This window comes from Natrinema altunense (genome assembly GCF_000731985.1).
GTDB lineage: Archaea > Halobacteriota > Halobacteria > Halobacteriales > Natrialbaceae > Natrinema > Natrinema altunense.
On sequence record NZ_JNCS01000012.1, the window covers coordinates 1 to 100,765 of the forward strand.

A 100,765-nucleotide genomic window follows, 5' to 3' on the forward strand; every position below is an offset into this window, starting at 1 on the left:
TTGGAGAACGTTACGAGATGTCTTCGCATTTGACATCCTCCACGTAACGCGGAGGAATCCCGAGCGGTGGGTGTTTCAGGTTTGCAACCATGGGTCCCGCCACTTCTCGGGAGTTTATATGTCATCCAGTCGTCGTGGTCAGTGGCTGTCTGACCATGCCAAGTGGTCGTTACTCCTATCCTCGACACCATTGATCCTCATCTCTCCCATCCACTTGTGAAAGCGCCAACATACTACGCCGCCATCGCGAAGGGGCTGCTGCGGCCACGCTCCTCACGAAGGCTGACAGGGATTCAGCGGTCGACGACTGCCAGCTGATCTACGACCTTGATGCAGAGCCCGCCACACAGCTGATGGTGCAGTGTCCCTCGCTTCCCGAAGCAGTTCGAGTCATCTCCGAAAGCAGTGAACAGCTTCTCGCAGCCGCTCGTGAACGGACGGGACGAACAGAATCGAACAGTCGCGGAGTGATGGGGCGTACACGACGTTCCACAGGCGGAACACGAACCAGCAAGTCAGGCTGATGGCGTGGCCCGTGCGGTTCCAGTGGGACAATCACGAGTGGCGTTCGATCACAGCCCCTGAAATCGGGACAAACCCCGACGAACAGCGCACAACCCCGGAAGTCACTCCCATGGACCTTCGTCCAGCGTGGAGGAACCTCAATTCGAGGTGGACGTCAATATTGTACGTTCGATGAAGCTGTGGTGAATGAGGCACTGTCTAGTTGAGCCAGTTTGAGAAGTGAGCAGGTCGTTGAGTTAATCGACCAAGATGCTCGCAGACCTGCTCAACGAGATCTACGACGGGGATTTAGAAGAATCTTGGGAGAACGAGCGGACGGCGACGCCCGTCAGGGCGTTCGCCGTCCGCCTCCACGAGACAGGTTGTTCGCTTCGAGAGACAACAACTATTCTCGCCGAATTAGGCGTTGAACGCTCTCATGGTGCGGTTTGGAACTGGGTGCATCGGCTGGCTGACAGCGGACGCGACCCGCCGACGTCCACGAGAGCGGAGCACTCGTGCGGCCCATCAGAACGCTTTGCGTTCTGAAGACGGCGTCGCCGTCGCGGGTCGCTCTTGACGAAACCGCTATCAAGATCAACGGCGAGTGGTCTTGGTTGTACGCTGCAATAGATACCGAGCCAAAATTGATTCTTGACGTTGCGCTGTTTAGTCGACATGGCACTGATCCGGCGGCTGCGTTTCTGCAGAAACTCCGCGAGAAACACGATCTCTCAGAGGCTGAGTTTCTCGTCGATCAGTTTGGCTATCGGACTGCCCTCTCTCGAGTCGGACTGAGCAGTCGGGTCAACTATACCGACCGAAACCTCATCAAAAAGTGGTTTCACACCCTCAAAATGCGTATCGATTGCTTCCATAATTCATGGGTGGGCAGTCGGGCGAGCGTTCGAGAGTGGCTTGAACAATTCGCGCATTACTACAACCACCAGAGACCGCATCAGGCTCTCGATGGAAACGTACCAGTCAAGGAGGTGCAGAACTAGACAGTTCCCACAAGTCGACAGTGCCCTGTGTCCCCAAGGTCTGTGCGTATCTCACTCGGAATAGCCGCGAGTTGCTTGTGTTCGAGGGGCCCGGCCACGATGGACTCCAGCTCCCGAAAGGAACGATCGAGCCTGGTGAATCGCCGTGGGATGCACTCGAGCGCGAAGTCCGAGAAGAAAGTGGCCTCACAACACTTCAGAACGTCGAACACCTGACGAGCGATGTCTGGACGCGCCGGCGCACCCCTCCCAAACGGTATCACCGGCATTTCTTCCATGCAGAGGTCGACGTCGACCGCGACACGTGGACGCACGTGGTGACTGGTGATGGGGCCGAACAGGGCACCGAATTCACTTACTCCTGGCTCGAGTTGCCCACAACTCGAGAGTTCGCCCTCAATCTCGACGACTATGTGCATCTCGTCTCCTAGTGCCGCTTCGAGAATGACAAGCGCGTTTGTCGAGGGGATCCCAACAGGCTGACAGACGAAGTCTGACAACGTAATAGAAGCAGGAAGCCCGTCCTCAAGGAGCAAGCAAGTGGGGACAGGTAGTTCAAGCCTCAGATCATGTAACGCAGTCCACTCCGGTTGAGGCACCGAAACATTTGTATACATTGTATACTATGTAAACAGTATGGGATCAATCTCGGCACGTGTGCCCGATGAGTTGGAGACTGAACTCGACGCGTATCTTGAGGACGAGAACCTCGACCGGAGTACGGCCGTTCGGAAGCTGCTCTCCGAGGGTCTCGAAGAGTGGCGACGCGAACGAGCACTCGACCAACTTGCAGCTGGAACTATCACATTCAGTAAAGCGGCTGAGATGGCAGGGATGTCCGTCTGGGATTTTGCTCAGCTCGCTAAAGAGCGTGACATCACCTGGGTGGCGGACGATCATCTTGATGCAGATCTCGAGGCGCTGTGAATGTGGGTCTTCGACGCGACGCCGCTCATATATCTCGCGAAGGTTGATCGACTCACGCTCGCCCAACACCTCGAAGCCTCGTGTGTGATTCCTGAGCGAGTTTACGAGGAAGTTGTCACAACCGGCATTGAAGAAGGATATCCGGACGCCCGTCGTATCGAGCGGAGCGTCGGCGCCAACCAGTTCGAGATTGTGCCGGTTGAACCCTCCCCATTGCTGTCACGGCTCCAAAATAATAGTAATCTCAGCGACGCTGACATCGCCGTCCTTGCCTGTGCCGATTCGTATGACGGTGTGGCTGTGATGGATGAGACGTATGGTCGTGACGTCGCCGCGGCTGAAGGAATCACAACTCGGGGCACGGCGTATCTCATCCTAAAACTCGCGAAGCAGGACGCGATCGATGTCGACGACGCACGAACCGTAATCGATACGATGATCGACGAGGGGTGGTATTGCGCTCCTGATGTCTACACGAAAATTATTCAGAAACTAGATGCGCTTTCGAAATGAACTGGTACTGTTTCAAAGCGGTAGCTTATTGTAAATGTCCCTACTAGTATGCACAAGTCGCCAGTGCCCTGTGTCCCCCAAAGTCTGTGCGTATCTCACCCGGGATCGACCACCCCCACTCGGCAGAACTGATCGACTGCAGGTCGTCATCGACGGGCGAGAGAAACCGGGAGACGGCCGTGCCTACTCCTCACTCGACTCGAGTTCGCTCATATCGAGGGTGCCCTCGAGATATGCGGCCCCGGTCTCCGTCAGTTGATAGAGACCAGTATCGACGATATCGAGTAAACCAGCCTCCGAAAGTGTCCGACAGCGCTTACTGACATACTGCCGGTCGTACTCGATATTTGCTGCGAGTACCCTTGGAGAAACCAGAATCGCATGCTCGTCAAAGAAGAGCATGATCTCGTAATCGACAGGAGCCATCCAGGGAACTCGCTCTACCATCTATTCGTGATATCCCACTACCGGAACGGAAAAATCAGCACTATTCCCGGGAAAGTAGACCACTTACGTGGTTTGTGTCGAACCACGTTCGTAGCTAAAGTTTATATCAGATGGATGCATTGTTTGACGTATGGAAGCTATATGTGACTCGCCCAGTCGGAGCGTCACAGAACGGCGGGCCGGTGGGGACCCATCGGACCCGCGGTAGCTCCCACGTCACCCGACGGAAGCCATGTCAAACGATGATCCACGGGGTGAACGCCCCGAGCGACGACACGCATCGAGCCGATCCACGCAGGACGGTGCCGCGGGCGGGTCGCGATCCGCGCCGGACCGACGGACAGACGGCGACACCACTGTCTCCGTTCGCGCCCGCCTCGAGAAAATCGTCGACCTCACCGGTAGCGTCCTGACGGACGTACGCAACCCCGACGCGACGATCGGGTGCGAAGACATCGACGAGGAAACGCGCCGCGATGCGAAACGGCGACTGCGGGAGATCGACGCCGAGACGAGGCGCGTCGGACTCGTCCTGTTCGGCCCGGACGGCACGCTGTCCGACGGGCCGACCGGCGACTCCGAGAGCGACATGCCGGCGGTCATCCACGGCGATTCGCTCACCACCTCCTATCTGGGCCCGGACCCGGGTGCCTTCGAACGGACACGCGGGACAGCCGACGCCGAACGCACGGAGCAGTCAGCCGGACCGACTCACCGAACCGCAGCCGACTCGACCCACGAGAGCGACCGCGATGGTACGTGACGGCTCGAGCATCGCTCTCGATGTACGGACAGTCGCGTCGGTCCGCTATGCTTTTCCCTCCCTTCTGCGTCCGCACTATCGATGCGCTACTTCGAGGACATCGAGGTCGGATCGACCGAGGAGTTCGGCGAGTACCACGTCACCAAAGCTGAGATCACCGAGTTCGCCGAACAGTACGATCCGCAGCCGTTCCACACTGACGAGGACGCCGCGAGCGAATCGGCATTCGGCGAGCTGGTCGCGTCGGGTTGGCATACCGCCGCGATGTCCATGCGACTGCTCGTGGACAACTACTTGGGGGACCAAGCGGGTATGGGTGGTCGCAGCGCGGACGAACTACGCTGGGAGCGGCCGGTCACACCGGGCGAAACGCTCTCTCTCCGACTCGAGGTCGTGGACAAACACTGCTCCGAGAGTGATCCACAGCGGGGATACGTGGACAACTACATCGAAGTGGTGAACCAGGACGACGAAGTCGTGCTCTCGTATATCGTGACGGGGATGATCGAACGACGAAAAAGCGACGAGTAGTCCCGCGGTCGCGCTCTCGGCGCGAAAAGGGCGACGGCGCACTCAGTTAGGCGTCCGATTCGAAGCCCCACTCCCGGAGTCGGTCGACGACGTCGTCGACGTTGTGCATCGCCGCTTCGTAGGCCGCTTCTCGAACGTCGGTCTTCGACACGTCAGTGCCGAGTTCGTCGCTGACCGCATCGACGAACTCGTCTTCCGCCTCGACGACGTACTCGCGGAGATAGAACTGCACCATTCCCCGGTCCTGCTTGACGGTATCCCGGACGTAGACCCAGGGGACACCGTCGTCGTCAGCGCCGGTTTGGGGCGGCTCGCGGATCACTGCCCCGCTCGAATCGGCGTCGCTGACGACATCCTGCTCACCGTCGTCCGTGTCCGCGCCGCGAGTCGTCTCCGACTCGGTACCAGCGCGGTCCGGTTCGGAGTCGGCGTCGTCATCGACGGTTGACGCCGCGGCCGTGCCCTCGTCCTGTGTGTCCGCAAACGGATCGCTCCCGGACCCTTTCTTCATCGGTCGCTCACCTCCTCGATCTCCGTCGCCAGCCGATCGATCTTCTCGAGCGTCGCCATCTCGTGCTCCCGCTGGCGGTCGCGGTACGCCTCGACGTAGCGTCGCGGCGGGCACTGCTGATCCCAACAGCCTTCGAAAAGCGACGAGCGCTCGCGGATCGCGACCGGCGCGGGATAACCGCGGTCGCGAATCTCCGAGAGGTACCGCTCCTGGTCGGACGTCCGACCGACGCCGTTCGGGACGGCCGAGAGGACGCCGATTTCGGCCTCGAGACGATCCTCGAGACCATCGACGAGTTCCTCCAGACCCAGAACGCTTTGCATTCCTTTCCCGGTCGGCTCGACGGGGATCACCAGGCTTCGCGTGGCCGAGACAGCATTGTAGAGGTGGGGCCCCGCAGTCGCCGGCGGATCGACGACGATCACGTCGTACTCCTCGGGGATACCGGACTCCAAGAGAACCCGTCGGAGTCGATCGTACGGATCGAACTCGTCGCCCTCGCCCAGGTCGTCTGCCATCCGTTGGGCCCTGTTCAGGAGATCCTCGAGATTTTCGAGCATGTTGTGACTCGGGATGAGATCGAAGCCGTACTCCGTTTCGTGGATCAGATCCTGGAAGGGGCCTTTCGGTCGATCGATCAGGTGGCGAACGATGTTATCCGCCTGACTGTCACCCCGAGGCGCATCGACATCGAGGAGATACGTGAGCGAACCGTTTTGCTGGTCCATGTCGATCGCGAGAACGTCGAGTCCGTGGGAGGCATGCGCCTCGAGTAGCGCCGCCCCGATGGTCGATTTCCCGACGCCGCCGGCCTCCGAGTAGGTCGTATACGTGAGCATGTGAGATAGTTAGCTTTCTCGAATATAATGTTTCGGAATACGTACCGAATAGTGTAACCAATTAGCCTAACCGAATAGTGTTTCCGGGAGGAGTTCGGGGATGGGGTGAACAGGTATTCCACAGAGTGACCGCAATCAAAAACCGGCGCTGAATCTGGACCGCATGCTCTCTCCGAGACAGCATCACGCTCGAGTTAGTCGAGTTCGACCCGATACCGGGTGAGACGGCCGGGACCGTCGGTCCCGCTGGAAGTCGGCGTGAAACGCCAGCGACACCGCGAGCGTGTCCTCGAGAAGTCGACATCCGTTGAGAACGTGCCGTGGACGAGTACTTCTTCGGCGTATCTTCTACTAGAGCGTACAGAAAGAGAGCCTAACCGAGTTGTCTAACTGAGCAGCCTTACTAATTAGCCTAACAGGCATCGCCCATAGAATATTCAGCCAGGGGTTCCCACTGGGACGTCCGCTACCGCAGACTCGAAGGTGGGGCCTAACCGGTTAGACAAACCACATAGACTAACTAATTAGGAACTAGAGTAGAGATTTCTTACTAGCCTAACTAACTAGCCCACCCATGGTAGAACATCGCCTCGGGGGGACCACATCCCGCGAGGTAACGTTCCTAACGGAAGGAGAGAGATATCGACGACAAACTCGAGTCCCATAGTGATCACAGAATCCTCCGACGGAACAGCTGATGGGCACTGTCTAGTTAGCGCAGTTTGAGAAGCGAGCAGGTCGTAGAACTAGTTTGGCTATGCCGCTCGCAGACCTACTCAGCGAGTGCTACGCGGCGGAATTTGATGAATCATGGGAGTGTGAGCGGACGGCGAACACCCTAACTGGTGTCGCCGTCCGTCTCTACGCGACCGGTTGTTCGCTTCGAGAGACACAAGCGATTCTTCGCTTGCTCGGCGTTAAACGATCTCATCAAGCGATCTGGCACTGGGTACATCGGCTGGCTGACAGCGTTCCAGACCCGCCGACGGCGAAGCCGTCGCGGGTCGCCATTGATGAGACCGCTGTCAAGATCAATGGCGACTGGTCTTGGGTATATGCTGCAATCGACCTAGATTCGCGGTTGATTCTTGATGTCGCAGTGTTCGGACGACGAGGAACCGATCCAGCCGCTGCATTTCTGCATCGATTGACCGAGAAACACGATCTCTCCGAAGTTGTGTTTCTCGTCGATGGCTACGGCTATCTGACTGTCCTCTCTCGATTGGGGTTAAGCGATCAACTCGACTACGTCGAGCGAAACCTGATCGAAAAGTGGTTTCAGACCTTCAAGAGACGGGTTGACCGCTTCCATAATTCGTGGGTGGGCAGTCGGGCGAGCGTCAGAGAATGGCTTGAACAGTACGTATACTACTATAACACACAACGACCGCATCAATTACTCAACGGACAGACGCCGGCCGAGGTGCTAAACTAGACAGTGCCGCTGATGGTTTCTCTCGAGAACAGGATGTGTCATATGGGTGCCGATTAGAATGGGCTAATGAACTAGACTAGCTCATTAGACTAACCAAACAGGGGGTGGAGGTGAGAAAAGGTCGCTATCCGTCAGAACAACATTCCTAAATGGAGAAACCAGACAGCCCAATGAGTTAGATTATAAAGTTAGGCTAACTGAGATGGGATAATTGAGTCGATCCAAGAAGCAGCAAATCTTTGCAAGAATCGGCTAGAATGCTCACAGACCTGGCAGTGAGAGCTATGCGGCGGATTTGAAAGAACAGTGGGCGTTCTGAAGATGGCGACGCCGTCACGGGTTGCGGTTGCCGAGACCGCTACCAAAATCAGCGACGAGTGAGCCGGATTGGATGCTGCAATAGAGGTCGAGACGAAGTCCGTTCTTGACGTTGCACCGTTTGATCGGCGGGGCATCGATCCAGCGGCTGCGTTTCTCGTCGAGTAATTCGGCTATCGGGCTGTCCACTCTCGAGTAGGAACGTACGGTCAGGTCAACTAGACTGAGCGATGCCTAATCGGAAAGCAGTTTTACGCCCACAGATGTGGATCGGCCGTTCGATAACGCGTGGGTCGGCAGTCGATAGAGCGTCCGCGAATGGCTTGAGAAGTTAAGCACTACGACAACCGTCAGTGACCGCCTGGGCTCTCGGTGGAAAGATGCCGATTGAGGGGCCTAAAAATAGATATGCCAAATAGGCCAAAGGGTTAGGCTAGCCAGTTAGTCCATATAAAAGGACAACTGAAACTAGAACACTTCGATAGAGGTGTGTCCGGATTCTCAATAATTGAAAACCTATAGCTAGCCGGAACGTTCGCTGATAGCCAATATATTGGACGACAGTTCTCGATTCGTACTGAACTTCGGGGGAACTTATTTGCCAGCGATCATGGTCTCAAAAGCCAGATCACACATCGATAGAGGTGTGTGCCATGGAGGGAAACACATCGATAACGGTGTGCCAGCCCGGAAGCTCACGTCTCGTTTCGGACCTGTGCTTTGACGACGCTCGATACTTCGTCCGGGGACACCATATCGATCCGCGAGTCTTCGCGAAGGGTTTCGAGGATCGTCTCGGGACGTTCGCCGAACTGGAACTCGAGGAACATTCCGGAACTCGGGCCGTGGCTCCGACGCTCGAAGTCGACGAGCGAGTAGGTCGTCATCTCCTTCATCTTGTTGACGTAGGTTTCCTGATGATACTGGTCCGCTTCGATCGCATCCGTCAGGAACTGGTAGACCCTGTATCCGGTCGTACTCCGAGCGGATTCGTCGTCCGTCTCCGAAGCGACGGCCGCGGTCGCGTAGAGACAGAGTTTCTTCTGCGTACTGATGCCACGGACGACCTCGAGGACCCGATTCTTCTCGACCTTGTCCTGGGCCTCGCGAACGTGTTCTTCGCGAACGCTCTCATCGCCTTCGCGTTCCGCGAGCTCGCCGGCGACGCGCATGAGATCGATCGCCTTCCGGGCATCGCCGTGGGTCTGTGCCGCAAAGGCCGCTGCCAATGGGATGACGTCCTCGTCGAGAACGCCCTCGTAGAAGGCATCCTGCCGTCGGCGGAGGATCGACTGCAGTTGGTTCGCGTCGTAGTCGTCGAAGTGGACATCTTCGGGTGTAAACGAACTCAGGGCTCGACTCCCAACCGACTCCATCATCTTCGTATCGTTAGAGATTGCAACGACGGAGATGTGTGCGGTGAGATCGTTATTCGCGCCGGCTCGGGAGAGTTGGTAGAGTAGCCGGGAGAACGCGGGGTCTTGTTTGTCCCGTCGACCGACGAGCATATCAAGTTCGTCGAGGACGAACACCGCCGAATCGAAGTTCTCGTTGACGATGCGATAGAGTTCGTCCCACTTCTCTTTCGTCGCGACGCCGTGTTTCGGAACTTCGACCGCGACATCGGCTTCGTCCGCGGCACGACTCGCTAGCTCGTACACTGCAACGCCGAGCGTGTCCAAATCCTGGCAATTAACCTCGATCGTTCCAAATCGGATATCCCGTGTCTCACAGATTTTGCTGATGTTCTTACAGACGGCTTTCGTAATGAGCGACTTGCCAGTCCCCGACGGACCGTAAAGGAAGAGGTTCGGGGGACGGTTGTCGCCGAGAGCGACACGAAGCATCTTGGTGACTTCCTGAAGTTGCCTGTCGCGACCGACGATTCGATCCTCTTCGACGATATGGTTCGGATCGAGGAGCGACCGATCGCGAATGAGTCCTTCCTGTTGATCGAACTCCAGCAGCATGTCCTCAATGGACTGTGATTCGTCCACCGTCGACGACTCATTCGAGGAGGAAGCCTGCTCGGACGCGCCGAACTCGGACGGTTGCTCCGTCGTGTCCTCCCCCGATGTCCCCGCTCCGTCTCGAGGGTCCTCGAAATCATCCATACGATGACCCAGACGAGGTAGTACCAAAAGTGTTCCCACCTCTATCGATGTGTATATCCTCGAGTATACGGTTGCAATACCACTATTGTACGGGAAGACAAGGATAGGGTGGCGGTAGAGGGAAGCGAACGACGAAGTGTTTCGAAGACGGGTCGGATCGAATCGAGTTGATTCGACGATAGTAAGTCGCGGACACAGACACCCCTCTATCGATGTGTTCGTGACTTCGAAAGGAGGGGGTACTCAATGAGCGTGACTGAGACTTAACCATTAATAGAACGGCATTCCTCGGGTTTTATGGAAGGAGGAACCTGAACGATACGTTTCTCTGGTTCCTATCTAGTTACCTAGATCTAGACTAGAGACCCCCACACCCCTCTATCGATGTGTTCGATGTGTTTCGGCTTATTCGTATTCCGGTATCTCTTCCTCGATCTTTCTTACTGCTTTCCTCGAGAACAATCTTTTCGATAAATACCGTCTTCGGCCGGTTCGTAGCTAAATTAGCGGCAAAGAAGATATCCTTTCGCTCTGTCGTTCCCGTTTTCTCCTGATACCCTCATTGGAAAACACATCGATAGAGGGGTGTCTGTCTCATCCAATCCATATCACAGACGATCGAAGACTACGTAGTGTTTTCTGAGTATTTATATTGGAAGGCGCTAGTCTCAACGGTTCCATCGACCGGATCGAGGATTCTGTGGAACGAGAAGAAACGTTAAGACAGTTTATTAAGGAGATATTCAGTACTGCCCTACAGGACTATCTACTTCGAGTATAGTTTCCCTTTTTGATGTGTCCAACGTTAAACGGGCACGGTTGATGGTTCATAACTGGGTTCATAAAGCTGACCGACGGCCCACCGATGGACGAAACCGGGATCACGTTGCGGTCGGCGAGATCATGATCCAACTCGAGGATGTGCGATAGTGGCCGTACGCCGAAGTCGATCTCGAGACAAACGATCTGTTCCATACAAAGCTTACACCAGTGAGAACGAACGCTTTTGCTCGTGCGTTTTTACCGAACTGCGAGAGCAGAGAACACGATGTCGATGATGTCGTGTTTCCCGTTGACGGTGCAACACCGTTCCAGGCTGCTTGCTTTCGACACGACCTCGATTTCAGAGATGAACGCCACCGAGATCGAAACAGTATAGGACATGTTTTTCGAGAAGTAAACCGACGACCTGTATCATTCTCGAACCTTCTAACAACGTCAAAGCGGAAACTCTCGGTGAGTGGTTAAACTCTTTCGCCTTCGTATAGCTCGATCCAGCCATGAATGCGTGAAAGATTCGGTCGCTGCCGTGACCAGGGAACGCAGTCTCGAGGTAGCTCGCAGATTCGATGACTTCTACAGCGGACATCCACGGCCGATCGCTGTTGGGTTCGTAGCGATTTCCTCGCCGGCGGCCCTTGACGACGGCCGTCGTTCCGAGAGTGCCGTCGACGCGGTTGCGCTCACGCCTCGGTGGGTTTACAAGCATATGGCTGTAATCAGGGTGGGAGTTCCGACTTGAGCGAGTCGACCTCGTCCAGAAGTAGCTGTGCGATTTCCCGGGTCGATGATCCGTCGACGGCCAAACGATACGCCGGTCCACCGACGGAGAACGCACCGATGACGGCATCGTCGGGTCCCGTTATCGCTGCGCCGATGGACCGATAGCCGTCGATCAGTTCCTCGTCGTTCGTCGCGTATCCCCGTCGCCGGATCGTCTCGAGTTCGTCGAACAGCGTCGACTCGTCGGTTATCGTGTGGGCGGTCGTCGCCGGGAGCCCCCAGCGATCGAGTATCTCTCGAACGCGTTCGTCGGACAGCAGCGCGAGCATGGCCTTCCCCGAGGCGCAGTTGTGCATGTGAAAGCGGTTGCCCGCACGGAACGGACTCGATTCCGAGAGCCCGCGGGCGGTCGATTCGCCGATCGCGTACTCGAGTGTGTACGCGCGACCGTTTTCCTCGACGATGAAATCGGCTTCGTTGCCCGTTTTCTCGGCGAGGCTGTAGACCCGCTGGCGGGCCGTCGAGTACAGCGGATCCCGGTTGCGTGCGTGTTCGCTGAACGGGAGAAACTGAAGTCCGACGTGATAGGTGTCGCTATCTCGAACGAGAAAGCCTTCGTCGACCAGTGTGTGCAGGTGGTTGTGTACGGTACTCTTGGCCAGATCGAGGCGGTCGGCCAACTCGCTCAATGTCGCCCCGTCGCTGTCACGAACCGCCCGGACGAGCGCGAGTGACGTTTTGGTCGTCTTGACCGGGCGAGGGCCGTCGTCCGTCATAGTTCGAACCGTGGCACCACCGGCGTATAAGCATTCGGAATGTGTGAACTCTCTCGGGAACGAAATCCGGTGCCTCTCACATACATTATAAATTTCACGGCGTTTGTGCTGAACGATCCACATATAATTCAGTATATGGAATAAACTTATGAGGCATATTACATTTAGCGGAGACACATCGGTATCGGCTGCTCAACCGGCCAGTCGATCGTATGGCGTTCGGAATACGTGAACAGATCGGAACTCACCAGTTGTATCGATCGAATATGGGGTGGCGCGTGTGAACCAGTCACTTATCAGTCCGGGCCGTTCACGCATTCGGAACGCGGTCGTAATCGCGGTCGGTGTTGCTCTCGCGGCCGTCCGGCGCCTTCCCGATGTTCGGTTCGCCGCGGTCGACGAGCCCGTTCGGAGGCGGTGGCGATCTTCAGTATGCTTATGCTCCTCACGGGAGAACGATTGTGCAGAGCCCACGTATGAGTAGCACGAGTTCGACGACGACCACGACAGGTGCGGCAGAGGGTACACGACTCACCCTCGAGATCTGGCATCCCGACTGCTGGGGTCTGCAGGCAACCGAGGCGGTCGACGCTGGACTTCTCGTTCACACCGTCCACCGAACGCTCGATGAGACGATCAAAGGGCACTTTACCGCCTACGCCGACACGACGGCCCGACTCGACGAGTTCGTCGCGTTCGTGGACGACTCGCCGCTGACGTACTCGACGGTCGAACTCGGACAGCGGCCGACCGGTACGGCACCGGATCCCGGGAACGTGACCCGTGAACTCTTCGTCGAATACGATCCCGAACACAGTATCAGCGACACGCTCGTTTCGCACGGATTCATTCACGACGCGTCGGTACGCGTCGAAGCCGGGGCCGAACACTGGCCGGTGTTCGTCGCCGGCGGCCGCGCCGAAGTCCGGGACCGACTCGACACCATTCGCGCCGAGACCGACGCCGAGATTTCGATCAGCAGCGTCGCTCCGGCTGCCGCCGACTCCGCCGAGCGGTTCGATCGGACCGACCGTCTCACGCCGCGCCAGCGCGACGCGTTCGAACTCGCCTGCGAACGGAACTACTACGCGTGGCCTCGCGAGACCAGCGCGCGCGAACTCGCGGCGGAACTCGGCGTCTCGAAGACGACGCTGCTCGAGCATCTCCGGACCGCCGAAGCGAAATTGCTCAACCCCGACGGGGATATGGATTAATTCACGAAATACCGGCCGAATCTTGTGGTCGGGTATCAACTTAGGTGGGTTCCGTCCGAGCGGTTCGGTATGATCCCCCCGATCGCTAGCCAATTCGTTGCCGGGACATCCGCGTCCGGTGCGCTAACTCACGTTTCGGAGTGTAACGATGCGGGCATGGGCGGTATCTTGAACCTTCTCGGCGAACACTATCACGAACCGGGACCCGCAGCCGAGGATACCGAGGAATACTGCCATCTCGCCTCCCAACTGGCCGTTCGTGACCTGAACGGGTGTCTCTCGGTCAAGCCGTCTCAGATCGGAATCGACGTCGGTCCCGACGTTTTCACGAGCAACTTCGAACAAATCGTCGAGGCCGCGGCGGCCAACGACGTGTTCGTCTGGTGTGATATGGAAGATCACACGACGACCGACACGACCCTGGATGCCGTCGAAGCGACGGCACGCGACCATCCCAACGGCGTCGGCGTCGCCATCCAGGCGAACCTCACGCGGACGCGCGATGATCTCGCCCGGCTCGCCGACGTTCCCGCCGCTGTTCGATTGGTGAAGGGTGCGTACGACGAACCGTCGTCGGTCGCTCTCGATTCGAAGTCGGCCGTCGACGACGCGTACGAAGAGTACCTCGAGTTCCTGTTCCGCGAGTTCGACCGGGGCGTCGCGGTCGGGAGCCACGACCCGGCGATGCTCGAGGTCGCGGTCGACCTCCACGAGGAGTACGGGACGCCGTTCGAGATTCAGATGTTGATGGGCGTTCGCGAGGACGCTCAGCGCGAACTCGCGGCGAAGGGCTACGAGGTCAATCAGTACGTTCCCTACGGCGGCAAATGGATGCAGTACTTCTACCGACGGGTTCGCGAACGAAAGGAGAACGCGTTGTTCGCGGCTCGCGCCGTCCTCGGCGTGTGAGCGATCGACCGACAAGCGACGCTGCCTCCTGACCGGAGTCCCGTACTCGTTTTCTCCCCGCAACGATCACGTCCGACGATACCTGCCGTTCCCTCGCCGACGCGATAATCGCTGTCCGTTCTCGGCTCCGTCGTCGCGCCGCCTATTAGATGATGGACTCCGGTATATTTATGCATGGGTAGTGAGCACACGGCACCATGGTTGAGAGTAACATTAACCTGGTCTGGTTATTCGGGCCGTTCGCCGTGTATCTCGTGATGCTCGGCGTCTACTACGTGTGGGAGGGGAAACGCGAGGAAAAGATACGCGACCGTTACCAGGAGGCGGAGCATGGCCAGTGAGGGACTCGCCGGGTCGGCCGGGGTCTGGGTTCTCGGGACCTTCGCGATCTATCTCCTCGTGCTTCTGGGCATCGGGTTGTACTCCTCCCGTCTCATGGATTCCGTCGACGACTACGTCATCGGCGGGCGCACCATCGGTCCGGTCGTCACGGGCTTTTCCGAACGCGCTTCCGAGATGAGCGGGTGGCTCACGCTCGGTGTTCCGAGCGACGCGTTCGGAACCGGTGTGATGGCCTTCTACAACGGGCTCGGGATGATCCCCGCCGACCTGTTTGCGTGGGCCGGGATCGCAAAGCGCCTCCGGAAATACACGGAGATCGTGAAAGCGGTCACGCTGCCGACCTTCTTCGAGACGCGTCTGCAGGACGAGACCGGGTACGTCAAAGGCGTCTCCGCGATCGTCCTGATGATCTTCGAGGGCGGATACGTGGGTGCACAGATCGTCGCCGCCGGGACGCTACTGGAGGTGCTCACCGGCGTTTCGTCGCTGGTCGGCATCCTCGTCGGCGGCGTCATCGTCGTCGGATACACCATGCTCGGGGGCTACTTCGCCGTCGCGTGGTCCGACTACGTCCAGGGGGCGATCATCCTGATCGCGTTCATCATCCTGCCGATCATCGCGTTTACGAACTACGGGCTCCCGTTCGGCGAACTCGCGTCCGTCGGGAGTTCGTACACGAGCGTCACGGCCGGGATGACCGGCTGGGCCGCCGTCTTCGGGATCATCAGCTACGCCGCGATCGGACTCGGTATCCCCGGGAACCCACACGTGATGGTCCGATTTATGGGGATCGACGAGGTCGAGAACATTCGTCTCGCGGCGCTCGTCGCGCAGCTGTTCATGTTCGTCGCCTACATCGGTGCCGGCTTCGTCGGGCTGTACGCGCTGGTCGTCTTCGGTCAGGGCGGCATCGAGGACCCGAACAACGTCATGCCGTTGCTCACGCTCGAGTTCTTCCCCGGTGCGATCGCGGGCATCATCCTGGCGGCCGCGCTCGCCGCGATGATGTCCAGTGCCGACTCACAGCTGCTCGTCGCGACGAGCGCCATCGTCGAGGACGTCTACCACGGCTACGTCAACCCGAACGCGAGCCAGGAGACGCTCGTGCGCTACTCCCAGTATGTCACGCTCGGGCTCGGCGCGGCGAGCGTCGCGTTCGCCTTCCTCGCCCAGAACACGCCGATCTACACGCTCGTCCTCGACTACGCGTGGGGCGGCCTCGGCGCGGCTATCGGGCCGACGCTCATCGCGTCGCTGTGGTGGAAACGGGTCACTGCGCCGGGCTCCGTGGCGAGTATGATCGTCGGCACCCTGACGATGGTCCTGTGGATTCAGCTGTCGACCCTTCTCGAGGTCCTCGGACTCATGGGGGCAGTCGAGGGATCGGCGTTCCTCACCGGGCTGGTCGGCGTCTACGGGCTCTTCCCCGCGTTCATCCTCTCGACGGCGACGCTCATCGTCGTCTCGCTGCTGACGCCGCCGCCGGAGGGCGTCGACGATCACTTCGAGTCGTTCAATAAGCCGCTCGCGGCCGTCTCGAGCGGCGACGATCCGACCGGAACGCCCGACTACGTGACCGACGGCGGTCGTGATGTCGAACCGAAAGCCGTCACGGAAACGGACAACATTCGCGCACACGTGACGGCCAGCGACTACTGGGACACGGGTGACGAATAAATGAGCGAGACGCGTCGACGGCCGCCCGAATCCGCCGCGGACACCGAGGGGTCCCGTCAGCGGACGACACTGACCGTCATCGAACCGGCGGTGGCGCGCGAGGACGTCGACTCGACCGGTCGCGTCGGCGCGATCGCGTACCCGTACCGTCTCTACGACGCCGTTGCGACGATCGAGCGACCGATAATCGCGGACCGCGATCTGGAATACGTGGTCAGCGTCGACCGCTCCCGCCGACTCGCCGTCCGTGCCGACGTGATGCCGGCAACCGTCACGAGGACGATCGACGACGTACTCGTCGTTCCGTCCGAACTCTCCGACGAACAGGCTCGCGAGAAGGCCGAGGACGCGGTGTTTTCCTGGACGCTCCGAACCGTCGCCGTCAGCTCCGCGCCGGACTTGCGCTTCGAACGGTCGATCGACGCCTACAAACTGTTCTGGATCGCATGCCGGCCCGACGGCGACGTCATCGTCGACAGCGTCCGCGGTAGCGAGTCGCCGCTGGTCGAGTGAGGCGACTCGAGCCCAGGCCGATAGGCCGTCGTTTCTCTCCGCCACCCTGATCGAGCCGTCCGAGACAAACACACAGGCCTCCGGCCACGGCATATCCCCGGCCGCGACCGCGACGCCCCTCGTGTGGCAGCCGTCGTTCCGCCGTCCCCTCGCGACGTGTCGCGGTGAGCCCCGTCGGCACCTTCGCCGACTCGGTGATCGTTGGCTCGCTCAGATCCAGTGGTCCGCGTAGCCGTGCAGTCACGTCGAATCCGTTTTGGCTCGACCCACAGATTACTATATCTGCTGTCTGGTGTGTCGATCTATCTCTCATATTATCAGATCAGTTTCGGTCCGATGTCCGCGCATCCCGTGTCGAACCCGGCCGGCGTGTCGATGGAGTGCTGTCGTCGGCCGAGGTAGTGGATCGACCAGGCACACTGTAGCCACGACGGTGGCGTGTCTCGAGGGGTCGCCGGAGAACCCGCGAGTGAACCGTCTCCACCGGAAAATGTCCAAAGAGCCGGTGATTCGACCGCCTCGAGACTGCCGCGGTCTGTGGGCCACTCCGCTGCTCGTCGGTCCGACTCACGGGTTCATCGGACACGCCGCGGTTGGGCTGTCGCCGTTCGGTGGCTGTCGCGCCTCCCTTTGCAGCCGATCGTGTTCCGTCATCCGAGCCCGTTCACTCTCCGAACTCTCTCTTATAGAGACAGTATTCGAAATAGATATGTTCGGTAACTGAACCCGGACCTCCGATTGCTCCTTCGAATGCCAGTCCGACTACTGCCGGTTCGACGTGTCGACTCGTATCAGTTCCGACGAGATCGAGGGGCGACCTGCTAGCGGGACCGACCCCTCCCGACTTGCCGTCCTAACCGTTCCGGACGGGACGGGCTGGTCTGGCGTGGTGCGGTGTTGAAACCGAACCGGAGCGGTAAGTTGGGACCAACGACGAGCCCTCCGGTTCCCTGTCGGGGTCGTTACTCCGTACTCATCCAGTCGCTCGCTTGTGGCTCCGATGGATCGGTGGGGATCTCGACGAGAACGGGCTCGTCCGCGGCGGTTGCGGACTCGACCGTCGACCGTATCTCGGCTGGGTCGTCGGCGCGCTCGCTGCGCATTCCCATACTCTCCGCGAGCGACGTGAACGAGATCGGCGCGTCGCTCCAGTTGTACTCGCCCTCGGAGAGATCGTAGTCTCGCCCCGCCTGATCGCTGATAATCGCGTAGTCCTCGTTCGTGAACACGACGACCGTAATCGGAACGTTCTCCGCGACGGCCGTGTGGAGTTCGTGGATGCACATCATGAGCCCGCCGTCGCCGGTGAGCACGACGACGTCGTCGCCGGGATTGGCGAGCTGTGCGCCGATCCCCGCCGGCAGTCCGGTTCCCATCGTCGCCCACGACCCCGGGTTGACGTACGACCGTGGGCCGGCGGCCTCGAAGACGTTGAGCGCCCAGACGCGAAACCCACCGGCGTCGACGGAGACGACCGCGTCCCGTGGAACGGCGTCCCGGACGCTCTCGAGTGCGCTCACCGATGTCAGCGGTGGCGACGAGTCCCGGAGCGGGTCGAGACGGTCGCTCGTCGCTTCTCGGACTGCCGTCGCCCGCCTCGTCCCGTCACTGGCGCGGACCGCTCGATCCGCGAGCGCGGCCTCGAGTTCCGACAGTGCCACCCCGGCATCGGCGATGATGCCGACCGTGGGATCGTAGCCGTTCCCGAGATCGTCGGCGTCGAGCGTCACGTGGACGAGGTCCGCGGGCAGTTCGACGCTCCAGGTCCGAGTCGCGACCGCGTCGAAGTCCGTCCCGACCGCCAGCGCGGCGTCGGCAGTGGCGAGGCAGTCGAGGAGCTCGGGGGACGCACTGCCGGAGAGCGTTCCGGCGACGTACTCGTCGGGATCGTCGGGGAGAACGCCTTTACCTTTGTACGTCGTCACGATGGGTGCCTCGAGTCGGTCGGCTAGCCGTCGCAGCGAGTCGCTCGCGTTCGCGGCACGGACGCCACCGCCGACGATGAGTACTGGCTCCGTCGCCTCGGCCAACAGTGTCGCAGCCGCATCGATGTCCGGTTCGGCGACGCCCTCGACGTATTCTCGGTTGTACTCGCCGGGTGTCGACAGGGGGACGTCCATCGTCAGGAAGTTTTTCGGGATGCCGATCCGGACCGGCCCCTTCGGCGGCGTTTCGGCGATCGCGATGGCTTCTTCGACGACCGCGGCCGTGCTTTCCGGCCGCTCGACGAGCAGGTTCTCCTTCACCACGGTATCGTAGGTGTCCGGTGGCGTCTCGTGGATTCCGCCGCCCCCGCGAACCTCGGGCTCGGTCTCGACGGCGATGTGGACCAGCGGCGTACAATCGTTGAGTGCGTTTTTCAGCCCGTTCATTGCGTTCATGTCGCCCGGCCCGGGGACGACAGCCGTCGCCGCCGGCGTGCCACTCGTTTCCGCGTATCCCCACGCTTGATGGGACACTGCGGTTTCGTGGCGTGCGACTACAAACCGGATGTCGTCACGTGCACCGATCGCTTCGTTCAACGGGAGCGTCTGTTTGCCCGGGATACCGAACATCGTGTCGATCCCATTGCTCGTCAATCGTTCTATCACTGCCCGGTTGACATCCATACTCCGTCATCGTAAACCAGATACTTATGATCTCCCATTCCGGCTATCCGCTTTGCCGGCTGAGATGGCTCTCTCCCCTCGTTTCTACGCATAGCCCTCCGGAAATAGGGCGTGAGGAAGCGGCCGAGTCGGCTCCAAATCGAGCGGAGCGATACCGAGTCCCGTGGGATACCGAAAGATGGCGGGGGACCGAGACGATCGTCGCGAACGTTAGTCGGACCCCTCCGGCGATTTGCCGTGATCGGAGTCGGCGTCCTGTTCGACCAGGTCAACGTCGCGTCGTACTGCCCCTGCGTCGATCCCTCTTCGATTCGCGTCGAATTCCGACAGCCCGTATACGAGTCCGACGAGTAGGACGACCCCGACTGGCAGGAAAACCAGCGGCGACACGCCGAAGAACCCGTACAGCAGATAGCAGACGACGACCACGGTCGCAACGGTCGTCGCATAGTACGCCTGCGTCCGGACGTGGTCGATGAGGTCGGCACCGGTAAAAGTCGATGAGAGAACGGTCGTGTCGGAGATCGGTGACGTGTGATCCCCGAAGATCGCGCCGGAAAACACCGCCCCCACGATGGCGGGAGCGAGTCCGAACCCGCCAGTGAGATCGAACGCGACGGAGAGCGCGACGGGGGTCAGCAGACTCATCGTCGCCCACGACGATCCCATCGTGAACGAGATGAACGTCGCGGTGATGAAGACGGCAACGGGGAACACCGTGACCGGAATCGTGCCTTCGACCAGCGTCGCGACGTACGCACCTGTCCCCAGCGCATCGGCGACCGTACTGATCGACCATGCGAGGATCAGAATCGTCACCGCAGTCAGCATGAGCTCGAACCCTTCGAGGACCGCATCGACGCCTTCGTCGGCGGTACACAGGTCGTATACGATGCCGATCGTGAACGCCGTTGCGACCATTGCGAACGAGCCCCAGACCAGTGCGGTCGTCCAGGACCCGTTGCCGGCAATGGTCGTCGTCGTTTGGACGAACGTCGCGAACTCGCCCGCGAGCAGTGACTCGAGCACCGGCTGGCCGCCGTAGCCGGTCCGGAGCGCGCTGCCGATCGTAACGGCGATCAGGACCACGATGGGGAGCAGGAACGTCCGGAGCATGGGCCGGTCAGTGATCGGGTCACTGAGATGGCCGTCGACTTCCTGTAGCGGGTCCGCGTCGTCGTCGTTGACCTTGCCCGTTTCCCAGGCACGGCGCTCTGCTGTGAGCATTTCACCGTAGTCCCGCTGTGTCACGACGATGATGCCGACCATGACGATCGCGAGAATCGCATAGGCGTTGTACGGGATCGACTCGAGGTAGACGGTGAAGACGTCCGGTGTCTGGACACTCGCTTCGGCTTCGATGTTGCTGAAGGCCTCGTCGATCATCGACAACTGGAACGCGACCCATCCCGAAATCCCGATCGTCGCGACGGGAGCGGCCGTCGAGTCGACGATATAGGACAACTTCTCGCGCGAGATGTTGACTCGGTCGGACGTTTCACGCATCGTGTTCCCGATGATCGCGGTGTTTGCATAGTCGTCGAAGAACAGTGCGATGCCCAACAGCCAGGCGACGACCCCGACTTTCCGCCTGGTTTCGAGGCGCTTGCTCGCCACCTCCTGAATGGCGATAGCACCACCCAGCCGCCAGATCAGTGCGACGCCCGAGCCGAGGAGGAGCGTGAATACGAGGATCTCCGCGTGAAACCCGTCATCGGCGATGATGGCTTCGACGATCCAGTTAAACGTCTGTCCAACACCGAGTCCGCCGGTGTAGATGACGCCACCGAACCAGATGCTAACGAACAGTGAGAGGATTATGCGCCTCGTGGTAACTGCTAACGTGATTGCCAACAGTGGCGGTACGAGGGATAGTATCCCGAATTCACCCATGGGGCCATTTCTACCATGGCACTTGATAAGTCTTTCCATGGGTGAAATACTATAGCACGGACTCGATAGGTGAATAGTACGGGGTCGATGCCCCCGCGTGTGCAACGAGTAGGCAACTCGTCGTTGTCGGCCGTCGCTGAGAGACGTTCCGGCCCGACTCGAGGCGTTCGGTTCCGTCGTGCGTGGTCGTGCCGTGTTCCGCGGATTCCCATCACGATACCAGTCTATTTCAGAATATCAAACCGCATGTCTCGTTCTGTGTTACAAGCATATATTTGTCATTCACTCAGTGTCATGTTATCGTTTATCGATGAAGAGTGACCGCTTACCACGCTCTATCGTTTGTATACGTCGTTCTTGCAGTCACCGTGCTCTCTCGAACGTGTATTTGATATATTCAAACCCTTCTTTCTCGTCGAACCGCGTCACGGATCGCTCGCTCAAAGATGAACAATTATATGGGCCACAGGAGAAGGGTCTAACGTGAGTCGATCAACAGCAAGTGGAGCCAATCTCCACTACATCAACGGCGAATGGACGAACGGAACCGGCTCCGAAACCTTCGAGAGCGAAAGCCCCGCGACGGGCGAGACGCTGGCGACGTTCCAGCGCGGCACGGAGGCAGATGTCGACGCGGCCCTCGAGGCGGCGGACGAGGCCTTCGAGGAGTGGCGGGAACTGTCGGCGATCGATCGCGCGGAGTACCTGTGGGACATCTACCACGAACTGCGAGAGCGCCACGAGGAACTCGGGGAGATCGTCTCGAAGGAGTGTGGCAAGGAGATCTCGGAAGGAAAGGCGGACGTGACCGAAGCCTGGCACATGGTCGAGTGGGCGGCGGGCAACGCGCGCCATCCACACGGCGACGTCGTGCCGTCGGAGATTCCGAGCAAAGATGCGTACATGCGGCGGAAGCCGCGTGGGGTCATCGGCTGTATCACGCCGTGGAACTTCCCGGTCGCGATCCCGTTCTGGCACATGGCCATCGCGCTGGTCGAGGGGAACACGGTCGTCTGGAAGCCCGCCGAACAGACGCCGTGGTGTGCCCAGATCATCGCCGAGATGTTCGAGGACGCGGGGATTCCCGACGGCGTCTTCAACATGGTCCAAGGGTTCGGCGACGCCGGGGCGGCGATCACCGACGACGAGCGCGTCGATACGGTCCTGTTTACGGGCTCGGCCGAAGTCGGCCACGAGATCGCCGGCAAGGTCGGCGGCGAACCCGGCAAGCTCGCGGCCTGTGAGATGGGCGGCAAAAACGGCATCGTCGTCACCGAGGAGGCCGACCTCGACATCGCCGTCCACGCGGCCGTCATGAGTTCGTTCAAGACGACCGGCCAGCGCTGTGTCTCTTCCGAACGCCTGATCGTCCACGAGGACGTCTACGACGAGTTCAAAGAGCGGTTCGTCGACATCGCTAAGGACGTCGCCGTCGGCGACCCCCTCGAGGAGGAGACGTTCATGGGGCCGGCGATCGAGGCCGACCACGTCGAGAAGATCAGCCGCCACAACGAACTCGCCCGCGAGGAAGGCGCGAACGTGCTGGTCGACCGGTTCGAACTCGAAGCGGACGAGATTCCGGACGGGCACGCGGAGGGCCACTGGGTCGGGCCGTTCGTCTACGAGATCGACTACGAGTCCGATCTGCGCTGTCTCAACGAGGAGTGTTTCGGTCCTCACGTCGCCCTCCTCGAGTACTCCGGTGACATCGAGGATGCGGTCGAGATGCACAACGACACGCCCTACGGGCTGGCGGGAGCGATCATCTCGGAGGATTACCGACAGATCAACTACTTCCGCGATCACGCCGATATCGGGCTCGCGTACGCGAACCTGCCGTGTATCGGTGCGGAGGTTCATCTCCCGTTCGGTGGCGTCAAGAAATCGGGCAACGGCTATCCGAGCGCCCGCGAGGCCATCGAGGCCGTCACCGAGCGCACCGCCTGGACGATGAACAACTCCAAGGAGATCGAGATGGCTCAGGGACTGTCGGCCGACATCACGACCGACGAATAACTGGGCTCGCGAGTCGAATCGGCGGCGGTTTTCCCTTTCGCGGTTCCGTCTCGAGATCGGTTTCGTGCCCGAATAAACTCGTTTGATATATGCAAATGTTTATGAGACGGCGCTATAGACGAAGGACTATGTTCGGTACCGCAAAGGAAACGAACGGTCGGCGGGAGATCAAATCGGTCCACAAGATCGATGAAATACTCGCCGTCATTAAACGACTCAACGAGGGGACGCTCACGGAGATCGCCGAGGAAGTCGATCTGACGAAGGGGACGGTCCACACGTATCTCCGGACGCTTCACAACTGCGGCTACCTTACGGAGGAAGACGGTGTCTACCGGCTCAGCTTGCAGTTCATCACGGTTGCGGAACACGTGCGAAACGAGACCAGCCTGTACATGGCGGGCCACGACGAAGTCGACGCACTCGCCGAACGCACCGGGGAATACGCACACCTCGTCGCCGAAGAACGCGCCCGGGAGGTCACCCTCTACGAGAGTCGTGGCGAATACGCGATCGCGACCGACTACCATCTCCGTCTGCGCGAGACACCGCAGTACCTCCACCACAACGCCGCCGGGAAAGCGATGCTCGCGAACTTCGCTGCGGACCGTCGAGACAGAATACTCGAAGCCCAGGAACTCGAAGCACAGACGGAAAACACGATCACGGACGAGGCCGAACTGCGGGACACGCTCGAGACGGTGCGGGAGAACGGCTACGCGCTCAACGACGAAGAAGAGATCCGGGGCATGCGTGCCGTCGGCGCACCGATTCGCGTTCCCGACGGCTCCATCTTCGGTGCCGTGAGCATGAGCGCACCGGCCAGCCGGCTGCAAGGCGAGCGGTTTCGGTCTGCTGTCCCCGAAATCGTCATGGAGACTGCGAACCTCATCGAGGTCAACCTCGAGACCGCACAGCGTGAGGGCTGACCCGTCTCGACGTCGGTCCGCGAGTTGCGAAGAGTATATATGCTGCCGTAGAGTTACCGTGACGATACACGGAACCATGCCTGCTACTTCCCAGCGACGGTGTCCAGCATGTGGTACTGCCATTGATACTTGTGAACCGGAACCGAGGTGCGGAAACTGCTACTGGACCACCGGTACGAAACAGCCGAGTGATTGATACGTGTCTCCGGCAGTCTCACCGCTCGTCGCCGCCGGGAGATCCGCTACCCGTAACCGTCAGCCGTCTCCGATACGTTCGCGACCGCGGACGGCGTGACAGCGAGCGACGTCGAGTGGCTCCAGCAGCTCACCCGTCGGAGCCGATCGCTCGAGCGTGCCCGCGACGATTGCGGAGGAGTCCTGTTCGATTCCCGGCAACGGTCGAGAACGAGATGTCTCGTGGCGAACCGCTGTATGCCTCTCCGAGTTGCTGCGACGTCGCGGCGCGCAGGACACGAGGGCTGTAACCCTGCCGACGAAACGGCACCATCGACGACCTTTCCCACCATCATGACGACACCGACCGACTCTAGGACCGACCACCCGAACCGATCGACGACTCGAACCGTTCGCCTGCTCGGCGCGCCGCTCGATCTCGGAGCGGATCGGCGCGGCGTCGACATCGGACCGCGAGCCATCCGGTATGCGGATATCGCCGCCGAGCTCGAAACGGCTGGCGTTCGTTGTACCGATTTCGGGGACCTGCGTGTTCCCCGACTCGAGCAGTGCGAGACCCCGGATACGGCGGACGATGCGAAGTATCTCGACGAGATCGCCGGTGTGACCGCCGAACTCGCGGACGAGGTTGCCGAGACGATCGCGGACGGCGACGTGCCGATCGCTCTCGGCGGCGATCACGCGACTGCAATGGGACCCATCCGCGGCGCAGCACGAGCGGCGGATATCGGGGTTCTCTGGTTCGACGCCCACGGGGACTACAACACACCCGACACCTCTCCCAGCGGTAACGTCCACGGCATGCCCCTCGCAGCCCTCACTGGCTACGGCGAGTTCGACGGTCTCGACTGGACGGCGACCCCGACCGTCGATCCGTCGAATACTGTTATCGTCGGCGCACGACGCCTCGACGACGCCGAACGGCTCGCCCTCGAGGAAAGCGACGTTACCGTGTTCACGATGCACGATATCGACGAACGGGGCATCACGGCCGTCGTCGAGGACGCCCTCGATATCGCAACCGACGGCGTGGACGGGATTCACGTCAGCCTCGATCTCGACTGGCTCGACCCGACGGTTGCACCGGGCGTTGGGACCCCCGTACGCGGCGGCGTCGACTACAGGGAGGCCCACGCTGCACTCGAGTGCGTTGCCAATCGAGACCGCGACGCGGGGCTGCTTCGCTCGGCCGATATCGTCGAAGTGAACCCGATTCTCGACCGGGATAACCGCACCGCGGAAGTCGCGGCTGAACTCGCCGCCAGTCTCCTCGGGAAACAAATCGCGTAATGCTTCGGTAGCCGTTCTACTGGTGCACCTGTTACTGCTAGAGATGACCGGCACAGCGTAGCGAATACCCCTCGGAGCGGCCCACCTGCCGGTTACACGGCATCACTCACGAACCACTATTTTGTTGAAACCCCGAGTTTTAAGACACTCGTCTCCGTGCGTGTGAGTATGCAACGTGAAACAGCGGAGCCAGCCGTACAGCAACTGCCAGGTCCAACCGCGACGGAATGGGTCGATCTCCATCATCAGTCGGCGGCCACGAGCACGTACGTCTACGATTTCGTCTGGGACATCACCGAAGACGCCGTGGGGCCGTTCTGTACGGACGCGGACGGGAACGTGCTCCTGGATTTCACGAGCCACGTCGCCGCCGCCCCGCTCGGCTACAACAACCCGAAGATCATGGACGACCTCCGCGAGTTCGACCTCGTGGACCCGCTGAAGATCGCCGGGCAGGATTTCTACGTTAGCACCGGTGGCACGCCCGACGAAGCCGAACTTCCGGCACAGAGCCACCTGATGAACAAGCTGACCGAGATCACCGCCAAATACGACATGGACACGGTCTTCCTGTCGAACTCCGGGGCTGAGGCGGTCGAGAACGCGATGAAGATCTGTTACGATAACTGCGAGCAGCCCAAATACGGACTCACGTTCGAGGGCGCGTTCCACGGACGCACGCTCGGTGCACTCTCGCTGAACCGGTCGAAGTCCGTCCATCGCCGCGACTTCCCCGAACTCAGCGGCATCCACGACGTACCACACAGTATGGCCGGCGTCGAACGCCTCCGCGAAAAACTGGACCCCAAACACGGTCACATCCCGCCGGAACAGGTCGCCTTCCTCATCCTCGAGCCGGTCCAGGGCGAAGGCGGCTACCGGGTTCCCGACGCCGAGTTCATGCGCGCCGTCAACGACCTCTGTACCGAACACGACATCCCGCTCATCGCCGACGAGATCCAGTCGGGCGTCGGTCGCACCGGGAAAATGTGGGCGTCGGACCACTTCGACTTCGAGCCGGACGTCATCACGAGCGCCAAAGCGCTTCGCGTCGGCGCGACGATCTCGCGGTCGGAACTGTTCCCCGACGAGAAAGCGCGCATCTCCTCGACGTGGGGTGCCGGCGATATCCTGGCGTCGATTCAGGGCTCGCTTACCCTCGCCGCAATCGAGGACCACGACTTGCTCGATCACGCCGACCGACAGGGCAAGGGACTCCTCGATCGCCTCGCACCCCTTCAGGACGAGTACCAGGCTCTCGAGGACGTACGCGGCCTCGGACTCATGGCCGCCGTCGAGTTCGAGACCGCCGACCAACGCGAAGCGGTCATGGAGGCTGCGCTCGAGCGCGGCCTGTTAACGCTTGGCTGCGGGCGGAAGACGCTCCGACTGCTGCCACCGCTGGACGTTCGAGACCGCGAACTCGACATCGCCGTCGACCTCCTCGATGACGCGATCGCGAGCGTCAGCCGAGCCGCGACCGTCTGACTGCCACCTGCGAGTCCGACGACGGACCACACACGAGCGACCGCATCGGTCTCCGTTTTCGAACACCGGGATCGCGCGTCGGGCCGTCCTGTCGAGCCGTCTAGACCCCACGCTGATCGTCCTACGCGCGTTCCGAGTGCATTCTGGACTGAGCTGCTGCACTCGATTGTCGGGCTTGCTCCGATGCGAGGTAATTCGATACTCGACGCGGTGTCGCTGTCCGGGTGTTACGCGTTGTGAGAGACGTAGCCGAGCGACGATCGTTGAGCCGGTGCCTTCGACCCACTACGGGTTGCCATGTCCGACTCCGATACCTGTCGTTGGTTCGGGATTCGACTGTCCCATGGAAGTGTTCGCACGGTCGATGCCATGCGGCCGCGGTTCGTCCCGACCGCCTGTGATCTGCTCTCTCACTCGAGTCGGCGGCGACGACGATCGGACGAACCGGGTTCGACGACGTGCGATACGTCGGGATAGAATATCGAGCCGCGTCGAACGGCCGGGTGAGCCTTACTCGCGCTCGGCCGGGACGGTCTCGGCGTGCTCGACCGCGGCACTCTCCGCGTCTGCTGTTTCCTTGTAGGTAATGTTCCACCCAGTGATCCCCATCAGGATGAGTAGCAGGGGCGAGAGAAAGCCGAGGAAATAGTACGGCGCGTATTCGAACGTGCTGACGCCGAGCGTTCCCGCCATGAAGACGGCACCACTGTTCCACGGGACGAGCGCGCTCGTCACCGTCCCGGACGATTCGATGGCTCGGGAGAGGTTTTCGCTCTTGAGGTCTTTTTCCTCGTACAGGTTCCGTAGCGTGATCCCCGGCACGACGATGCTGACGTACTGCTCCGCGGCGAGGATGTTCATCGACACGGCCGAGAACGCAGTCACGCCGGTCAGGCTTGCGACGCTACGGCTCAGGCGGCCGAGATGGTGGGCGAGGACGGCGATAATACCGGTGCTTTCGAACATTCCGCCGAGCGCGAGCGCGGAAATGGCGATCGTCACGGCCCACGATCCGCCGACCATTCCGCCGCTGGCCAGGAGATCGTTGACGACCTCGAGTCCGGTTTCGGGACTCGTACCGCTCTGGGCCGCCGTCCAGATCTGCTCAAAGCCCGTGTCTTGCAGCACGAGCGCGGTCGCCGCGCCGGCAAAGATCCCCGTTCCGAGGGCCGGTATCGCGGAAATGCCGTATATCGCGAGCGCGAACGTGACCACGATCGGGAGGAACGCGAGCGGTGAGATCGTGTACGTGCCGGCGAGTGCCGTCTGTATCTCGGCGACTCGATCGGCCGGAATGGACCCGGAGGCACGGAGGCCGAGGATCGCGAACAATACGACGCTGATCCCGAACGCGAGCGTCGTTCCGTTCCGCATCGCGTTGATGTGATCGTAGAGATCGGTGTTGGTGACGGCTGCTGCGAGGTTCGTCGTGTCCGACAGCGGTGACTGCTTGTCACCCGTGTACGCCCCAGTGAGAATCGCGCCGGCCGTCATCGGTGCGGGGAGGCCGAGCCCGGAGCCGATTCCGATGAAGGCGACGCCGAGCGTCCCCGCTGCCGTCCACGAGGATCCGATGGCGAACGTGATAACGGCGGTTATCACCGCGGTCATCGGGAGGAACACTGCGGGAGTCAGTAGACTCAGCCCGTAGTACATCATCGCGGGTATCGTTCCCGCATGGATCCACGTTGAGATGAGCGCATACACGATAAAGAGAATGAACACCACCTGCAGCCCCATGAGGAGGCTTTGGGTAATTCCATCGTATAGCGTGTCCCACGAGACGCCGAGCCAGTAGTAACTAAACAACCCGGTAAACGTGATACCCCAAAACAGGGGGAACTGCGGATCGAGCCCGTATATCCCGATTCCGATACCAAGGAACGTCAGCATTCCCGCGACCGGTATCAGCGCCTCCCCCAACGAGGGACGGGCGTCCGGATCGAGATCTTCGAAGAGTTGAATATCGTATTCCATTGTTCTCAGACGCGACAAACCAAGCGAGATGCGGACGCTTCCGCGGTCCAGGTAGCCGTTCCTCGAGACTCACTCGTCAGTATAGCCGCTGCGTAAGGGTAGGGTTGACAATGCATGCCGGTTCAACGGTTGCAATGATAGTTTATGTATCTTGTGCTCTCGCAGACCGTCCCGTGGCTATTACTGTGGTACCATCTCTCACAATGGAGCGCCGATTAGTTTGACTATAACGAATAAATATATTGGTTGAGAGGGGCCGCTTAGAGAGCTCGAGACCCGCTCTCAAGGACTGGCGCGTCCCGTTCGTTCGGTGCGGGAGTTGCGCTTGGCTCTGGACGATACCCGCTCGAGCGGACCACGGAAACTCGCCATCGCTTCCGTTCGAGTTCCGATTGCATCGGTTCTCGAACCGGCCCGAGGGAGATCGTCTTCTACTTCCTACCGGTTGCTTTCTCCGGGGCGGAAGTCAGGGATGCCGCCAGCGCTGAAAGCGTAGTCCGGGTCGCGTAACGGACGGAGACCGGATCTGGAAACGGCTGTCAGTTCGTTTCGGAACGCTTCCGGACTCTCCGATACCCTCACAATCCGTTGCGCCGCCGGGCCTATCGAGAGCGGTGACTCCTACTCGCCGTCTTCCCGGCCCCGCTTCGATACGGGAGAATCCGGCTTGTTTACACGCTCCTGTTACAATCATATATGTGTAATCGGCCGTTTGATTCACGGTCGCATCCGTCGAGGGTTCGTGCAGTATGGCCGGCTCGTCTGTTTGATATACGCGAACCCGGGTCCGGGACCGCCTGCTCGAGTCCGCGTTTCGAGTCGCGTTCTGCTATCGCGGATAGCAGTCGCACCTTCGCTGTAGTTCGTTCGTGGGCAGGGGAGAACACTGCTCGGGACGCCTCGCGGTGTAAGCGCTAGTTCGAACGGGCTGCGATCAGCGACGGCATTCGATCGGCACGGGGGTAAACGGGACGTATATCGGTATCCTGGCGGGTCGTACAACCGTGAACCGATGGAAAAGTGGGTTTGGACTATCCTCCGAAACGTGTGGTACGCCGATCACCCAGTCCTCACGCCAGCAGGTGCGCAGTGAGGTACAGCGGCTGACATCTACTCTGGAACCGTTCCGCACGGTTCGTGGAATTACTCTCGGCACCACCGAGCCGATGACACGGTGTGACACCTGTTACTGGACCCGGATCAGTCGCGGGCCGAACGATTGATCCGGTGACTGGAACCGTGCTACGCCGACCCGAACGAATACGGACGGACGGAGCCACAATCATCGCTCGACGGTATCATTCGTTCCGCGTCGATCCGCGTACGGACCCGTTCGTGACTGTCAAAGGGATTCCCTCCGGTGACCGTCGATTTCCACCCGTAGTCGTGTTGTTGTGGTGGGGTGATAAGCCCACTCGCCCGAACTTATACATGCATATGTTTGTAACGGATGTCCTTCGTTCCGGACCGTAGTGATCGACGACCGACAGATGCTTACGTCCGAGTCGTTTTGATAATCTCAAATATCCATTGCCGTTTCCCCCGCGTCGACACGCGGGTATTGTACGAAATATTTATATCGTGGTAGCGGACAGGACAGTGTATGCAGCGAGAAAAAGCTGAGCCAACAGTCCAAAAATTACCGGGACCAAAGGCCCAGGAGTGGGTCGAGTTTCACAGCGAGGCGGCAGCAACGAGCACGTACGTCTATGATTTCGTCTGGGACATCACCGAAGATGCGGTCGGTCCGTTCTGTACCGATCCCGACGGCAACGTTCTGCTCGACTTTACGAGTCACGTCGCCGCCGCCCCGCTCGGCTACAACAACCCGAAACTGATGGACAAGCTGCGGGAGTTCGACCTCGTCGATCCGCTGAAAATCGCGGGACAGGACTTCTACGTCAGCACTGGCGGAACGCCGGAAGACACGGAACTCCCCGGCCCCGCTCATCTCATGGACACGTTGACGGACATCACCGAGCAGTACGGGATGGATACGGTCTTCCTGTCGAACTCCGGGGCCGAGGCGGTCGAGAACGCGATGAAGATCTGTTACGACAACTGCGAGCAGCCCAAATACGGACTCACGTTCGAAGGCGCGTTCCACGGGCGCACGCTCGGGACGCTCTCGCTGAACCGGTCGAAATCCGTCCATCGCCGCGACTTCCCCGAGCTCAGCGGCATCCACGACGTCCCCCACAGCATGGCCGGCGTCGAACGCCTCCGCGAGAAACTGGACCCCAAACACGGTCACATCCCGCCGGAACAGGTCGCCTTCCTCATCCTCGAGCCGGTCCAGGGCGAAGGCGGGTATCAGGTTCCCGACGCCGAGTTCATGCGTGCGGTCAACGACCTCTGTGCCGAACACGACATCCCGCTCATCGCCGACGAGATCCAGTCCGGGGTCGGCCGGACCGGTGAGATGTGGGCGTCGGACCACTTCGACTTCGAGCCCGACGTCATCACGAGCGCCAAAGCGCTTCGCGTCGGCGCGACGATCTCGTCCGCGGATATCTTCCCCGATAAAAAGAGCCGTATCTCCTCGACGTGGGGTGCCGGTGATATCCTCTCCTCGATTCAGGGAACGCTCACGGTCGCGGCCATACAGGAACACGACCTCCTCAGCCACGCGACGCAGGTCGGCGAGCGGTTCCTGGGACAGCTCGAGGAGCTTCAGGACGATCACCCCGAGACGATCGTCGACGTTCGCGGACTCGGTCTGATGACCGCGGTCGAGTTCGATACGAAAGATCGTCGGGAGGCGGTCGTCGACGCTGCCCTCCAGCGAGGGCTACTGACGCTGGGCTGTGGGCAAAAGACGCTCCGCCTGCTCCCACCCCTCGACGTTCGCGAGCGCGAACTCGACATCGCCGTCGACCTCCTCGACGACGCGATCGACCACGTCGAATCGTAATCGAGTAGCCAGTTGATGATCGCGCGGCTCCATCGGCACGATCCGGGCACGTGCCCACGCGCTCGCGACGCCCGTCGCCGGATGATCACGATGCTCGACACCACCACCCGACTTCAACAATGACACAGAAGCAGACTACCCACTCCGAATCGGACGGCGAATCGACGACAGAATCACCCCTCGAAACGGCTCGCCGGCAGCTCCGTACCGCTGCGGGCCGGACCGATGTCGACGACGGCGTCATCGAACGCCTCAAACACCCGACCAGAGTCGTCGAAGTCTCCATTCCGCTCGAGCGGGACGACGGCTCCGTCGACGTCTTTACGGGCTATCGAGCACAGCACGACGACGTTCGCGGCCCCTACAAGGGCGGGCTCCGCTATCACCCCGAGGTGAACGCCGACGAGTGCGTCGGCCTCGCGATGTGGATGACGTGGAAATGTGCCGTGATGGATATCCCGTTCGGCGGCGGGAAAGGGGGTATCGTCGTCGATCCGAAGGAACTCAGCGACGACGAGAAAGAACGCCTGACCCGACGGTTCGCGGAGGAAATCCGAGACGAGGTTGGTCCCAGCAGGGACATCCCCGCACCCGATATGGGCACCGACGCACAGACGATGGCCTGGTTCATGGACGCGTACAGCATGCAGGAGGGGGAAACGATCCCCGGCGTCGTCACCGGCAAACCGCCCGTCATCGGCGGGAGTTACGGTCGCGAGGAAGCACCCGGGCGGAGCGTCGCCATCGTCGCGCGCGAAGCGATCGAGTACTACGACGAGAGCCTCGACGACGTGTCGATCGCGGTCCAAGGGTACGGGAGCGTCGGTGCGAACGCCGCCCGCCTGCTCGACGAGTGGGGTGCGGACATCGTCGCCGTCAGCGACGTCAACGGCGGTCTGTACGACCCGGACGGCCTGAAGACACAGGACGTTCCGTCCCACAAGGAGGAGCCCGAGGGCGTGATGCGTTACGACAGTTCGAACACGGTTTCCAACGAGGAACTCCTCGAACTGGACGTGGACGTTCTCATCCCGGCCGCCATCGGGAACGTCATCACGGCTGACAACGCGGATCGAATCCAGGCCGACATCATCGTCGAGGGCGCAAACGGCCCGACTACTTCGTCCGCGGACACGATCCTGAACGAGCGCGGTAAACACGTTATTCCTGACATCCTCGCGAATGCCGGCGGCGTCACCGTCTCCTACTTCGAGTGGCTCCAGGATATCAACCGCCGCACGTGGTCCAAAGAGCGGGTCAACGACGAACTCGAGTCGGCGATGCTCGACGCGTGGACCGACGTGAAAGCGGAAGTCGATGCACGGGGCCTGAGCTGGCGGGATGCGGCGTACGTCGTGGCGCTCAACCGCATCGGCGAGGCAAAGGAGGCCCGCGGACTCTGGCCATAGGGCGATCGGTCGACGATCGAATACGCGTTTCACGGCGTGATTGCCGACGCCGATCCACGAGAACCCCGTTTTCGACTCGATACCCGCACTTAGCGTGGCTTCTGGACGCCAGCCGTCTCGAGGTTCACCTCGATGATATTGGCTGCTTCCATTACTAATTCGGGGATCTCGGATTCGAAGTAGTCCCCGGAGAGGCGACTGGTCGGTGCTGTTACGCTGATCGCCCCGCGGACGGTGGCGTCGGGTCCCGTGATCGCGGTTCCGACGGAGCGCATGCCCCGAACTTCCTCTTCGTCGTTGACCGCGTACCCCTGGGCCTGGATCTGATCGAGTTCGTCGAACAGCGTTTCGAGATCGGTGATCGTCTTTTCGGTTCGTTGGACGAACCCCTGTTGGTCGACGATCTCCCGGACCCGGTCTCGGTCGAAACACGCGAGCATCGCCTTTCCGGCCGCCGTGTGGTACAGGTACTGCGGCGACTCCCGCATTCGAAGGTGGTAATCCATCGCGATCGCCCTGTCGCCGCTACTTTCGTAGAGCGTTACTTCCTGTCCCTGGCACTCGACCGTGAGATGGACCCACTCACCCGTCTTCTCCGCGAGTTTTTCCACTTCGTCTTGCCCTGCGCGGTAGATGTCGGTCTGATTTCGGACGCTCTCCCCCATCGTCACCAGCCGCACCCCGAGCTGATACTCCGTCCCCGATTTCGCGATGAACCCTTCGTTCTCCAGCGTCTCGAGATACGTGTGGACCGTCCCCTTCGAAATATCGACCTCGTTACAAATATCGGTAAACGTCGGTTCCTCGAGATATTGTATCGCTTCCAGAATGGCACTCGCTGTCTGAATGGATTTGATGCGGCGGGGGGACCCGGCCGAGTCGTCGGCGTGCATGTCGTTTATGTTCTCATCGCGGCATATAGGTTTGTATATGACAAACTCTACTCGGAGACAGATCCATGCTGTCACACCGATCGAAGAGCCCAGCCGCGATCGTCCCGTGTCCAACCCGTCCTCCGATTCGCTGGATGCTGGGGCCCATTCTTGTCGACTTCTGGAGACTATCCGGTACAGTTCGGGTCCACAGTACAGTCGTGACCGGACGGTCTGATCGATCCCTCCTCGCTGTCGTCACTCTGCCCCGGTCCACGTAGAAGTTGAGGCTGGTCTTCTCGGCGGATACGAGGTGACCGACTCGGTATTATGTTGACAAAGATACGCCATTAACTAATTGTTGACAAGTACTCTCCGATATTCGGTTATTTCTACAGCGATATTATCCCGCTCCAGGCGCGTACAAGATACGCAAAAGACAGTTAGTATACACATAGCATGAAATCCAAACAGGACTTCCGGTATGGGATCAGTCCCGGTCCGCTTCCTTCCACTCACGTCGTTCTCCGGGAGTCATCTACCGATTCGGGAGAGATCGAAGCCAGTAGAGCCGCGTACGAGTCTGTTAATCGTAGTGCATAACACTGTAGCTTACGTACACCGGTACCGGTCGGGAGAAGGTGTCGCCCTCGATTGACAGTGTCACATCGACCGAGCGCGGTGCCGCCCCTTTGAGGTCCGGAAACGTTGCCACAGGCCAACTTACGACCTCACCATCGCGGCTGAGTGTCTTCGAGATCTGGACCGTAATAACAAGTCCTTCGGTCTCTGCCTCGTCCGGCGGACTCGACATACCACTTCCGACTTCCTCCACGCCGAGTCTGCGGGCCGTTACCGTCCGCGCTCGAGTCGCGCCCACCTCGGCGCTTTCAATCCGGCCCCACTCCTCGAACGACCAGGTATCGTACGCGGCGGGCTCGCCGCCGCTCATGTGACTCACATATCGAACAGTTTTGTTTTGTGGGAAGTGTTCCACATTGTCCTGTTCGTAGCCCGGGTCGTCAGTAATGGTCCGGTCGACACTGACCGGCTCGCCGTCGGGACGCACAGGGTCTCTCGAGTCGGCTTCTGTCGCCCACTGGCGAACACGCGAGGAGTTCGTCGTGGGTGACGTGGCTGCCGACGACTGCGGTGCGGTCGTTGTGGGGTCCGATTCAGTGTCCCGTCCTGCCGGTTCAGGCTCAGTACCACTCAAACAGCCGACTGTGCCGAGAACACTACTAGAACCGAGTAGACAGAGGACCCGTCGTCGTTGCATACAATATTTCCAGATTTGGTGGATAAATATTTTGTGCGTGATCTCGCGGCACCGCTTGGAGTGGCTGGTTCCAGCAGTAGACGTAGCTCTGTAACCCTGTTCAGCGGTTGTTGAATTGGCGTTTCTCGCACTGTCCAGTTGAACCAGTTTGAGAAGTGAGTCGGTCGTAACGGTGAGTTGATTGAGGCTCGCAGACCTGCTCAGCGAAAGCTATGCGGCAGGTTTAGAAGAATCGTGGGCGAACGAGCGGACGGTGACGCCGTCGTGGGTCACCGTGGAAACGCAGCTATTGAGGAATCCAGTACGAAACACGATTCTTCGTGTGCTTCTTTTTGGAAGCGTCACCCTTCTCGACAAGCGTCTCGAGCCGCCGCTGAATCGTCCACCGCGACGCGTCCTCAAATCGGTCGACAAGATCAGAGACGGTATACGGCTCACAGGGATTCATCTCTTGGAGTACCTGCTGGGGCGTTGGTGCTTCCGGCTCTCTTGGCACACTATCACATTGTGAGTCGCCTATCCTTAAATATGAATCATGTGGTGCATTGTCTTTATTCTTTGCTCCAAAAGGAAAATTATAACATGTTGCTCCATATGGTGCAGTATAGGCGGAAAGATAAAACCGATTGAACCCTCACGAAATATGAGTAAGAAAAATAGTCAGGGACGAAACTGGGTGGGGATCATAGCCGCTATATTGGCATTTTTTATCGTGTTGAATGTCATTTCGTACATATGGTTCCCGTTCCTCCCGTGGTTCGAGCAACGAGACGCTGGTCAGGAAACAGTCGAACAGACGTACGACGCCGAGAACGCGATCCAGCAGTACGAAGAGTTCCGCCAGATGTACCACGACATCGAAGCACAGCGGAACCAAGTCGAGAACGCCTACGACGAAGACGAGTCGTTCCACGAGACCTACGGTGACGATCCGAACAACTGGAGTCGGACCGCAGAGACGCGCCACGGACGGATACACGAACGAATCACCGGCAACCAGAACCAACTCGAGCAGTTGGTCGCAGACTACAACGCACAGTCGGATATGGCCAATAAAGAGCTGTTCAAATGCCATCTGCCGTATAAAGTCGATGATCGGTTCGCGATACAGGGGCCACCGGGAAGTGGTGACGCCGAGCAGCCTGTCGACACCGGCCCCAACGGAAACTCGATCAATGGGAGCCCACCCGAAGCGAAACAGTGCGACGGACTACCTGATAAAGTCGAAAGTTAATCTATGAATAAGAAACAACTCATCCTGATCTTCGCGGTCGTCGGAATGGTCACCCTTGCGGGCTGTGGTGTCTTTGGAAACGATACATCGTCGGGCGACGAGTCAGCTGACGATCTCGCCAGCGATACGAACACCGAGCGATCCACGGACTACGGAGGGAGCTACCTCTACGAAATCGGAGTGACGGAAGCCAACCAGCAGGGGTTGATCCGCTCACAACCCCCGTTCAAGATGGACAACTCGTTAGAACGGCAGAATTTAATCGACCGCTACAAGTACCTCAACGACCGGAATAATGTCCATCACGTGTACCTAATGTCTCACGACGGGAAGGTCGTCTCATACTATACCGCACAGGGGAAAGTCTCGAGTGTCAACTCGAAGTTGACCAACGACCGCCAACTCGTCAAGGTCCCTGACGCAAAGTACGATGAGGGGAATGGCGCGGCTGGCCCGAGTGGGCCTAACTGGAAGCTCGTCGAGTCGCCTCAGATGGACGGATCGTACGGCTCGAATGGAGATGCAATCTTCTTCTTTACCACTGACGGGCATTACGTCGAGTGGAACGGGCTCTATGTCGTTTCGGAGGAGCCGAAGAACATCCAGACACCGGTCACGCTGACCGACGAGGTTGACGAGAACGAGTCCGAAAACTAACTGCCCCTTCTCACACTCAATTCATGAATCGACGCGCATTCCTTGCCACAGTCAGCGCTGTTCCCTTCGGCGGATGTACGGCGATTGGCGACAGCAAGACTGACGGCCAACAGAACCACACACCGACGAACGAGTCCGACGGCCCTGTCGTTGATGACCCACCCGAAGAGGTGGCGGCTGTCCAACCACTCGCCGAGGCGTTCCACACGCATATCACCGAGTTCTACCCAGATGCCCGCGTGTTCATCACGCCGTCCGGGGAGATCGTGATGGACTACCAGGGGGATGCCTCGAGCGGCGATGCGCTCAAACGTGAGTACAACAATATCGCCACGGAGTACGCCGAAGTGATCGAAACCGAAGGGACCGAGCCGACGACACTCATCATCTCCCCATCCAACGTCAAGGTGTATGTAGTCGAATCGGCACTTCGGGCCTACGTGAACGACGAAATCGACGAAAAAGCCTTCCTCGAGACAATCGAGCTGAAAACCAGTGAGCAAAGAGATCCAACGGCTGGCGAGTGAGGAGGCACTGCCCGGCGAAGACGCGAGTACAGCGACGATTCGGTGCGAGTCGCCATACTGCGATCGCGAAGTCTACGAAGCTGCGACCGTGGACGTCGTTGTTGGTGCGACTGTTGGGGAGTGGTCAGACCCCCGACCCCATGTCGGAGTCACTGGTACAGATTCAGCGTCTCCGGTGGTTGAGCAGTGGTGCCTAACGTGTGCCGAACAAGAGTTCGGTATCGAAACAAGCGCCCACGAAAAACGCGTCGAGCAGGTGTCGCAGTACGTTACAATGCGCACAGTCTCCGCGTTCCTGACGGGGATCGTGATTGCATTGCTGGTAAGTTCCGTGCTATTGGTATAGCGTCTCGTTGTTCTCGATTCATATCCTCTCGGGAACCGGTCATAGTTCTCTCAGTTAGTCCTTCGACCCGTGTTAGGTCGCCAATCATAATACGTCACCTGAGAAAGAACACTCGGATGCAATTGCAAGAGGTTCGGTGGCGATATTATCTCTATTCGCTCACCGAAACACAGGGACTCATCGCTCCAGTCTGGGTTCTCGTTCTACAGGCTCGTGGACTCTCCTACACGGATATCGGCTTTCTCGGTGCGTTATATTGGGCAGTGCTTGTGCTCGCAGAGATACCGACCGGGTATATCGGTGATCGAATCGGCCGACGGCGGAGTCTGTTCATCGCTGCACTCGTAACGGCTGGCGGGGTCGGCGGACTCGCGTTCGCTCGCACTTTGCTCTCGTTCGCGCTGGCACTTACCGCATGGGCAGTCGGGATCACGTTTCGTTCCGGGACGGCCGATGCCTGGCTGTACAGTGCACTCGGCCGGTCTGGCATTGCCGATGCCTACACCCATGTCCGCGGCCGTGGGCGAGCAGTCAAATTGGCCGCAACTGCCATAACTGCAGCCATCGGGGGAGTCCTTTATACGAAATCACTCGTCGCTCCGTTCTTCCTTATTGCCGGTTTATTAGCCGTCAACGCAGCCGTCGTGTTGTCGTTTCCGACGGTCTCCGACGGCCAAGAGCACTCTCGGTCGGAGTCATGGCGCTTCTCGACGACGCGCCAAGAACTGACGGCGGCGTTCGAACGGCCAGGGATACGGGGTTTCGTCGGATACACGGTTCTCCTGTTCGGCCTCGTCGAGGTTACCCGGACGTTCGTTCAGCCGATCGTCGTCGGCGATCAGGTTGGGCTCCCCGTTGCCGCAGTTGGAGCATTGTATGCGTGTTTCAATATCGTTGCTGCTGGCGCGAGCGCTCTCACCAGTCGGATCGAGCAAACCCTCGGGGTCCGCCGTTGGTTTCTCTTAGGACCGCTTCTACTAGCTGGAAGCCTCGTGATCCTCCCTCTGGTCCCAGCCGCGACCGTCCCAGCGTTCGTTGGAATGGAAGCTATCTGGCACGTCAGCCAGACGTTCCAGAGCCGTATCGTCAACGATCGGACGCGCAACCGGCGGCGAGCGACTGTTCTCAGCGTCGTCTCGATGGGCGGCGGCGTCGCTGCGATCGCGTTCCGCGCCGTGGGTGGTGTCCTGGCTGATACGGTCAGTCCACTCCTGATGCTTGCCCTACTCGCCCTCGTCTTCGTGGTCGGTTCGGGCGTGCTATTTACAGTCACATCGGGGACGGTGTTTCGGACGACGGAAACGGATATAAGTCAATAATACTACTCCATAGTCATGGTGATTGCCGACCAGTTCGAGACGTTTTTGTTCGATCTCGACGGCGTGATTTATTCCGGCAACGATGCGCTCCCGGAGGCAGTCACGACCGTCAATCGACTCTTCGAACGCGACAAGCGAATCCGGTTTCTCACGAACGATCCACGACCGACGCGGGAGGCAGTCGTCGCCGACCTCCGCGAACTCGGGATCGAAGCGGACGAGAACGAGATCATCACCGCAGCGTCGGCGACGGCGACGTATCTCCGTCGTGAGGGCATTTCGACGGCGGCGGTCGTCGGGAGTGAGGGGCTGCGCACGGAACTTCGTCAGCAGGGGATTACTGTCACCGATGACTCACCGGACGCGATCGTCGTCGGAGCCGATGAGCAGACGGCGTATTCGGATATCCGACGGGCCGCGAGACACATCGAGCGAGGCGCACTGTTCGTCGGAACGAATCCCGACGGTTCGTTTCCGACACCTGACGGCCCTGCACCGGGGGCTGGGGCAATCGTCCGCGCGGTAGAAACAGCGGCCGGTACATCACCCGTGGTCGTTGGCAAACCCGAACCGCTGCTGTTCGAGATGGCGCTCCAAGGGATACCGACTGAGCGAGAAGCAGTGGTGATCGGTGATACTCCCACGACGGACGTTCTCGGGGCTCACCGTGCGGGACTCACGGGCATCCTCGTTACCGACGCGGACCCAGTCCCAACCTCGGTCCGGGATTTTTCCGACCCCGATGCGACGATCACGACGCTTGCGGATTTGTTTTCGACGCCCGTGACGCCCTGGGAGACACCCCAGTACTCGTGGCCGGATACGATTCGTCCCGGAGTCGGTGCGGTTGTGTTGAACAGTACAAACGAGGTTTTGTTGTTGAAACGAGCCGACAGGCAGCAATGGGCCCTCCCAACGGGCGCAGTCGAACGAGGTGAGGCGGTCGACGAGGCGATCATACGCGAGGTACGGGAGGAAACGGGGCTCCAGGTCGCGGTCGATCACCTCACCGGAGTCTACTCTCACCCGAAGCAGCAGGTGTTCTCGTACCCCGACGGTGAGACGGTTCACTTCGTAACGACTTGTTTCCAGTGTACCATCGAGGCCGGCACGCTCGAAGCCGATCGAGATGAGGCGCTCGAGGTCGAATTTTTCGATACGGACGAGCTTCCGGATGGGATGCTATCCATGCACCCGCAGTGGATCGCCGATGCAGTGAGGCAGAACGGTGTCTCGGTCCGATAGGAGACGCGAAATCCACACGTCGAGCCGCTAAATTGACAAACACTGAATGGTTGAAAACTGACGAGATGGAGGCAGTGCGGTGAGCGTGTTCGATGAGTTGGAACGCGGCGACAGTAACTGGGAGCCGATCCGCTTTCGGATACCGGTCGTCCGACGCTCGTTCTGGGAACACCTCGGTCCCCAAACCGTCTATTCCGGGCGTGCGTTGCCTTTCGCACCCACCTGATAGGATACCCACGACGGTGCGAGCACGGGCAGGTAGAGAGTGCTGTTATGGCCTCGACCTGCACCATTTGTCGCCCAAACATCAAGACTGATACTACCGCCGTCGCAACGGTGAACAAATGCCCTCCATGACGCGTCGTGCGGCCCTCGGCACAGTCGCCAGTCTCGTTGGCGGCGTCACGGGTTGCGCTGGTCTCCTCGATAGGGAACCGTTCCCCATCCAACGGTCGTGTGCTTTTCCTCGAGCGGACTGGCGAAGTCGGATGGACACGGAATCTTGGCGGTCCGCTGTCGGCCGTTGGGGCTACTGCCGGGACCGCATACCTCGGCGCCGCCACCGAGGAACTGCTGGCGCTGGAGACCGCGACCGGCACAGTCGCCTGGCGCGGCTCGCTGGCCAACACCGTATTCGCACGGCCGTTGGCGACCGCCGATCGGGTGTACGTCGGCGGCGCGGACTACACCCTCCGGGCGTTCGACCCGGCCTCGAGCCAGCAGTTGTGGCGCGATGACCTCGGGAACGCCGTGACCCACGGGCCGATGCAGGTCGGCGACCGCCTGGTGACGCTGGTCGGCGGGACGCACCATCTCCGTGGCTCGAGCGGCACCATCCCGTTCGACCCGACTGTCCTCTATATCCACGAGCAGGACGGTACACGCATCCGGGAAGTCAGATTCGATGATAAGTCGTTCGATGGCGGCAGCATCGAGTGGGCACAGGCGGCCGGTGAGACGGTCTATCTGGGACAAATGCACGGTTTGACGCGGATCGCTCCGGAGGCGATCACCGATGCGTGACGCCGACACCGCTGCCGACAAGCACGGTCCGTCGCGGCACGCGGCCGAGCGGCGGGACAGCCGGAACTGGTCGCGCCGACAGGCGCTCGCATCGCTCGCCTCGGCGGGCACGCTCGCCCTAGCAGGGTGCAGTCTGTCGTCGGTGCTGCCTGGCGTCCAACCCCTCTGGGAGCATGACTTCTCGACAGCAACGGCGGCAGGCCCACCGTCGGCGACCGACGATCACGTCGTCGTCGGTGGACAGGACAAACGCCTTCACGGGTTCACGGCCGACGGGGAACGGATCCTCTCCGTCGAAACCGGTGGGCCCATCGAGGCGCAACCGGCTGTCCCGTCATCGGGTGGCCCGGTCCACGTCTACAGCACCGACGGTGACCTCTACACGGTCGGGCTGTCGGGGGAGCGACTGTGGCACGTGGAAGGACAAGTCCGGAACGGGTGGCTCGGTCGACACGGCTCGCTGTTGGTCGCCATCCATCCGGACGGCGGTGTAGTCACCGGCTACGATGCGAGCGACGGCACACGTCGCTTTCAGCGGCCCGGTCGAGCGTATCCGTACCCTACACTCAGTGACTCGGCCTGTCTCTTCCTCGTCACGAACTCGGATGACGACACGAAGCTGGTGACGCTCGCTCCGGCGACCGGCGAGGTGCTGTGGAAGTCGACACCTCGTACTGGCTACCCCTCGGTCGTGGCTGCTGGCGACCGGATCGTGACGGTCCACGATTCTACCGTGCGGATGCGTCGGGTCCGCGATGGGCACGTCCTGTGGCGAACCGTGGTGGACGGCGACGTGACTAGCTACGTTGGGCTGCCAGTCTGGCTCGGCGACCACGTCTACGTGCGTGTCCGCCGTGATGATCGCTCGGACGAGCTGGTTGCCATCGAGCGCGATGGGGGAACCGTACGGTGGCGCCGGACCGTCGGATACGAACTCGAGACGGTGACGGCGACCTCACACGGTGTGTTCGCTGCGAGTTCGGTCGACGACCCCGACGGTGGCATTCTAATCCGGCTAGACGCCTTTGACCTCGATGGGACCCGGCGGTGGCAGACGACAACTGACATCGCGATCGGCGGGAGAGTCGAGGCACTCGGCCGTGCCGGTGTGATCCTCTTTGCGGCCAGCGACAACGAGCTTGCCGCCTACGACCCTGCGACCGGGAAACGTCGGTGGCGGTACGATCCCGAGACTTCCCGGATCGGTGTGACGACGGCTGCTGGCGCGCTGTACGTCTCTTACCGTGACCGCGGTGGCGTGGCGCGGCTTCCGACGAGTTGACCTAGAGCGCTTGGGCCCCGATTCGTTCGACGTCGCACTGGAATCTGTTTTGATTCCGTGGTGTGAGGTGTCCCTGGAGTCCGGACAGCGATGGCTCACCACGGGGTAGGCGAATCCGCGGCAGCACTACAGCCTACTGAGTGCCGAGCGGGCAACTCTGGATAACGTGGCCCGGGCCCGAAACCAGTTCTGTCTCCGGTGGAGGGTGTTGTCTCGAGATGCAACAAGGGTTAGCTTCCTGATTTCCGACGTGGCCACCTGAGGGGATCTTTTTTGCTGTGCACGCAACGATCGTCCCGCTCGTCGCTTTCCGTCCGTCGCTTGCTTGCGGCTCACTCCGTTCGTCGTTCGCATCGAAGAAGTACTCCCACCCGACGATTTTATCCGGCCGAATCCGCTGGAAGAAGCCTCTGAACCCCTCGTCAGTGCGGTCGCACACGTCGGACCAGCCGACCGCATACAGGCTACCGTCGGGGACCAGCGCCGCATCCGTAACGAGTCGTTCACGCTCCGAACCGAGGCGGCTCCACCACTGCACCCTCGAGTCGTCTGTTATCGCCACCCGCCTTTGTCCCCATCCATGCTTTTACGTCCTGCTCCGCATTCGGTTAGTAACACCGTAGGTTTTCACGTCGTAAGCACGAGTGGGCACCTGATGCGAGTGCTTGCCCGGGAGCCATATTCCTACATCCTGTTGGAGAGCGACGGCGAGTGGATTCTCACTTTCCTGTTCGGTAGGGCGGTGATGTGGGATGTCTCCGTGCGGCTGACTGACACCGAGGTCGTGGCTCTCGAAGATGGCGAAATCTCGATTGCCGACCTGATCGAGCGATTCAGCGCCGACAGTTCCACCTACGAAGGCAGGCAAATCACACCAGCAGTCCGTCCGGACAAGGACGACAGCCGAGACTAGGGTGTCACGCGGTCAACGCTCTTCGGTCCGGACCCGGACGTGCTGTTGCAACGTCTCCACGAACGCGGCTTCGTCGATGGCTGCAAGTGCCGCCTGTGCCGACAGTGCCTCGACCAGCCAGTTGGCGTCCCACCCGTCGAACAGGTCCGCTCGCTCGGAGACACTGAACTCGTCGAAGCTGTAGAACGAACCGCCCAGGCCGTGGCCTTTCCCCTGGAGCAGATGTCCCTCCTCGGCCTCGACGGATATCTTGACCACTCTGGGCCAGTTGGGGTCGTGGGGAACGTTGGGGTTTGGGTCTGGGCTGGAGATGACGTCGTAGGTTGCCATGGCTGCAATCAATCGTCCCTCCCCGCATCGTCCAAGGGCGAGTCGCCGCCGGCAGCGGCGAAGACGGCCGTTTCGAGTTCCGCACCGCCGACTGCGCGGAGTGCTTGGCCGAACAGGTAGGTGTGGTCTGCTTGGGCACGAGGGTTTTCCGCGGCAAGCGTGTTGACGACACGTGAGAACGTTCCTACCGGTTGGTCGTCGGCTCGGAGGCTAGCCGTCTCGCTTGTGTTCTCGATGGACTGATACACCGCCGCGACACACGCCTCGACCTCGGCGGCTGGCTGGCCCGTCGTGGTTCCCGCGACGACGATGTCGGCGTACACTTCTTCGAGGAACGCTGCCGGGTCCTCGACGTGAGCCCCCGCGGCGTACGCCCGGAGTTCCGAGTCCAGACGGCGACGCCACGCATCGGCCCCGTCCTCGACCGCGTGAACGTAGGCGCGTGTCAAGACACCCGCGACGAACCCCGAGGGTGAGTCGGACAGTTCCTGCGTTGCGGTCGCGTCGAGTCGGTCCGTCACGACTGCAAGCCACTCGTCAGTGTTCGGCTCGGCAGATCGAGTGCGACCGACGATGGCGAGCGCCTCGCCGTACACCCGCTCGAGGAGCGCGGGACGCTCGAGACCAACCCAGTCGAACGACCGGTCCTCGGCGGCCGCGACGACCGACGTGACGCCGAATCTGACTTCCTCGGGGTCGGCCTCGACGGCGAGTGCCAGCGCGGTTCCGAACACGGTGCCGACGTAGTTGACGGGGTGTGGTGGGTGGTCCGCTGCCGTAGCGGCAGTCTGGATCCGGTCAAAAACCGCTTGTACCAGCCGTTCGTGTGTCCGCGCTCCCACGTCCGTTCGCGTCAGCGCCGCCCGTAGGATTGCACCGTCAACCGCCGCGAATGCGTCGAACCAGTCGGTCTTCGTCGGGCCGTCGACCGCCCAGCGACAGTCCCGGAAGGCGGTGACGAGCGAACCGACCCACTCCCGGGAGTCCGTCGCTGTGCCGTCGGCTGCCCAGCTTGCCGCTGCCTCACCGAAGACACCGCGCAGGAAGGTGATCGGGTCGTCGACCAGGTCGGAACTGGCGGCGATTGCTTCGATTCGGTCGGAGAGCTGCTGGGACCAGATGGCCTCCCGGCGTGGCGAGATCGCGGATGGCGGCTCGCGCTCCCCGCGTCGCGGGGCCACGGATTCCAACTCGTCGTCGAACCCGTAGACCTGCGTCGACAGCGCCCCACGGTAGACCGCCGTCAGGTACCGTTCCCGCTGCTGGTCGGCTGCCTCGGCCGCAGCCCCCCGTGTCACGGACGCGTCGTACAGGTCGATCCAGTCCTCGAATCGTGGCGAGTCCGAGACCGGGAGCAGTCCGGTCCCGTAGGGACCATCGCTGACGCTGTCGGGGTAATCCCGTTCGACGCGAGCGAAGGCCGCGAGTGCCGCCGCGTGGAGCGTGGCACGGCACTCCCATTCGTCGTCGGCCAGGTCCGACGCCGCGACGGTGTCGACGAATCGCTCACACACACCGAACAACAGTTCCGCACGGTCGAAGTCGCGGTAGCCCATGACACGCCGGACGGCCTGTCCGTAGACATCGGCGACGAACGCCACCGGGTCGTCGAGGTCGGCGCTCGTCGCCGTTTCACAGAGGTCCGCGCCGACCGCTACCAGCCAGTGTTCGATCCGGTCCTCGGAGCAGTCGAACTCATACCCCCAGTACCCGATCGCGCCGGTGTAGGCGTGCCGTAACAGCGTCTCTCTATCGGCCTGGTTCTGGAGAAAGGCAATCGACTCCCTGACTCGGGAGCCGAGTGCGTCCACCCAGATTGAGACCTCCTCGGGTGGACACGCCGCGTCAGCCAGGGAACCGAGCGTGGCCGCGAAGCTGTTGCCGATGACGAACGCTGCGAACCCGTCGCCGTTGGTCGCAGCCGCCTGCTGGACGAGCGCGGCGACCGGTGCGAGCGCATCGTCGGCTGTTGTCGGGTCGTCGACAGTGTCGACGATCCGAGCGGATATCTCGCCGTAGATGCGACAGCGCAGATTCAGCCCCGACTCCTCGGCGATCGTCTCCGCGTCGATCATCCCGTACAGGACCTGGTCGACACAGGCGAGCGCGGCGTGATTCGGTCCGGTGCCGTTCGCTGGCCACGCGAGCGTTCGCAGGGCGATCCCAAAGGTACTCACGATCGGTTCGTAGTCGCCACCAGCGGAGTCGCGTCCGTGCGGCGTCGCGGTCTCGTTCGTGAGCGCAATGGCCCGATCCGCGATCGCCTCGATCCACGCGTCGGTCGTCGGGTCCTCGGTCGCTGTCGCTGCCATCGCGGTACCGTAGACCGACCCGCGGTACGTGATGGCCGCATCGACATCGCCACGATTCCGTGCGACATCCGCGACGAGGTCGTCGACGAGCGAGAGCCACTGCGTCGCGGCAGTCGGCTGTGCGGTCCGTGCGACGACTGCGATAGCGTCGGCGACGACGTGCCCGACGAACGCCGCGTCGAGGTCGCTGTCGGGGATGCCGGCGATGGACGCGAGCGGACTCTGGCCCGTGATCGAGTCGACCTCAAGGGTTCGACGGGACGGACGTCTGGTTTCGGGCCAGTCCATTGCGGACAGCAGGTCGTCGGCGACCGTCTGGGGTGTCCGATCGGGTGCGACTTCGACGTTGCCCAGTTCGAACTCGGTGCGGTCGCGCCAGGCAGTGACGTCGGCACAGCCAGCCCGTGTGGCGACGGTGTCGAACTGTCCTCGGTTCTCGTCGTCACAGATGAGTAGTGCGCCCGAACACGTTCCGTCATCGACCCAGTCGGCCAGCGCCCGTACACCCGCATCGCTCATAATCCGTGCTGGCTCACCGTTGTAGGTCGCGACCACGAGCGCGTTCGGCGTGGCGTCGATGCCCGCTCTGATGTGATCGGGCTGGTGGAGATCGGGGAGTCTGACCGTCTTTCCCCACGCCATGAGTTCCCTCGCGACATCCGCTGCGAGCCGTCGCTTCCCGCTGGCTTTCGGTCCCGAGAGTATAACGAGCCCGCCGTCGAGTGCGTCGACGACCTCGTCGACGTCGATCCCCGACACTCCCTCCTCCGTCTCGGGGCCGTCACTCGAGTCCGGGAACTCCCGATCCGTTGCAGCCGTCTGTAACGCCGCTGGTCCTTCCCAGTGCCAGGCACCGACCAGGGGAACGGACCCGTACTCGTTGGGCCCTATCGCGACCTCGTCCAGCGTCGACGCGACTGCTCGCAAGTCAGTCCGGACCCCATCGGTCGCGGAACTCGTATCGGCGATGACCGTCTCTGCCTCGGGCCGGGCGGCCAGCCGCTGGTCGATCCGTGTCCGCATCGGCTCGGACGCGAACACCCGAAACCGTTCGATCGTCCCGGGTGGGAGGTCGACGGCGATCTCGAGCGCTTCAGCGGCACCGGCGAGCGGCCGATGTCGAACCAGCGGCTCGAACCACCCCGTATCGTCGTCTACCAGCGAACTCGCGACCAGACCGAGTGCGGTGGCGACCGCTGGGGACATTGCAACTGGGTCAGGACCGAACCCCTCGGCATCCGGATCCAGGGATGAGATGAGGTCGAGCGCCGCCTCGCCGAGTGGCTCGACCGTGCCGTCACACTCGCCGACCACTGCCCTGACGTCCGGTCCGACGAGAACCGTTTCGGACCCGTACTGCGACAGCGAGAGGAAGGCTGCGGGCGTGACAGTCGCCTCGACGGTCCCGATCCGTTCCTGTAGTGGCTCGTCCTCGAAGTCGTAGCGGGGATAGGTGACACGTTCGACGAGGGTCAGGTTCTCCTCGTATTCCGGATCAAACGTGTTCTGTCGGGAGCTGGCTTCGCGAATTTCGTGGAACGACTTGCCGTAGTCCGACGGCGGTATTCGAACCACGAGCACGGAATCGACTCGCTCGAGGAACGCAGCAGACGCGAGGTGACCGCGCCGGCAGAGCCAGTCGAGGCTCCGTGGCCGCGTCACGAGTACTGCACCCCTGGGACGAGCGAACAGGGCATTCATGTTTTCTCGGTCGTCATCACCGGGATGCAAAACTGCCGACACAAAATCGTCGACGATCACGAGTTCGTCGGCGTCGATGGCTGTCGTTTCTGCGAGCCGCTCGACGGATGGGCCGAGCCGACGCAAGTGATATGACTTTCCGACGCTGGGTGCCCCGAGGACGAGTGTAACCTCACACGGGTCGATCGCGTCGCACAGTTCGCTGGGCGTGACTTCTTGAACCGTTCGTTCCATGTATTCCCCACGACTGACCCCACCAACGACTGCGTCCGGATGGCAGACTCTGCCGAGTATATCTATTCAGTAGGTTTACTAGGGAATATAAATGTTTGCCGTTAGACGGACATCTCCGAGTCCGATCCAGCCGCCAGTTCTTGTCACCGCCTGCCGATTATCCCTCGGCATCTTCGCCGTTGTCGAGGGGCACATTTCGAGTTAGTCCCACACGCTTAACTCTCATCTGGCTTGTGGGATCACGACGGTCACGGAAGCAGATCTCGGACACGAGAACATCGTCACCTTCGGAGAGGGTGGGAACAGCGCCTTTGCGTTCGACGACGGTATCGACGAACCGAACCTGCCTGTGATTTTCATCTTTCTTCAAGCAGGAAACCGCGCCGTTTACGGCGCGGAGGAATGCGACACTTGACTGTCTGTCCACCAACTATGACCCGTCGCGTTCCAGGCACTTCGCGCCCTCGAGCATCAAGCCCTTCCAGGTGTAGCCGCGCTCGTCTTTGAGATCGCTGAGGCGTTCGTGCTGTTCGTCGCTGACTGTGAATCGGACTTCTTTGCTCATACATATGTGTATCAACCGTGTTCTTTTTGTGTGTTCCGGTCGTAACATTCAATGTCGAATGACTGCCGAAACGACCGTCACGAAGACGCTCGAGGCGACGACGGTGCCACCGACGGCACACAAGCAGCGTCGGCTCGAGGATACCGTGGCGGCCTACCGCGACGCGCTCGAAGCCGCCTTCGAGAGCGGTGCGGATACGCAATCGGCAGTCAACGATATCGTCACCGGCTACGACCTCACCTCCTACGCCAAGGACGCGCTCAAACAGTACGTCCCGCAACTGCGCCGAACCTATGACGCCGACGAGTTGGCTGACGACCATCCGGTGCGGTTCACCAACCGCGGTTTCCGAATCGACTACTCGTCCGATCGCGAGTACGGGTTCTGTTGGCGCGTCCCGCAGGCCGGCCGTGGGAACGCGTTCTGGATTCCGTTGCGGATCAACCCTAGCCAGGAAGACCTGTGGTTCGACCTGCTCGAAGGTGAGGCTTCGGTCGGTGAGTTCCGGCTGTTCCAGAACCGCCGGACGTGGACCTTGCACGTCACCATCGAGTACACGATCAAGGAACCCGACGCGAGTGACGATCCGACGTACGTCGGCTTCGATATCGGTGAAAGTGCGCTGATTACGGGCTGTGCCCTCAAACGCGACACACCGACGACGCCGCTGTTGATCGACGGCGGCCGGGCGCGACACCTCCGCAAGGAGATGCACACGACGCTGAAACGCCTGCAAGAGCGCGACGCCGCCGAGTGGCGACTCGACGAGCGGTTCGACCACTACCAGAACGCGCTCACGGATATCATCGAGAAAGCGTCGCGGGAAGCCGTCGAGTACGCCCGGCAGTTCGATGACCCGGTGATCGTGCTCGAGGACCTGTCGTACATCCGCGAGCGACTGGATTACGGCGCGTACATGAATCGGCGGCTTCACGCATGGGCGTTTGCCCGACTGCAAGGCCGAATCGAGGACAAGGCGCTCGAGGCTGGAATCCCGGTCGAGTGCGTTCAGCCGGCGTACACCTCGCAGACGTGCCACGCGTGCGGTCACATCGGTCGCCGTGACGAACAGGCCGAGTTCCGGTGTACGAACGACGAGTGTCACATTTCGACGTTCCAGGCCGATATCAACGCCGCGGCGAACATCGCTCGCCGCGTCGATCCGTGGGGTGAGAGCGTACCCTGGAAACCGGAGCGCGATGACACGCCACGGAATGGGAGTCCCAGTGACAGGGCCACGGAACGCCGGGAGGCGAGTCGGCAACCCCGACAGACGACCCTCTCGGAGTATGGTTCCGAAACCTCCGACGACGCGGCTTCGCTTGTAGGAAGCCCCGTCCTTTAGGACGGGCGAGGATGTCACCGACTGTAACCGGACGGCTGCCGACCCAGAAAGCAAGATCCGGTTTGCGTCGTCCGTGACCGAGTTTTTCGTACAATTCGAGGCGGGTGACGAGTGAGCAGACGGGACTTCTTAGAGGTTGCTTTCGAGCAAGGTGACGATGGATTCCGTCCGCTCGTCGACCTTGTCCATGTTGGTGCACGGTTCTTTATCCACCGTGAGGACGCCGTCTTCGTAGCTGATGTCACCGGTCATCCCTGCTTCGTTCCTGAACACGACCGATTCGAGATCCGCCTGGAGGGCTTCCCGCCCCAGTTCGTCGCTACAGATCGCCTCGAAGGCATCGATCGTCGGCCGGAAGTACACCTTCGTCCACCCTTCGAACCAGAGATCCTCGTTGACTCGCTCGTCGATGAGTGATTCCCACTCGATATCGAGATTGACCTCGAAACCGGCTGCATCGTCCATCGATTCCTTCAGGGACGGCAGTTCTTCCTCCTCGAACTGCTTTACTTTCCTCTTATTCTTTAGGTCCATTAATATTTACCCAGTCAAAAATTGCAGACTTGATTATTTAATACTATCCTTTCGATTCTCTTTTTCGTCGCGAAACGCACCGCCTGCGGGCAGATGTAGGACATCTGTATCGAACGAACTGATGACGAACGGTCGGTCATAGCAAATCACTCCGACCCGTTCGTACCAGATCCTTGCTGCCGGAGGGGATAGGGGGTCAATCGGTCGTCGTCCTGTCCGCCGTGTCGGATTCGGGCTCGTCGGTCGTCACACGTCATCTCGGTGCATTCGCCGAAATTCTCTGACAGATGTACAGTCGTGTTCGTCCAGTCGCGTGATCCAGCCGCCGAATTTGTATCGTCGCCAGCACTTTTTGCCGTCGATGAAGACGGGGTTGTCCCCGACGTCGGCCACCACGGCACTATCGATGGGCTCATCGGACTCTCGTTGCAGATACTCCCTCCCCACCGCTGGCTCGTCACTGGTACTGGTTACTGCCCATATGTCACAGAGTTGACAGACGACGTTTGCGTAGATACTGGTACGCTCGGCGGAATACCCCTCGAGGGGTGCGTCACAGAGCGCACAGTCGGTCTGGGGCTCACCCGGCGGAAACGAAACCATCTGGGGATAGCTACTTCGTTCTCGAAAATAAATACCCCTTGTCGCGGTACACAGGTACAATGACAGTCTCAGTTTTGGTCTGAACTCGGAGTGCGGTCGAGTTCGGCGAGCGTACTCGTCGCCAGCATCCGAGCACGGTCCAGCTCGTCATTCACTCCGGGGTCGTAAGCCACGATATGGGCGAGTGCGGACCGAACTGGCTCGACAGCGGCCGGCTGCAAACTGGCGATCAGGCAGATCGCTTTCAAGATCCGACAGAGTCCCGCAGGTGTCGCGAATGCGTCCGGGTCGAACGGGGAGATTGCGGGATCGACGATCCCCTCGGTGGCCGGGTCGTCGAGTTCTGCCGCCACTTCCTGGCAGGCCTGGCGGAGCGTCGGTGCGAACACGTCCACATCCTCCGGATACGCGGAGAGGCACTCCACAATGGTTTTGGCCGCGACGCCTCGACTGTTCCCACCGAGGTCGAGGACTGTGTCGGAGGCTGGTCGAATCACGTCGGGATGGGCTGTCGCGACGTGAAACAACGTCCACCCAGTCGTGATCGAGACGGTCGTCTCGGATGCTCGATCGGCGAGTTCGAGGACTGCACCGAGGTGGCCGCGGACGCCGCTTGGATAGGTTCCGGCGACCACCGAGAGGAGGGACGCGACGAACCGGCGTTCGGCCGGCGATCCTGTCCTCGCGATATCGAGAAGCGCCGGCAGCCAATCGGGGGCATATTGGGCGACGACCGGTCTGAGGACGGCTGTCAGGGTCGTTCGGGTGCTGTCGTCCGGTTCGTCCACGAGCGCGAGGAAGTCCCCGGCATGAGCGTGAATTGTGGCCGCATCTTTGCTCGTTCGCGGTTCGAACAATGCACGTGCCGCCTGCCGTCGAACGTTCACGTCGGCCGCCCGCAGGAGCGAGAGCACACGTTCGACGTCCGACGAGGACAGGGGGTCGTCATCGAGCGATTCGAGATACTTCCGGTCGGCCTGAGTCCCTTGGACGTCTCTCGATACTCGCTCGCCTTGCTCGACCGGGTCAGCGGGACCGTCGAAGACACCGACGAACCGGGCGAGGTCGAGGACGGCGACTCGGCACTCACCGTCGAGGTCGGCGGCTCGCTCGAGGAGCCATGGCATCGGCTCCAGCGCGTCCGGACGACTCCGAGCGATGGCACGAAGGAAGGTGACGGCGGGCTCGACGAACATGTCGTCTTCCCGCAGCAGTGTCGTCGCAAGTGGCACTCCGGCCCGGACGGCCTTGGGCCGGGGACGAGCGAGTGCGGCGAGCAGTTCCAGTGCTCGCCCGGCTGGCTGGTGTGCTTTGAACGCGAACCCTTCCGTTGAAACTACCGGCTGGTCCAGCATCGCGATCGCATCGGAAACGCCCGGCACCACTGCGTTGGGGTACGGTCTCGCCAGTGAGGCGAGCGTCGCAGCGGCGGCTGCCCTCATACGAGGGTCGTCGTCGGAGAGCAGCGCTAGGAGCGCGGGAATCGCGGGCCGATACAGGCCCCAGCAGTCCGCGACGGTGAACGCGAGGACTTCCGCGGCGGCGAGTCGAACGGCCGGTCGGTCGTCCGCCAGGCCGTCACAGAGCGTGGGCGCGACTGGCTGTGGCCGCACACGAACTGCCCGGAGGAGGAACGTGAGCAGGTGCCGGCGATTCGCGGATTCGTGTTCGACAACGCCGTCGAGGACCGACTGGACGAGCGTGTCCGGTTGCGGGTGCGCGCGAGCCAGTTCTTGGAGGAGGTCCCGCAAATCGTGCAACTCCGCCGCGTCGGCATCGGACCGAGGGAGGAGCGACTCGACCGCCACGGATGCTGGATCTGTCCGAATGTCCCGACGGAGGGCGGCCAGTCGGTCGCCATCGCCCGTCATCGCTCCCTCGACCCGCCCTCGTCCGCACTCTCCTCGAACGCGGGAGAGGCGTCGTGCTCGTAGTAGTACGACAGTGCGCCGCACAGCGTGTCGACTGGCGGGTCTTCGAGTCGGGCCTGGGCGTTCTCCACGACGCCTCGGACGGCGTCCCTCGTCAGGCCATCCTCAACCGGTCGCTCGCCGACGACGGGTGATTCGTCGTCAGGGTCCAGTACGAGACACGGCATGTCGAGACGCCAATCGACCGCCGTGGGGACGAAGAGAGCGTGATTCCTCGGATACGACTGCACTCGTCGGAGTACCTGCTTCAGCAGGACTGTCTCTCCCCGCTCTATGAAATTCACAGGTGACGTTCCTGCTGCTCGGTTTACTATGTATCGACTCTCGGAACCCTTTCCCTTTATCAGCGAGCCAGTCGAACTGACCGAACCCCTGGGAGCCTGCCGTAACCTGGACTGGCCCTCACGGATCGGCTCCAGTGTCGGCCCAGTCGCTGTCCGGACGCTCCCATTACCGAGGCCCGAAACGCATGGATATCGTCCGACGAGACGGCGAGGTAGTTACCTTCGAATCGCAGGACGGAGCAGTGCTTTCGATCGAGGTCGACGGCAGGCCGTACAGGATCGCCTTCCCGAACCTGAAGCCACTCACCGAGATACGAGACCACGCTCCGGACATTAATCCCGACGAGATCGCGGCCGTCCTCGGCTATTCCGTGACCTCGTTCGACGGCGATCCCATCTATCACGGCCGAATGGACGGGTCGGAACTGTCCTACGAGGTCGTCGATGCCGAGGACGAGGTGACGATGCTAGTCGCCTCGTTCGGCGAAGTCCAACCCGGCCGGTACGCCGCCACGACCGAGGCACTGGTGCGGACGAGTTCCTGTCGATTCTGAATACGGGGAGCGGACGAGCAGCCACGAGATCGCCTAGCCGAGCAGGGGGCCGTCAGTCGTCGCCCCGTATCGACGTGCTCGAGACAGGAGTCTCCCGTTCGCCATCACCGACAATAGCTGTCAGCGCCACTTCGCGACGGGGCCACCGATTTCCTTGCGCTCGATATCTATCTCGTGTTGCCAGAGCGCCTCCCCGCGATGCGGTGGGTCGTGGGCCAGCACCATCGCCACACTGAGTTCCGTAACGATACTCGGGACCAGGGTGTAGAGGTCGCTCCCGTCGGGCAGGGTGTACTCGAACGTGTCCCGCTCGGTTCCATCACTCGCCAGCATCCGTATTGTCCCCTCGACACTCGCGGTGACGACCACGCCCTCCTCCGCAGCGTATTCGGCGTGGACCAGCCCCGAGAGCGTCACGGATACTGACTCTCCCGCATACTCCCACGTCAGCGTCGTCGTTTCGTCGTCGTAGCTGTCTTCGATGTGCATCCGATCGACCTCGGTACTATCTTCCTCCACGTTCGAATCCGCTGCTGGTATCGCTACCGGTCGACCAATTATTACACTTAAAGGTACGATCAAGGTCGATCTGGTGGCGGCGAGAAAACGTGTCACGTCGAACGTGATTCACGTCGGTACCAGACGATAGGACAGTCACAGGTGCGCCTCGAAGATTCCGTTTTCGAGGGCTCCGGAGACCATGATGCTGTGTCCGAAGGACGGATCGTCGTCGTGCCAGAACGTGTACCCGCCATCGTGTTCGATGGTGACGGTTTTCGGGTCCATCCTGTCTGTGAACTCCTCGGCAGTCACCGTGTTATCCTCCGATTCGGACCACTCTCTGTTCTTGAGTTCGAGCAACTCGTCGGGGACATACTGCTGAACCCGCTCGGTCCACGTGGGCTGGTCGTCCCACAGTGCCTTCGTGACAGTGAGCCCCGACACGCCGTCGTCGGGTTCGGAGAGCCAGAGTTCCACCTCAACCTCGGTACCAGCCACTCGACTGTCGTTGCATAGATCCCGCTGCTAAATCCCCGCTCGAACGTCCCGAACTGCTCGTCCTCGTATATCTCGAGGGCTTCCGATTGGGCGATATCCCGCGACTCGTCGACCATTTCGTTCCCGTCCATCGATGCTGGATATAAGATGGCTGGTCGTGAGTGGGATTGGGTCGTCGTGTCGAATCCGGGGATATATTACAGTAAGTGCCTCCTCTCAATCAGAGGGTATGCCTGATGATTTTTATGGGGCAACCGGAACGAGGAGGAGAGTGGGGGAATTGGTCGACGCCTTCGAGGACGGGACGGCGGGCGATGTCGAATTCGAGGCGTTGCGGGAGTTGCTTGCGGCCGAAGACGGCCGAGACCGAGATGTCATCCTGTACGGCATTCGCTCAGTCGGCATCGTCGACGAGGAACGAACCGAGGCGGCCGTCGACGTGTTGCTGGAGCACTGTTTCGACCAGCCCAGGTGAGTCCGCGAACCCGCTGCCGAGAGCCTCTCGGCCATCGGTCGAGAGCGGGCCGAGACAGTGATCCGTCCCGCCGTCGACACCCTCCAACAGTGTCTCGGCGACGCCGACGAATCAACTCGGTCGGAGGCAATGTTGGCCCTCAGGGAACTGTGCAAACACCACGCCGAACTGTTTGTACCGATCGCTGACGACCTCCGAGGCGTTCTCGATGACGATAATACGTGGATCCGGGAACGCGCACTGATCGTTCTGGGGGAGATTGCTGCGGGGCGACCCGAGGCGATCGATCCGCCGTTCGACGATTTCGAGGCGTGCCTTGCCGACGACGTCCCAAACGTCCGATCCAAAGCGATCCTTCGGCTCGGATCGATCGCGGAAACGTATCCGGATGCGGACCGTCTTTCCATCGACGACTTCCGGGCGTGTCTGGACGACGACAGTTGGACGGTCTGTTCCAGTGCGACCACGGCGCTCGCATCGCTCGCGGAAACGCACCCGGAAACGGTTCGTCCCGTCATCGACGACATCCTCGAGTTGCTGTCGCCATCTGTCGAGTTCATCGGATCCGGCCCCGGCGGTGAACAGATACACATCATGCTGGCGCTCGGGCGGCTGGGCGTGACCTACCCACGCGAGGCACCCCGTATCGTCTCGGTACTACAGCGCATCTTCGACGAGGACCCGTGGGTGCGTATGGAGGCTACCGAGGCACTGCTGGCTATCGACGCTGTGGATCCTGAAGCGGCAACGGCGGCCGAGGGGATCTGTGCGCTCCTGCTCGCCGACGACGAGTCGACAGAGGCGATCGAACGGTTCGTCGCCGCGAAGCCTGCCGTGAGGGCGCTGGTGATCACCGAATTACGGTCCCGTGTCGGCGACATGGATTCGGTCGACGAGAAGCCGACCGTGGCAGCGGCATTTCGGACGATCAGTACCATCGACGACGCCTATCTCCATCTGAGCTAGGTTCTCGTCATTGGACTGGCTCACTCGGAGACCGCAATGCGGTCTGTCGCCTCCGTTAGGTCGTCCGAGACGGCATCGGGTTGGGCTGCAGCGAGTGCCTACCAGCGCTCCAGCGGCCGCGACGCGAACAACGGACAGTTCGGCGTCGAGAAATCACGCTTGGAGGTCGTTGATCGGTACCTCGATCGTCTCGGGTTGCTCGGTTGAGATCGCGTCAAGCGGTGAATGAATTGGTGCAGTATCCGGATAGATACGACGCTACGGCAGATGATCATGAGCGGTTCGAGGCGGACTTGCTCGCGCAAGATCGGGATGTCCGGTCACCGTCGACGGCGGATCTTGACGACGAGACGGCTCACCAAGTGGTTCGAGACCTGCTCGATACCGGGACTGCCACACCGGTCGTCGACCAGCGGCTTCTCGCCCACGAGCCCAGCGACACAGCGTTCAAATCGATGCAACAGTTCGCCGTCTTCCACGAGGGGTGGACAGCCGCCCACGACGCCGGCGAGAGGGATGAGTGATGCAACAGACGCTGGCCGGCTGTGCCCTTTGCGAAACCCCGCCCGGGGCAGAGACCGGAATCGCCTCCACGTGGGGGAAAGAGGAGTGGGTCACCCACCCGATCTGCGTCGACTGCGCGATTCAGACGGAGCCGGATCCCGAGGCGCGCGATCACGTCGCCTGTGACGGCTGTGGGCTGGTCGTCGACACGCTCGCGGCGCTCACCCGGTTTCGGGTTGAGATCGGGCATCTGGAAGGCCCGTTGCAGCTGTGTGCCCGCTGTAGTCCGGGTGGTCTCGCGACGTACTGGACGCGCGATTTCGATGAACACCTCGTCACAACGCCGACAGAGTGACCCAAACACTCTTTACTGGTTCGCTGTAAATTGTAATCAAGAACCACCGTGTCACGCACTTCAAATCGCGCCGACGGCGACATCGTCCAGGACTTCCTCTCGGTCGCCGACCTCCTCGAGGAGCCACAGCTGGCCCAGCTGTACGCGTACCTCGCTCGGGAGGGCGAGGCGACCGTCCAGGACGTGATGGACGACCTCGAGCTCGCACAGGGAACGGCCTACAGCTACGTCAACCGGCTCGTCGACACCGGCGTCGTCGACGTCACCGACGACGAGCAGCCGCGCCGGTACGCCGCCCGGGAGATCGACCTGACCGTGACGACGGCCGCCGGTGACCGCGAGTACACGATCACGCCGGCGCTCATCGACGCCGTCGGCCGCCGCGAGACGGACGCCGACATCGACACCTACATCGACCGCCACGGCGTCGCCGGCCTCGCGACCGCGCTCACCTACGCGGTTGCTCGGGAGCGTGGCGAAGTGACCCACCGCCTGATGGCCGAGGATCTGGACATCTCGCCGCTGGCTGCGGAGATGATCCTCCAGGCGCTCCGGCCCGTCGTTCACGAACACTACGATATCGAGGGGGCTGCACGTCATAATACCGAAGAAGGAGCCAACGTATGAGCATCGAAACGGGCGTGCCGGCACAAGTGACGCAGTGCTTAGTTTATCGGCGTTCCATGGAGAGAACTGATGGAACTCAGTGACGACACGCTCACGGTTTCACGAGAGCTTTCAGAACTCGACAAAGATGTACTCGAGTTCACGCAGATCCTCGACGCCTGCGAAGTGGACTACGTCATCGTTAGTGGGTACGTCGCGATCCTCACTGGTCGATCTCGATCGACAGAGGACATCGACGTCATTCTGGAGTCGCTGTCTGAAACGGAGACTGAGCAGTTGGTTACCGAACTCAAAGATCACGGGTACTGGGGGATGGCGATGCCGCTTGATGAGATGTATTCGATGTTGAGCGAGGGCAGCCGAATCCGAATTGCTGAGGATGGGGAGATGTATCCGAACTTCGAGACGTGGTTTGTTTCAAACGACGTTGAGCGTGAGGCCCTCTCGAACCCCCTTACGGTGACCTTCGATGAGGGGCAGATCGAGATCAGTCCGCTTGAACTCCAAATCGCGTACAAACTCCGGCTTGCACAAGCTGCAGACAGCCTCAGCGGGAAGGACTTCGAGGATGCACTTCACCTCTACCTGACGTTCGAGGAACGATTTAACACGGAGCAGCTCGAAACGTATGTCAACGAGCTTGGAGTGGAGGAATACTATGCTGAACTCAAACAAATTTGAAGACGATCACCGCCGGAACACGGAGCAACGGCGAGCGATGATCAAACAGTGGGCGGAGTACGTTCGGACCCACGACGATAGTGAGTGGTCACGCCAACAGAATCGGCTCATCGACTCGCAGCTCCAGTCGGCTAACGAGATGGCTGCGGCTGGCGACACAGATCCCGTTCGGTTCGCGGCCGCTCGCGATCGGCTGCGCGACCGATGAACGGCGGAGACCCGCTTTCGAAGGCGATCGCAACGATGTACTACACTGCCAGGCTCACCGGTGACCAGCTTACAGACCTCGTTGGTGCCATGTCCGCCACGCGGCTCCGTCTTCTCAAAGCGGACCTCGAAGACGAACCGCTCGATCTCGCTACCCCTGACGATGTCGACATCTACGAGGGGGACGTGACGACAGTCGACACCGGAGCCGACGACGATTGCTGAGCGGTCCACGACTGCGAACAGTCGTCGCCGACACGAGCGCGCTCGTTAGTCTCGCGGTGCCCCATGCGGATGCAGCCATCGGTACCGATATTCCCGACCCGTTCCAATACCTGCTCACCTCCTGTGACGTGGTCGTCCCTCCGGAAGTAGTCGCAGAACTCCGCGACATCACGCAATATCAGGACATCCACGCCGCAGCCGCGAGTAACGTCCTCGCGGCCCGTGGCCACTACACGGTCGAAGATCCGTATGCGCGCGAGGACACCCCGGACGCGCGACCGACGTTCGGCCTCGATGACGGCGAAACTGATGGCATCGTCTTCGCGAACGCGCTCGACGTTGACGGCTTTCTCACCGACGAATTTGGCGGCACGAACTTCCCACTGATTCACGCTGTGCTCCAGGGGCCGCGTATCGTCCCGACACCGCGGCTTATCTGTGACTACGCCCGGAACGGCGATATGACCCACGACGAGGCGCGAACGCTACTTAGCGTGATCAGCCCCACCGGAGCTGGGACAACAGCCCGTACGTCGCCCAATTAGTGGCGCTTCTGGAGGGGTAGGTTCAGTCAGCTTCGAGGTCACGAGCGTCAAGTTCGCCAGCGAGATACTGCTCTCCCGTTCGCGTGATATCGTAGACACCGTTGCCGAGGTGGACGAGGAGTCCGTATTCGACCAGCGTCTTGCAGCGGGCGTTGATGTGTTGCCGAGAGAAGCGGACACGGTCGCTGTCCGCCATTTCCTTTGGGGTATCGGGGCCGGCTTCAGAGAGATGCTCGAGAATGCGGTCATCGGCACGCGACATCCAGTCGGCGTCAAAGCGCATAATCGCTTGTGGTTGTGCCGACGCTATCCCGAACGCGCTACGTCAACCAAAAAATCCGCAAGCAACTACAGTTAACTCATAGATCTTCAAATGCCAGGAATCCATATCGTAGAGCGTTATGATGAATTGCTCTTCAAGGACGGGGCCCGGGGCATCGCCGAACCTCCTCGTCGAGATTATCGAGACGCTCGAAGCGTGTGGATTGGATCGAAACGAGTACCAGCTGTACGACGCTGTCGACGTCGAAGCACTCGAGCAGATCGTGAACTCGTCGAACGGAAACGTGGAAGTACAGTTCACCGTGGAAGGAATCCGCCTTGCGGTGACACCAGAAAGCGTCGACGTCCGTCTCCCAGCAGTAGCGCCATTCAGCAAGTCGGACTCATCGAGGACGAAACCGGGCGTACGAAATTCACGGTCTGGGAGAAGAGCAGGAAGACGGTGGTTCGAGAAGGGCAGACAGTCAGGTTCAGAGCAATCAAGAAAAACTGGTACCAAGGCCGGTGCAGTCTCGCCATCACAGGCTGTCGCAAGATCGAATTCCCAGAGCGCGGTCGGTGGTGGGAAGAATAGCCAGTCGGAGTGGCCTTCTTTTTTGTTGTGTGCCGGACCAACCCAGACCCCACCGCCCCACCCTCCGCTCCGTGCTCGCTTCGCTGCGCGCGCAGCCACAACCTCAACAACAGGTCAACCAGCGAATCACATAACTAAGAGTCAGTAAACTCTCGAATTTTGAGGAGCGCCTCATCTATCGAGAATTCTCCAGGCAGGTTCGCCTGTTCACGATGCCAATCACTAGGCATCTCCTCAGGAGGATTGAAATTCACACGTTGCGTCTTTTCCATTTCGTGAGCAGGCATGTATATCGCTGTGCCCTCTCTGTGGATGGCACCAGCAAATATATCGACGGTACCATCGGAGTACTTTTCTGGAGAAATTTCCAGCTCGTAACGGTATTCATCATAATCGCTCGCAGTTTTCACCTGAACTCGTAATAGCTCCCATCCAACGTCGATTACCAAGTCGTATTTTTGCTCGTGACCGTGGGGATAAGCTACACCATACCCATTTCGGAGGATATCTGCCGCGACTAAGGCTTCTGACGCATCACCCCGCCAACCTCGTTCCAAATCCATACTAACCCACTGACAGTGCTACTACAGAAAAGTACGTCTGATTAGTCCCTGCTTCAATATGTGCTCCACTCCATTGAGATGAGGTACACTACAGCAACTCAAGTACTGACATCTGAGCCCCAATCCGGCTAAATCCATATCCGTACTCGATAGCGTTTATTGTCCCCTCAATGAGTGAGGGGCGCGCCGAATGGTGTGTTCCCTGAACACGGTGAGAACGATGGCCACCAGAGACATCTACGAAACTAGCTTCGACGAAGACGTCCGAACGGACTCGAGCGCGAACCAGTGTCCCGAGTGCGACGGCCGAGTCACGACGAACGCGGTCGAAACGGTCTGCAAAGACTGTGGCTTGGTCATCGATGAACAGCGCATCGATCACGGGCCGGAGTGGCGGGCGTACGACGACGAGGAGCGCGAGCGAACGGGTGCGCCACTTACTGCGGCTCGCCACGATCGCGGCCTGTCGACGGAAATCGGTCGCGGCACCGACGCGAAGGGGAATGAGATCTCTGGGCAGAAGCGACGGCGACTCGCGTGGATGCGCCGTGAGCAGACCCGTGGTCGCTGGCGCTCGAAAGCGGAACGGAATCTCGCCCACGGACTGGGCGAAGTGCGCCGGTTGGCGAGTGCGCTCGAGTTCTCCGATTCGGTCCGCGACCAGGCGCCAGCTCTTCCGAAGCGCCCAGAACGAGGATCTGCTACGTGGCAGATCCATCGAGGCCATCGCCGCGGCCAGCGTCTACGGGGCCTGCCGGTGCAACGGCCTCTCGCGGTTAGTGGACGACATCAGCGAGATAGCCCGCGTCGTGGAGTCACGGGTCACGAACCCGTACAAAACGCTGAACGAAGAGCTGGGTCTCCCTGCCGAGCCCGTCTCCCCCAGCATGTTCGTGCCGCGCCTCGCCTCGGACCTCGAGTGTCCGGACGAGATCCGACAACGGGCCCGAACACTCGCGAAGCAGGCCGAAGAGCGCGGCGTCACGACGGGCGTCCATCCGGCCGGGTTCACAGCGGCCTGTCTCCACAAGGCCGGTCGCGAGGAGGGACGATGGCTAACCCAATCCGAAGCTGCAGAAGCCGCGAATATCTCACAATCAACGGTTCGGACCCATCGGGACACATTACAACAGTTGGACGGTGAACAAAGAGTGGTCCTAAAGAGCACTACACAGAAACGAGAGGTATCTGCAGAAAGCAGAGATTAGATATGCGTTGTAACAGTGGATACTGATAATGGACGATGAATTGGGCACAGTCAGCTATTTGTCGGCTGCAGATATCCGTGACATCCACGAGTTGATCGTGGAGTCAAATGCAGAGACAACCGCTGGTGTCTCATCATCAGGCGATCTTGAATATGCCGTAGAGCATATTCAGGCAGGCCATTTCGGTCAAGTGCCCGAGTCACTCCACGAGAAAGCCTTCCAACTGCTGCGGCTCATTGCGGCGAATCATCCATTCGTTGACGGCAACAAACGAACGGCACTCATGTCGACCCGAATTTTCTACGCGTTGAATGGCCGCCGCTTTGACTACGATCGGGAGATCAAAGAGATCCTGAAAGCGCTCGCGACAGATGAGAGCAGTGTCAATGAGGACGACGTGATCGACTATCTCCGAGCACACACAGAGCCGCTCGCCCCAGAGTACGAGGCAACCATCAACCTGTGGCTGTCACGCATCGAAGGCACAGATCAGCTACCTAGAGATCCCAAGCACGACACAGGCGACGATGAACGACACGAACCGAACGATTATGACCACGAATCCCATAGTGAGATGTAAGTATGGCCGCCGAAAGTGACCAGCCCGAGATTCCCGATGAGATGTCCCCCGAGGAGGCGCGGCAGTATCTCATTCGGTTCCTCGGCCGGCAGGACCTCGACGAGCACGAGGAAATCTACGACGAACTCGCGACCGAGTAGGACTCCCTCCAAGCTGCCGGGTTCTACGGAGTGCTGCAACAGCATCGTGGCTCCTCTCAGAGTGAGACCGTTCCGATCCGGAGCGAAAGCGAGATCGACGTATCGGTTTTCCCGTTCGCGCTGGAACATCGTCCACACACATGGACGTAACCGAGGACGCAGTTCGGGACATCTGCACGGACGCAGTCCTCGAACGGGGCGAACGATATCTTGCTGAGGGCCGTATCCGCGATATTCACCGCGTCGACACCACCGTAACCGCCGTCGTGAGTGGCAGCCGTCAGTACGATGTTCGTGTTGACCTCGCCATTGACGGGTTTGCCCCGTGGTGCGACTGTCCGTATGACGGGCCGGGAGCGTGCAAGCACGTCGTCGCCGTGTTGCTTCGGTGTGTTGACGACCAACCACCAGACGAAGGAAATCGACTCGACGCCGCACTCGCCGGCGCCCACGCCGACGAACTGTGCGCGTTCCTGCGTGACGAACTCGCGACCGATGCGGATCTCCGCGATCGGTTTCTCGCCCGCATCGGCGAGTCGACGAGACAGTCGGTCGACGAGTTTCGTACCTCGATCGACCGACGGTTCGAAGAGACGAACCCTGAGTACCACGTCGTCTTCGAGCCCATCGACTTCACCCAGTGGTTCGATCTCGCGAACGAGTACCGCGAGCAGGGGCGGTACGCGTCGGCGGCGACCGTCTACCGGGCACTCGCCGAGTCACTCGACGACAACATGGAGCGCGTTGACGGCGCGTACGACCATTTCTCGAGTGCGTTCAGTCGGGCACTCGATGGGTACGTCGGCTGTGTCGCGACCGCGGAACGCGACGCCGATGCAATCACTGACGCCGTCGCATTCCTCGACAAGCGGGCGACATCGGGAACGCCGTTCCTCGCGGAACATTTCGAGAAGGCCGCGGTCGAACTCCGGAAAAAGGCGGACGAGCCGTCTTACAAGTAGCTGTGTCGACCTCGATGATGCCCGCAAGTTCGAAGTCAATTCCAGAAGAAACATGTTGGAATGATTATTTATATAGAAAATGCTAAGTCAATAATATGACCAGTAGATCCAAATTGTCCAATCAGTTCAGAGCTTATTCAAGCTGCAGATATTTATGAACTCCACCCAAATGTATCTGGCGACCTACTGTTACTAATACTTAATGTAATCCAGGATTTAACTGAGGTTCGCATAGCAACACCACGTGTGTTAGCTATATACCACGGTCAATTCTACTAATCATATATCTCAGATGAGAAGGGCTCGATCGAAGTAATTTTCCCAAAAAGGCCTATAATTGGTTAGATTCTGAATATTCTGCAGATATTAAAGAAATTAGTGGATGATGATCTCCAAAATCCCCTGTACTGAAATCCCATTTTCATTTGATCTTGTGATGTTTGACAATACTACAATAATTGTGTTTGTTTTTGCTGAACGCGGCATATTCGCCCTGATAGTTAACGATACGGACGCTGCATTAGATTGGGCGAATGAAGCATATTCCCAAATAAGGGAAAATACCATTCCTATCACAGCATCTTCTGTTACTGGGTAGTGTGGCGACACACTAGGCTTTTCACGATCGGCCACATACCGGGAGGTATGAGCAGCGACAGAATTGACGCCGAAAGTAAGGTGTCTGGAAACCAAGCGAATATCCCCGCTCGGATTCGGCGGGAACTCGATATCGATGATGGTGATCAACTCCGTTGGCATCTCGAAGACGACGAGAGCATTCGGGTCCACGTTATCCAACAGCAAACAGGCACGTTCGCCGATTTTGATGGCTACGTTGGTGAGGAGTCAACCAATGTGACGAGCGATCACGACGCCTGGGGCGTCGACGTCGAGTAAATGCCTTGTACACTCATCGATACGACAGTCCTCTTTGCCGCCGCATACCGGCGAGATGGATCCCACGATGCTGCGCTTCCCGTGCTTCAGGGCATCGACGATGGAACGCTCCCGGAGGCAATCGTTCTCGACTACGTGCTCGCGGAAACGCTCAACGGTCTCACGACCCACGCCGGCCACGACGCAGCCGTCGATCTCCTCGATCGCATCGAAGAAAACGCCCGCTTCCACATCGACTCACTCACCACTGACGCCCTCGCGACAGGGAAGGCCTTCTTTCGCCAACACGAACCGCTCTCCTTCGTCGATGCCTGCATTGTCGCGTATATGCAAACAGAGGGGCTCGGCTACCTGTATGCGTTTGACGACGATTTTGACGCTGTTGAGGATGTCTATCGGCTCGATACAGCAACGAATCCCTACGATCCGAACTGACGCTGGCAGACGGCACGGCTGGTGACGATGTTCGGACTCAGGATAGTCGTCCCTCGTAGTCAGCCGCCAGCTTTTGAAACCCGTCCCACTCCGGGAGACAGTGGTCGTCGACCTCGCCGTGCGTCTCGAGGTAGCGGAGCACGGCGTCGATTTCGTCTTCGAGGCCATACTTCGCCGCCTGCTCTCGGAGATTCTCCTCGTTGATGTCGACGTGGCTGAGCAGGAGGAGACAGTACGAGCGGTGGCGGCTGCCGTCGTCGATCAAGAGGGTATGACAACACAGTTCCTCTGGCGAGACTGCCTCGAGGTCCTCGGAGTAGAAGTAGTAGTGGTGGCCGGTGAGCAGGAACTATAGTAGCCACTGCAAGTCAATGCATACCTGACCGCACGACAGCTGTACGATCAGTGTGTAATAGTTGCAGTTGTTACTATAGAGGTACTGTGGAATTCCTTAGTGAGTATGGCTACCGCTGGGAAATCGAAAGCGGCTACCGGAGCATCAAGCGGTTCATGGCGGCGCCAACCGCCAAGAACTTCATTCTCCGGTTCTTCTACTTCGCGTTCGCTTGTCTCCTATACTCTATCTGGCGGGCCGTTGACCTTCTGGTTCAGGTCGAACTGATGGCTGAATATGAGCAGTCCCCAATTGTGACTGCGGACAATACGCCCACACTGTTGAAGAAGCAGACTGGAATCGGGTAATTGGAGGGCCGAGACGACAGAGACCGAGTGCGAGTGAGCGGCAGCGCTGGCCTGATCTCTTTAAATACTCGGTTCGGGTCGTTGATTCGGCTGAAATCTTGCATTCCTGTGCAGGAGTTGAGACTGGCCTTCTCAATGCACAGAGGCAATATCGGTTTGAGTCAATTACATCACATCACGTCTTCCTCCCATCATCACTGTCTCACTCAAGGAGGGGAACAGCATCGGTCCACAGTCGTTGGAAGTACTGCTCAAACTCGGAGACTACTTGCGAATCTTTGATCCCGATCACACCGATCCTGTCTTCACCAGATACTGGATGTAGCACATCGATCGTCGTCTCCACATTGTCCACGATATCAAACGAAAGCGCAATCTCAGGAGTCGTTCTGACAGTTATGTCTGCGGGCTGGTTTTCAATTAGATGTGGGAATCGGTCGGGGAGTACGGTAACTGCTTTTTCACTGAAGAGGAGGTCTACAGACAAATCCGTATTAGCACCCTCGAAAAAGCCTTCCACTTCAGATTGGAGTGTCTCCCACGTCGCATCCTCGTAGGGAGGCCCGACGGTTGCTTTGACAACATTCTCCGCGGTTCGCATATGCTGCTGGAGCGCTGTACTCATTTCGTCACTCCCGAGCGATCCAAGCCAGAAACTACTCTCTGTTGGTGGTGTCGGCAAAAGGTTCGAACGAACTGTTTCTGCTTTCTCGCGGTAACGGTCCCACTCTTGTTTCAGTTCATACGCTCGTTCAGCCAGAAGCCTGTCGACGACGGTTTCTGGCTGTACGGCCACGTACCGATTTGGGTCGTTTGACTGTCTCCAGATCAACTTGCGAGCTTCAAGGCCGTTTAGTACGTCGTAGATACGGCCTTTTGGGACTCCACTAGTATCAGAGAGTTCAGCTGCCGTCACTGCTCCTGTTACGAGAAGGGTTCGATAGGCCTTCTCCTCGTAACTTGAGAGTCCAAGCTCGCCCAATTCCGTCATGCTTTGTCATTGTGCCTCCAAACAAATTGTAAGTGCTGTTTTGTTTCAATAGTCGTATCTCGGGGGCTTCGAGACCTAACGATATGCATCCATACGTACTGCTCGCTGGTGCAATACTCTCCGAATTATTCGGGACAACTGCCCTCAAACTCTCCGATGGGTTTTCACAACCGGTTCCCAGTATTGGGGTTGTCCTCGGATATGGGGCAGCGTTCTATCTACTATCCCTGACGTTAGAGGAATTACCGATGGGTGTCGTCTATGGGACATGGGCAGCATTGGGTATTGTCGGTGTGGCAGGTATCGGGGCCGTTATTTTTGATGAACCAGTTGATCTGGCAGGCCTTCTCGGAATTGGCCTCATTATCGGTGGCGTCTACTTCGTCAACGTGGTGTCACAGATGTCTGCCCACTAAGATGGTGGGCACCGGGCCTGTGTAGAAACAACCGAAAAGTGGCACTGTGTTCCAACATCTTGTTCGTCCGCTCTTGAGTAGTTGTTCTCCAACGATGTCAAACAGGTATGATGTGATCATCGCTGGGGCAGGTCCAGCGGGGGCGCAGTGTGCACGAGATCTAGCTGACCGTGGGTACGATGTTGTCGTCCTAGAAACCGAAGCAGAAGATGAATTCCCAGCTCAAAGTGACAAATCTACCGGCGGAACGTTTGCGTCAATGATGACCTCCTTCGGCATCCCGGACGACGTCGTTATGCACGCGACTGAATCAGTAGTCCTTGAATCTCCAAATGAACACTTTATCCAGGACCAGCCGGGCTTTGTCTTGGACTTCGAGGCGTTCAAGAAGTTCCTTGTCGAGGATGGTCGTCACAAGGGTGCTGAGTATCGGTTTGATGCTCGTGTTCGTGACCCGATCGTCGAAGATGGTGATCTCGTTGGTGTCCGTTATAACCGTGACCAGGAGGTCTTTGGCGAAATCGTTATTGATGCTACGGGTCCGGCTGCGCCACTGGCTGAAGATCTGGGGATAGCCAATCTTGAGCGGGAGAACCACGCGATTGGTATTGAATACTTATTCGAAGGCGTCGATCTCAATCATCCCGAGTTTGCTGATCTCACTGACGCGATGATGTTGCGGTTGGACCACGAGTACGCCCCTGGAGGTTATTCGTGGATCTTCCATACGGGTGACGACACAGCGAAAGTCGGCATCTGTTATATCCAGAATGAACGCTATCAAGAAAACGCCATTCACGATCGCACCGTCGACGGGTATCTCGAACATTGGCTTGATACTGACCCACGGTTCGAGAACGCCAGACAAATCGCAGAGAGTCCAGTTCGGGGATCAGCACATGTACAGCCCCCCGGATCGATGAGTACTGATTCGTTTATGGCGATCGGTGATACTGTCCCATCGGTTGATCCTGTCTGGGGAGAGGGAATCTACAAGTGTATGAAATCAGCTCGCGCAGCTGCAATGACAGCCGACCGCTGTCTGACGAGGACGAAAAACATCTCTGCTGAGGAGATGGGAGTCTACGACGACCTATGGAACGAGCAAGTTGCCCCCAGACAAGACCGTCGATTGATGATGACGAGGTTGCTATACCTTGCACCAAACGAACGGTACGACCGACTCATGCAAGATCTGAACAAGCTCTCTCGGGATACCCTTTCAGATATTAACGATGGCAGCAAGCAGGAAATTGTAAAATTATTATATATTAGTGATCTATCCTACCTCTGGAAATATTGGCGAGAAACACAATCTGGAATTGCCTCTTACTTCAACTAACCGCAACACTTCCGCTGATGAAACCAATCACTGTCCACTCTTGATCAACCGGTCTTGGACGCTTTGCTATCAGTACCTACGCTATGACCCCGAGTCGCGTCGAATACTCTTTCGCCAGATTGTCCACCACTCCTACGTCAACTGGCCAGCGTACGAGTTTAACCTGCTGTTCGATCGCACGTCGCTTGCCGCACTGGAATCGGACAGCACATTCTGGAGCTGTTGAGCCAGCGCGGTCTGTCCTATGTCGTCCCGAAGCGGATGCAGACCAGCGAGAAAGCTCAGGCGAAACGCCTTCTCAAACGGGGAAGGGACCGCTACGAAACTGATCGAAAATTGCATTTGGGCCACAACGAGTGGCACTCAACGACGCTGGTCTATCGGCGGAAGGAGAGCTCCGAATACGACGATCATCGGCAATATTCGGTGGTTATGCCAAACCGAGGCAGTGGTCTTCTCACGGAGTACGGGTACAGATGGGAGATTGAGAGTGGCTACAAGTCAATCAAGCGATTCATGGGCACGACGGCCTCGAAGGATTTTGCCCTCCGGTTCTTCTACTTCGCGTTCGCCTGTCTATTGTACTCGATCTGGCGGGCGGTAGACCTGCTTGTGCAGGTCGAATTGACTGATGAATACGAACATCGCATTGTGACGGCCGACAACACGCTGATGCTGTTGAAGAAGGAGACTGGAATCGGGTAGAAAGAAACTCGGATGGGGGTAGCGCGATGTCCGAGTCAACACTTCTGGAAGTCGCCCAAATTCGCGTGTTTAATTGGAAGCTCAACAAGATTGGCCGTTTGGAGAGCAATCTGAGCCAGTTCCTGTTCACTGAATCAGCCGAAACTGCACATTACAGGCCCGCTATGCCCGCTGTAGTCTCAACTTCCCCGTGCGTATGTTCTATATAGCGTCTAATAGTTTATTAGAGTATGGCTTCCGCCGCTACTGGCGTCAACTGCCCGAGAACGGCCGAATTCGGTTCCGGATCGATCACACTTGATTAGTTCGATAATCACGTGTGGTTTTATGAGAGTCCACGCCCTCCCTGAATCACGAACGATGGAATCCAGCACGAACCCGGCTCTCGAGGGTGACCGATCGTGACGGCCGAATCGACGGCGGTCGCCGAGCCGCTCGCGGCGTTCCTGCGGTCCAAAGCGAAGGGCAGCGAGGAAAGCGGGAACTATCGACGGAACCTCGAGCGCTGTATTGACGACTTCCTTGACTGGCTCGAGGCGGAGACCGGTTCGGACGTGACGTTCGCGGAGCTAGACGAACGGACGTTCCGACGGTACGCTCGAGCGCTTGCGGGACGGGATCTCGCACCGGGAACGGTTCGGACGTACTACGCACACGTCAGTGCCTATATCGGGTGGTGCGTTCGCGAGGGGCTCCTCGAGGCGAACTACGCCCAGCGGAACGTCGCGACGGAACCGCTCCCGGAAACCGACGGCCGACGATCCGGCGAGCAACAGTCGTGGACCGACGAGCATCGAGTGCGGATCACGCGCTACGTCGACGAACGAGCGCACGATGCCGCCGACGAGAAGGGACTCGATGCGATTCAGGAGTTTCGCGATCGAGCGCTCGTGTACGTTCTCTGTTATGCCGGCGTTCGCGGCGGTGAGATCTTCGCAGACCCGAAGGACGATCGTCGAAACGGCCTCGAGTGGGGCGATGTCTCGCTCGAGGATCGGACGATGACCGTCCTCGCGAAAAAGCAGGACTGGTCCGATCGGTCACTGACCGAGCAGGCTATAAAGCCTATGTTACGATACAGAAGAATACTCGATCCCGCTGGAGACGACTGGCCGGTGTTCCCGACGTTTCACCTCCCGACACTGTACGGGACGCTCCGAACGGGACTCCGGGAAGTACACGGCTGGTCGGCGGACGAGATCGAGGACTTCGTCGAGGGGTGTACCGGTCAGTCGGAGGTTTTCGACGCGCTTCGCGAGTACGAACTGACACCGTCGTCGATCAACACCGATGGCGCTCGTCGGATCATGCGCCGTCTCTGTGACGCGGCCGAAATAGACCTCGACGACGAACACGGCTACCTCGTCCCCCACGGTGGCCGTCGCGGCGTCGGCGAGGTGATGGTGCGACAGCGTGGATTCACCGCCGCCGCTCGCCTGCTGGATAACAGCGAAGCGGTGGTCCGGGAGTCGTACTCGCATATCGAAGCGAAAGAGATGGCCGAAGCCGCCGGTGACGCGTTCGTAGCGCACGATTCGTGAGAGCACCCTAGACAGAGTGTTCCCGGCCGCGCTCTTCCGACGGCGAGTACCTGCCACTTGGCTCCCGGTCCGTGACGTGTTCGTGACTCTCACAGCGATGGCGATCGGTTCCGGGCTCTATCTGTCGATGTCCCGTTCGGCGAGGAACTCCTCGAGCAACTCGAGGCAGACGGACGGCCGATCGCGGAAGATCGTATGTCCCGCGCCGTCGACGCTTCGGACTGTGGTGGTCCCGGTTGCCCACCGTCGATCCCGCGAGGGAGTCGTGTAGGAAGCGACGGTAGGGTCGGGACGAAGGAGCAGCGTCGGACAGGGCGGGTCCGGGAGGACGGTTTCCAACGGCTCGAAACCACGCTTCGTAATCCCCAGTACCTGAGACCGCACTTGCTTTCGAGCGGTGGCCAGTACGTCGGCGAAACGGGGGTACCGTGGTTCGAACTCGTCACGAAGCGATTCGTGAGTGGCGGTACTCCACCGGTCGAGCTGGGCTCGTTTGTTCGGGAGGTGATCCTCCCCGAGCGCTTCGAACAGCTGTGCGGGGTGATCCTCCAAAACGAGCGCTCGAGGCTGGAGTCCGCTCCGGGCGGTGGCACGAGCGATCGAATCCGCACCGAGCGAATGCCCGTACAGGATGGGGCGCTCGACGTTCAGGGCGTCACAGAGGGCCAGCAGATCGTCCGTCATCGTTTCCGCGTCGTAGCCCGTCTCCGGGGCTTCGCTCAACCCGTGGCCTCGGGCGTCGTACAGTATCACCTCGTGCTCGTCGGCGAACTGTGCGGCGAGCGGGGCGAGACACTGCCAATTGTCCGTGAACCCGTGTGCGAACAGCACGGGTGGCTCCTCTCCCGTGCCCGTCTTCACGAACCGATGTCGACAGCCGTTAGCTACGATCTCGCCGGAAGCCCAGTTCGACTCGAGATCCAGCTCCGACGGGTACGTGAGCCGGCTCATTGTCGATGGCCGATCACCGACTTCCCGTTCGTTCCGTCGATGGAAGGCATGCGTTCGGTCACGGCGTATTCGACGCGGTTCGACTCGCTGTCGGTCGGTTACCTATTACAATCATATGTTCGTAACTGAAGCCGACGGCTCGCCGACCTGTGGTGTCGGCCGTGCGTCGTTCAATTCCGAATAGACGGCCGAGTAGGTTATACTCTCTCCACGACATATCGTGGTTTTAATAGTGGGTCGTGATACCGTACCAGTTACGACGCTCCCGACGACGCCTCGTCACGATCCGGCAGAGCGATCCCGTCGCCTGCAATCCACGTTCCGTAGCTACCGCTTGCCTCCCTCGACCGCCGGAACCGACGTCGTTCAACCGAAGCAACTTATTTACGTGATGCTTCGGTACTACGATCATGGCCTATAGTTACGAGCCACATCACTTCGAAGACTTCGAGCCGGGTCAGGAGTTCGTAAGCGTCGGACGGACCGTCACCGAATCGGATTTCGTGATGCACTCGGCGCTGAGTGGTGACTGGACGGAACTCCACACGAACAAGGAGTACGCAGCGGAGCAGGACTTCGACGAGCGCATCGCACACGGTCCGATGACGTTCGTTCATGCGACGGGGTTCGTCTACCGAACGGGTATCGTCGAACGAACGGCCTACGCCTTCCTCGGAATGAACTACATGGACCTGCCCGAACCGGTCCACATCGGCGATACGATCTCGCTCGAGATCGTCGTCGACGAGAAAAAGGAAATCGGGGACCGCGACGACGTCGGGCTGGTCGTGCTCGACACGGAGATGACCAATCAAGACGGAACCGTCGTCTTCCAGGGCGATATGAAGTTCCTGATCAAAACGAAGCAGTAGCGGAACGCGCTCAGGCGAACTTCTCGAACGGCTGCTGGCAGTTCTCGCAGAAGTGCATCGATCGACAGAGCGAGGGTCCCTTGGGATGGTCGCGTCTCGTCTCCGTCGACCCGCAGTAGGGACACCGTGCGTCGGTCTCACCGGTCGTCGTCGTGCTCGGATCGTTCTCCGTCATACGCTAAGTCCGAAGTCCCGAAGGCTGTCTCTGCCTTCTTCGGTTACCATGCTCACGTTCCATTCCGGCGTGTACCGAAGTTCGACGGTCGCCTCGTCGACCTCCGGGACCGTTTCGGCCGCACATTTCACGTCGTTCAGCAGCATCTCTCGAGCGGGACAGCCCGTGTAGGTGAGCGTCATCGCCACGTCACAGCGACTGTCCGCGACATCGATGTCGTAAATCAGACCGAGATCGACGATACTGACGGGCATTTCGGGGTCCTCGACTTCGTAGAGGGCCTTCCAGACCTCGGCTTCGATGCCGTCCGCCTCCGATCCGGTTTTGGGATACTCGCTGGAGGGGTCCCCATCGCTGAAGTCGGTGAAGGTGCAGGCCTCGGAATCCGTCGGTGCGTTCGTCGGCATCGTCATTCCTCCGTCGCGCGGAGTTCGACAGGCGTTTCGAAATCGACCTCGCGATACGTCGCCGTGAACTCGTCGTAGAGGTCGTGCCACGCATTGGTGTGCGTCCCATAGCGACCGCGACCGTTCGGTCGTGCCACCTCGTCAGGGTCGGGGACGGCCAGCCCCAGCGCTTCCAGCGACGGCCCGATCGTTTCGAGCCACTCGGTACGCATCGCCGCGAGCGATTCGGTCCGGAACCCGAACGCGACGATATCGTCCTCGCGCGGTCCGGGATCGAACAGCGACAGCGCAGCGGGAAAGAGGTCGTCGAGCGCGTCCTGCATCCGAGCCTGCCCGTCGTCGTCCGCAGTCAGCCGCTCCAACCAGTTGGTGGCGTGTTCCCGATGGTACGCCTCTTCCTCGAGCGCTTTCCCGACGCGATCCGCCAGCGGTGCGTAGCTCGTGTCGGCTACCGCCTTGAGTCGGATCCGTTCGGCAACGTCGTAGAGATAGCCGCGGAGAACGGCATCGCCCCAGTTGCCCGCATCGAAGGGGCGTTCCACGAGTAGACTGTGGGTCCACTCGGTCGGGTCCCGCTCCCAGATACACTCCGGCTCCGTGTACCCGAGTTGCTTGAGCAGGTCGTACCACAGGCGAGCGTGACCGAACTCGTCCTGTGCGATGTTGGCGATCGCGAGGTCCGACTCGAGGGTCGGGGCGTAAATCTGCCACTCGGTCAGGCGCTCGGCGTGGACGAATTCGTCGTCGGCCAGTCGGAAGAGCAACTCCTCGACCGCGGCCTGCTGTTCGGCGGAGAGGTCCCGTCTGTCGATGGCGTCGGGTCGCGGTGTCTCGCTCATGCTTCGTTCTCCTCCTCCCGGAGCGCCTCCCGGCGCTTGCGGGCCGCTTCGCGTTGTTCGGACTCACTGTCAGCGACTTCCTCGGCGAACGAGGCGTCGATGTCGTTGTACGTCATTGCCCATCGGTATGACTTGTCGGTTCGACCGCCGAACGCGGCGTCTTCGGCGGTCACCTCTCCGATCTCGTCCCGCGGCGTGACCCAGAGGGAGTTCGTTTGCATTCGTCGGGCGTGTTGAATCCGGGCGAACAGCGTGGCCATTTCGCGATCCGGTGCGTGGACGTTGCCGACGTGTTCGTGGGAGTCGCCCGGTTCCTCCTGTCTGAATACTTCCCAAATCATCGGTTTTAGTCGGCCGCTTGTGGGGCCGGTCCGGTACTGGACTCCCACGTCTCAAGCGACTCGCGTACCCATTCGACCGCGTCCTGCCGGCGACGACGCGAGCCGATCTGTTCCTTCGAGCCCTCGTATTCGTTCCTCGAGATGGTCCAGAACTCCTCCCAGTCGAGGTCGTCCTCACGAACGGCCATCGTTCCGTCGTCCCGCTCGTAAATACGGGGATACTCCGGAATCTCCAACCCGTACTTTTCAGCCTTGGGGATATACATATTGAGGAACGACGTCCGGAGTTCGTCGTTCGTCGCCGTTTTGAGGCCGACGGCCTGGGCGAAGTCGTCGTGTACGCTCTCGTCGTTCGTCGGACCGAAGAACTGGAGGATGCGCGGCCACCACACGTCGAACGTCTCCTGCATGCGCTCTTGGGTCGCCTTGGAGCCGTTCATGAGTTCCCGAAGGATCGACTCGCCGTGTTTCACGTGGAACCCCTCCTCGAAACAGACCTTATCCATCGCATGTGCGTACGGCGTCCAACTGGTCGACTTCAGCGTCGCCTGCCGACGCATCGCACCACCATCGACGAAGAAGTCGATCATCGGTGCCTCGTACCACGAATCGACGGGATAGTGAAAGCAGTTCAGGAACTTCCCATCACCGGTCGCGAGTTCATCGAGCATCTCCGCTCGAGTTTTCACGCCCAGCGTCTCGGCAGCGCGATAGAGCAGTTGTGCGTGGCCGATTTCGTCCTGCACTTTCGCCGTGTTCGCCAGTTTCCGATCGAGCGAGGGCGCCTTTCGCGTAAACGTCTTGTCGAGGTACCCGCCCATGACCTCGCTGTTCGCGTGAAATTGGATCATTCGAGTCGCGGCTTTGCGATACTTCTCCGGGAGTTCGTCCCCCGGCCCGAACTCCCTGGGGCCTGCCCGTTCCATGACTGTCTCGAGGTCCATACGCGATACATCGTCGTATGGTACCTTACCGGTTGACCCGCGTATGTCGGGGATTTATACGACGATCCGCCGTATCGACGCGTAATGATCAGCGACTGTCTGATCGTCGAGTTCCGTATCACGGGTGACGACTGCCCGCTCGCGGAGGCGACGCGGGTGACGGGGACGGATATCGTCGCCCAGCCACCGCAGTTGCGAAGCGATGGGAACGTGCTTTTGCAGTTCAGTGCCTCGCCGCACGACGAACTCGCCGAAACGCTCGACGGCGACGGGCGAATCCGGTACCTCCACCGATCGCGAACGGAGAACCGGGATAACTTCCGCTGTCTGTCGAAACAGCCCTGTATTATTCACCAACTCATCAGCGCCGGCCTGCTGGTCGACACCATCGAGTACCGGGCCGGCGAAGCGCTGTTAACCGGGGCGGTCGTCGGTCGGGACGTCCTCGACGGCGTCATGGAAACCGCCGGCGAAACGGTCGGCGTTCGGTTGGAACGCATCTATCAACTCCACGGCGAGGACGATGAACCGGTCGCCAGTCGATGGGATCTCACACCCAGCCAGGTCGAGAGTATCCAGTACGCGCTGGAACTGAATTACTTCACCGTCCCTCGAGAGGCGGATGCGAGCGACGTCGCCGATGCGATCGGCATTAGCAAGTCGGCGTTTCTCGAGCGACTTCGCCGAGCGCAGGCCGCCCTGTTCAGGGATCTTTTCGGCTAGTGCTCCGTCCGCAGCCAATGGACATCGGTTCGCGTGTTTGCAGCCGACTCGACCCCGTCGGACACAGTTTCCGGACCCACCGTTCGAACGGGCAGTGAGATCCAGTCCCACCGATAGAGCAAAGTCGTCGGACCATGTGAGCTGACGTGTATGATAACCGTAGTCGATGTCCTCATCAGAGCGGACGGCTACACCCACGAGGAGTTCGTCGATCGCTGGCGAGGAGAGCACGTGGCGATCGCGTCGCAACTCCCCGGACTGAAACGCTACAGCACGTCAGTACCGACGGAGCCGGACGAGGCCGAGTACGACGGGGTTCTCAACCTCTCTTTCGAGAGCATCGAAGCGATGAACGAGGCGTTCGCCTCGGATGTTGGAACGGACGTCATGGATGACGCTGCCGAATTCATCGACGTCGGTGCGGGACCGCGAATGGTCGTCGAGGAGACGACCCACGTGACCGACGAGTAACCAGTGGGGGTCTAGAGGCCGAAAAATGCCTCCGCGTTCTCGAAGAGCAGTCGCTGCTGGGTCGCCTCATCGTAGTCGGTATGAGCGGCGAAGGACTCGAGCCACTCGTCCGGGTGGATCATCGGGTAGTCCGTCCCGAACATGACCTTGTCACTGAGGACCGAACCTGCATACTGCAGTACTTGCTCGTCGATGTACTTCGGCAGCCACCCCGAGAGATCCATATAGACGTTCCCCTTCTGTTGACAGACCGCGAGTTGCTCCGCTTCCCACGGGAACGCCGGATGTGCGATCAGGATCTCGAGGTCCGGATGCTCGGCGGCGATATCGTCGATGAGCAGCGGATTCCCGTGTTTGACCTTCAACCCGCGTCCGCCCGCCGAACACGCACCGAGCGTCGAGTTCCCGCCGTGGAAGACGACCGGGACTCCGAGGTCTTCGATCGTCGCCCACAGGTCCTCGTACTCGGGAGCGGACGGATCGAACCCCTGTGCGATCTGTTGAAATTTGAAGCCGGAGAGATCGAGGTCTTCGACGCACCGGATCGCTTCTTCCACGCAGTCGTCTTTGAGCGGATCGACGCTGCCGAATCCGATGAAAAAGTCGGGATATTCGTCCCGAACTTCGGCGACGTAGTCGTTTGGAACGGGCGGATTCCCGGTATTCGTCTCGGCGTCCCAGCCCAACAACACGGCGCGGCCGATGCCCGCGTCGGCGTATTCCGCCCGCATTTCCTCGTATCCCCACGTCTCGAGGTCGGTGCCGAACTTTCGAGCCGCGTCTTGCATCATCTTTCCGCCGGCTTCTTCCAGGAACTCCGCCGTCGGCTGATGAGCGTGCGTATCGATGAGCCGTTGCTCGGCTACTCCCGGGAGCTGGTCCATGTCGGGTATGTCAGGTCGAATGATAAAAACGTATGGGTCACGCGACGACCGCCCGCTCGAGCCGTTTCGTCCCCGGCTCCGAGCGGCCGTCCCGGTCGTACTGGCGGTGGAATACTTATAGCTCCCATATATTGGGGTTGTGTGATAAGTGGATGTGTACGGTATGGTAACTCGAGACGCATTCACGGGACTACCGGGAACACGATCGCCACTCATGTCACAATCACGAACGCCAATCGAGAGCAGTCACGAGTCCCTGTCGCGGGACGAACTCCGCGCGCTACAGGACAAACGACTGCGAGAGACGGTTGCATACGCGTACGAAAACGTCGAACTGTATCGGACGGCATTCGACGAGGCTGGCGTCGATCCGGCTGCGATCGACGGGGTCGATGATCTCCCCATGATTCCGATGACCACGAAAGCGGACTTCCGGACGGCGTATCCGGATGGGTTGTTCGCCGTCGACGAGAGCGACCTCCAGCGAATACACGCCTCCTCCGGGACGACCGGGAAGCCGAAAATCGTCGGGTACACGGACACCGACATCGAGATCTGGAGTGAGGTGGTCGCTCGTTCGCTCCGTGCGGCGGGTGTCCAACCGGGCGAGACGCTACAAAACGGGTACGGATACGGCCTGTTCACCGGCGGCCTCGGGCTCCACTACGGTGCGGAAAAACTCGGGGCGACGGTCATTCCGATCGGTGGCGGGCAGACACAGCGACAAGTCGAGTTGCTTCAGGATCTGGAAAGCGATGCGCTCAGTTGCACGCCGTCGTACTCGCTCTATCTGGCCGAGACCGCTCGGGAGATGGGCGTCGACGTTCGCGACCTCCCGCTCGAGACGGTCATTTTCGGGGCGGAACCGTGTACGGACCCCATGCGGGAGGAGATCGAAGAGCGCCTCGACGTTACGGGCGTCGACATCTACGGACTGTCGGAGATCATCGGCCCCGGCGTTTCGATGGAGTGTCACGAGGCCCAGGACGGCCTCCACATCTGGGAGGATCACTTTTATCCCGAAGTCGTTGACCCGAAAACGGGCGATCCTCTCGAAGAGGGTGAGGAGGGCGAACTCGTCTTGACGACCCTGACGAAAGAGGCGCTACCGGTTCTCCGGTATCGAACGGGTGATCTGACGACGCTGAATTACGACACCTGTGACTGCGGTCGAACGATGGTCAGAATGGACAACGTCACCGGGCGCGCGGATGATCTCCTGATCGTTCGTGGGATCAACCTGTACCCCAGCGAAGTGGAGGCCGTCGTCCTCGAGTTCGAGGAGATCGCACCGTTTTACCGAATCGATATCGATCGCGAGAACAACCTCGATCGGATGACACTCACCGTCGAACGGGAACCGGAGGCGACGACCGATCTCGACGACCTCCACGATCGAATCCTGCGTCGGCTCTCGAACGTTCTCTCGTTTACCCCGGATCGACTCACGATCGCCGATCCCGGCAGTATCGAGCGGACTGAAACCGGGAAAGTCAAACGCGTCTACGACCATCGGCGCTAGGGCAGTCGTCCCTGTTCAGTCCGCACTCTGCCTCGAGTCGACCGGTTATTTACTAGCCTCTCGACACGGATATCGTCTAACTCAATCCCATCGGTATCGTTTGTCGGCTGAGCGACTAGACGGGTGCTCTGTGTTGCCTTTGTGTTGGTTCTGTGCAAGAGTGATGGTGGCGACCGACTGTCCGCTCGTCCACTGTCCCACTCGCGAACTGAGAACGGAACCGGCACGCTCTCTACGATGAGGTCTCCCACTACCGTATTTCGGTTAACGTAGCCGAGTCGATCGAACGGGCCTCGTAGCGGGCAGCACTCATACGGGGAACGCGGTCGGATGATCGCGGCGATCCACCATTCTTGTATATTCTTCGCAACGACAATATCTATTGATCGTGATGTGAAACTGACTGATAGCGGGCCATGACGGCCCCGCTGCCTACATAACTAATTATTTTCTGACAAAGCCTACGAAAGCACCGCCTCGTGTCCGTCGGTCGTCACAGGGCCGCCGTCGAGCGTTAGACGGGCGTGATGTTCTCCTGGTATGATCCGTGGTGCTCCTCGAACACGTCCATGATCTCGCCCATCGATGCGTACGCTTTCACCGCGTCGATGATGAACGGCATGACGTTCTCGTCGCGGTCGATCGCGTCCGACAACGCCTCGAGCGTCGCGTCGACCGCCTCGTCGTCGCGTTCCGCTCGTACCTCCTCGAGCCGCGCGAGTTGGCGCTCGCGCGTCGTCTCGTCGACTTCGAGGATCTCCGGGGAGGTATCCTCCGCGATGGTGTACTCGTTGACGCCGACGACGACCTCCTCGCCGCGTTCGACGCGTTGCTGGTATTCGTAGCTCGCCTCGCCGATTTCGTGGTGGAAGTAGCCCTGTTCGATGCCGTCGAGAACGCCGTCTCGCATCGAGCCGTCGCCGATCTCCTTGATCTCCTCGAGATACGTCATGATCTCCGCCTCGAGTTCGTTCGTAAGCGTTTCGACGGCGAAGCTCCCGCCCATCGGATCGACGATGTCGGCCGCGCCGGACTCCTCGGCGATGATCTGCTGGGTGCGCAAGGCGACGCGGACGGCTTTCTCGCTCGGGAGCGCGAGCGCCTCGTCAAAACTGTTGGTGTGTAGCGACTGGGTCCCCCCGAGGACGCCGGCCAGTGCCTGGATCGTTACCCGAGCGATGTTGTTCAGGGGCTGCTGGGCGGTCAGTGACTGCCCCGCGGTCTGGGTGTGGAACTTGAGCCGTTTCGATTCGTCGGCCGCTGCGCCGTACCAGTCCTCCATCACGCGAGCGTAGACGCGCCGCGCGGCGCGGAACTTCGCGATCTCCTCGAAGATGGAGTTGTGACAGTTAAAGAAAAACGAGAGCAGCGGCGCGAACTCGTCGATCTCGAGCCCTCGATCGAGGCAGTCCTCGACGTAGGCGAAGCCGTCGGCGAGCGTGAACGCCGCCTCCTGGACGGCGGTCGAGCCCGCTTCGCGAATGTGATAGCCCGAGATGGAGACGGGGTGGAACCGCGGCGTTTCGTCGGTGGCGAACTCGATGGTGTCGGTGACGATATCCAGCGACGGCTCCGGCGGGATCATCCACTCCCGCTGGGCGATGAACTCCTTGAGCATGTCGTTCTGGAGCGTCCCTCGGACCTCCTCGCGCGGGACGCCTTGCTGGTCGGCCAGTGCGATGTACATCGCGTAGATGACCGCCGCGGAGGGGTTGATGGTAAACGACGTGGAAACCGCGCCGATGTCGATCCCGTCGAAGAGGATCTCCATGTCCCGGAGCGTGTCGACGGCGACGCCCTCCTTCCCGACCTCGCCCTCGCTCATCGGGTGATCCGAATCCAGCCCCATCAGCGAGGGCATGTCGAACGCCGTCGAGAGCCCCGTCTGGCCCTCGTCGATCAGGTAGTGAAACCGCTCGTTGGTCTCCTCGGCGGTGCCGAAGCCGGCGAACTGGCGCATCGTCCACGTTCGCCCGCGGTACATAGTCGGGTACGGACCGCGCGTGTACGGCGGTTCGCCGGGGAACCCGAGATCGTCGTCGAAATCGAGATCGGCGATGTCCGCCGGCGTGTAGAGCCGGTCGACCTCGTGGTTCGAAACCGTCGCGAACCGTTCCTTTCGCTCGCCGTGAGCGTCGAGCGTCGGCTCGAGCGTTTCCGCTTTCCACTCCGCTCGCCGCTCGCGGATATCGTCGAGCTCTTGAGTGTCAAACATGAGTGTGAATATCTCTGCCAGTGTTCTAAAGTCTTGCTGTCGATCGCGTGACCCGGCCCCGGTGGTGGCGGGAGTCGCTACCGCCCGCTCGGATCGAGCCCCTCCCGATCACCGAGCGGCGGTTTCGGCGGTCGAACCGTGCCAAGAGCGGGTCCGTTCCAGCAATGCGATCGGGACCGACAAAACACTAAAGACGGTATGGTATGATTGACCACCCATGGGAGTAGATTACAAGGATGCAGTCGGGAGCTTCGAATGGGACGTTCCGGAATCGTACGCGATTCCCTCAGTCGTTGCCGACCACGCCGAATCGTTCGGCGACCGCGTCGCCGTCCGCTTCCTCGACGAGGACGGGACCCGCGAGGAGCGGACGTACGCCGCCCTCCGCGACGGCATGAACCGATTCGCGAACGGACTCGAGGCACTCGGCGTCGGGCCCGGCGACCGCGTCATGCACCTCTTCCCGCGACATCCCGACGCGTTCGCCGTCCAACTCGGCGCTCTCGCGACCGGGTCCCTGCTGGTTCCCTGCTCGTCGATGCTCCGCTCGAAGGACATCGAATTCCGCGCGACCGACTGTAACGCGTCGACGATCGTCGTCCACGAGTCGCTGACCGACATGGTCGAACCGATCCTCGCGGAGACCCCCCTCGAGCGGGTGATCGTTCTCGACGGCGATGGGGGCGGCGACGGCGACCGGTGGACGACGTTCCGATCGGTGATCGACGGCCGGTCGGCCGAGTACGACGGTCCCGACCTCTCCGCCGACGATCCGATGTCGATCAACTACACCAGCGGGACGACCGGCCAGCCGAAGCCGGTCTTGCACAAACACCGCTGGCAGTACTGTTTCAATCGGATCAACGCGCCCTACTGGTGGGGGATCGACGAGGAAACCGATCTCGAGGACGAACTGCTGTGGGCGACGACCGGGACCGGCTGGGCCAAGTGGTTCTGGAGCCCGGTCGGCGTCGGCTTGACGACCGGCGCGACGCAACTCATCTACGACGGCGAGTTCGAGCCCGACACCTTCCTCGAACTGTTGGCGTCGGAGGGCGTCACCAAGCTCTGTGCCGTTCCGACCCAGTATCGGATGCTCGCCAACGCCGACCTCGAGCGCTACGACGTCGATCTCGACGATACGCTCTCGGCGGGCGAACCGCTCAATCGCGAACCGATCGAGCGCATTCGAGACGCCTGGGGCGTCACCCCGCGTGACGGCTACGGACAGACCGAGACCGTCGCCCTGGTGACGAACTATCCCGGGATCGATATCAAGCCCGGGAGTATGGGCAAGCCGACGCCGGGCGTCGGCGCGACGATCATCGACGTCGACGACGACAAGGAAGTCGAGACGGGCGAAATCGGTGAGATCGCCGTCCCGGTCGAGTCGCCGGCGATCTTCGATGGCTACTACGAGAAGCCCCAACTCGACGAGGCGAAACTCTCCGGCGACTACTATCGGACGGGCGACCTCGCCTCCCGCGACGAGGACGGCTACTTCTTCTTCGAGGGTCGGGCCGACGACATCATCATCTCGTCGGGCTATCGTATCGGCCCCTTCGAGGTCGAGGACGCGCTCGTCAGCCACGACGCCGTCGCCGAGGCCGCCGTCGTCGACAGCCCACACGAGGAGCGCGGCAGCGTCGTCAAAGCCTACGTGATCCTCGCCGACGGCTACGAGAGGAGTCCGGAACTGAAAGACGACCTCCAGACGTTCATGAAGGAAGAGACGGCTCCCTACAAGTACCCCCGCCGGATCGAGTTCACCGCGGAACTCCCCAAGACCTCGAGCGGGAAGATCCGTCGCGTCGAACTCCGCGAGAAAGAGCAGCACAAACACGGGTTATAGGGGCATGGTGTCGCCTCACTCGGCCGGATAGCACGTGATCGTCGGCCGTCGCGTTCGGTTCAACGACGGGCGACCACAGGCGTCGCCGCTGATGAGAGTCGGGAGCTTTACTATGACCGTCCGAGCATCACGGAACGATGGCTCCACAGCTAGAGACGATCGACCGCGTCGGCGTCGTCGGCGCGGGGACGATGGGCAGTGGTATCGCACAGGTCGCCGCAACCGCGGGCTACGACGTCGTGATGCGCGATATCGAACAGGAGTACGTCGACAACGGCTTCGAAACGATCGCGGACAGTCTCGAGCGGCTCGTCGCCAGGGACCAACTGACCGACGCGGACGCCGCCGACGTTCGCGATCGGATCACCGGCACGACCGTCCTCGACGACCTCGCTGACTGTGACATCGTGGTCGAGGCGGCTCTCGAGGACCTCGAGATCAAGCGCGACGTGTTCGCCGACCTCGACGAGATCTGTCGCGACGACGCCGTCCTCGCGACGAACACGAGCACGCTCTCGATCACGTCGATCGCGAGCGCGACCGAGCGGCCGGACGCCGTCGTCGGCCTGCACTTCATGAACCCGGTGCCGATCATGGAGGGCGTCGAGATCGTCGTCGGCGAGAAGACGACCGACGAGGTCACCGACCTGGCACACACGTTCGCCGAAGCGTTGGGGAAGACGACGTGGGAAGCCGACGACAAGCCCGGCTTCGTCACGAACCGCATCCTGATGCCGTGGATCAACGAAGGAATTCGGGCCTACGACGAGGGTGTCGCCTCCAAGGAGGACATCGATACGGGGATGGAACTGGGCACGAACGTCCCGATGGGACCGCTGACGCTGGCGGATCACATCGGACTCGACGTCTGTCTCCACGCGTCCGAGACGCTCCACGAGGAACTCGGCGACCGGTACAAGCCAGCCTATCTCCTCAAACGGAAGGTCGAGGCCGGCGACCTCGGCAAGAAAACGGGCGTCGGATTCTACGAGTACGAGTAACGCTACTCCGACAGGTGCCGTGAGATGACTTCCTTCTGTATTTCCGACGTCCCCTCGTAGATCGTGGTGATCTTGGCGTCACGGTAGTAGCGTTCGACGTCGAAGTCCTTGGTGTAGCCGTAGCCGCCGTGGACCTGCACCGCCTCGTTCGCGACGTCGACTGCCGTCTCGCTCGCGAAGTACTTGGCCATGCTTGCCGCCTGTGGGTCGAGCCCGTCGTCGTTCTTTCGGGCGGCGTCGCGGGTCAGCAGCCGTGCGGCCTGTACGTCGGTCTGCATGTCCGCGAGTTTGTGGGCGATGGCCTGATGCTCGATGATCGGCTCCCCGAACTGTTCGCGTTCGTTGGCGTAGCTCACGGCGGCGTCGAGGGCGGCCTGGGCGACCCCGACGGCCTGGCTGGCGATCGCGATCCGACCGCCGGTCAGGATCGAGAACGCGGCCTTCAGTCCGTCGCCGACCTCCGTCAGTCGGTTCTCTTCGGGGATGCGTACGTCGTCGAAGAGCAGCGTCGTCGTGTCGCTGGCGCGCAGTCCGAGTTTGTCCTCCTTCTTGCCGACTTCCAGCCCCGGCGTATCCTTTGGCACCAGGAACTGCGTCACGGTGTCGGGATCGTCGCGATCGGTCTTCGCGAACAGGACGACGACGCCCGCCCGCTTGCCGTTCGTGATCCACTGTTTCTTCCCGTTGATGACGTACTCGCCGTCCTCGAGTCGGGCCTCGGTGCTCATCTCCGCCGGGTTCGAGCCGGCATCGGGCTCGGACAGCGCGAAGGCACCGACCGGGCGGCCGTCGACCATCTCGGGTAGCCACTCGTCTTTGTGCTCCTGCGTTCCGAACTGGCGGATACACGAAGTCGCCAGACAGTGGACTGACAGGGCCGTCGCGACCGCCAGGTGTCCCCGCCCCAGTTCTTCGTTGACGATGCTGTACGTCACTTCGTCGGCGTCGAACCCGCCGTACTCCTCGGGAACCGTCAGCCCGGTCAGATCGAGCTCCGCGAGCCCGTCCCAGACGTCTTCCGGAAAGGTCTGGTCCGCGTCGTGCTCGTCGATCCCCTCGAGAACGTCGGTCTCGACGAACTCTCGAACCGTGTCCCGGATGAGTCGCTGTTCGTTCGTCAACTCCATACGTGGACTTTCGTGAGCGGGATAGTAAAGCGCACGATTCCGCTGGTCGCCGTCCCGAGCCGTCCGGTCGAGCGACAGCCGGTCGTCTCCGCTCGGTGCTCGACAGCGACGGTGGATTGCCCGCGTCTCGAGCGTACGACTCCGTGACCGGTGCTCTCGATCGATGCGGCGGCCCGAGAGCCGGAGATAGGTAACTAAAAATAGCGCCTCTCGCGAGGGGTAGGTATGACAGTTCGTCAGTCCAGAGAGGCGGCTATCGAACGCATCGACGACGGCGATACGGTCGGCATCGGCGGCTTCGTCGCCGTCGGACTCCCCGAGTACGTCCTCGAAGCGCTCGGCGAGCGATACGCCGAAACCGGCCAGCCCGGCTCGCTCACCCTGTATCATCCCGCCGCGGAGGGCGACCGACAGGGGCGTGGCCTGTCACACCTCGTTCAGGACGGGATGCTCGAGCGGACGATCGCGAGCCATTGGGGCTTTACACCTGACCTGATGGAACGGATCGTCGACAACGAGATCGAGGCCTACAACCTCCCCTTCGGTGTGATGGATCATATGCTCCGCGACACCGCCGCGGGCAAACCCGGCACGATCAGCCACGTCGGGCTTGGGACGTTCGTCGATCCGCGCCAGGACGGCGCGAAGGCTAACGAGGTCACCGACGAGGACATCGTCGAACTCATGACCGTCGACGGCGAGGAGTATTTGTTCTATCACTCGGTGCCGATCGACGTGGCGATCATCCGGGGGACGACGGCCGACGAAGACGGGAACGTCACCATGGAACGGGAAGCGCTCGACTCGAACGTGCTGGCGATGGCTCAGGCCGCCCACAACTCCGGCGGGACGGTGATCGCACAGGTCGAGCGTGTCACGGAGTCAGGCACGCTCACCGCACGCGACGTGGCCGTCCCCGGCGTCCTGGTCGATTCCGTCGTCGAAGCGCCGCCGAGCCATCACCAGCAAACGTACGCGGAAGCCTACAATCCCGCCTACAGCGGCGAGATCAAGCGGCCGAGCGACGACCAGCGCGAGCCGCTCCCGCTCGACGCGCGGACGATTATCGCCCGCCGGGCCGCGATGGAACTCGAGACGGATTCGGTTATCAACCTCGGGGTCGGCGTCCCGGAACTCGTGCCGGCCGTCGCGGCTGACGGCGGCGTCGCCGACGAAATCACCCAAACCGTCGAGTCGGGGCCGATCGGCGGTGCCGCGTCCGGCGGGATCAGCTTCGGAACCGCGGTCAACCACCAGGCGCTCGTTTCCTCGCCCCAGCAGTTCGATTTCTACGACGGCGGCGGACTCGACATCGGCTTCCTGGGCATGGCACAGGCGGACGCCGCGGGCAACATCAACGTCAGCCGGTTCGGCTCGCAACTGCCCGGCTGTGGCGGGTTCATCAATATCACCCAGAACGCCGACAAGGTCGTCTTCTGTGGCACCCTGACGACCGACGGTCTCGAGATCGCGACCGGAGACGGCACGCTCGCGATCGAATGCGAGGGAACGAGCCCGAAGTTCGTCGAGTCGGTCGAGCAGATCACCTTCAGCGGCGAGTACGCCGTCGAAACCGAGCAGCCGGTCGTCTACGTGACCGAACGCGCCGTTTTCGAACTCACCGCCGACGGCCTCGTCCTCACCGAGATCGCGCCCGGTCTCGACCCTGAGACCGATGTCAGCGACGAGATGGGCTTCGAGCCGCTCGTGGCCGACGACCTCGCGGAGATGGAGCCGCAACTGTTCGTCGACGACCCCCTCGATCTGACCGACGCGGTCTAGATCGGCTTTCCGAGGACCGGCCGGGTCCGAAGCAAAGCGCAAACCGTTAAGCGAGACGGCCGCAAACGCCCGATCGATGGTCGCATACGACAACCTCTCGATCGATCACGACGACGGCGTTGCAACGGTCACGCTCGATAGCACGGCCGGTCGAAACGCGCTGACTCTCGAGATGGCGAACGAACTGGTTTCGGTGGCGACGACCCTCGGCGAGGACCCGGACACGCGGTGTATCGTGCTCACGCACGCGGGCGACTTCTTCGGCTCGGGAGCCGATCTCACCGCCCTGTCGGGTGACGGCTCCGATGCAGCACACATCCGGGAGCTAGCCGGGCGGGCCCACGAAGCGATCGTCCAGTTCCACCGGGCGAAAACGCCGGTCGTCGGTGGCGTCAACGGGATCGCCGCCGGGATCGGGTTCAGTCTCACGCTGTTCCCCGACCTGCTCGTCCTCGGCGAGGACGCGACGCTCACGTTCGCGTATCCGGGCATCGGACTGACCGGCGACGGCGGCGCGACGTTCTTCCTGCCGCGACTGGTCGGTCTCCGGACCGCCAAGGAGATCGTCCTCCGAGACGAGCCCATCGGACCCGAGGAGGCACGCGAACTGGGGCTGGCAACCGAGGTCGTTCCCGCCGACGAATTCGACGACCGGCTGGCCGACGTGGCCGCCGAACTGGCCGACGGACCGACCCACGCGTTCGGGACGACGACGCGACTACTAACTGACAGCTACGACCGCTCGCTCGAGCGCCAGCTCGCGGCGGAGACGGACGAAATCGCGGGCGCGACGCGGACGGACGACTACGAACGCGGACTCGAGGCGTTCTTCGGCGACGACGAACCCGACTTCGTCGGCCGATAGGCTGTTGGCGGTCGCCGTCGGCATCGCGGGTCGCGGTCGGCCGCGGCGGCTTCGGAATCCGCGTCCGGCTCCGGACGGACGGCGACACGTGTGGCCGGTCCCGATCAGACGTAATCGAGGTTGACCTGTGTCACGTTCGCCGCCCGCTGGACGATCTCGGCGATCTCCTCGCGCCTCGCCTCGTCGATACGGCTCTGGGGACCACACACGCAGATCGCACCGCGGATGCGGTCTCCCTTGTCGAGGACCGGCGCGGAGATACAGACCATGCCCGCGATTCGTTCGCCCTCGTCGACGGCGTACCCCTGTTCGCTGATCCGCTCGAGTTGCTCGAAGAGCACGTCGGGGTCCGTGATCGTACGCTTCGTCATTTCGACGAGGCCCTGTCGGTCGATGATCTCCCGAACGCGGTCGTCGGGCATGTGTGCGAGGATCGCTTTCCCGGGGGCTGCCGCGTGAAGCGGCATTCGGGCTCCGGGGTATGCGAACAGATTGACGGCGTCGGGCCCTTCCTGCACCGCGACGATCACGCACTGGTCGTTTTCCTCGACCAGCAGCGTGACGTGTTCGCCCGTCTCCGCCGCGATGTCCTGGAGTTCGTCGCTGACGGCCTTGAACACTTCCAGCCGGTGGCGCTGTCGATGTCCGACCTCGAGAAACCGTGTGGTCGTCGCGTATTCCTTGTCCTCGACGGTGACGTAGCCCGTCGAGACGAGCGCCTGGAGATAGTTGTGGACGGTACTGACGGGCATATCGAGGCGCTCCGCCAACTCCGAGACCCGCCCGCTCCCGTTTTCCGCGAGTTCGTCGACGATCCTGAACGCCCGTTCGACCGACCGGTTCGATGTGCCCGTCATTACGTGACCGTTTCGTCGCAGCCGTAGTAAACATTCGGCTCTGCCGAAGACTTCTTCGAGGATCGCCTCGCGCAGAGGAGAGGGAGTTCGAGGTAGTGGGTTCGGTGATGGCACTGAAAAAACGGCAGCAGCGGGTGAGCCCACCGAACGACCACGCATCGCTTCCGAACGTACTGAGCGGACAGTCCCTACCGAACTGGTGGGGATATGTCGTTTCGAAATACTCGAAACGGATCTCGAGCGAAGAACCGGTAGTAGACGATGAATCGGCCGGTAGCAGGCACTTACAGCCGATAAGTGCGGTATTCGGCACTGTCGGAACGAGTAACAGCGTCGATACGGGAACCCCTCGGACGGAGTAGCCGCGGTACCGGGTTTAGGGAGACAGTTCGTTTCGAGAGAGTCGGATACGCCCGTGCTCTCATCCGTGTGTCTCCATTCGGCCTGGAGTTACATTCGTATGTGTGTAAACTTTTGCCGACAGTTCCGGTCGGCAGTTCCGAGCGGTGACTCACTGCCGTCGGTGTGGCAGCAAACACGACTCGAAACCGGAGCGAGCATCTCGCCTTTTGACAAATAGTCGGTTCTAGTTACAATATCCATTCCAAAGAGGTTCGTCTCGAGCGGGTACACTCACCGATTCGGGAATGGAGGAGAGAACCGGCCGACAGTGGGACCGAACCGGCTGCCATTGCGATCAGCTAGGAGAACCGGGTCGACAATCCAAACCAGCTAAAACAGCCGTTGTTGCCGACTTTAGGTTCAGTAGCGAGATCACAGCGGGTGACAGCCGCCGTTCTTTTCGTTGGTCCAGTATCGTTTTTACGTCGGTATTCCATCGTCACGGAGTCCGACCTCGAGCCGGAATACGTAGAAATCGACACGAATCTAAAGTGATCACATACGAAATAGATTTCCTGATCCATCACTCTTGATCACTTTTGGGGAGACTGATCAAATGATCGCTACCCCCCGCGATGAACACGACGCGTCCCGCTGGCATCGGATCGGGTGACCGACGTGCGCGGCGACTTGGCGTGGCGTACGGTTACGGCAGAATCCATACGAGGTCGATGAGTCGGTCGAGCCACGATCGCTCCGTTTCGTCGTCGTCCGTCTTGTCAGTCTTATTGGCCGGCATATATCGGTCCCTATTCGGGCTGTGGCCATATTTTTATCCCACGTACCGTCGTGTTCTAGGTCGGCCGATCACCCGGTTATTCCGGCGTAGTCACTGGAGGTGGGATCGGACGGGAGCCGATTCCGCGGTCGAATGCCCTATCCTCTTTAGGGGGACAACGAGAATAGAGATCCATACTGGCTCGTGCAACCACGAGACGCGGGCCGCGGAAACGACAACGTGGAGGCCATGTCGAACCACTACATTACAGCAGAGGAGCATCTGCCCGACGAAGAGCGCACAGAAACGACACTCCAGATAACCGATGCGGAGACGAAACGAATCTTCGAGGCTCGAGTTCGGATCGCTCGCGAACCCGACGATCTCACCGATCCGTCCCCGCTGACCGTCGTCGCTGGACCACACGAAAACGTCAGCAAGGAGCGCTATATCGAACTCATCGACGAGATCGATTCGGCGGGGATCAACGAGGACCTCCTTCGTCGGCTCGCGAGCGATCAAGAAACGACTTCGAACATCGTCAACACGCGATCCGACGATCTCAAAGTGGTGTTGCGGTATCTCGTCGAATCGGGGCAGTACGATTCAACCGCCGAGGCTCTTCGGGAACTCTCGTTTCAGTACCTCGCGGAGAATCACCCCGCCTTGCTGGACGCATACGAGAACGTTCGGACGGAGTTCGAGGACGATCCGCTCCGACGCGCCCGCTCGGAGCACGAGTCATGACGGGGCCGTCGTTCCGGGGGTTCCTCCAGTCCCTCGACGACGCGGCTGCTCTCGTCTCGTTCAGCGACGACAGATCATGGGATCTCGAGGTGAGTGCGATCACGACGCTTGCCAATCGCTCGGACGGGGAGGTACCGGTCTTCGAGTCGGTCGGGGAGACCGCGATCGACGCGTCGCTCGTCGGCGATCCGTATCGCGGTCCGCGGTGTCGGCCGTGGGACCACCTCGCCCAGGCGTTCGGGCTGTCGTCCGGGCTGTCCGGTGCGGCGTACTACGAGGCAGTCGTGGATCGGCTCCGATCACCCCGGGAGCCGCGGGTCGTCGACCGCGACGCAGCCCCCTGTAAGGACGTCGTCGATACTGGGGCGGATGTCGATCTGTTGTCGATCCCCTGGCCGTATCTCCATCAGGGCGATGGCGGGCGCTATTCCAACCTCCACACCGTCGTCGCGCCGGACCCGGAGACCCAGTGGGGACACTGGTCGAACCAACGGATGATGATCCACGACGACGACCTCGCTAGCCTGTTGTTTCTGGCGGGCGAACAGGCCCCGAACCTCTACTACTACGACTACGAACCGCGCGAGGAACCGATGCCGGTCGCGGTCGTCCTCGGTGCCGAACCGGCCGTCCAGTGCAGCACGGAAATGTGGATTCCGACGGGTCGGAGCGAAGCGGCCTTCGCGGGCGGCTTGAAAGACGGCCCCGTCGACCTCGTCGCGTGCGAGACGAACGACCTCTACGTCCCGGCGACGGCGGAACTCGTCCTCGAGGGCCGGGTGCTTCCGGGCGAGCGACTCGACGAGGGGCCGTTCGGCGATTACTTCGGATACATGAACGGGCCGCGGCGGTCCATGCCGGTGTTCGCGGTCGACGCGATAACCCGCCGCACCGAGCCGCGGGTGCCGTTTTGCGTCGAAGGAACCGGGGTCGGATACGGCCAGAATTCAACCAGCACGCTCCAGACCGCTGCGGCCGGCCCCGACGCGACCCTCGGCCTTCGGGCGGCCGGCTTCGACGTCACGATGGCCGTCCCATGGCGCTTTACGTCTCGGACCGTCTGGGTCATCGCGACGGACCGTCCCTATCCGGGCGCCCTCCACGAACTGGCGAACTTCGTGTTTACGACCTGGGGGATGCTTCACATCGATTTCTTCGTGTTCGTTGACGCCGACACCGACCCGCTCGACCCGCGGGCCGTACTGACGGCGATCGCGCTCGAGGCCGATCCGGACACGGACTTTCACCAGTTCGGCGTCGAGCGGATGCCGAAAGTACCCCTCAACATCTACCAGACCCCCGACGAGAAGGGCAGCGCCGACGTCGGAACCTCGAAAGCCAAGACCGCGAAGGCGTACATCGACGCGACCAGCGACCGGCCGGCGGAGGACGGACCCGAAGACGAGTCGCTGCGAAAGCGAGCGCAACAACGCCTCGTCGACGCGGGCGTCTCGCCGGCGCCGTTCGACCTCCTCGAGGAGCGAACCGGTGAGTCGCGATGATCCCGTTCACACAATACCTGCGGGGATTGGCGGGCGACGGTGACCTCGTGACCCTCGACGCGCCTGACGACGTCCCCGTAGACGTGGTCGCGGCGGAAGCGCTCCGCGCGAGCGGGCCGGCGCTCCGATACGAACGAGCCGACGGCGTCGACCTCGCCAGCGGGACGTTCAGCGGTCCCGATCAGATGCGGCGGCGGGACTCCCACCCGTGGTCGCGACTCGCCTTGGGTCTCGGACTCGATCCCGACGCGCCGTTCGTCGCCTTGTTGGATACGATCACGGCCCTTGGGCCTGCCGACGGTGTGGAACCGACGTACGCGGGACAGGCCGCGTCACGCACCGTCGACGGCGTCCAGGAACTGCAGTTGCCGCAGGGCACCGACGACGTCTGGCCCTCCCTGACCCTGGGAGTCGTGTCGGTCTCGACGGCCGACGGATCGCACTGGGCACCGATCTACGGGTCCGTCATCAGCGACGACACGCTCGGCGTGTCCACGCCCGCCGCGGTCTCGTCACTGCTGGACGACGGCGGGACGCTTTCGATCGCCCTCGGCGTGCCGCCGGCGGCGATCACGACCGCCTATCTGATCGCCGTAACGGGCCGTATCGAACACCCGGTGCAGGATTGCGGCGTCGCGGACAACGTCCCGCTCGTCCCGACGAACGGCGGTCTCGTCCCGAGTGCGACGGAACTGGTCATCGAGACGACGGTCGAGGATCGACACCCCGACTTCCAGTCGGACCGGCAGGAGGCGTGGGAGCACGTCGTCGCGAGCACGCCGTTGGCTCTCTCGATCGAGCGAGTGATCGCGACCGACGACCCGGTACTCCCGTTTGCCCCCGTCGGACGGCCGCTCGCGGACGACGTACAACTCACCGGACTCTCGGCGGCAGCGTCGCTGTACCACCGAGTCAACGATTATTGGGGGATCTCGCCCGTCGAGTGGGTACTGTTGCCGGCGGAGACCGAACTCGGAATCTGTTTCGTCGCCACGGACGTTCTCTATGCCGGCTTCGAGTGGCAACTCGCCAATATTCTCTTTACGTTCTCGTCGCTGTTCGATACCGTCGTTATCGTCGACGAGGACGTCTCGCCGCGGGACCTCGGGCGCGTCCTCGGCGACATCTGGGTGAAAGCGCATCCGTCTCGAGACTGGATCTTCAGCGAATCGGCCGCGCCGGCAGCGAAGCGGCCACGATATCGGCAGGACGGGGAAACCGGCTCTCGGTTGTACGTGAACGCGGCCTGGGACCCCCGCTGGGAGGATTCCTACATCGCCCCGCGAGTCGCGTTCGAACAGTCGTTCCCGGCATCCGTTCGTGACACTGCCCGGCAGGCCTGGAACAGCCGTCACGATGCGGAGAGCGACGACGAACGCGACGAGAGCTGAGAGCCGGAAACGAAGCCGAACACTATCGCCTGACATATATGAGATTAGATATACTGTAAACAGATACGTTTACGCAAGACGCTGTCGCGAAAGTATCTATAATTGTAACGTTCATATTTAGCGTTATGCTATTTTCGACGCAGAATTTACCGGTACAGATATATACGGCGAAGGGATTGCGGGGCGGTGTATGGTGTCCAGCCACAACCTGTCCGACTACGGGGCCGAACGGGAGCAGTTCTCGTGGGACGACATCTACGCGGAAGCCGATTGGGACGCGCCAGGGGAACTCAACATCGCACACGAGGTCGCCGATCGGCACGCGACCGAACGCGGGACGGTCGCGCTCTATCAGGTCGGGACCGACGGGGAGTTGACGAAGATGACCTTCTGGGAGCTGGCCGACCGCTCGAGCCAGTTCGCGAACGTCCTCGAGGGGCTGGGCGTCGAACAGGGTGACCGCGTGTTCTCGTATATGCCACGGATTCCCGAACACTACGTGGCGATGGTCGGGACGCTGAAGCGGGGGGCCGTCTGGGGGAGCGTCAACGAGCGGTTCGGACCGGACGGGATCTCCTACCGGCTCGACGACTGCGATGCGAAAGTTCTCGTGACGACGACCGACAACCGCGAGACCGTTGCGGACGCGCTTGCGGACGCACCGACGGTCGAACACGTCATCACGGTCGACCGCGGCGGCAGCGCGCCCGCGGACGACGTCATGTTCAACCCGGCACTCGACGGCGCGAGTACGGACTACGAGACCGCCGACACCAGCGGCGAGGACGATGCCTTGCTCTACTACACGTCTGGGACGACCGGGCTGGCGAAGGGCGTCCGCCACAAACAGCGCTGGGTGGCCGGCGTGGCGGCGACCCAGCGGTACGCCGTCGATCTCCAGCCCGGCGACCTCTACTGGAGTACGGGCGATCTGGGCTGGCTGACCGGCGTGATCAATACCCTGGGTGCCTGGTTCTGGGGCGCTTCGCTGTTCACCTACGAGGGCGAGTTCGACCCCGAAACGTGGGCGGACCTGCTCGACGAGTATCCCATCACCGTCTTGTTCTCGGTGCCGACGGCCTATCGGATGCTCCGCGAGAACGAGTCCGTGCTCGAGGGGATCGACCTTGATCTGCGCCACGCGCTCTCGATCGGCGAGCCGCTCAGTGCCGGCGTCGTCGACTGGGGGGAGGACGAACTCGGCGTCACCATCCTCGACACCTACGGCCAGACGGAGACGGGTAACATGATCATCAACAACTACCCGACGATGGAACTGCGGCCCGGCTCGATGGGGAAGCCGCTCCCCGGCATCGAGGCCGACATCGTCGACCCCAAAACCGGGGCCGTGCTCGAGCCCGGTGAAACGGGCGAGATCGCCCAGCGCGGGGACTATCCCTGCTTCTTCGACGAATACTGGCAGAAGCCGGAAAAGACTGCGTCGTGTTTCGTCGACGGACCCGATGGGGAGTGGTATCTCTCGGGGGACCTCGCACATAAGGACGAGGACGGCTACTTCTGGTTCGAGGGGCGTGCGGACGACGTCATCCTGTCCTCGGGCTATCGTATCGGCCCCTTCGAGGTCGAGAGTTCGCTCGGCGAACACGAGGCCGTCGCCGAGGCCGCCGTCGTCCCGAAGCCACACCAGGAGCGTGGGAACATCGTGAAGGCGTACATCGTGCCCAGCGAGGGGACGACGCCCGCCGCGGACCTCACGGAGGACATCAAAACCCACGTGCGCGACGAGTTGTCGGCCCACGAGTACCCCCGGGAGATCGAGTTCCGCGAGGAGTTACCGAAGACGGTCACCGGGAAGATCCGTCGCACCGAACTGCAGGACGAAGCAGCCGACGAGACCGATGTATCGCCGTAAGCGACTGCCGCTCGAGACGATCGATCACGAATACACAATCCGACGAACCACAGAATGAATTTCGAAGCTACCAACGAACGTTCGATGATTCAGTCGACCGCGGAAGCGGTCGCCGCCGAATACGGACCGGAGTATTGGCGAGAGAAGGAGGAAGCCGGCGAGTTCGCTCAGGGGTTCTGGGACGAACTCGCGGAGGCCGGCTTCCACGGACTGTTGATCCCGGAGGAGTACGACGGTGCCGGGATGGGCATGCAGGAGATGGGGCTGGCGATGGAGACGCTCTGTGCCGAGGGCTGTGGCATGGCCGGCACCTGGTATCTGGTGCTCACCGCCGGCATGGCAGCCGTCGGCATCCGCGAGAACGGCACCGAGGCCCAGAAGGAGCGGTATCTCCCCGACATCGCGGCCGGGGAGCGGAACTTCTCGATCGGGATCACCGAGCCCGAAGCGGGGACGAACACGCTGAACGTCGCGACGCGAGCGGAGAAGGACTCTGCCGAGGAGACCTCGGCTGACCCCTCGGAGGCGACGGCTTCCGAGGACGGCGACGAGTATGTCCTCAACGGGCAGAAGGCGTGGATCACGTTCTCCGACCGGGCGGACAACATGATCATCGTCACCCGGACGACGCCGCTCGCGGAGGTCGACCGGGGAACCGACGGTATCAGCCTCTTTATCGTTGACATGGATGCGCCCGGCATCGACGTCTCGCCGATCTCCAAACACGGGATCAACTACTCGAAGTCCTGTGAGGTGTTCCTCGAGGACGTCCGCGTGCCCGAGGAGAACCTGTTGGGCGAGGAAGACGAGGGCTGGTGGGCGCTCGTCGATATGTTAAACCCCGAGCGCATCGGCTTCGCCGCGGCCGGAACGGGGATCGGAAAGCTGGCCGCGAACACGGCCATCGAGTACGCCACAGACCGCGAGGTGTTCGATGCGCCGATCGGGAGTCATCAAGCCGTCTCGTTCCCGATCACGCAGGCCTACGCGCGGATGGAAACGGCGTCGCTCATGCGCGAGAAAGCCGCCTGGCTCTACGATCAGGGCGAGGAGTGTGGCTACGAGACGAACGTCGCGAAGGCGACGGCCGTCGAGGCCGGCATCGAGGCCGTCAAGCAGTCGATGCAGGCGTTCGGCGGCTGGGGCTACGCCACGGAGTACGACGTCGAGCGCTGGTGGCGTGAGATCAACCTCACGAGACTCGCGCCGGTCTCCCAGCAGATGGCCTACAACCACATCGGCCAGGAACTCGGCTTCCCCAAATCCTACTGACCATGTTCGACAAAGTTCTCGTCGCGAACCGCGGCGAAATCGCGGTGCGCGTCATGGCAGCGTGCGAGGAACTGGGCTGTGAGACGGTCGCCGTCTACAGCGATGCCGACCGCAACGGCGGCCACGTCGACTACGCCGACGTGGCGTACAACGTCGGTCCGGCACCGGCCAGCGAGTCGTACCTCGATCAGGAGACGATCATCGATGTCGCCGAACGGGCCGGCGCGGACGCGATCCACCCCGGCTACGGGTTCCTCGCCGAAAACGCCGACTTCGCCCGCCGCGTCGAGGAGACGCCGGATATCACGTGGGTCGGCCCACCCAGCGACGCCATGGAGACCCTCGGTGAGAAGACGAAGGCCCGAACCGTCATGCAGGACGCCGGCGTCCCGGTCGTCCCCGGGACGACCGAACCGGTCGACGACGCCGACGAGGTGCGAGCGCTCGGCGAGGAGTTCGGCTACCCCATCGCTATCAAGGCCGAAGGCGGCGGCGGCGGCCGCGGCATGAAGATCGTCCGCAGCGAGGCCGAAGTCGACGACGCCCTCGAGAGCGCCCGCCGCGAGGGCGAGGCCTACTTCGGTAACGACTCGGTCTACGTCGAGAAGTACCTCGAGGCACCCAAACACATCGAGGTCCAGGTGCTCGCGGACCGGCACGGTAACGTCCGCCACCTCGGCGAACGCGACTGTTCGCTGCAGCGTCGCCACCAGAAAGTCATCGAGGAGGCCCCGAGCCCGGCGCTCGACGCCGATCTGCGCGACGAAATCGGCGAGGCCGCCCGGCAGGGCGTCCGCGAAGCCGGGTACACGAACGCGGGGACCGTCGAATTCCTCGTCGAGGACGGCGAGTTCTACTTCATGGAGGTGAACACTCGCATCCAGGTCGAACACACCGTCAGCGAGGAGGTGACCGGCATCGACATCGTCCGCTGGCAGTTGCGAGTCGCCGCCGGCGAGGCACTCGCCTTCGCCCAGGACGACGTGGGGATCGACGGTCACGCGATCGAGTATCGGATCAACGCCGAGAACCCGGCCGCGGATTTCACGCCCACTCCTGGGCAACTGACGACCTATCGGCCGCCGACGAGCATCGGGATCCGCCTCGATCACGCGGTCGCGCAAGGCGACGAGATCGGCGGCGACTACGACTCGATGATCGGGAAGTTGATCGTCAGGGGCGACGACCGCGACCACTGTCTCGAGCGCTCGAAACGCGCGCTCGAGCACTTCGACGTCGACGGCGTCCACACGACGATCCCGTTCCACCGGCTGATGCTCGACGACGGGACCTTCGTCGCGGGCGATCACACGACGAAGTACCTCGATCACGAACTCGAAGCCGACGCGCTCGAGGCGGCCGTCGACCGCTGGGGGCCCGCAGAGACCGCCGACGGCGACGGCACGGGATCGACGAGCAGCGAGGTCACCGTCGAGGTCGACGGCAAGCGATTCGACGTCGTCATCGAGGACGCGCTCCCGCGAACGACGGCCGGGAGTGCCGATACCGGCGGCGGGACCAGTGGCGGAACCGCAACCACGGATACTGCCGAGGTTGCGACCGCCGACGCCATCACCGCGGAGATGCAGGGAACGATCCTCTCCGTCGCCGTCGACGAGGGTGACGAGGTCGCTGCCGGCGACGTCGTCTGCGTGCTCGAGGCGATGAAAATGGAGAACGACGTCGTCGCCGCCACCGGCGGGACGGTCGAGACGGTCCCGATCACGGCGGGCGATTCCGTCGACATGGGCGACACGCTCGTTACACTGGAATAACACCGATGCGAATTCGAGTTTCCACGGACACGACCGACGCGGAGGCACAGGCGATCGCCGAGGCGATGGCCTCGCAGTACCGAGACGACGTTACCGTCGTCACCGACGGCGGCGAGGAGATCGGCAGCGCGTCCTACGACGGCGGCACCGACGCGACGACCGAGTCCGAACCGGACTCGGAACTCGGCCCGACGGCCCGCGAGGAGACGCTGCTGGACGAGATCGACGACATCCTCGCGGGCGGTCCGGAGAAGTACAAAGACCAACTGCCCGACCAGGGGAAGCTGTTCGTCCGCGACCGGATCGATCTCTGGTTCGGCGACGATTTCCTCTTCGAGGACGGCAAGTTCGCGGCGTTCGACGACTGGCATCCGGACGGTGCGAACACTGCCGAGGACGACGACGACCGGCTGCCGGCCGACGGTTTGATTACGGGCGCTGCCGAGTTCGAGGGGCGAGACGTTCACTTCATGGCCAACGATTACACGGTCAAGCGCGGCAGCATGGCCGCGAAGGGCGTCGAAAAGTTCCTGCGAATGCAACAGCGCGCCCTGAAGACGGGCAAGCCGGTGTTATATCTGATGGACTCCTCGGGCGGGCGGATCGACCAGCAGACCGGCTTCTTCGCCAACCGCGAGGGCATCGGGAAGTACTACTACAACCACTCGATGCTCTCCGGTCGAGTGCCCCAGATCTGCGTGCTTTACGGTCCCTGTATCGCCGGCGCAGCCTACACCCCCGTCTTCGCGGACTTCACCGTCATGGTCCGGGACGTGAGCGCGATGGCCATCGCCAGCCCGCGGATGGTCGAAATGGTCACCGGCGAACGGATCGATCTCCAGGAACTGGGCGGTCCGGACGTCCACGCACAGCACTCCGGGAGTGCGGACCTCATCGCCGAGGACGAGGAACACGCCCGCGAACTGGTCGCCCAACTCATCGGCTATCTCCCGAACAACAGCGACGAGACTCCGCCCCGGTCGGACGGGCAGGCACCTGCCGCCTCACCCGACGGCATCGACGCCGTCGTTCCCCAGGAGCCCAACAAGGGCTACGACATGTTCGACGTCATCGACCGGATCGTCGACGCGGGGTCGACGCTCGAGTTGCGGTCCGAGTACGGGCCGGAGATCATCACCGCCTTCGCCCGGATCGACGGCCGTCCGATCGGGATCGTCGCCAACCAGCCGGCCCACCGGGCGGGCGCGATCTTCCCCGACGCCGCCGAGAAGGCCGCGGAATTCATCTGGACCTGTGACGCATACGATATCCCGCTGCTGTACCTCTGTGATACGCCCGGCTTCATGGCCGGATCGCAGGTCGAGAAAGACGGGATCTTGGAACAGGGCAAGAAGATGATCTACGCGACCTCGTCGGCGACGGTGCCCAAACAGTCGGTGGTCGTCCGCAAGGCCTACGGCGCGGGCATCTACGCGATGTCCGGCCCCGCCTACGACCCCGAGAGCGTCATCGGGCTTCCGTCGGGCGAAATCGCCATCATGGGTCCCGAAGCGGCGATCAACGCGGTCTACGCCCGCAAACTCGCCGAGATCGACGACGAGGAGGAGCGCAAGCGGATGGAGCAGGAACTCCGTGAGGAGTACCGCGAGGACATCGACGTCCACCGGATGGCCAGCGAGGTCGTCATCGACGAGATCGTCCCGCCGAGCGACTTGCGGGAGGAA

Annotated in this window: 91 protein-coding genes and 10 pseudogenes; 68 read left to right on the top strand and 33 right to left on the bottom strand. The window is 61.0% G+C overall.

Annotated features, from left to right (window positions below):
* Positions 1-774 precede the first annotated feature (774 nt).
* From ALTAJ2_RS16300 to ALTAJ2_RS16315, 4 genes and pseudogenes are all read left to right on the top strand, one after another.
* Positions 775-1,508, top strand: a pseudogene (locus ALTAJ2_RS16300) (IS6 family transposase).
* 20 nt (positions 1,509-1,528) lie between these two features.
* Positions 1,529-1,939, top strand: coding sequence for an NUDIX hydrolase (locus ALTAJ2_RS18850; RefSeq protein WP_007107541.1), 411 nt, complete (start codon positions 1,529-1,531; stop codon positions 1,937-1,939).
* A gap of 205 nt (positions 1,940-2,144) precedes the next feature.
* Positions 2,145-2,435 (top strand): UPF0175 family protein, encoded by a 291-nt coding sequence (locus ALTAJ2_RS16310; protein ID WP_007107540.1) that lies wholly within the window; start codon positions 2,145-2,147, stop codon positions 2,433-2,435.
* Positions 2,436-2,948: a DUF3368 domain-containing protein gene (locus ALTAJ2_RS16315; RefSeq protein WP_007107539.1), complete on the top strand. Its 513-nt coding sequence runs from the start codon at positions 2,436-2,438 to the stop codon at positions 2,946-2,948.
* Positions 2,949-3,131: 183 nt separating this feature from the next.
* On the opposite strand, the gene ALTAJ2_RS16320 is transcribed toward ALTAJ2_RS16315, so the two are convergent.
* A complete protein-coding gene (locus ALTAJ2_RS16320) occupies positions 3,132-3,395 on the bottom strand; it encodes a MarR family transcriptional regulator (RefSeq protein WP_007107538.1) in 264 nt (87 codons plus the stop codon).
* 232 nt (positions 3,396-3,627) lie between these two features.
* On the opposite strand from ALTAJ2_RS16320, the gene ALTAJ2_RS16325 reads away from it, so the two are divergent.
* Both ALTAJ2_RS16325 and ALTAJ2_RS16330 read left to right on the top strand, forming a co-directional pair.
* Entirely contained in the window at positions 3,628-4,158 is a 531-nt protein-coding gene (locus ALTAJ2_RS16325; protein WP_007107537.1) for a hypothetical protein, read from the top strand.
* A gap of 81 nt (positions 4,159-4,239) precedes the next feature.
* On the top strand, positions 4,240-4,689 hold the full coding sequence (locus tag ALTAJ2_RS16330) for a MaoC family dehydratase (protein WP_007107536.1): 450 nt from the start codon (positions 4,240-4,242) through the stop codon (positions 4,687-4,689).
* Positions 4,690-4,735: 46 nt separating this feature from the next.
* On the opposite strand, the gene ALTAJ2_RS16335 is transcribed toward ALTAJ2_RS16330, so the two are convergent.
* Positions 4,736-5,200, bottom strand: coding sequence for a hypothetical protein (locus tag ALTAJ2_RS16335; RefSeq protein WP_007107535.1), 465 nt, complete (start codon positions 5,198-5,200; stop codon positions 4,736-4,738).
* Positions 5,197-6,039 carry a ParA family protein gene (locus ALTAJ2_RS16340; protein ID WP_007107534.1) on the bottom strand — a complete coding sequence of 281 codons (843 nt, stop codon included), beginning with the start codon at positions 6,037-6,039 and terminating at the stop codon, positions 5,197-5,199. The genes ALTAJ2_RS16335 and ALTAJ2_RS16340 overlap by 4 nt, the downstream gene beginning before the upstream one ends.
* Before the next feature lie 757 nt (positions 6,040-6,796).
* Here ALTAJ2_RS16340 and ALTAJ2_RS16345 point away from each other — a divergent pair.
* A complete protein-coding gene (locus tag ALTAJ2_RS16345; RefSeq protein WP_007107533.1) occupies positions 6,797-7,474 on the top strand; it encodes an IS6 family transposase in 678 nt (225 codons plus the stop codon).
* A 1,013-nt stretch (positions 7,475-8,487) separates the two neighbouring features.
* Here ALTAJ2_RS16345 and ALTAJ2_RS16350 read toward each other — a convergent pair.
* Positions 8,488-9,906, bottom strand: coding sequence for an orc1/cdc6 family replication initiation protein (locus tag ALTAJ2_RS16350; protein ID WP_007107532.1), 1,419 nt, complete (start codon positions 9,904-9,906; stop codon positions 8,488-8,490).
* A gap of 649 nt (positions 9,907-10,555) precedes the next feature.
* Here ALTAJ2_RS16350 and ALTAJ2_RS18855 point away from each other — a divergent pair.
* A pseudogene (locus tag ALTAJ2_RS18855) lies at positions 10,556-11,174 on the top strand (IS6 family transposase).
* A 231-nt stretch (positions 11,175-11,405) separates the two neighbouring features.
* On the opposite strand, the gene ALTAJ2_RS16355 reads toward ALTAJ2_RS18855, so the two are convergent.
* A complete protein-coding gene (locus tag ALTAJ2_RS16355; protein WP_007107530.1) occupies positions 11,406-12,185 on the bottom strand; it encodes an IclR family transcriptional regulator in 780 nt (259 codons plus the stop codon).
* A gap of 476 nt (positions 12,186-12,661) precedes the next feature.
* On the opposite strand from ALTAJ2_RS16355, the gene ALTAJ2_RS16360 reads away from it, so the two are divergent.
* From ALTAJ2_RS16360 to ALTAJ2_RS16375, 5 genes are all read left to right on the top strand, one after another.
* Positions 12,662-13,399: a helix-turn-helix domain-containing protein gene (locus ALTAJ2_RS16360; RefSeq protein ID WP_007107529.1), complete on the top strand. Its 738-nt coding sequence runs from the start codon at positions 12,662-12,664 to the stop codon at positions 13,397-13,399.
* Positions 13,400-13,468: 69 nt separating this feature from the next.
* Positions 13,469-14,308 carry a proline dehydrogenase family protein gene (locus ALTAJ2_RS16365; protein ID WP_049899547.1) on the top strand — a complete coding sequence of 280 codons (840 nt, stop codon included), beginning with the start codon at positions 13,469-13,471 and terminating at the stop codon, positions 14,306-14,308.
* 197 nt (positions 14,309-14,505) lie between these two features.
* Positions 14,506-14,649, top strand: coding sequence for a hypothetical protein (locus ALTAJ2_RS19835; RefSeq protein WP_006187373.1), 144 nt, complete (start codon positions 14,506-14,508; stop codon positions 14,647-14,649).
* Positions 14,639-16,327, top strand: a complete 1,689-nt coding sequence (locus ALTAJ2_RS16370) for a sodium/proline symporter (RefSeq protein WP_007107527.1) — start codon at positions 14,639-14,641, stop codon at positions 16,325-16,327. The genes ALTAJ2_RS19835 and ALTAJ2_RS16370 overlap by 11 nt, the downstream gene beginning before the upstream one ends.
* Complete coding sequence (locus ALTAJ2_RS16375; protein WP_007107526.1) at positions 16,328-16,840, top strand: hypothetical protein; 513 nt, start codon at positions 16,328-16,330, stop codon at positions 16,838-16,840.
* Positions 16,841-17,802: 962 nt separating this feature from the next.
* On the opposite strand, the gene ALTAJ2_RS16380 is transcribed toward ALTAJ2_RS16375, so the two are convergent.
* On the bottom strand, positions 17,803-19,449 hold the full coding sequence (locus ALTAJ2_RS16380; protein WP_049899544.1) for a thiamine pyrophosphate-binding protein: 1,647 nt from the start codon (positions 19,447-19,449) through the stop codon (positions 17,803-17,805).
* 210 nt (positions 19,450-19,659) lie between these two features.
* On the bottom strand, positions 19,660-21,342 hold the full coding sequence (locus ALTAJ2_RS16385; protein WP_049899541.1) for a Na+/H+ antiporter NhaC family protein: 1,683 nt from the start codon (positions 21,340-21,342) through the stop codon (positions 19,660-19,662).
* Positions 21,343-21,825: 483 nt separating this feature from the next.
* Between ALTAJ2_RS16385 and ALTAJ2_RS16390 the strand changes: the two genes are divergently transcribed.
* The 4 genes from ALTAJ2_RS16390 to ALTAJ2_RS16405 all read left to right on the top strand — a co-directional run bounded on the left by ALTAJ2_RS16390 (position 21,826) and on the right by ALTAJ2_RS16405 (position 27,260).
* Positions 21,826-23,358, top strand: coding sequence for an aldehyde dehydrogenase family protein (locus ALTAJ2_RS16390; protein ID WP_007107523.1), 1,533 nt, complete (start codon positions 21,826-21,828; stop codon positions 23,356-23,358).
* A gap of 128 nt (positions 23,359-23,486) precedes the next feature.
* Positions 23,487-24,287 (top strand): IclR family transcriptional regulator, encoded by an 801-nt coding sequence (locus ALTAJ2_RS16395; RefSeq protein ID WP_007107522.1) that lies wholly within the window; start codon positions 23,487-23,489, stop codon positions 24,285-24,287.
* 528 nt (positions 24,288-24,815) lie between these two features.
* Positions 24,816-25,772: an arginase gene (gene rocF, locus ALTAJ2_RS16400; RefSeq protein WP_007107521.1), complete on the top strand. Its 957-nt coding sequence runs from the start codon at positions 24,816-24,818 to the stop codon at positions 25,770-25,772.
* A 168-nt stretch (positions 25,773-25,940) separates the two neighbouring features.
* Positions 25,941-27,260, top strand: a complete 1,320-nt coding sequence (locus tag ALTAJ2_RS16405) for a class-III pyridoxal-phosphate-dependent aminotransferase (RefSeq protein WP_007107520.1) — start codon at positions 25,941-25,943, stop codon at positions 27,258-27,260.
* Positions 27,261-27,770: 510 nt separating this feature from the next.
* On the opposite strand, the gene arcD is transcribed toward ALTAJ2_RS16405, so the two are convergent.
* Entirely contained in the window at positions 27,771-29,237 is a 1,467-nt protein-coding gene (gene arcD / locus ALTAJ2_RS16415) for an arginine/ornithine antiporter ArcD (protein ID WP_007107519.1), read from the bottom strand.
* A gap of 1,603 nt (positions 29,238-30,840) precedes the next feature.
* Here arcD and ALTAJ2_RS16420 point away from each other — a divergent pair.
* Positions 30,841-32,151: a class-III pyridoxal-phosphate-dependent aminotransferase gene (locus ALTAJ2_RS16420; RefSeq protein WP_007107518.1), complete on the top strand. Its 1,311-nt coding sequence runs from the start codon at positions 30,841-30,843 to the stop codon at positions 32,149-32,151.
* A 119-nt stretch (positions 32,152-32,270) separates the two neighbouring features.
* Positions 32,271-33,560: a glutamate dehydrogenase GdhB gene (gdhB, locus tag ALTAJ2_RS16425; RefSeq protein WP_007107517.1), complete on the top strand. Its 1,290-nt coding sequence runs from the start codon at positions 32,271-32,273 to the stop codon at positions 33,558-33,560.
* Positions 33,561-33,649: 89 nt separating this feature from the next.
* Here gdhB and ALTAJ2_RS16430 read toward each other — a convergent pair whose 3' ends face one another.
* Entirely contained in the window at positions 33,650-34,453 is an 804-nt protein-coding gene (locus ALTAJ2_RS16430) for an IclR family transcriptional regulator (RefSeq protein ID WP_007107516.1), read from the bottom strand.
* Positions 34,454-35,018: 565 nt separating this feature from the next.
* Positions 35,019-35,501, bottom strand: coding sequence for a hypothetical protein (locus ALTAJ2_RS16435; RefSeq protein ID WP_239647751.1), 483 nt, complete (start codon positions 35,499-35,501; stop codon positions 35,019-35,021).
* A 391-nt stretch (positions 35,502-35,892) separates the two neighbouring features.
* On the opposite strand from ALTAJ2_RS16435, the pseudogene ALTAJ2_RS19255 reads away from it, so the two are divergent.
* From ALTAJ2_RS19255 to ALTAJ2_RS16475, 9 genes and pseudogenes are all read left to right on the top strand, one after another.
* Positions 35,893-35,973, top strand: a pseudogene (locus ALTAJ2_RS19255) (IS6 family transposase); the annotation flags it as partial.
* A gap of 450 nt (positions 35,974-36,423) precedes the next feature.
* Entirely contained in the window at positions 36,424-36,945 is a 522-nt protein-coding gene (locus tag ALTAJ2_RS16440; RefSeq protein ID WP_007107514.1) for a hypothetical protein, read from the top strand.
* A 3-nt stretch (positions 36,946-36,948) separates the two neighbouring features.
* On the top strand, positions 36,949-37,602 hold the full coding sequence (locus ALTAJ2_RS16445; RefSeq protein WP_007107513.1) for a hypothetical protein: 654 nt from the start codon (positions 36,949-36,951) through the stop codon (positions 37,600-37,602).
* A 23-nt stretch (positions 37,603-37,625) separates the two neighbouring features.
* Complete coding sequence (locus ALTAJ2_RS16450; protein WP_239647752.1) at positions 37,626-38,129, top strand: hypothetical protein; 504 nt, start codon at positions 37,626-37,628, stop codon at positions 38,127-38,129.
* Positions 38,130-38,591: 462 nt separating this feature from the next.
* Positions 38,592-39,794, top strand: a complete 1,203-nt coding sequence (locus ALTAJ2_RS16455) for an MFS transporter (protein ID WP_007107511.1) — start codon at positions 38,592-38,594, stop codon at positions 39,792-39,794.
* Between the two features lie 15 nt (positions 39,795-39,809).
* Positions 39,810-41,039 carry an HAD-IIA family hydrolase gene (locus ALTAJ2_RS16460; protein WP_007107510.1) on the top strand — a complete coding sequence of 410 codons (1,230 nt, stop codon included), beginning with the start codon at positions 39,810-39,812 and terminating at the stop codon, positions 41,037-41,039.
* A gap of 456 nt (positions 41,040-41,495) precedes the next feature.
* A complete protein-coding gene (locus tag ALTAJ2_RS16465) occupies positions 41,496-42,062 on the top strand; it encodes an outer membrane protein assembly factor BamB family protein (protein WP_007107509.1) in 567 nt (188 codons plus the stop codon).
* Entirely contained in the window at positions 42,055-43,344 is a 1,290-nt protein-coding gene (locus tag ALTAJ2_RS16470) for an outer membrane protein assembly factor BamB family protein (RefSeq protein ID WP_007107508.1), read from the top strand. Before ALTAJ2_RS16465 ends, ALTAJ2_RS16470 begins: the two co-directional genes overlap by 8 nt.
* Before the next feature lie 655 nt (positions 43,345-43,999).
* A complete protein-coding gene (locus tag ALTAJ2_RS16475; protein WP_007107507.1) occupies positions 44,000-44,257 on the top strand; it encodes a DUF1993 domain-containing protein in 258 nt (85 codons plus the stop codon).
* A 12-nt stretch (positions 44,258-44,269) separates the two neighbouring features.
* On the opposite strand, the gene ALTAJ2_RS16480 is transcribed toward ALTAJ2_RS16475, so the two are convergent.
* The 3 genes from ALTAJ2_RS16480 to ALTAJ2_RS20330 all read right to left on the bottom strand — a co-directional run bounded on the left by ALTAJ2_RS16480 (position 44,270) and on the right by ALTAJ2_RS20330 (position 49,399).
* Positions 44,270-44,587, bottom strand: coding sequence for a hypothetical protein (locus ALTAJ2_RS16480; RefSeq protein ID WP_049899530.1), 318 nt, complete (start codon positions 44,585-44,587; stop codon positions 44,270-44,272).
* 8 nt (positions 44,588-44,595) lie between these two features.
* Entirely contained in the window at positions 44,596-48,834 is a 4,239-nt protein-coding gene (locus ALTAJ2_RS16485) for a hypothetical protein (RefSeq protein ID WP_007107505.1), read from the bottom strand.
* A gap of 430 nt (positions 48,835-49,264) precedes the next feature.
* Positions 49,265-49,399, bottom strand: coding sequence for a hypothetical protein (locus ALTAJ2_RS20330; protein ID WP_257720320.1), 135 nt, complete (start codon positions 49,397-49,399; stop codon positions 49,265-49,267).
* A 58-nt stretch (positions 49,400-49,457) separates the two neighbouring features.
* On the opposite strand from ALTAJ2_RS20330, the gene ALTAJ2_RS16490 reads away from it, so the two are divergent.
* On the top strand, positions 49,458-50,744 hold the full coding sequence (locus ALTAJ2_RS16490; RefSeq protein WP_007107504.1) for an RNA-guided endonuclease TnpB family protein: 1,287 nt from the start codon (positions 49,458-49,460) through the stop codon (positions 50,742-50,744).
* Between the two features lie 129 nt (positions 50,745-50,873).
* On the opposite strand, the gene ALTAJ2_RS16495 is transcribed toward ALTAJ2_RS16490, so the two are convergent.
* From ALTAJ2_RS16495 to ALTAJ2_RS16510, 4 genes are all read right to left on the bottom strand, one after another.
* Positions 50,874-51,278: a hypothetical protein gene (locus tag ALTAJ2_RS16495; protein WP_007107503.1), complete on the bottom strand. Its 405-nt coding sequence runs from the start codon at positions 51,276-51,278 to the stop codon at positions 50,874-50,876.
* A gap of 246 nt (positions 51,279-51,524) precedes the next feature.
* Positions 51,525-51,881, bottom strand: a complete 357-nt coding sequence (locus ALTAJ2_RS16500) for a hypothetical protein (RefSeq protein WP_007107502.1) — start codon at positions 51,879-51,881, stop codon at positions 51,525-51,527.
* Between the two features lie 68 nt (positions 51,882-51,949).
* Entirely contained in the window at positions 51,950-53,752 is a 1,803-nt protein-coding gene (locus ALTAJ2_RS16505) for a HEAT repeat domain-containing protein (protein ID WP_007107501.1), read from the bottom strand.
* Positions 53,749-54,096: a DUF7716 domain-containing protein gene (locus tag ALTAJ2_RS16510; RefSeq protein ID WP_144240258.1), complete on the bottom strand. Its 348-nt coding sequence runs from the start codon at positions 54,094-54,096 to the stop codon at positions 53,749-53,751. The genes ALTAJ2_RS16505 and ALTAJ2_RS16510 overlap by 4 nt, the downstream gene beginning before the upstream one ends.
* Positions 54,097-54,281: 185 nt before the next feature.
* Between ALTAJ2_RS16510 and ALTAJ2_RS16515 the strand changes: the two genes are divergently transcribed.
* Positions 54,282-54,650, top strand: a complete 369-nt coding sequence (locus tag ALTAJ2_RS16515) for a hypothetical protein (RefSeq protein ID WP_007107499.1) — start codon at positions 54,282-54,284, stop codon at positions 54,648-54,650.
* Between the two features lie 120 nt (positions 54,651-54,770).
* Here ALTAJ2_RS16515 and ALTAJ2_RS16520 read toward each other — a convergent pair whose 3' ends face one another.
* The gene (locus tag ALTAJ2_RS16520) at positions 54,771-55,139 is read right to left on the bottom strand and encodes a hypothetical protein (protein ID WP_049899585.1); all 369 of its coding nucleotides are present in this window, start codon (positions 55,137-55,139) and stop codon (positions 54,771-54,773) included.
* A 165-nt stretch (positions 55,140-55,304) separates the two neighbouring features.
* Positions 55,305-55,628: a DUF2262 domain-containing protein gene (locus ALTAJ2_RS16525; protein WP_007107497.1), complete on the bottom strand. Its 324-nt coding sequence runs from the start codon at positions 55,626-55,628 to the stop codon at positions 55,305-55,307.
* 292 nt (positions 55,629-55,920) lie between these two features.
* Between ALTAJ2_RS16525 and ALTAJ2_RS16530 the strand changes: the two genes are divergently transcribed.
* The 9 genes and pseudogenes from ALTAJ2_RS16530 (at position 55,921) to ALTAJ2_RS16565 (ending at position 60,254) form a co-directional block, all read left to right on the top strand.
* Positions 55,921-56,124, top strand: coding sequence for a hypothetical protein (locus tag ALTAJ2_RS16530; protein ID WP_144240259.1), 204 nt, complete (start codon positions 55,921-55,923; stop codon positions 56,122-56,124).
* A gap of 33 nt (positions 56,125-56,157) precedes the next feature.
* Complete coding sequence (locus ALTAJ2_RS16535) at positions 56,158-57,090, top strand: HEAT repeat domain-containing protein (protein WP_144240260.1); 933 nt, start codon at positions 56,158-56,160, stop codon at positions 57,088-57,090.
* Between the two features lie 233 nt (positions 57,091-57,323).
* Positions 57,324-57,614 (top strand): hypothetical protein, encoded by a 291-nt coding sequence (locus tag ALTAJ2_RS16540; protein WP_049899582.1) that lies wholly within the window; start codon positions 57,324-57,326, stop codon positions 57,612-57,614.
* A complete protein-coding gene (locus ALTAJ2_RS16545; RefSeq protein ID WP_049899524.1) occupies positions 57,614-57,949 on the top strand; it encodes a DUF7558 family protein in 336 nt (111 codons plus the stop codon). The genes ALTAJ2_RS16540 and ALTAJ2_RS16545 overlap by 1 nt, the downstream gene beginning before the upstream one ends.
* Positions 57,950-57,997: 48 nt before the next feature.
* Positions 57,998-58,576: a DUF7437 domain-containing protein gene (locus ALTAJ2_RS16550; RefSeq protein WP_007107493.1), complete on the top strand. Its 579-nt coding sequence runs from the start codon at positions 57,998-58,000 to the stop codon at positions 58,574-58,576.
* 69 nt (positions 58,577-58,645) lie between these two features.
* The gene (locus ALTAJ2_RS16555; protein ID WP_007107492.1) at positions 58,646-59,257 is read left to right on the top strand and encodes a hypothetical protein; all 612 of its coding nucleotides are present in this window, start codon (positions 58,646-58,648) and stop codon (positions 59,255-59,257) included.
* Entirely contained in the window at positions 59,235-59,465 is a 231-nt protein-coding gene (locus ALTAJ2_RS19260; RefSeq protein WP_144240261.1) for a hypothetical protein, read from the top strand. Before ALTAJ2_RS16555 ends, ALTAJ2_RS19260 begins: the two co-directional genes overlap by 23 nt.
* A complete protein-coding gene (locus ALTAJ2_RS16560; protein ID WP_007107490.1) occupies positions 59,462-59,689 on the top strand; it encodes a hypothetical protein in 228 nt (75 codons plus the stop codon). The genes ALTAJ2_RS19260 and ALTAJ2_RS16560 overlap by 4 nt, the downstream gene beginning before the upstream one ends.
* Positions 59,686-60,254 (top strand): annotated as a pseudogene (locus ALTAJ2_RS16565) (hypothetical protein). Before ALTAJ2_RS16560 ends, ALTAJ2_RS16565 begins: the two are co-directional and overlap by 4 nt.
* A gap of 2 nt (positions 60,255-60,256) precedes the next feature.
* Here the strand turns inward: ALTAJ2_RS16565 and ALTAJ2_RS16570 are convergent.
* Positions 60,257-60,517 (bottom strand): helix-turn-helix domain-containing protein, encoded by a 261-nt coding sequence (locus tag ALTAJ2_RS16570; RefSeq protein ID WP_007107488.1) that lies wholly within the window; start codon positions 60,515-60,517, stop codon positions 60,257-60,259.
* A 121-nt stretch (positions 60,518-60,638) separates the two neighbouring features.
* Here ALTAJ2_RS16570 and ALTAJ2_RS18860 point away from each other — a divergent pair.
* Both ALTAJ2_RS18860 and ALTAJ2_RS20395 read left to right on the top strand, forming a co-directional pair.
* A pseudogene (locus ALTAJ2_RS18860) lies at positions 60,639-60,863 on the top strand (HalOD1 output domain-containing protein); the annotation flags it as partial.
* A gap of 5 nt (positions 60,864-60,868) precedes the next feature.
* Positions 60,869-61,090: pseudogene (locus ALTAJ2_RS20395) on the top strand (DNA-binding protein); the annotation flags it as partial.
* A gap of 134 nt (positions 61,091-61,224) precedes the next feature.
* Here the strand turns inward: ALTAJ2_RS20395 and ALTAJ2_RS19265 are convergent.
* The gene (locus ALTAJ2_RS19265; protein WP_144240262.1) at positions 61,225-61,653 is read right to left on the bottom strand and encodes a group I intron-associated PD-(D/E)XK endonuclease; all 429 of its coding nucleotides are present in this window, start codon (positions 61,651-61,653) and stop codon (positions 61,225-61,227) included.
* A 220-nt stretch (positions 61,654-61,873) separates the two neighbouring features.
* Here ALTAJ2_RS19265 and ALTAJ2_RS16575 point away from each other — a divergent pair.
* The 7 genes and pseudogenes from ALTAJ2_RS16575 (at position 61,874) to ALTAJ2_RS16595 (ending at position 65,875) form a co-directional block, all read left to right on the top strand.
* Positions 61,874-62,861 (top strand): annotated as a pseudogene (locus tag ALTAJ2_RS16575) (transcription initiation factor IIB).
* A 28-nt stretch (positions 62,862-62,889) separates the two neighbouring features.
* Positions 62,890-63,441 (top strand): type II toxin-antitoxin system death-on-curing family toxin, encoded by a 552-nt coding sequence (locus ALTAJ2_RS16580; RefSeq protein WP_007107485.1) that lies wholly within the window; start codon positions 62,890-62,892, stop codon positions 63,439-63,441.
* Positions 63,442-63,443: 2 nt separating this feature from the next.
* Positions 63,444-63,581 carry a hypothetical protein gene (locus ALTAJ2_RS19845; RefSeq protein ID WP_007107484.1) on the top strand — a complete coding sequence of 46 codons (138 nt, stop codon included), beginning with the start codon at positions 63,444-63,446 and terminating at the stop codon, positions 63,579-63,581.
* Positions 63,582-63,721: 140 nt separating this feature from the next.
* Positions 63,722-64,543 carry an SWIM zinc finger family protein gene (locus ALTAJ2_RS16585; RefSeq protein ID WP_007107483.1) on the top strand — a complete coding sequence of 274 codons (822 nt, stop codon included), beginning with the start codon at positions 63,722-63,724 and terminating at the stop codon, positions 64,541-64,543.
* Positions 64,544-64,979: 436 nt separating this feature from the next.
* Positions 64,980-65,141, top strand: coding sequence for a hypothetical protein (locus ALTAJ2_RS20500; protein ID WP_449406478.1), 162 nt, complete (start codon positions 64,980-64,982; stop codon positions 65,139-65,141).
* 47 nt (positions 65,142-65,188) lie between these two features.
* The gene (locus tag ALTAJ2_RS16590) at positions 65,189-65,440 is read left to right on the top strand and encodes an AbrB/MazE/SpoVT family DNA-binding domain-containing protein (protein WP_007107482.1); all 252 of its coding nucleotides are present in this window, start codon (positions 65,189-65,191) and stop codon (positions 65,438-65,440) included.
* Positions 65,441-65,875, top strand: a complete 435-nt coding sequence (locus tag ALTAJ2_RS16595; RefSeq protein ID WP_007107481.1) for a PIN domain-containing protein — start codon at positions 65,441-65,443, stop codon at positions 65,873-65,875.
* Positions 65,876-65,912: 37 nt separating this feature from the next.
* Here ALTAJ2_RS16595 and ALTAJ2_RS16600 read toward each other — a convergent pair.
* Positions 65,913-66,224, bottom strand: a pseudogene (locus ALTAJ2_RS16600) (transcriptional regulator TrmB); the annotation flags it as partial.
* A 101-nt stretch (positions 66,225-66,325) separates the two neighbouring features.
* On the opposite strand from ALTAJ2_RS16600, the pseudogene ALTAJ2_RS16605 reads away from it, so the two are divergent.
* Positions 66,326-66,577 (top strand): annotated as a pseudogene (locus ALTAJ2_RS16605) (transposase); the annotation flags it as partial.
* Positions 66,578-66,779: 202 nt separating this feature from the next.
* On the opposite strand, the gene ALTAJ2_RS16610 reads toward ALTAJ2_RS16605, so the two are convergent.
* Positions 66,780-67,568, bottom strand: coding sequence for a TrmB family transcriptional regulator (locus ALTAJ2_RS16610; RefSeq protein WP_049899512.1), 789 nt, complete (start codon positions 67,566-67,568; stop codon positions 66,780-66,782).
* Positions 67,569-67,651: 83 nt separating this feature from the next.
* On the opposite strand from ALTAJ2_RS16610, the gene ALTAJ2_RS16615 reads away from it, so the two are divergent.
* The 4 genes and pseudogenes from ALTAJ2_RS16615 to ALTAJ2_RS16635 all read left to right on the top strand — a co-directional run bounded on the left by ALTAJ2_RS16615 (position 67,652) and on the right by ALTAJ2_RS16635 (position 71,572).
* Entirely contained in the window at positions 67,652-67,984 is a 333-nt protein-coding gene (locus tag ALTAJ2_RS16615) for a DMT family transporter (RefSeq protein ID WP_007107477.1), read from the top strand.
* Between the two features lie 94 nt (positions 67,985-68,078).
* Positions 68,079-69,326 (top strand): digeranylgeranylglycerophospholipid reductase, encoded by a 1,248-nt coding sequence (locus tag ALTAJ2_RS18870; RefSeq protein ID WP_049899509.1) that lies wholly within the window; start codon positions 68,079-68,081, stop codon positions 69,324-69,326.
* 204 nt (positions 69,327-69,530) lie between these two features.
* Positions 69,531-70,031: pseudogene (locus ALTAJ2_RS16630) on the top strand (transposase); the annotation flags it as partial.
* 401 nt (positions 70,032-70,432) lie between these two features.
* Positions 70,433-71,572 (top strand): tyrosine-type recombinase/integrase, encoded by a 1,140-nt coding sequence (locus ALTAJ2_RS16635; RefSeq protein ID WP_050031488.1) that lies wholly within the window; start codon positions 70,433-70,435, stop codon positions 71,570-71,572.
* Positions 71,573-71,689: 117 nt separating this feature from the next.
* Here the strand turns inward: ALTAJ2_RS16635 and ALTAJ2_RS16640 are convergent, their stop codons facing one another.
* Complete coding sequence (locus ALTAJ2_RS16640; protein ID WP_007107471.1) at positions 71,690-72,523, bottom strand: alpha/beta fold hydrolase; 834 nt, start codon at positions 72,521-72,523, stop codon at positions 71,690-71,692.
* Between the two features lie 410 nt (positions 72,524-72,933).
* Between ALTAJ2_RS16640 and ALTAJ2_RS16645 the strand changes: the two genes are divergently transcribed.
* Complete coding sequence (locus tag ALTAJ2_RS16645; RefSeq protein ID WP_007107470.1) at positions 72,934-73,395, top strand: MaoC family dehydratase; 462 nt, start codon at positions 72,934-72,936, stop codon at positions 73,393-73,395.
* Positions 73,396-73,405: 10 nt separating this feature from the next.
* On the opposite strand, the gene paaE is transcribed toward ALTAJ2_RS16645, so the two are convergent.
* The 5 genes from paaE to ALTAJ2_RS16665 are packed head-to-tail and all read right to left on the bottom strand — an operon-like array spanning position 73,406 to position 76,101.
* The gene (paaE, locus tag ALTAJ2_RS19850; RefSeq protein WP_007107469.1) at positions 73,406-73,570 is read right to left on the bottom strand and encodes a 1,2-phenylacetyl-CoA epoxidase subunit PaaE; all 165 of its coding nucleotides are present in this window, start codon (positions 73,568-73,570) and stop codon (positions 73,406-73,408) included.
* Positions 73,567-73,983, bottom strand: coding sequence for a 1,2-phenylacetyl-CoA epoxidase subunit PaaD (paaD, locus tag ALTAJ2_RS16650; protein ID WP_007107468.1), 417 nt, complete (start codon positions 73,981-73,983; stop codon positions 73,567-73,569). Before paaD ends, paaE begins: the two co-directional genes overlap by 4 nt.
* A complete protein-coding gene (gene paaC, locus ALTAJ2_RS16655; protein ID WP_007107467.1) occupies positions 73,980-74,816 on the bottom strand; it encodes a 1,2-phenylacetyl-CoA epoxidase subunit PaaC in 837 nt (278 codons plus the stop codon). The genes paaD and paaC overlap by 4 nt, the downstream gene beginning before the upstream one ends.
* Positions 74,813-75,157 (bottom strand): 1,2-phenylacetyl-CoA epoxidase subunit PaaB, encoded by a 345-nt coding sequence (gene paaB / locus ALTAJ2_RS16660; protein ID WP_007107466.1) that lies wholly within the window; start codon positions 75,155-75,157, stop codon positions 74,813-74,815. The genes paaC and paaB overlap by 4 nt, the downstream gene beginning before the upstream one ends.
* A gap of 5 nt (positions 75,158-75,162) precedes the next feature.
* The gene (locus ALTAJ2_RS16665) at positions 75,163-76,101 is read right to left on the bottom strand and encodes a Phenylacetic acid catabolic protein (RefSeq protein ID WP_007107465.1); all 939 of its coding nucleotides are present in this window, start codon (positions 76,099-76,101) and stop codon (positions 75,163-75,165) included.
* 84 nt (positions 76,102-76,185) lie between these two features.
* Between ALTAJ2_RS16665 and ALTAJ2_RS16670 the strand changes: the two genes are divergently transcribed.
* Positions 76,186-76,824: a helix-turn-helix domain-containing protein gene (locus tag ALTAJ2_RS16670; protein WP_007107464.1), complete on the top strand. Its 639-nt coding sequence runs from the start codon at positions 76,186-76,188 to the stop codon at positions 76,822-76,824.
* Positions 76,825-76,974: 150 nt separating this feature from the next.
* Positions 76,975-77,295 (top strand): EthD family reductase, encoded by a 321-nt coding sequence (locus tag ALTAJ2_RS16675; RefSeq protein ID WP_007107463.1) that lies wholly within the window; start codon positions 76,975-76,977, stop codon positions 77,293-77,295.
* 11 nt (positions 77,296-77,306) lie between these two features.
* On the opposite strand, the gene ALTAJ2_RS16680 is transcribed toward ALTAJ2_RS16675, so the two are convergent.
* Complete coding sequence (locus ALTAJ2_RS16680) at positions 77,307-78,179, bottom strand: amidohydrolase family protein (RefSeq protein ID WP_007107462.1); 873 nt, start codon at positions 78,177-78,179, stop codon at positions 77,307-77,309.
* A gap of 214 nt (positions 78,180-78,393) precedes the next feature.
* On the opposite strand from ALTAJ2_RS16680, the gene paaK reads away from it, so the two are divergent.
* Complete coding sequence (gene paaK / locus ALTAJ2_RS16685) at positions 78,394-79,701, top strand: phenylacetate--CoA ligase PaaK (RefSeq protein ID WP_007107461.1); 1,308 nt, start codon at positions 78,394-78,396, stop codon at positions 79,699-79,701.
* Positions 79,702-80,215: 514 nt separating this feature from the next.
* Here paaK and ALTAJ2_RS16690 read toward each other — a convergent pair.
* Positions 80,216-81,916: an acyl-CoA mutase large subunit family protein gene (locus ALTAJ2_RS16690; RefSeq protein ID WP_050031489.1), complete on the bottom strand. Its 1,701-nt coding sequence runs from the start codon at positions 81,914-81,916 to the stop codon at positions 80,216-80,218.
* 217 nt (positions 81,917-82,133) lie between these two features.
* Here ALTAJ2_RS16690 and ALTAJ2_RS16695 point away from each other — a divergent pair, with 217 nt between their 5' ends.
* Both ALTAJ2_RS16695 and ALTAJ2_RS16700 read left to right on the top strand, forming a co-directional pair.
* Entirely contained in the window at positions 82,134-83,768 is a 1,635-nt protein-coding gene (locus ALTAJ2_RS16695) for an acyl-CoA synthetase (RefSeq protein ID WP_007107458.1), read from the top strand.
* Positions 83,769-83,905: 137 nt separating this feature from the next.
* A complete protein-coding gene (locus tag ALTAJ2_RS16700; RefSeq protein ID WP_007107457.1) occupies positions 83,906-84,769 on the top strand; it encodes a 3-hydroxyacyl-CoA dehydrogenase family protein in 864 nt (287 codons plus the stop codon).
* A 2-nt stretch (positions 84,770-84,771) separates the two neighbouring features.
* On the opposite strand, the gene ALTAJ2_RS16705 is transcribed toward ALTAJ2_RS16700, so the two are convergent.
* Positions 84,772-85,896, bottom strand: coding sequence for an acyl-CoA dehydrogenase family protein (locus ALTAJ2_RS16705; RefSeq protein WP_007107456.1), 1,125 nt, complete (start codon positions 85,894-85,896; stop codon positions 84,772-84,774).
* Positions 85,897-86,121: 225 nt separating this feature from the next.
* Here ALTAJ2_RS16705 and ALTAJ2_RS16710 point away from each other — a divergent pair, with 225 nt between their 5' ends.
* Both ALTAJ2_RS16710 and ALTAJ2_RS16715 read left to right on the top strand, forming a co-directional pair.
* Entirely contained in the window at positions 86,122-87,678 is a 1,557-nt protein-coding gene (locus tag ALTAJ2_RS16710) for an acyl CoA:acetate/3-ketoacid CoA transferase (RefSeq protein ID WP_007107455.1), read from the top strand.
* Between the two features lie 76 nt (positions 87,679-87,754).
* Positions 87,755-88,543 (top strand): enoyl-CoA hydratase/isomerase family protein, encoded by a 789-nt coding sequence (locus tag ALTAJ2_RS16715; protein ID WP_007107454.1) that lies wholly within the window; start codon positions 87,755-87,757, stop codon positions 88,541-88,543.
* A gap of 104 nt (positions 88,544-88,647) precedes the next feature.
* Here ALTAJ2_RS16715 and ALTAJ2_RS16720 read toward each other — a convergent pair whose 3' ends face one another.
* A complete protein-coding gene (locus ALTAJ2_RS16720) occupies positions 88,648-89,400 on the bottom strand; it encodes an IclR family transcriptional regulator (protein ID WP_007107453.1) in 753 nt (250 codons plus the stop codon).
* A gap of 1,369 nt (positions 89,401-90,769) precedes the next feature.
* On the opposite strand from ALTAJ2_RS16720, the gene ALTAJ2_RS16725 reads away from it, so the two are divergent.
* The 7 genes from ALTAJ2_RS16725 to ALTAJ2_RS16755 all read left to right on the top strand — a co-directional run.
* Complete coding sequence (locus tag ALTAJ2_RS16725) at positions 90,770-91,267, top strand: hypothetical protein (protein ID WP_007107452.1); 498 nt, start codon at positions 90,770-90,772, stop codon at positions 91,265-91,267.
* Positions 91,264-92,769 (top strand): UbiD family decarboxylase, encoded by a 1,506-nt coding sequence (locus ALTAJ2_RS16730; protein WP_007107451.1) that lies wholly within the window; start codon positions 91,264-91,266, stop codon positions 92,767-92,769. The genes ALTAJ2_RS16725 and ALTAJ2_RS16730 overlap by 4 nt, the downstream gene beginning before the upstream one ends.
* Positions 92,766-94,160 carry a UbiD family decarboxylase gene (locus tag ALTAJ2_RS16735; RefSeq protein ID WP_007107450.1) on the top strand — a complete coding sequence of 465 codons (1,395 nt, stop codon included), beginning with the start codon at positions 92,766-92,768 and terminating at the stop codon, positions 94,158-94,160. Before ALTAJ2_RS16730 ends, ALTAJ2_RS16735 begins: the two co-directional genes overlap by 4 nt.
* 190 nt (positions 94,161-94,350) lie before the next feature.
* The gene (locus ALTAJ2_RS16740; RefSeq protein ID WP_007107449.1) at positions 94,351-96,033 is read left to right on the top strand and encodes an acyl-CoA synthetase; all 1,683 of its coding nucleotides are present in this window, start codon (positions 94,351-94,353) and stop codon (positions 96,031-96,033) included.
* 54 nt (positions 96,034-96,087) lie between these two features.
* Complete coding sequence (locus ALTAJ2_RS16745; RefSeq protein ID WP_007107448.1) at positions 96,088-97,305, top strand: acyl-CoA dehydrogenase family protein; 1,218 nt, start codon at positions 96,088-96,090, stop codon at positions 97,303-97,305.
* Between the two features lie 2 nt (positions 97,306-97,307).
* Positions 97,308-99,080, top strand: a complete 1,773-nt coding sequence (locus ALTAJ2_RS16750) for an acetyl-CoA carboxylase biotin carboxylase subunit (RefSeq protein WP_007107447.1) — start codon at positions 97,308-97,310, stop codon at positions 99,078-99,080.
* A gap of 5 nt (positions 99,081-99,085) precedes the next feature.
* Positions 99,086-100,765 (top strand): acyl-CoA carboxylase subunit beta (locus ALTAJ2_RS16755; protein WP_050031490.1); only part of this gene is annotated, 1,680 nt, incomplete at its 3' end.

Coding starts and splice junctions, on each gene's coding strand:
- ALTAJ2_RS16705 (WP_007107456.1), bottom strand. CDS start 85,896: ATGGAGTTGACGAACGAACAGCGACTCATCCGGGACACGGTTCGAGAG.
- ALTAJ2_RS16665 (WP_007107465.1), bottom strand. CDS start 76,101: ATGGACCTCGAGACAGTCATGGAACGGGCAGGCCCCAGGGAGTTCGGG.
- ALTAJ2_RS16700 (WP_007107457.1), top strand. CDS start 83,906: ATGGCTCCACAGCTAGAGACGATCGACCGCGTCGGCGTCGTCGGCGCG.
- ALTAJ2_RS16420 (WP_007107518.1), top strand. CDS start 30,841: ATGCAGCGAGAAAAAGCTGAGCCAACAGTCCAAAAATTACCGGGACCA.
- ALTAJ2_RS16645 (WP_007107470.1), top strand. CDS start 72,934: ATGGCCTATAGTTACGAGCCACATCACTTCGAAGACTTCGAGCCGGGT.
- ALTAJ2_RS16405 (WP_007107520.1), top strand. CDS start 25,941: ATGCAACGTGAAACAGCGGAGCCAGCCGTACAGCAACTGCCAGGTCCA.
- ALTAJ2_RS20500 (WP_449406478.1), top strand. CDS start 64,980: ATGTTTGACAATACTACAATAATTGTGTTTGTTTTTGCTGAACGCGGC.
- ALTAJ2_RS16490 (WP_007107504.1), top strand. CDS start 49,458: ATGACTGCCGAAACGACCGTCACGAAGACGCTCGAGGCGACGACGGTG.
- ALTAJ2_RS16520 (WP_049899585.1), bottom strand. CDS start 55,139: ATGCACATCGAAGACAGCTACGACGACGAAACGACGACGCTGACGTGG.
- ALTAJ2_RS16360 (WP_007107529.1), top strand. CDS start 12,662: ATGAGTAGCACGAGTTCGACGACGACCACGACAGGTGCGGCAGAGGGT.
- ALTAJ2_RS16695 (WP_007107458.1), top strand. CDS start 82,134: ATGGGAGTAGATTACAAGGATGCAGTCGGGAGCTTCGAATGGGACGTT.
- ALTAJ2_RS19260 (WP_144240261.1), top strand. CDS start 59,235: ATGCTGAACTCAAACAAATTTGAAGACGATCACCGCCGGAACACGGAG.
- ALTAJ2_RS16330 (WP_007107536.1), top strand. CDS start 4,240: ATGCGCTACTTCGAGGACATCGAGGTCGGATCGACCGAGGAGTTCGGC.
- ALTAJ2_RS16610 (WP_049899512.1), bottom strand. CDS start 67,568: ATGACGGAATTGGGCGAGCTTGGACTCTCAAGTTACGAGGAGAAGGCC.
- ALTAJ2_RS16710 (WP_007107455.1), top strand. CDS start 86,122: ATGACAGTTCGTCAGTCCAGAGAGGCGGCTATCGAACGCATCGACGAC.
- ALTAJ2_RS16500 (WP_007107502.1), bottom strand. CDS start 51,881: ATGGTTTCGTTTCCGCCGGGTGAGCCCCAGACCGACTGTGCGCTCTGT.
- ALTAJ2_RS16345 (WP_007107533.1), top strand. CDS start 6,797: ATGCCGCTCGCAGACCTACTCAGCGAGTGCTACGCGGCGGAATTTGAT.
- ALTAJ2_RS16310 (WP_007107540.1), top strand. CDS start 2,145: ATGGGATCAATCTCGGCACGTGTGCCCGATGAGTTGGAGACTGAACTC.
- ALTAJ2_RS16730 (WP_007107451.1), top strand. CDS start 91,264: ATGACGGGGCCGTCGTTCCGGGGGTTCCTCCAGTCCCTCGACGACGCG.
- ALTAJ2_RS16470 (WP_007107508.1), top strand. CDS start 42,055: ATGCGTGACGCCGACACCGCTGCCGACAAGCACGGTCCGTCGCGGCAC.
- ALTAJ2_RS16735 (WP_007107450.1), top strand. CDS start 92,766: ATGATCCCGTTCACACAATACCTGCGGGGATTGGCGGGCGACGGTGAC.
- paaD (WP_007107468.1), bottom strand. CDS start 73,983: ATGACGATGCCGACGAACGCACCGACGGATTCCGAGGCCTGCACCTTC.
- ALTAJ2_RS19845 (WP_007107484.1), top strand. CDS start 63,444: ATGGCCGCCGAAAGTGACCAGCCCGAGATTCCCGATGAGATGTCCCCC.
- ALTAJ2_RS16505 (WP_007107501.1), bottom strand. CDS start 53,752: ATGACGGGCGATGGCGACCGACTGGCCGCCCTCCGTCGGGACATTCGG.
- ALTAJ2_RS16375 (WP_007107526.1), top strand. CDS start 16,328: ATGAGCGAGACGCGTCGACGGCCGCCCGAATCCGCCGCGGACACCGAG.
- ALTAJ2_RS16570 (WP_007107488.1), bottom strand. CDS start 60,517: ATGCGCTTTGACGCCGACTGGATGTCGCGTGCCGATGACCGCATTCTC.
- ALTAJ2_RS16455 (WP_007107511.1), top strand. CDS start 38,592: ATGCAATTGCAAGAGGTTCGGTGGCGATATTATCTCTATTCGCTCACC.
- ALTAJ2_RS16720 (WP_007107453.1), bottom strand. CDS start 89,400: ATGACGGGCACATCGAACCGGTCGGTCGAACGGGCGTTCAGGATCGTC.
- ALTAJ2_RS16320 (WP_007107538.1), bottom strand. CDS start 3,395: ATGGTAGAGCGAGTTCCCTGGATGGCTCCTGTCGATTACGAGATCATG.
- paaE (WP_007107469.1), bottom strand. CDS start 73,570: ATGACGGAGAACGATCCGAGCACGACGACGACCGGTGAGACCGACGCA.
- ALTAJ2_RS16515 (WP_007107499.1), top strand. CDS start 54,282: ATGGATATCGTCCGACGAGACGGCGAGGTAGTTACCTTCGAATCGCAG.
- ALTAJ2_RS16750 (WP_007107447.1), top strand. CDS start 97,308: ATGTTCGACAAAGTTCTCGTCGCGAACCGCGGCGAAATCGCGGTGCGC.
- ALTAJ2_RS16380 (WP_049899544.1), bottom strand. CDS start 19,449: ATGGATGTCAACCGGGCAGTGATAGAACGATTGACGAGCAATGGGATC.
- ALTAJ2_RS16725 (WP_007107452.1), top strand. CDS start 90,770: ATGTCGAACCACTACATTACAGCAGAGGAGCATCTGCCCGACGAAGAG.
- ALTAJ2_RS16675 (WP_007107463.1), top strand. CDS start 76,975: ATGATAACCGTAGTCGATGTCCTCATCAGAGCGGACGGCTACACCCAC.
- ALTAJ2_RS16395 (WP_007107522.1), top strand. CDS start 23,487: ATGTTCGGTACCGCAAAGGAAACGAACGGTCGGCGGGAGATCAAATCG.
- ALTAJ2_RS16385 (WP_049899541.1), bottom strand. CDS start 21,342: ATGGGTGAATTCGGGATACTATCCCTCGTACCGCCACTGTTGGCAATC.
- ALTAJ2_RS16335 (WP_007107535.1), bottom strand. CDS start 5,200: ATGAAGAAAGGGTCCGGGAGCGATCCGTTTGCGGACACACAGGACGAG.
- ALTAJ2_RS16615 (WP_007107477.1), top strand. CDS start 67,652: ATGCATCCATACGTACTGCTCGCTGGTGCAATACTCTCCGAATTATTC.
- ALTAJ2_RS16585 (WP_007107483.1), top strand. CDS start 63,722: ATGGACGTAACCGAGGACGCAGTTCGGGACATCTGCACGGACGCAGTC.
- ALTAJ2_RS16350 (WP_007107532.1), bottom strand. CDS start 9,906: ATGGATGATTTCGAGGACCCTCGAGACGGAGCGGGGACATCGGGGGAG.
- ALTAJ2_RS16745 (WP_007107448.1), top strand. CDS start 96,088: ATGAATTTCGAAGCTACCAACGAACGTTCGATGATTCAGTCGACCGCG.
- gdhB (WP_007107517.1), top strand. CDS start 32,271: ATGACACAGAAGCAGACTACCCACTCCGAATCGGACGGCGAATCGACG.
- ALTAJ2_RS16740 (WP_007107449.1), top strand. CDS start 94,351: ATGGTGTCCAGCCACAACCTGTCCGACTACGGGGCCGAACGGGAGCAG.
- ALTAJ2_RS16555 (WP_007107492.1), top strand. CDS start 58,646: ATGGAACTCAGTGACGACACGCTCACGGTTTCACGAGAGCTTTCAGAA.
- ALTAJ2_RS16595 (WP_007107481.1), top strand. CDS start 65,441: ATGCCTTGTACACTCATCGATACGACAGTCCTCTTTGCCGCCGCATAC.
- ALTAJ2_RS16315 (WP_007107539.1), top strand. CDS start 2,436: ATGTGGGTCTTCGACGCGACGCCGCTCATATATCTCGCGAAGGTTGAT.
- ALTAJ2_RS16445 (WP_007107513.1), top strand. CDS start 36,949: ATGAATAAGAAACAACTCATCCTGATCTTCGCGGTCGTCGGAATGGTC.
- ALTAJ2_RS16370 (WP_007107527.1), top strand. CDS start 14,639: ATGGCCAGTGAGGGACTCGCCGGGTCGGCCGGGGTCTGGGTTCTCGGG.
- paaC (WP_007107467.1), bottom strand. CDS start 74,816: ATGAGCGAGACACCGCGACCCGACGCCATCGACAGACGGGACCTCTCC.
- ALTAJ2_RS16715 (WP_007107454.1), top strand. CDS start 87,755: ATGGTCGCATACGACAACCTCTCGATCGATCACGACGACGGCGTTGCA.
- paaK (WP_007107461.1), top strand. CDS start 78,394: ATGTCACAATCACGAACGCCAATCGAGAGCAGTCACGAGTCCCTGTCG.
- ALTAJ2_RS16365 (WP_049899547.1), top strand. CDS start 13,469: ATGATCCCCCCGATCGCTAGCCAATTCGTTGCCGGGACATCCGCGTCC.
- ALTAJ2_RS16480 (WP_049899530.1), bottom strand. CDS start 44,587: ATGGCAACCTACGACGTCATCTCCAGCCCAGACCCAAACCCCAACGTT.
- ALTAJ2_RS16690 (WP_050031489.1), bottom strand. CDS start 81,916: ATGTTTGACACTCAAGAGCTCGACGATATCCGCGAGCGGCGAGCGGAG.
- ALTAJ2_RS16640 (WP_007107471.1), bottom strand. CDS start 72,523: ATGAGCCGGCTCACGTACCCGTCGGAGCTGGATCTCGAGTCGAACTGG.
- ALTAJ2_RS16545 (WP_049899524.1), top strand. CDS start 57,614: ATGCAACAGACGCTGGCCGGCTGTGCCCTTTGCGAAACCCCGCCCGGG.
- ALTAJ2_RS16680 (WP_007107462.1), bottom strand. CDS start 78,179: ATGGACCAGCTCCCGGGAGTAGCCGAGCAACGGCTCATCGATACGCAC.
- ALTAJ2_RS16450 (WP_239647752.1), top strand. CDS start 37,626: ATGAATCGACGCGCATTCCTTGCCACAGTCAGCGCTGTTCCCTTCGGC.
- ALTAJ2_RS16475 (WP_007107507.1), top strand. CDS start 44,000: ATGCGAGTGCTTGCCCGGGAGCCATATTCCTACATCCTGTTGGAGAGC.
- rocF (WP_007107521.1), top strand. CDS start 24,816: ATGACGACACCGACCGACTCTAGGACCGACCACCCGAACCGATCGACG.
- ALTAJ2_RS16560 (WP_007107490.1), top strand. CDS start 59,462: ATGAACGGCGGAGACCCGCTTTCGAAGGCGATCGCAACGATGTACTAC.
- ALTAJ2_RS16670 (WP_007107464.1), top strand. CDS start 76,186: ATGATCAGCGACTGTCTGATCGTCGAGTTCCGTATCACGGGTGACGAC.
- arcD (WP_007107519.1), bottom strand. CDS start 29,237: ATGGAATACGATATTCAACTCTTCGAAGATCTCGATCCGGACGCCCGT.
- ALTAJ2_RS16460 (WP_007107510.1), top strand. CDS start 39,810: ATGGTGATTGCCGACCAGTTCGAGACGTTTTTGTTCGATCTCGACGGC.
- ALTAJ2_RS16430 (WP_007107516.1), bottom strand. CDS start 34,453: ATGCACGCCGACGACTCGGCCGGGTCCCCCCGCCGCATCAAATCCATT.
- ALTAJ2_RS16590 (WP_007107482.1), top strand. CDS start 65,189: ATGAGCAGCGACAGAATTGACGCCGAAAGTAAGGTGTCTGGAAACCAA.
- ALTAJ2_RS20330 (WP_257720320.1), bottom strand. CDS start 49,399: ATGAGCAAAGAAGTCCGATTCACAGTCAGCGACGAACAGCACGAACGC.
- ALTAJ2_RS16580 (WP_007107485.1), top strand. CDS start 62,890: ATGGACGATGAATTGGGCACAGTCAGCTATTTGTCGGCTGCAGATATC.
- ALTAJ2_RS19835 (WP_006187373.1), top strand. CDS start 14,506: ATGGTTGAGAGTAACATTAACCTGGTCTGGTTATTCGGGCCGTTCGCC.
- paaB (WP_007107466.1), bottom strand. CDS start 75,157: ATGATTTGGGAAGTATTCAGACAGGAGGAACCGGGCGACTCCCACGAA.
- ALTAJ2_RS16495 (WP_007107503.1), bottom strand. CDS start 51,278: ATGGACCTAAAGAATAAGAGGAAAGTAAAGCAGTTCGAGGAGGAAGAA.
- ALTAJ2_RS18870 (WP_049899509.1), top strand. CDS start 68,079: ATGTCAAACAGGTATGATGTGATCATCGCTGGGGCAGGTCCAGCGGGG.
- ALTAJ2_RS19265 (WP_144240262.1), bottom strand. CDS start 61,653: ATGGATTTGGAACGAGGTTGGCGGGGTGATGCGTCAGAAGCCTTAGTC.
- ALTAJ2_RS16485 (WP_007107505.1), bottom strand. CDS start 48,834: ATGGAACGAACGGTTCAAGAAGTCACGCCCAGCGAACTGTGCGACGCG.
- ALTAJ2_RS16355 (WP_007107530.1), bottom strand. CDS start 12,185: ATGACGGACGACGGCCCTCGCCCGGTCAAGACGACCAAAACGTCACTC.
- ALTAJ2_RS16325 (WP_007107537.1), top strand. CDS start 3,628: ATGTCAAACGATGATCCACGGGGTGAACGCCCCGAGCGACGACACGCA.
- ALTAJ2_RS16340 (WP_007107534.1), bottom strand. CDS start 6,039: ATGCTCACGTATACGACCTACTCGGAGGCCGGCGGCGTCGGGAAATCG.